A 115,343-nucleotide genomic window follows, 5' to 3' on the forward strand; every position below is an offset into this window, starting at 1 on the left:
CATGGCTTCTGCGCCGGTTTCGGTGGTGTTCACGATCCACTGCACTTCCTTATCGTGGATAAGGTCGAGCAGGTTCGGACGGCCACGGGAGATGCGGAACACGGCGCGAGTCTTGATGCCTTCGTTGTAGAGCATGGTGGAGGTGCCGCGGGTGGCGTACAGTTCGTATCCGAGGTTCACGAGCTGGCGAATAAGCGGTACTGCCTTCTGCTTGTCTTCGTCCTTGAGCGAGACGAAGATGTTGCCCTGGCTCGGGACCTTGTTGCCGGAAGCCAGCTGGCTCTTGAGGTAGGCGAGGCCGCGGTCGCGATCGAGGCTCATGACTTCACCGGTAGACTTCATTTCCGGAGAAAGCGTGATATCGACGCCCGGGAACTTGACGAACGGGAACACGGCTTCCTTGACGCTCACGTAAGGCACGCGGACTTCTTCGGTAAAGCCAATCTGTTCGAGAGATTCACCGGTCATGCAGCGTGTGGCATAGCTTGCAAGCGGCACGCCGATGGACTTGGACACAAACGGCACCGTGCGGGATGCACGCGGGTTCACTTCGATCATGTAGAGTTCGCCATCCTTGACGGCGAGCTGCATGTTCATGAGACCAACGACGTGGAGTTCCTTAGCAAATTCCTTGGCGAATTCACGGACCTTGTCCTGAATTTCTTTGGAGAGGGTCATCGGCGGGATGACGCTGGCGGAGTCACCAGAGTGGATGCCTGCGGGTTCCACGTGTTCCATGATGGCACCGATAACGGTGTGCTTGCCGTCGCTGATGCAATCAACATCGAGTTCGGTGGCGTCTTCGAGGAAGCGGTCGATGAGGATCGGCTTGCCTTCGCCAATGGCGGCAGCTTCTTCCACGAACTTGCGGAGGTACTTTTCCTTGTAGACAATCACCATGCCGCGGCCACCGAGAACGAAGCTCGGGCGCACGAGAACCGGGTAACCGATCTTATCGACAATGGCGAGGGCTTCTTCGACGTTGTGTGCAATGCCGCTTTCGGCCTGCTTGATGCCAATCTTGGTGACGAGTTGCTTGAAGAAGTCGCGGTCTTCGGCGAGGTCGATGTCTTCGGGGCTTGTTCCGATGACATTTGCACCAGCCTTCTTGAGACGCATGGCGAGGTTCAGCGGAGTCTGACCACCGAACTGAACAATCACGCCCGCGCACTTTTCGCGTTCGTAAATGCCCATCACGTCTTCGAGCGTCAGCGGTTCAAAGTAGAGCTTGTCCGAAGTATCGTAGTCGGTAGAAACCGTTTCGGGGTTAGAGTTCACCATGATGACTTCGAAGCCGTGCTTGCGGAGCGTGAATGCAGCGTGGCAGCAGCAGTAGTCAAATTCAATGCCCTGGCCGATTCTGTTCGGACCGCCGCCGAGCACCATAATGCGTTTTTTGCTCTGGTGACCCGGAATTTCGCGGACCGGTTCGGTATTGTCGGCGTAGCAGCTATAGTAGTAAGGAGTGATAGCTTCGAATTCGCCGGCGCATGTATCGACGGAGTAGTAGCTCGGGATGAGGCCGATCTGCTTACGTACTGCCATGACTTCTTCCGGAGTCTTGTGGAAGAGGTAACCGATCTGGATATCGCTGAAGCCGAATTCCTTGGCCTGGCGGAAGAGAGCCTTATCCTTGGCGAGGTTTTCGAGAGAACCGGCTGCTGTGATTTCGTCTTCGAAGCAGGCTAGTTCTTCGAGGTGACGGAGGAAGTAGCGGTCGATTCTGGTCACATCGTAAAGTTTTTCGATGTCCCAGCCGCGACGGAATGCTTCGTAGACCACGAAGATGCGTTCTGCACTCGGGCGGGCGACTTCCTTGGCGAGCGTTTCGTCGTCGTATTCCTTGAACTTTTCGCACTTGGCGCAAGCACCGAATCCGCCGAATCCCGTTTCGAGAGAGCGGAGAGCCTTCTGCATGGCCTGCTTGAAGTTGGTACCGATGGCCATCGCTTCGCCTACAGACTTCATCTGGGTGCCCAGCGTGGAATCGGCCTTCGGGAACTTTTCGAAGGTGAAGCGCGGAACCTTCACGACGACGTAGTCGAGAGCCGGTTCGAAGCAGCTCGGAGTCGTTTGCGTAATGTCATTGCGGAGTTCGTCGAGTGTGTAGCCCACGGCGAGGAGAGCTGCAATCTTTGCGATGGGGAAGCCCGTTGCCTTGGAGGCAAGAGCGGAAGAACGGGACACACGCGGGTTCATTTCGATGATGATGCGGCGGCCGGTCTTCGGTTCGATAGCCCACTGCACGTTAGAACCACCGGTTTCTACGCCGATGGCTTCCATGACCTTCAAGGAGTCATCACGCATAGCCTGGTAAGCGCGGTCATCAAGGCTCTGGATCGGAGCGACCGTGATGGAGTCACCCGTGTGAACGCCCATCGGGTCGAGGTTTTCAATGGAGCACACGATAACGGCATTGCCCTTCTTATCGCGCATGACTTCCATTTCGAATTCTTTCCAGCCAAGCAGCGATTCTTCGATAAGCACTTCGTTGTTGAGCGAGGCGTCCAAGCCGCGGTTCACGATGGTTTCGAATTCTTCTTCGTTGTGGGCGATACCGCCACCAGTACCACCAAGCGTAAAGCCCGGACGGATGATCAAGGGCCAGCTTCCGATGGTGTGGGCGATAGCGGTTGCTTCGCTCATGGAGTGTGCGGAACCGGAACGGGGGAGGTCAAGCCCAATCTTGAGCATGGCTTCCTTGAACAAGTGACGGTCTTCGGCGCGCTGGATGGATTCGGCTTTAGCACCAATGAGTTCCACCTGGTAGCGGTCGAGAATACCGCGTTCGTTGAGTTCCATGGCGAGGTTCAAAGCGGTCTGGCCACCGAGTGTGGGGAGCAATGCATCGGGGCGTTCGCGACGGATAATTTCGTGCAAAATATCGACGCTCAGCGGTTCGATGTAGGTGCGGTCAGCCATTTCCGGGTCGGTCATGATGGTTGCTGGGTTGGAGTTCACGAGCACCACTTCGTAACCTTCACGACGAAGCACCTTACAGGCCTGTACGCCGGAGTAGTCGAATTCGCAGCCCTGGCCAATCACAATCGGGCCAGAACCAATGAGCATAATCTTCTTGATGTCGGTACGCTTAGGCATTCTTGCCTCCCTTGAAATCTTCAATCATCTTCTTAAATTCTTCAAACAAGTACATGGAATCGTTCGGACCCGGGGCAGATTCCGGATGGTACTGCACGCTGAATGCCGGGAACTTTTTGTGGCGGATGCCTTCGACCGTGTTGTCGTTCAGGTTGATGTGCGTGACTTCGACATCGGCGGGGAGAGATGTTTCGTCAATGGCGTAGTTGTGGTTCTGCGACGTGATTTCGACAGCGCCCGTCAAGAGGTTCTTGACCGGATGGTTGCAGCCGTGGTGGCCGAACTTGAGCTTGGAAACTTTAGCACCGAGAGCAAGGCCGAGGAGCTGGTTACCCAGGCAGATGCCCATGAGTGGAATCTTGCCGAGGAGCTGCTTGACCATGTTGTAAACCTGCGGGAGGCTGTTCGGGTCGGCAGGGCCGTTGGAGAGGAATACGCCATCCGGCTTCTGTTCCATGATCTTTTCGTAGCTCGTGCCAATCGGCATGACCGTGATGCGCATGTCCTGAGCGACGAGGTTTCTCAAGATGTTCGTCTTGATACCGAAATCGAGAGCAACGATATGGTACTTGCCTTCGTTGTTGAATTCGTAGCCGTTCGGGTCGGAGACCTTGCTCGCGTAGTCCTGACCGTCGAGGCCTTCCCAAGCTTTCGCCTTTGCGATTGCTTCAGCTTCGGTCATTTCCGTGTCTTCGACGTGGAGGTAAGCCTTCTGGGCACCGTGGGTGCGGAGGTGGAGCGTGAGGGCGCGAGTATCGACGCCTGCAATGCCAGCCTTCTTCTGGGCGAGCATATAATCATGAAGCGATTCTTCGTTCAGTTCCTTGGAAACCCAGTCGAGGGAGTTCACGACAATGCCGTTCAAGAAAACCTGGCGAGATTCGGACTTTTCAAAGTTCGTAGCGTAAGCGCCAACTTCGGCCGTGGTGAAAACCACGAACTGACCGGCGTAAGACGGGTCGGTCAAAATCTGCTTGTAGCCAGCCATACCAGTATTGAACACGGCTTCGCCTACGGTGTCTTTCTTTTCGCCAAAGGCGTAACCGTGGAATACGGCTCCGTCAGCCAAGGCTATAAAAGCCTTGCGCTCGCGCTTTGCTTTCCATTGAAATTTTTCGTTCATGATTTACTCGTTGCTAGAATGTAAAAAGCGGGTGTTTCCACGCCGTCATCCTGAGTGAAGTGCGTAGCACGAAAACGAAGGATCCAGGGCTGAAATAACTGGATTCTTTGCTTCGCTCAGAATGACGATGCAGTGTACAATAAAAAAGGCAAAAGCTAAATGCCTTTGCCTTAAAAATAAAACTCTTGAAAAAATGAATAGTCTTGTCAAAAACTGAAACCCAACCGACCTTTTTGTGGGCCGAAACTGCTTCCTTGAAGGCGAGTTCGAAGTCGACAAGTTCCATTCTTTTCATCGGGGGTAATTATAGTAAATTGACCGGTTCGCGACAATCCATTTTAAAAAATTTTTTGATCAATTTTTGCAGTTTTTGCAGGGCTTTTTTCATTTGACAAAAAATGTAAAATCAAAAGGGGGCAACGCCTAAATCGGAGGCTCCTGATTTTACTTTAGCAAGGATTTCGAGGCCGGTGAGTTTTTGCATCATGCGGATGTTGTCGTCTTCCATTTCAAGATTATTGCTTTCGCCATAGCGGTTCACGATGATCCCGCGAATGTCGAGACCGCGGCTTTTGGCATATTCGACTGTGAGAACGCAGGCGTTGATGGAGCCTAGCGCAGCTGTTGTGACTATAAGCAACGGAAGATCGACCGTTTTCATGATGTCTTCAAGAAAGATCTTTTTGCCGTTCGGGTCGGAGTTGCCCAAGCTGTCTACATCGTCGCGGATGGGACAGATGATGCCGCCGGAACCTTCGACAAAGACGAATTTGTGTCGGGTGCATGCTTCGTTGAAATCAACGGCAACTTTCGAAAGTTCAACCGGGTTTCCTTCTTTGCGGGCGGCAAGGTGTGGCGATACCGCTTCCTTGTATACATAGCTGACCAGCTGTTCTTGCGTGTCGGGGAGTCCTGCAATGCGCTTGACGTAGTCGGCATCGCCTGCAATCCATTGACCGTCGCGGAGTTCTGCACCGCTGAGAGCTGCCTTGTAGTAGCCGGCGTCAATTCCCGAATCTCTCCATTTCTTGACAAGGAGTGCCGTAATGAAAGTCTTGCCGACATCCGTGCCGGTAGCCGTAACGAAGTAACCTTTTGATTTAGATGAGAGACTAGAGACGAGAGACGAAAGATTTTTGTTACACATAGTTTGTTGATTTTATAACTTGGGCAATTGCTTTTGCTGCGCGTTCGAGTTCTTCGTGCGTGTGCGTGGCCATGAGGCTTGCGCGGAGTCTCGCTTGTCCTTTCGCTACTGTGGGGTAGCGGATTGCAGGAATCACGTAGCCGCGCTCGAGAAGTTTTGCGGACGCGTTGAGTGCAGTCGCTTCATCTCCAATGATAACCGGAATGATTGCAGATGGTGACTGCGGTACGTTTAAGCCTTCCCGTTGTAAAGCCTCGCAGAAAAATTTCACGTTTTCTTGCAGTTGCTGAACGCGTTCCGGGTGTGATTCCAGGAATCGCAAGTTCCTGAGTGCGCCTGCGGCCATTGCCGGCGACATCGCTGTCGTGAAAATGAAACTGCGAGACTTGTTTTTCAGAAATTCAATGAGTTGTTTTTTTCCAGCGACGAAACCGCCTTCGCATGCAATGGCTTTGCTCAAGGTGCCTACGGTGACGTCGGCATGTTCGCATCCGTAATGTTCGGCAAGCCCGCGTCCTGTTCGCCCAATGACGCCTGTGGCGTGTGCTTCGTCAATCATCAAGAGGCAGTTGTATGTGTGCGCAATTCGCAAAAGCTCTGGCAAGTTTGCAAGGTCACCGTCCATGCTGAAAACTGCATCTGTGACGATTAGCATTTTTTGATTCGTTGCATTTTCCTGGATGGCGCGCTCCAGGTCTGTCATGTCGTTGTGCTTGTAAACTACACATGTAGCGCGTGAAAGTCGGATGCCGTCGATAATGCTTGCGTGGTTCAGGGCATCGCTAAAGATAATGTCGCTTTTGCCGCACAAAGCAGAAATCGTCCCGACGTTTGCCATGTAGCCAGTGTTGAATGTAATTGCCGCCTCTTCGCCCTTGAACTTTGCGAGTTCGATTTCGAGTTCGTCGTGAGGTGTTTTATTGCCAGTCGTAAGGCGTGCGCCTCCGCTTCCCGTTCCCCAGTCAAGAACGGCTTGTGCCATCGCTTGTTTTAATTCTGGGATGTTGGCCAAGTCGAGATAAGAGTTGGAGGCGAGAAGAAGTTGTTCGCTTGATGCGTGAGCATCGGCAACGTGAATCTTTACATGCGATGATTCAGGGGTTTCCATCGTACGCAAGGTACGGTAGGTGTTGTTGAGCTTTGCCGTCTCTAAAACATCTTTTGTAAAATCGTCAAGAAGTTTGCTATTCATTCTAATCCACTAATACTTTTTTCTTTTGCAAGTATTCAATGCAGTCTTTCGCTTTTGCCTTTCGTGAATCGAACAAGAAAATGCGGCCTCCGTTTTCGTCGCCCATTTTCTTCATCTTCATAATGCGTATATAGCCGAGTTCCTTACTTGCGACATAGCCTGTTACATAATTCGGGTCGTCGCTCACGCAAAATTCTGCGACCATTCCCGGGGCATTTGCAACTTTGGTCGCAAGCACGATGGCTTCGTTAAAGTGATTTTTGCAGCCATCGACTTCGCTTGAATGGAGTGCGTCCATGTATGTCGCGCGTACACCGCGTTCGTGGTCGGGCTCGAGGCGCTCGCCGGTCGCTATGTCATAGAGCATCGCTCCTCGCATAGGGAATGTCTCGCGCAAGAGTGCCTGCAATTTTATACGCAGTTCCTTGAGATTTTTCGCGGAATCGGTCGCGTTTTCGGAACTCATCAGCGGTGCGATTAAATCAAAAGCCTTGTCCAGTCCCTGTTCTGCGCTTTCGACATCTATGCGTGTCACGGGGAGCGCCTTTAAAATCTGGATATCGTTTTCGTTTACTTTTTCAATCTTGACGTTTATAAAGTCCGGGTCGCCTTTGGAATGTGTCATTGCACGGCGAACCATTGCTGAACATACCGCTTCTACGGAGTCTCTCGTTACAATTCGTTCGGCGCCGGATATGTGTTGTTCGTGTGCGCCCTCACCTTCGCCGATATGCTGTGATGCGCGCATCTTTAAACTGTAGTAGTCCATTTTTATTCCCAGCGAATTATCTCTTTACTCGTGAAATTCGTCATCGCCTTCAATAACTGGCGCTGGCTTACATTCTCCAATAAGTTTAATCGCTTCGCAAATGCGGTCCAGTTCTGCATCTGTCGTAATGAGCGGAGGCATGGTGTAGACGTAATTGCAGAACGGCCTGAGCCATACGCCCGTTTCGCGGATGACCTTCTGGATGTCTTCGGCAGTGGGCTTCGCCTTGAGTTCCAGGACGCCGATGGCGCCCAGTACGCGGACATCGGCTGCATTCTCGAGTGAACGGAGGGGTTCAAGGTTAGCACGGAGGCGCTTTTCGATGCGGGCGACGCTTGTTGCGTAATCGCGGCTCTCGAACAGGGAAAGCGATGCGATGCCTGCTGCGCATGCAAGCGGGTTTGCCATGTAGGTTGGCCCGTGCATGAATGCCGAAATTTTGCTATTCGTGATGGTTTCGGCCACTTTTTCGGAAGCGACGCAGGCTGCCATCGTTATTGAACCACCCGTCAAAGCCTTGCCGATGCACATGATGTCAGGCTTGATATAGTCGTTCTCGCCACAGCTTTTTGCGTCATTGGCGGTATGCATCATTGCGAATTTTGGACCCGTACGGAAAAATCCCGAAGCGATTTCGTCTAAAATAAGCAAGATGCCATAGCGGTTGCAGAGTTCGCGAAGCTTTTTAAGGTAATGGGCATTGTAAAGCCACATGCCGTTTCCGCCCTGAAAAACCGGTTCGCAAATTACAGCGGCTATTTCGTTTTTGTGCTGTTCGACGATTTGTTCCATCGATGTAAAATCGCTATCGTCCCACACGCCGTCGGCCCTGCAATTGGGGCGTTCTGCAAAATAATGGTGCGGCATGATACCACGGAAAAGCGTGTGCATTCCATCGGGATCGCTAAGTGCCATAGCGCCAGCGGTATCGCCGTGGTAGCCGCCTTTGAGTGCGACCAACTTGCAGCGCTCCGGCCTCCCGAGCGCATACTGGTATTGCACGGCCATCTTGGCAGCGCATTCTACAGCGATGCTCCCGGAATCGGCAAAAAAGATTTTGTTCAGGCCGTTAGGCAAAAAGTTCACCAGCTTTTCACCCAGCTCAATTGCTGGTTCGTGCGTGAAGCCGCCGAACATCACGTGGCACATTTTTTCGCTTTGTTTCTGAATGGCTTCGACAATTTCGGGTGCGTTATGCCCATGAGCCATGCACCACCAGCTCGAAACGGCATCAATAAGTTTCAGCCCGTCGGCGGTTTCAATTGTTGTTCCGTGGGCAGCCTTCGCCAAAAAACGAGAAGGCCCCTTATGTAGCGCTGCATAAGGGTGCCATAAATATTCGTTATCAAATTTTAAAAGCTTTTCCATTTGGTGCGCAATATAGAAAATCAAATCTCCATAGCGCTATGGTCTGGCAAGTACGTCGCTTGCCTCGCTTTTATTTTTTCTCGTCGGCGGCCTTCAAAAGTCCAAGGAAGAGCGGGGCCGGGTGGATCAGCGAGGACTTCAGTTCTGGGTGGAACTGGCAGGCCATAAAGTAGGGGTGGTCCGTGAGTTCCATAATCTGCATAATGTCTTCGTTGGCAGCTTTTCCGGAGAAAATGAGCTTTTGCTGGTTTGCGCCCGTCGGGTCACCCTGTTCAATCTGAGCGACGTACTGCGGATTCACTTCGTAGCGGTGGCGGAAGCGTTCGCGGATGGCGGTAGAACCGTAAACCTGGGCGGCAAGGCTTCCTTCCTTGATGACAACGTCGTGACCGCCAAGGCGCATCGTCGCACCCAAATCCTTGATGTGTTCCTGGCCAGGGAGGAACGCAATGACCGGAACTTCGACGTGGTTCGTTTCGCTTTCCATTTCGATTGTGCCTGCGCCCTGCATGCCGCAGACGTGGCGCGCAAATTCGACGACGGAGAGCTGCATGCCGTAACAAATGCCGAGGAACGGGATCTTGTTTTCGCGCACATAGCGGATGACCTGGATCTTGCCTTCGATACCGCGGCTACCGAAACCGCCTGGAACGATGACTGCGTCGATTCCCTTGAGTGCGGTTTCGACAGAAACGGTACCATTTTCAATTTTTTCCGTATCGACCCAGCGGATGTTGGCATGCAAATCCAAATGGGCGGAGGCATGTGTAATCGCTTCGACAACAGATGCGTAAGAATCTTCGAGGGCGAGGTACTTGCCGCAAATGGCAACGGTAAGCGTCTTGCGCGGATTCACGGAATTGCGCTTGAGGGCGTCCACGAGCTTGCTCCATTGATCAAGTTTCGGCGGGGCGTAAATGCCTAGCGTCTTGGAAAGAATCTCGGGAATGCCTTCGGCATCGTAAACGAGCGGGCATTCGTAAACGTGCTTCACGTCAATGCCAGAGATGATGTGGTCAGCTGGCAAGTTGCAGAACAAGCCGATTTTTGCCTTGAGGTGCGGCTTGATATATTCTTCGCAACGACCGATAACGATTTCCGGGTAAATGCCGAGCTTGTTCAAATCACGCACGGACATCTGCGTGGGCTTGGATTTCTGTTCGTTCACGCCAGACGGAATCGGGACGTAGGTGAGGTGTACGAAAATCGCATTGTGGTCGCCAACTTCGTGACTTAGCTGGCGAGCTGCTTCGATGTAAAACTGGTTTTCGAGATCGCCTACGGTACCGCCGATTTCAATCAACAGCACATCCGCTTTTTCCTGGTTTGCAATTCTGTAGAACTGTTCCTTGATAAGGTCTGTCACGTGCGGGATGAACTGCACCGTATGACCGAGATAGTCGCCGCGACGTTCCTTTTCGAGAATCATCTTGAAAATGCGACCCATCGTGAGGCTCCAATCTTTCTTGGCGGTCACGTTCAAAAAGCGTTCGTAGTGGCCGAAGTCCATATCGCATTCGCCACCGTCATCCAAAACAAAAACTTCACCATGTTCGGTCGGGTTCATTGTGCCCGGGTCCGTGTTCAGGTAACCATCGCATTTGACTGGAACCACCTTCATTCTAGCAGAAAGCAGCGCCCCGATGGACGCTGCTGCTACCCCTTTGCCGAGTCCGGAGATGACGCCTCCGGTGACGATAATAAACTTTGTCTTGCCGTTGTATCTATGCTGTAATGCCATTTTAATTTTCCTAATTTACACAAATTGTAATTCTTTTGTGGCTATAAGCAAAAGGTGTGCCAAAAATCAAAAACATCGAAATTTGCAAAAATTTAAAGAATTATCTGTTTTGAAATTTTACAAAAATTGTAAATAATATGGTTTTTGATTACAATTAATGTAAAAATCACCCGCCTTTCGGCGAGTGATCTTGTCTTCGGTTTTGATGTGCTTAAATCGTTTTACGAGTGCCGCGCATTTCAACTAGTAAATGAAGTGACATTGAGCCGTGCACCTTCGACGCACGGCTGATGCTTTTCATTAATAAATGAAAAGCATCTCGCGATATTTCGGAAGCGGCCACTTTTCGTCCGGGACAACCTTTTCGAGAGCGTCCACGACCAAGCGGAGGTCGAGCATGCCGTTCAAGATATCTTCGTGCTTCCCTGCGAGAGCCTTTTCCATCACTTCGATTGCTGCGAGCAACTTCTTGATGCCTTCGCCAAGCGGCTTGGCGTAAGAATCGAGAGCCGGGAGACCCTGGTTCAACGCCATTTCGTTTGCCTTGAGAGCGGTGGAGTATGCTTCAATAGCCTGCGGGAGGATGATGTCCTTTGCCATATCGCGTGCGATTTCGCCTTCAATGTGAATCTTCTTGTGGTAGTCTTCCATGTTGACTTCGTAACGGGAGTCGAGTTCGCGCTTGTTGAACACACCGTACTTTTCGAAGAGGGCGACGTTTTCTTTCTTGGTGAGAGCCTGGAGTGCTTCCATCGTGGTGCGAATGTTCGGGAGACCGCGCTTTGCTGCTTCTTCAACCCATTCGTCGGTATAGCCGTTGCCGTTGAAGATAACACGCTTGTGTTCCTTCACGATCTTCTGCAAGAGCTTCTGGAGTTCTTCGTGGAACTTGTCGGAAGGAACGCTTGCAAGCTTGTCGGCGATAATGTCGAATGCTTCGGCAACGATCGTGTTGAGGATAACGTTCGGTTCAGAGCAGCTCTGGCTAGAACCCGGTGCACGGAATTCGAACTTGTTGCCGGTGAATGCGAACGGAGAAGTACGGTTGCGGTCCGTAGCGTCACGCGGGAGCGGCGGAAGGGTGTCGGAACCGAGCTTGAGAGCGCCAGCCTGCTTGCTGGACTTCGGATCGCCCTTTTCGAGCTGGTCAACGACGTCAGCAAGCTGGTCGCCGAGGTACATGGAGATGATTGCCGGAGGAGCTTCGTTTGCGCCAAGACGGTGGTCGTTACCGGCACTTGCAACAGCCATACGGAGCAAGTCAGCGTGAGTATCGACAGCGTAAATCACAGCGCAGAGCGTGGTGAGGAAAATGGCGTTCTGGTGCGGATCCTTGCCCGGGTTCAAGAGGTTGGTCTTGCCGTAGTTCACAGACCAGTTGTTGTGCTTACCAGAACCGTTGATGCCGGCAAACGGCTTTTCATGGAGGAGGCAGACGAGTCCGTGGCGGTCAGCAACCTGACGGAGGACTTCCATAATCTGCATGTTGTGGTCGCAAGCGAGGTTTACTTCTTCGAACATCGGAGCAAGTTCGAACTGAGCCGGAGCGACTTCGTTGTGGCGGGTCTTGGCCGGAATACCGAGCTTCCAGAGTTCCTTTTCCACATCGTTCATGAAGTTCAAAATGCGGGACGGAATGCTACCGAAGTAGTGGTCTTCCATCTGCTGGTGCTTTGCCGGAGCTGCACCGAACAAGGTGCGGCCAGCCTGGTAAAGGTCCGGGCGCTGGAGGTAGAAGCGCTTGTCGACGAGGAAGTATTCCTGTTCGGCACCAAGCGTGACGGTGACTTTCTGCTGGGCGACACCGAAGAGGCCCATGAGGCGGTCAGCGGATTTCTGCAAAGCCTGGATAGAACGGAGAAGCGGAGTCTTCTTGTCGAGTGCTTCACCTGTGTAGCTACAGAAAGCAGTCGGGATGCAGAGCGTTGCACCGTTGCCGTGACGCTTGATGAATGCCGGGGAAGTCGGATCCCAAGCGGTGTAACCACGAGCTTCGAAAGTAGAACGGAGACCACCGCTCGGGAAAGAAGAAGCGTCCGGTTCGCCGACGATCAGGTTCTTGCCGCTGAAAGCGAGGATAGCCTTGTCACCTTCGGGTTCCAAGAAAGAGTCGTGCTTTTCGGCGGTGGAACCGGTAAGGGGCTGGAACCAGTGAGTAAAGTGAGTAGCGCCACGATCAAGGGCCCACTTTTTCATGCCGTGTGCAACTTCGCCAGCGATGCTCGGGTCGAGCGGTGCGCCATCGTCGATAGTTGCGAAAAGCTTTTTGCAGATGTCTTTCGGCAGGTAAGTGCGCATGGCGTCGGCGTTGAATACGTCTTCACCATAAAAGTCGATGTTTGCGGGGGCTGCGGCCATGTTTGCGCCGGCGGCTTCGCTCGCGATTTCCTTGATTGCTTTTAATCTATATGCGTTGCTCATTTGGCAAACTCCTTATTGTTTTTTGTTTTTCGCTGCCCTATTTGCAAAAAGTGTGCCAATATGTAATTTGAGTGGTTTTATGCGTAAAATGTGTAATTTACGCATTTCTATCCCTCTTTACAAAAAACGATGTTTTCCAAATTTTGGAAAAACGGCTGTAAATATACAGAAAATGTAAAATAAGGAGGTGGCTTAACCTCGTTGTCATACTTTTTCTTTTTATGCTTGCTTTTTTGTGCAGTTAATATTATATTTAGTGAACAAAAAGGCAAGTAAACAAGTGTGTCGTTAAAAGCAATGGGCAAAAATGGATATACGCGATAAACTGAACATTCTGGGTGATGCTGCCAAGTACGATGTTTCATGCTCATCGAGCGGTTCCAAGCGCAATTCGCCAAAAGGCGGAATGGGGTGCGGGCACAGCTCGGGCATTTGCCACACGTGGAGCGCCGATGGTCGCTGCATTTCGCTATTGAAGGTTTTGTTCAGTAACGCCTGCAAGTACGATTGCGCCTATTGCGTGAACCGTCGCAGTAACGATATCCCGCGAGCAACTTTTACACCGAAGGAACTCATCAACCTCACGCTTGAGTTTTACCGCCGTAATTACATTGAAGGGCTTTTCCTGAGTTCTGCCGTGATAGGCAATCCTGACTATACGATGGAGCTTTTGATTAAAGTGGCTAAGGAATTGCGTCTGGTGCACCATTTTGGCGGGTACATTCACTTGAAGGCGATTCCGGGGGCTAGTTCGAGACTTTTGTTTGAGGCGGGGCTGTATGCCGACCGCAGCAGCGTGAATATCGAAATTCCTTCGGACAAGCAGCTGCAATACCTCGCACCCGAAAAGAATTTCGCCTCCATTTACCGCCCAATGAATTTCTTGGCGGAACGCAAGCTTGAATACAAAGCGGACAAGTCCAAGTATTCTCCGAAGTTCTTGCCGGCGGGGCAAAGTACACAGATGATTGTCGGAGCGTCGGGGGAGACTGATTTCCAGATTTTGACGCTCTCGGCGGGCTTTTACAAGCAGCAGCAAATGAAGCGTGTTTATTTCTCGGGGTATGTTCCCATAAATGCGGACAAGCGCTTGCCTGTAATTACCACAAAACCGCCGCTTTTACGCGAACACCGGCTTTATCAAGCCGACTGGCTCATGCGTTTTTACAAGTTCGAGTACAACGAGATTCTCGATGAGAAAAATCCATTTCTGGACCCGGATTTAGACCCGAAAGTGATGTGGGCACTCCGCCATCCGGAATGCTTCCCGGTCGATTTGCAGACCGCTGATTACGAGATGATTTTGCGTGTGCCCGGCATTGGCGTGAGGTCTGCGCAACTCATTGTAAGCGGCAGGCGTTATTCTAAAATTAGGCTTGAACATTTGAAGAAAATGGGGGTGGTGCTCAAGCGCGCGAAATACTTCATTTACGATAGTGACGTGCCGCGAGAACTCCACAAGCTCTATCCCGAGATGATTCGCCCGTTGCTTATTGCGGGCAAGCCCAAGAACGATCAACTCGACCTGTTCGACTCCATGCCCGCCGCACTCCACGCACCAGCCAAAGCACAGTCATCAGCAAATGCGTTGCCTATTGCAAATAACTAATGACCATTGACTAACATCTCCAAAGTTCAACCGTCTACCGCCTACTTGTACTCTCGCTTCGCTCAAGTACCAAATGCTAGCCTCGGTCATGTCCAAGCAAGCTTGGCCGCGACACTCGACTTACGCATTAGTCCTACTGTCTACTTCCAACTAAATTATGTCCCTCGCAATTCATTACGATTCTACTTTCGATGGCTTCTTGAGTGCCGTTTTCGAGATATACCGCCAGCATCTTGATGTTTCTTGCTTTGTCGCCGAACGCACGTACGAAGCAGAACACGAAGCGGTGTCAGATCTTTTTGCGCAGCCTTTCCATGTCGAAACATCTGAAGAATCTGCCAGACGCTTGAAGCGGGCCATTATCAATGCAGCAAGCAAAGACGTCTTGAACTTGCTTGAAACCTGTTTCCGTTCCGAAGAAGCAAACATCGAGATGAACATTCTCGCGTACTTGCGCAAGCTTTTTGCTGGGCTAGACCCGAACTACGGCCGCAATCCATCAAGCCTTGAAATGATTCCGCTCATTACGATTGCGCGTTCCGTGCGTCGCGAAATGGACAACATGTACGGAATGGTGCGCTTCAACAAGGCTCCCGATGGCATGTACATCGCCGAGATTGAACCCAAGTATGATATTCTTGAAATGATTGTCGGTCATTTTCGCTGTCGCTATCCGAACGGCACATGGGCGATTATCGATGTCAAGCGTGGCTTTGGCGTCTATTACGAGAATTACCGGACGCATTTTGTAACGGTCCCTGATCCAAGTTACATTTCTGCTCACGCGCCTCCCGATGAATTTACGCGTATGTGGAAGTCCTATTACGACACGATGGCAATCAAGGAGCGGCTCAACCCGCGCCTGCTTCGACGTTGCCTGCCAGTACGTTATTGGAAGCATCTTCCTGAGCGCTCGTTGTCGAGCTACTCGGCAAAAACCGCCGGGAATGTTTTGCCGTCACAGCTTCCGTCAGAAGTAGCCAAGTCAAACGCGTCAGCGTCCATAAGGCTTAAATGACCAGGCCTGGGTCTTGTGGCACATATTTTGCTTGAAAAGTCAATGGTCGAGTGCTGAATTTTTTATATATGCAAAAAAATTTTGGCTCTAAAAAAACATTTAGTTGTATATTTATAATGGATTAATTGACTTTATGGAGAAAATTAAAGACATGAACGGCTCATCTGTGAAACCGGGCTTTTTCGTTCAGGATTCTTTTCTGTACAGTAAGGACAACGAAAAGGTTGTCCTTCGTGGTGTAAACCACATGTTTATTTGGACAGATCGCGAAGGCAAGACCATTCCCGAAATTGCAAAGACTGGCGCAAACTGTGTAAGAATTGTTTGGAATACTCGCGGCCGCATCAGCGACCTCGACAATATCATTTCGCTTTGTATCGCAAATGGCATGATTCCTATCCCGGAAATTCATGACACGACCGGTAACTGGGACCGCCTGAGTGACGCTCTTGAATTCTGGCTTCGCGAAGAAACGCTCCAGATGATTTACAATCATCAGGAATACCTGATTTTGAACATCGGTAACGAACCAGGCGACAAGGCGCAGACTGCCGATGATTTTTTCAACGCCTATAATATCATCGTGACTAAGCTCCGTGCCTCTGGCGTACGTGTACCGATTATGATCGACGCCGACGAATGGGGCCAGAACGAAAAGAACTTGTTGAACGTAGGGCCGAAGCTTTTGCAGGCCGACCCAGAACACAACCTGATTTTCTCGATTCACATGTGGTGGCCGACCGAACGCCACAATCCGGTGGCAACAGGTTACGAGACCGTCAAGGACCGCATCAAGGCCACGCTTGAAGAATCCCTCAAGCGCAAGATTCCACTGATCGTCGGTGAATTTGCACCGGTGGCTGCTGGCGGTGTCCGTGAAATTCCGTACAAGTTTATCATGTCGGAATGCGAACGCCTGAACATCGGCTGGCTTGCGTGGAGCTGGGGTCCGGGTAACTTCGATAGTCCGGAAATGGACATGACGGTTCACGGTTCCTACAACACGCTTATCGGCTGGGGCAAGGAAGTCGCTGTCGATAGCCCTCTCGGAATCCAGAATACAAGCGTAATTCCGAGCTTTATTCAGAATCGAGATTTCACGACTGGTTCTCAGGGTACAGGCGCGAACATCATCGAAAACGGTGAATTTAATGCTGAAAATCCGCTTTCAGGCTGGACAACCGACTTCTGGGGTGGCAAGGGCGATGTTACCGTTAAGGATGGCGTCGTGCATTTCGACATCAAGAAAGGCGGCAAGGATTCCTGGAATCTCCAGTTCAAGCAGCATTTCGCGCTCCACAAGGGCGTCACGTACATCTTTAGCATGCGCGCTAGGGCAGACAAGCCACGTACGCTCAACGTGAACATCAAGAAGGACTGCGAAGCTTACACTCCGTATGCAAACGGCCGTATTCTTGACTTGAGCACGAGCTGGCAGAATTTCAGCTGGAAGTTCACGATGAAGGAAGAAACCGACGTGGATGCCGTGCTGATTTTCGATATGGGCGGTGTGCCCATTTCCTGGAATCTCGCAGACGTTTCGCTTGTTCATGCCCGTAGCGTTGCCGACCGCCTGAACAGGACGTTCCAGCGCAATGTGCAAAAGAACTCCGGCTACTTCAATGCGCCGAACGGTCCGTGGGAACTGCACCTCTATTCGACGAACGGCACCTTGCTTGACATTCTTGACAAGGGCAAGGGCGGGGAAGGCATGCGCCAGTATCCGAAGATCGAGCGTAGCGGCATCATGGTCATCAAGGACATTGGTTAACGCTCGGCAGAATGAAAAATTTAGGTCGCCAGTGAAAAACTGAGCGACCTTTTCTTATTTCAGGAAAGCGAAAAAGACTGCAGCGATGATGAACAGGAACGCCACAATGTGGTTCCACTGGAGTGTTTCTGTATGGAATACAGTCACTGCAATCGTCGTGAACACCGTAATTGAAATTGCTTCCTGAATGATCTTCAGCTGCATCAGGCTAAAAGGCCCGCCGTTGATGCGGCTTCCAATGTTGTTTGCTGGAATCATGAAACTGTACTCCAGGAGCGCAATGCCCCACGAGGCTAGAATCACGAGGAAAAGCGGCCAGTCGGTGCTGATGTGCATTTCCTTGAGTTTAAGATTGCCGTACCAAGCGAACGTCATAAAGATGTTGGAACAGCAGAGAAGAAGAATTGTAAAAATACCAGCTTTCATAATTTAGTAGACAGTAGGAAGTTAGAAGTTTGAAGTTGTTAAAGTCTTGTTGTCCTCGAAACAGTCATCCTCGAACGAAGTGAGGGAATCCATTATTTTTGGGGAATCGCCTTTTGGAAATGTTCTCTCTCGTCTTTCGTCTGTAGGCGTTTTGCGCCGTTCTCTCGTCTAAGTCTATACGCTCTTCCAGTAGTCATTTGATACGCCAAGCGCTTGCGTACCTCTTCGAGGTACTTGATGTAATTTTCGCTCTGGTAGTCACGGTAAGTCCAGTCAAAAGCGTGGAAATGACCATCCTGGAAATATAGCGTCGGCTCCACGAAAATCCCGCGCTGCATGTAAACGCGCTGGCGCTGGTCCTTGGTGGTTGCCAAAAAGAACTGCCCAAGCGTCATGTAGCCCGGATCAAGATTCACGGGGCGCAGTCCTGGTGTCCCGTTTTCCTTTGCAATTTCAAGTTCAATATCGTTTGTCCAAAGCTTGATATCGACAATCGTCTCGCGATCAACGAGATTCTCGTAGCTAAAGAACGCTCGCACCGGCGCATCGCCAATTTCTTCTTTATAGTAGTTGGTAAACGTAAACGGGAACGGTTCCAGGTTCAGGTCTTCTTCGCCGAAACGCGACTTGAGCACTTCGCGGACGGTTTCTACGGACTTGGCGTCTTTCGCTAGGATGCCAACGATAATTTTCACTTTGGCAGGAGTTCTTATTTCACCCATGACCGCAAATTTAGTAAAAGGCGAGTGACGCGGCAAAAGTGTGCAAAACTCGAAAGCGCAAAAATTTATTTTTGCATTTTCGAGTTACAGCCACTGACGTCGTAGACGTCAAAACATTTATGTTTTGACATGGCCGAGCCGTACTAAATGGCGTCCATAAGGACGCAAATTTAGTAATTTTACGATATGTTTAGAAGTGTATCTCTTTGTGCGTCTCTCGTCTTCGCTCTCTCGTCTTTTGCAAAAGCCGAGGCTCCTCGTGTAGAACCAACCATTCTCGATTCGATTCCGCACGAAACGTCTCATTTTACGCAGGGGCTTTCGTTTGATGGCAAAGAGCTGATCGAAACGACAGGGCAGTATGGAAAGTCTGGCCTGTATCGTCGTACACTAGACGGGAAAATCCTGGATTCAGCTCGTATCGAGGAACGCTATTTTGGTGAAGGTTCCGTTGTGCTTGGCGACGAGATTTACTACCTCACGTGGAAATCGCACAAGGCATTTATTTATTCGCGCAAGCCTTTTAAAATGAAGGGCGAATTTCGAATCCCGACAGAAGGCTGGGGACTTACGCTTTGGCAGGACCAGCTTTTAATGAGTAACGGTTCTGACGAACTTCTGCAAATTTCGCCGGGAGGCTTTTCTGTGACGGGGGTCGTCAAGGTTCGTGATGGGCGTTATTCGATAAAGCTGTTGAATGAGCTTGAAGTTGTTGGAAACGTCGTGTATGCGAATATCTGGCAGACGGATTTGATTGCTGAAATTGAAATGCCGAGCGGGAAAGTGCTCCGCTACATTGACTTCTCGAAAAAGGCGGGGGCGGTTCGCGACAGCCATCCTGGTGTCGATGTCTTGAACGGTATTGCCTACGATGGCAAGGATTTCTGGATTACCGGCAAGCTCTGGCCGCAGATTTATAAAGTCAAGTTCTAGAAGATTCTCGTCATCCTCGAAGCGAAGCGGAGGGGATCCATTATTTTTCATCACTTTCCAAGTGTGATGGAATTTTATATATTTGTGTTGAATCGGGGGTGCTCTGGTTTGCCAAAATTTCTGCTACTCGCAGCAATTTTGCCCCTCGGGTCTTTCGAACGCATGCGTTCTCAAGAGCTTAAATGCTCGCAAGCTCGCATTTAGTCGACAGGCCTGTCTCAACCAGATCATAATTTGAACATGCCTTTGCATTTTAACCTGATGTTTGTTATATTTGTGTTCAACCACTAATATACGGGGGTGCTCTGGTTTGCCAAAATTTCTGCTACTCGCAGCAATTTTGCCCCTCGGGTCTTTCGAACGCATGCGTTCTCAAGAGCTTAAATGCTCGCAAGCTCGCATTTAGTCGACAGGCCTGTCTCAACCAGATCATAATTTGAACATGCCTTTGCATTTTAACCTGATGTTTGTTATATTTGTGTTCAACCACTAATATACGGGGGTGCTCTGGTTTGCCAAAATTTCTGCTACTCGCAGCAATTTTGCCCCTCGGGTCTTTCGAACGCATGCGTTCTCAAGAGCTTAAATGCTCGCAAGCTCGCATTTAATCGACAGGCCTGTCTCAACCGAGCACCCTTGTGTAGAACACAAGGGGGTGCTCTGGTTTCGACAGGGTTACCGAAGTGTTAGTTGCAAGTCGAGGTCTCAGACGAGGGCAACTCGTTAAAAAGTCTGAAAAAAAATAAGTGCTGACGAAAACTACGCACTCGCTGCCTAATTAACGGCAACGCCGGGCCTCATTCCGCTCCCATCGGGGTGTACGTCCGGACGCAATATGGGATAGGGAAGTGTCATGCCTGGGGGCATCTCCCGAGATTTTCTAGGCTGGTCAAACTCCGCGCCGACCTTCTTGGGCGTGGATAAGACGAGATCTTAAATTCGAAGGGAACACTTGTAGGAACGTACATGGACGTGATTTTGGACAGGGGTTCGACTCCCCTCACCTCCAGAAAAACAAAGGCTCACTTTAGGTGAGCCTTTGTTGTATATTGATTTGTCCTTTACGAGAGGATAACCTTTTCTAAATTGACTTTTTCGCCTTTTAAGTTGGATTTGTCAATCAGGAAAATATCCTGTTTTTCAAACATGACAATGCCTTTGCATTGATTGTATGTTTCTTCCGAATAAGACTCTACAATGACAAATGTTTTCAAATTGAATTTTCGTATTTTTTCAAGAACCGATTTTGAATCTTCATGTCCATCTTCGTAAAGAAGGACCTTGTCCGTTGGGTTCAAGTTGTCCTTAATCCAGTGGGCGAGATCTTCGTTCCAGAGACTCTCCTTGATTGGCAAAAGGAGGGAAATTAAAGAGCTGGAATTCTGTTTTATACGATATTGCAGCAGCTCTTTTACTTGACCGAGTTGTACTGAGATGTTTTTTCCATCAACGTCCGGCTTTATCCAGATTTCATCGACGTTTGAATCGATGAACTGCTTGTATTCTGGGCAATTAAGCTTGGAACCTTCCAATATAACCGTGCTATGGCTCTTCTTGGAATCGAGTATGTCGATCATTGCCATAACATCTTTGTTCTGCTCAAAATCCTTTCCGTAAATTGCGACCTTTTCGTAGTGCTTTACGTCGTGAATGTCCATAAGGCTGTAGAAGGTCTGTAAATCTATGGAATCCTTGTCTTTCCCGTTGTCCAAAGCGACAAAAATGTTTCTTGGATCTTCGTTTGGAATATTAAAATTGAGCAGATACGGTAATTGAGGGTTATTTTCAAACTCTTCAATTAAGAATGGCAACATCATTTTGTTGAATTCGCAAACTTCGTTTTCCAGTTCGCCATCTTTTCCGGCGTAATGGTCAACAGAATGGCAAACTCCACCGCATAGCCTTTTCCAGACGCAGTCCTTGCAGCGTTTAAAGTTGTCTCTCGAACGGCTGAGCGTTTTGGCCATAATTGGGCTTTGCGCAAGCAGTTTGTCGATGGGCGCTTCGTGGACGTTTCCTATTTTGAAATCCGGGTCGCCAATGAAATCATCGCAGATATAAATGTCACCGTTGTTCGAAAAACCGAGCATGTTTTTCCCTGCGCCACAGGGAATCTGCGAACACATAAACGTGTTTTCGTTTGCAAATAAGCTGGATGCCATGTCTGCCAAAGTGCGTTCGTGTATTTTTTCTTGATTGTGGGTGTTGTTTTCGACAACCCGTTCGTATATTCTTTTATAGGCTTTGAATATCTGCTCTCCTGTTACATATAGAGAGCTGTCGTTCCCTCCACGTCCAACTTTCATTAGGGGAATGAATGAGAATGAGTAGATGTTATTGGCGAGGTAAAAATCAAGAACTTCATCAATGTGTTCGGCGACATTGCTTGTCATGACGCCCAATACGCCAAAGAGGACCCCGTGCTTTTGCAATATGCGGATCCCACGCAATGTCTGATCCAGGGAGCCTTTGCCATTTTGCAAGACTCTCGCTGTATTTTGGAATGGGGCCGGTCCATCGAGACTTACGCCGACTTGGATATTGTTGCTCTTGATAAATTCTGCAATTTCGTCGGTGACCATAGACGCGTTTGTCTGAATGGATATAATCACCTTGTTATCGTATTTTTTTGAATATTCAACAAGATCCTTGATCAGTTTGAAATTGATTAACGGTTCTCCACCATGTAAAACAACAGTTATGCTCTTGCCTGGATTTAAGCGGACGTATTCGTCTACAACTTTGTGCGCTGTTTCTGTTGACATGTGGGAGGACTGGTCAATGCCTGCGTTTGAATAGCAGTATACGCACTTTAAGTTACAGGCTAGAGTGATTTTCAAAACAGCAAGGGTCGGATATTCTTTTAATGCGCAGGTGGAGCTGCACTTGCTCTGTCTTGAATCTGTTTTAGAAGTAAGCAGATTATGCGTATGCAGAAGATATTTTAGCTTGTCGATATCTTCAAGAGAAATTCCGTCGCATTGATTAAATATGGCTTCCGTCTCTATGCCGGATTCTATCTTTTGCACAATGTCTTTGCTGACGTCATCAAGAAGTAACCACCCTCCAGTCTTGGGATTGATTGCTAATTGTCTGTTATTTTTTAACTGAAGCCATTTAATGGGGTTTTGAGTCTCGATCATAATAATATTTCAAAATACTGGAATGACTTTACGCCATTCCAGTAACAATTTATTTTAACCTATGATTTAGATTAGCGAATTTTGAGGACCTTCTCGACGGCAGCTCTATTAGCTGGTTCGAAGGAAATCTTATTTTCCGTAAGCTTGCAGCCAAGTTCAGCAAGCTTTAAGGTTGTTTCTTTTTCCAGCACACCTTCAAATTCGATATAAGAGGTGCTTTGCTTGAGTTCGGCCTTTGCAACCGGGTTGATTTTCTTGTATGGACGAGGAATCGGAATGATGATTTCTTTGTAAGGATAGAACTTGATGTATGGTTTAGACTTGATATATGGACCATCTTGGAGGTATGGCTTTTTACCGACATCTTCAAGTCGTTTGCCTGTTGTTTTTAAAGATTCAACAACATTAATCTTGTTGTTGAGATTGACTTTTTTGTTATCCATTATTTTGTTTCTCCTGTAGAAGGTGTTAGTATTATTTTTAACACAGTAACGTAAGTATAGTTTATTTAAGAAAAAATTAATTTAATTCAGATGTAAAATTTTCTTTGTATATACAGACAATTTCATTTTCATGCTTAAAATAGGGGCTTTTTTCCCTGAAATCTGTTTGCGTGATGCTGATTTGAACCTTTTTCCCCATGCTTTACATAAAATGTAAAACTATTTGTTATAATTTACATATTTTGTAAAAGCTTTCAATTTGTGAAAAATGTTTTGTTATGGATGAATGGCGAATTTAGCTTAATTTTGCCCTTTTTACTGAAAATGTAAAAGTGGCACGATTTTTGCCTATAGAGCGCGAATAGCGTAAAAAGGATTACATTTTATGTCTTTAAAATTTTCAAAATGGACTGGCCTCGGCAACGACTTCGTTCTCGTCGAACCTGGTGAGTCATTCGACATGACTCCAGGCAAGGCTCTGGAACAGCGTGTAATTGAACTTTGCGATAGACGCTTTGGCATTGGCGCTGACGGGGTAGTTGTCGTGACTCCGATAAACGAAAATGTAAAAAGCAACGAGTTTGAAATGCGTATTTTCAACGCAGACGGTTCCGAAGCTGCCATGTGCGGTAATGCCACGCGTTGTGTTGCGAAGTTTATTCAAAGTCGCGGTCTTAGCGACGATAGCAATTTTGTCTTGCACACCAAAAGCGGTCTTGTAAAGCCATCCGTTCTGCCGGATGGCCGTGTTTGTGTAAATATGGGCCTCCCGCGCGATTTCTTGGGAACGATCAAGCTCACGGCAGATACTTTTGATTTTACAGGTGTAACGGTTTCGATGGGCAATCCGCATACCGTTATTTTCGTTGACGATATCGAAAAAATCCAGCTTGAAAATTGGGGACGCATCCTCGAAGTGGACAAGATTTTCCCTGACCGCTGCAACATTGAATTTGCACAAGTGATCGACGAAAATACGATCCGCATGCGCGTCTGGGAACGCGGTTGTGGCGTGACGATGGCTTGTGGCACAGGAAGCTGCGCAACGCTTGTTGCCGCCCAGCGCACCGGTCGCATTGGCCTCGAAGCTGACGTCGTCCTGGATGGCGGTACGCTCCACATCAAGCACGAAGAAGGCGGCCCTGTCTTTATGACCGGCCCCGCGAAGGAAGTCTTTAAAGGAGTAGTTGATTAATTAGGAATGCGGAGTTCGGAATTTAGATAATCGCGGCAAAGCCGCCTAACTAAACAATTCCTAATTCCTACTTCCTAATTCTGAATTATTCAAATCATTAACTGCGGCAAAGCCGCGCAAATCACGTTTATGAATATTCTGAATACAAATTACGATCGTCTTCCTGGCAGTTACCTTTTTTCAACAATTGCCAAGAAAATCAAGGAATACCAGGGCACCCACGAAAATGCAGACATCATCCGCTTGGGCATTGGCGATGTGACCTCTCCGATTATCCCCGCTGTAATCGAAGCCATGCACAAGGCCGTGAACGAAATGGGGGTCAAGTGGACGTTCCGCGGTTACGGTCCAGAACAAGGTTATGATTTCCTTCGCGAAGCCATTATCCGTGGCGAATACACTCCGCGCGGCATTGAAATGGATCCGAACGACGTGTTCGTGAGCGATGGTTCCAAGTGCGATGTTGCAAATATCCAGGAACTCTTCTCGGCTGATGCCAAAATCGCAATCCCGGACCCGGTTTACCCCGTGTATCTCGATAGCAACGTGATGGCAGGCCGTACAGGAACTTTGCAGGCTGATGGTCATTTCTCCGAAGTGACATACCTCGCTTCAACAGCTGAAAACAACTTCCAGCCGGACTTGCCCAAGAATCCTGTCCAGTTGATTTATCTTTGCAGCCCGAACAACCCGACCGGTACGGTGCTCACTCGAGAAACGCTCCAGAAGTTTGTGGATTACGCCAACGAAACAGGAGCAATTATTTTGTTCGATGGAGCATACAACTGCTACATCCGCGACGAAAAGCTCCCGCACTCCATTTACGAAATTCCGGGCGCTCGCACTTGCGCCATTGAATTCCGCAGCTTCAGTAAGACCGCCGGATTCACGGGCGTTCGTTGCGCATACACAATTGTCCCGCACGAACTTGAAAAGCTCCGTGCCATGTGGAACCGCCGTCAGTGCACTAAGTTCAACGGCGTAAGCTATGTGACGCAGCGCGCTGCAGAAGCTATTTACACTCCGGAAGGCTGGGAACAGACAAAGGCCGTCATCAGTGGTTACATGAATACTGCAGCAAAAATCCGCAAGGAATTGACGGAATGCGGTTATACCGTTTTCGGTGGCGAACACGCTCCTTACATTTGGTGGAAGTTGCCAGAAGGCGAAAAATCGTTTGACTTCTTTGACCGCTTGCTTGCCACATGCGAAGTCGTCGGTACGCCGGGTAGTGGTTTTGGCCCGTGCGGTGAAGGCTATTTCCGCCTGACAGCTTTTGGCGACCCAGACCAGACTGCAGTTGCCCTCAAGCGCATTAGGGAAAAGTTGTAGAATGAGTTAAGAGTACTGAGTTCCTAGTTACTAGAAAATTTCATATTAAGATATTCTAGTAACTATCAACTGCTAACTAGTAACTATCAATTAAAAACTAGTAACTATATTTACAAATTATGAAACAACCAATAGGTCCAGAAATCGCGGTCGTTCAAAAGATCAGTACAATTATCATCCATGAGAGAAACGTCGAAAAACTCCTGGATAATGTGCTTACCATTTTGGACACCGACATGGGAATGCTGAACGGCACGTTTACCTTGCTGTTCGGTAATACCTTGAAAATTGAAGCATCGCATGGACTTGATGAAAAGAAAAAGCGCCTAGGCCAATATCAGGTGGGCGAGGGCATCACTGGACATGTGGCAGAAACAGGCCGCAGCCACGTGATTCCCGACTTGCGCAAGGATTCTCGATTCTTGAACCGCACAGGCGCTCGCAATTACGATAGCCAGGTCGCATTTATCTGCGTTCCGCTGATTCATGATGAACAAATTATCGGAACGCTTTCAGTAGACCGTCCTGTCGATGTGACGACGGATCTGGACCGCGATGTTGCACTTTTGGAAATCATCGCGAACATCACGGGTGATGCCGCTAGCGAATGCCAGACAATGCTTGTGGAACGCCAGTCCTTGATAGACGAGAACCAGAAGCTGCGCAACATGCTCAGCGGTAAGCCGAGTGAACTTGTTGGCAACTGCCGCGAAATGCAGATTGTGTACGAACAAGTGCGTCAAGTCGCTCCGTCGGATGCGACCGTGCTTATTCGCGGTGGTAGCGGTACGGGTAAGGAGATGATCGCTCGTGCAATTGTGCAGCTTTCATCTCGTAAAGACAAGCCGTTTGTAACGCTCAACTGCGCTGCCCTCCCAGAGAATCTTGTGGAAAGCGAACTTTTCGGTCATGAAAAGGGTGCATTCACAGGAGCCATTAACATGCGCAAGGGCCGTGCAGAAATTGCCGATGGCGGAACGCTCTTCCTCGATGAAATTGGCGATTTGACGATGCAGACTCAGGTCAAGCTGTTGCGCTTTTTGCAAGAACGCACGTTCAGCCGTGTCGGCAGCAACGAAGAACTCCATTCCGATGTTCGTTTCTTGGCGGCCACAAGCCGCAACCTCGAAGAACTCATGGAAAAGAAGCTCTTCCGCGAAGACTTGTTCTACCGCTTGAATATTTTCCCGATTTCGATGCCGGATTTGGCAAAGCGCCAGAGCGACATTATTTTGCTTGCCGAGCATTTCATTGAAAAGATGAATCTTAGGTACGGCAAAAAGATTGTTCGCTTGTCCACAACAGCAATTAACCTTTTGATGAGTTATCATTGGCCGGGTAACGTCCGTGAACTTGAAAACTGCATTGAACGCGCCGTGCTTACGGCAACAGACGATTGCATCCATAGCTACAATCTTCCGCCTTCATTGCAGACTAGCTTAAGCACGGGTACCGGAAAGATTATTACCGACCACGCTCCGCTTGACGTGATGATGTGCAATTACGAAAAGGAATTGATCACAGAAGCTATCAAGCGCAACGACGGTAATATTTCGGCAGCGGGCCGCGAACTTGGCATTTCTCCGCGAATGATGAATTATCGAATGAATAAACTAGGATTGATTACAAAATAAAATGTTCGGTTTTTACAGAATCGCTTCTGTGTGCCCAACTTTGAAAGTTGCGGATACGGAATTCAATACTGATGAAATCATACGCTGCGGTCTCCTCGCCAAAAACGAAGGGGCCGCAGTTGTTGTTTTCCCTGAACTCTGCATTACGGGTTACACCTGTAGTGATTTGTTCCATCAAGAGCTTTTGCTGAAGAAATCGTTTGCATCGCTTTTGAAAATTGCAAAGGCGTTTGACGATTCCGACATGATTGTCGCTGTGGGGCTTCCGCTCCGGATGTTCGGTAAACTCTATAATTGCGCCGTCCTTTTGCAACGCGGAAAGATTATTGGAATTACGCCCAAAATCCATTTGCCGAACCAGCGTGAATTTTACGAAAAGCGCCATTTCAATAGCGGTCGCGATTTGCTAAGCGCAAACAGTGTTAAAACCGGCAGTTATGGAAAAGCTCCGCTCACGTATTCATTTGATGGCGTGGGCGAGGTTCCGATAACAAATTTCTTTATGGTAAACGGTAGCGAAGAAATACGCATTGGCGTGGAACTTTGCGAAGACTTGTGGACCGCGGCGCCGCCTAGCGGTGAACTCGCTTTGGCTGGCGCAAATGTGATTTTAAATTTGTCTGCAAGCGATGCGCTCGTGGGGAAGGGCGATTACCGCCGTAATCTCGTGATGAATCAGTCTGCACGCTGCATGGCGGCATACGTTTATGCATCTGCCGGCGTTCACGAATCCACGACCGACATGGTCTTTAGCGGTCATTTGATGATTGCCGAAAACGGCTCCATGCTCGCCGAACGCAAAAATTACAGTCGCAAAAGTGAAATTGTTTTTGCCGATATCGATGTACAGCGCTTGAACGCTCAACGTTTAAGCGAAGGTAGTTTCCAGGATTTCGATTCCACAGAATATTTTGCAAAGGCCGCAAATTTTGCATCACTTCCCGTTGTTGCGAAAGATTCTGAAACGCCCACGGAAGGTCTTAAATACCGCTACATTGTGCCGATGCCATTTGTTCCAAGCGACATTGCACATCGCGATTCCAACTGCCGCGAAATTTTCAATATCCAATGTGCAGGACTCGCCAAGCGTCTGGAATCGTCGTATGCCAAACGAGCCGTTCTCGGCCTCAGTGGCGGTCTAGATTCAACGCTTGCATTGCTTGTCGCTGTTGAAACATTCAAGTTGCTGAATCGCCCGCTGAACGAAATCCTCGTGATTACAATGCCTGGATTCGGAACGACCAAACGCACCAAAAACAACGCTGTTGCAATGGCGGAACTTTTGGGCGTTGAACTTCGAACAATTGATATCAAGCCTTCCTGCTTGCAGCATTTCAAGGACATCGGTCACGATGCCGCAAAGCTTGATGTGACGTACGAAAACGTACAGGCTCGTGAACGCACCAAGATCTTGATGGACTTGGCAAATAAGGAAAGCGGCATTGTCGTTGGAACGGGCGACCTTTCCGAAATCGCTCTTGGTTGGAGCACGTATAACGCCGATCATATGTCCATGTATGCGGTGAACTGCGATATTCCAAAGACGCTCGTGCGTCACGTTGTCGCATGGTACGCCGATCATGTGCAAGAATTGATGAGGGAGAGTGCTGCAAATTCCCAAGATTCTGCAAAAGCGCTCGCCGATGTTCTCCGAGACATCTTGGATACGCCTGTTTCACCAGAGCTTTTGCCCGCCGATAGCAACGGACAAATAGCGCAGAAAACAGAGTCCATTCTCGGGGCTTATGAAATCCATGATTTCTATCTGTATCATTTTACAAAATATGGTGCAGAACCACGCAAATTGCTTTACTTGGCCGAGAAAGCTTTTGGGGACAAAGTGGGCGAGGATGGTACCGCAATTCAGACGAAATACCCGCGTGAAGAACTTGTTCGCGTTCTTAAGCTCTTCTTGAAGCGCTTCTTTGCGCAGCAATTCAAGCGCAGCTGCATTCCGGATGGTCCAAAGGTCGGAACAATTTCGCTCTCTCCGCGAGCTGATTGGCGAATGCCCAGCGATGCATCTTCTGCGGACTGGCTCAAGGAAATCGAGAATCTCTAAACCGCGCCGCATTTTTTGCAATGACATCCCTGCCTCCGTGCGGGGATGTTTTTGCATTATAACTGCTGGCGCTTTTTTATCAAAAACAGTTTAACAATTTGGCATTCTTTTTGCAAACGTAAAACCCCGGAACATTTGTTCCGGGGTACTTTAGTCAACAGAGATACTTTTTGTAGTTGTTAGTTATTGGTTGTTGGTCGTTAGTTTAAGGCTTGGAAATTTCAGTAAGTTTTTTAACTAATGACTATTGACTAATAACTAAGTGCTAAATTACATGTTGCTGAAGATTTGGAATCCGCTGTAAGCTTCTTGACCGTGTTCAGCTTGGTCAAGGCCGCGCATTTCTTGCTTTTCAGTCACGCGGAGACCCATAGTCTTCTTGATGACGAAGAAGATGAGGCTTGCGGCTGCGAAGCACGGGACCGCGTAAGCGAGGACGCCAACAGCCTGAGTGCCGAGAGTGTAGTCACCAGTCATATCGAAGATACCGACAGCGAGCGTACCCCAGACACCGTTGACGAGGTGAACTGAGAGAGCACCGACCGGGTCATCCAAGTGCAAGCGGTCGAACATGAAGACTGCACCGACGACGAGCACACCAGCGATAGCGCCGATAATCCAGGAAGAAAGCGGGGTCACGACGTCTGCACCAGCGGTGATAGCGACGAGACCAGCAAGGCATCCGTTGAGGGCCATGGTGGCGTCCGGCTTCTTGGAAACGATCCAGCTTGTAAGCGTTGCGGTGATGATGCCTGCGACAGCAGCGAGGTTCGTGGTCACGAGAATCCAGCTAGTAGCCTTCGGGTCGCCGTTGAGAGCAGAACCGGCGTTGAATCCCCACCAACCGAACCAGAGCATGAACACACCGATTGTTGCAAGCGGAATGTTGTGAGCCGGGATAGCGTGAACCTTGCCACCGACATACTTACCGATACGCGGTCCGAGAATCATCACGCCAGCGAGAGCTGCCCAACCACCCACAGAGTGGACGAGGGTAGAACCGGCGAGGTCATGGAAACCGTGAGCACCGAAGGTGGAAAGCCAGCCGCCGCCCCATGTCCAGCTACCGACAACAGGGTAGACGAGAGCCACGTAGGCGATGGTGAAAACGAGGAAGGAGTTGAGCTTCACACGTTCAGCAACGGCACCGGACACAATCGTTGCGGCTGTTGCTGCAAACATTGCCTGGAACAGCCAGTCTGTGAACAACGTAAAGTGTCCGTTGTAGGCTGCGGTGAAGTTTGCCGGATTTGCCCAGTCGCCAATGCCGAAGCCTGCGAAACCGAGAATCCCGTTGAAAGTGCCCGGGTACATAAGGCCAAAGCCGAGCAAGGCGTACATCGTGATACCGATTGCCGGCACGGCGATGTTTTTGAAAGCGACGTTTGCAGAGCACTTAGCACGCACAAGGCCTGCTTCGACACATGCAAATCCGAGACCCATGATGAACACCAACATGGCGCTGATCATGATCCAAATGTTTTCCGTCATAAAGATGGCGTCGTTGACGGTTGCGACTGTTGCTACTTCGTTCATTTGTTTAAATCCTTTTTTTAGTTGATTGTTTGCTAACTAAACAAGTAGGCAGTAGGAAGCCGGAGGTAGGAAGTGAAAAAATCAATCGTGAAATTCACTGTCTACCGTCTACTGTCTACTTCCTACTGATGCTTATCCAATTGCCTCCGGGCCAGTTTCACCCGTGCGGATGCGGACGCACTGTTCAAGCGACGTGACGAAAATCTTTCCATCGCCGATTTCTCCTGTGCGAGCACCCTTGATGATGGCATCGATGCAGGGCTTTACGAATTCGTCGTTCACTGCAATCTTGAGGCAAATTTTCTTCAACAAATTAACTTCGGTAACAACGCCACGGAAACGTTGGTTGTATCCCTTCTGCTGGCCGCAGCCAAGTACGTTAGTGACAGACATCTTGTAAATCTTATTTTCGTAAAGAGCTTGCTTTACGAAGTTAAGCCGTTCTGGTTGAATGTAAGCTGTGACGAGCTTCATGATTGTATCCTTTTTTGAGGTTTTCTTTTTGTTCGCAGCCGTATTTGCAAAATGTGTGCCAAAAATTTTTCCGACACATAAAAAAGCCCGCAATCCCTTATTCTATGCGGGTTGCGGGGCGGTGTAGGGGAGTTAAATCCCTTAAATGAAAGATTTACAAGAATTGTAAGAAAGGCTTTTTATTTACAGAGCGTGAAAATTCTTTTAAAAGTCTTCCGGGATGATCCCTGTTTCCTGGATCTGGTCGCATTCAGAAATCATTAAAGGAACAACTGATGTCATCATATTTTTACCAGTTACAGCTTCAAAGTATCCCGTGATTTTATTTCCTTCACAAGAGACTTGAAGGGGAATACCTTCCTCTTCGGCAATTTCTTCTTTCGCCGAAGCACATTCTGCGTCTATTACACTTTGAGGAACACTGGGATCGAATTCTTCTACAAGCTTAATTATTTGGACGCCGTTGTTGAATGAAGCTGTTCCGGTTATGGTCACGGAGTCCGGAGCGGATGCGATCATGGAAAAGTTGTTTTCGGAGTCTTCGAGAATTTGACAAGTGGCCTTTCCTGTTTTTGTTGATGGAGGTGGAGTGGGTGGGTCGTTTTCGATTTGTCCGGGATTTGGATCCTCACTAGATACTGATGAATATTTTTTTGAAAATTCTTTGCAAGCTTGCTGTGCTGATGCAAGAGTTTGATCAATATTCATATAGGATTTTTCTATTGATTTGACCGTTATCGAATAATCGGTACAGCTTACGGTTGCATTCTTTTCCGCAGCCTCCATTTTATTTTCTGTACATGTTTTTTGAATTTCAGTTACAGGGACAGATTCATCGTATAAGGTCGTTATTTCAAGCTCAACTTTATTCCCTTTTAAAATTTTTGCAGTTGTCGTGGTGATAAAGCCGTTTGCTATCGCGGTTTTCAATTCGACAGAATTCTGAGAAAGCAACTTAGCCGAACATTCGTTCTGGGTTACTTTAACGGGACCATTTGAGGGTGCTACCGTATTTTCCGTTGAGCAGGCCGTCAAAGCCAATAACATTGATGCCGAATAGGATATAAATTTTTTTATCATATAACGCCTTTATGTGTTGTCAGAACAGACAAATTTATTTTAAATCTACAATTTTTTATATAAAAAAAGAAATTATTGGCGAACCAAAACGACATGAATACAGCACAAGATTTTTTCGAAGATCTTCACAAGAAAACTCTAAAGGAATATATTTCTGAAATTCTTTAGTTTACATAATCCGCATTATCGGCAATATTGATTTAGAAAGGGGAGTCCGGCATTTCTTTTACCTCAAACCCAATCTGTCATGCCCGCCGCCGAGCGTACATCTTCATCTGGAGCGTGTTTGTTTCACATTAAAACGATTTTTGACGCTTTTTATTGGCATGGTATTTGCTATCTTTATGTCGGAATTGTAAAACAGATGTCCTCACGGACAATTTTTAAAGGAATATTGATATATCATGGCTGAAGAAAAGAATCCGGAACAGAATGTTGAACCGAACGATGCTGATCGTGCTCAATTTGAACAGGATGTGCTGAAAGCCGCCCAGGACGCGATGAATCTCGAAGCTGAAGTCAATGCTTCGGCAAGCTCAGCAACCGGCAATGCCAACGCCGAAAAGCCTGCTGACGCCGAAGGTCAAAATGCAGAAGCACCAAAGGCCGAAGAAAAAGCCGCTGAACAGCCCGCAGCACCTTCCGCCGAAGAAATTCTGAAACAGCAGCTCGCCGATGCCAACGACCGCAACTTGCGCCTGATGGCCGAATTCGAAAACTTCCGCCGCCGTAACGCCAAAGAACAGCTCGAACTCATCGAAACAGCCAACGGCAAGCTCCTCGAAAAGCTCTCCGAAGTCCAGGACAATTTCGAACGTGCTTTCGCCAGCGAAAACAAGGCTAAAGATCTCGAAGCTTTCGAAAAAGGCATGCAGATGATTTACAACCAGTTCGCTAAGGTTCTCACGGACGCAGGCCTCGAACAAATCGACCCGACCGGCAAGGAATTCGACCCGAACCTCCACGAAGCTCTGATGCAGCAGCCCTCCGAAACTATCCCGGAAGGTCATGTTGTCACCGTATTCCAGAAGGGTTACAAGCTCAAGAACAAAATCTTGAAGACCGCCAAGGTTATCGTTTCCTCCGGAAAGTAACCTAATCTTCCCCGTTTTTCAGCCCGACACTCCCCTGTGTGCGGGCTTTTTTATATCCCCCGCTTTTGATAAATTGACAATAGAGATTTACGCAAGCGATTAACCGCAAACATTTTCAGATATATCTTTGTTATTGGGTGTAGGAATTAACAAGGAATGGAGATCAAGATGTTTGGTAAAATCTTAACCGTTTCAGCGGTATTGGCTTGCGCTGCATTTGCACAGCATCCTATAATCACGACAAAGTATACGGCAGACCCCGCCCCCTATGTGCACGGCGACACGGTGTACCTTTACACGACCCACGACGACGACAACGCCGACGGGTTCATGATGTACGACTGGCTTTTGTACACCTCCACCGACATGGTCAACTGGACGGATCACGGCTCGGTCGCATCCCTCAGCGATTTCAAGTGGTATAACTCCAACAACGGCGCATGGGCGGAACAGGTCATCGAACGCGACGGCAAATGGTACATGTACTGCCCCATCCACGGTCACGGAATTTCGGTGCTCGTATCGGACAGTCCTTACGGCCCCTTCAAGGATCCGCTCAACGGCCAGCTCGTATGGCAGCGCCAACACTGGAACGATATCGACCCTACCGTTTGGATTGACGATGATGGCCAAGCTTACATGTACTGGGGCAACCCGGAACTCTACATGATCAAGCTGAAAAAGGACATGATCCACACGGAAGGTTCCATCGTGACCTACCCCAAAATCAAGGACTACCAGGAAGGGCCGTGGTTCTACAAACATGGCAAGTATTATTATATGGCGTTCGCCTCCACTTGCTGCTCCGAGGGCATCGGGTATGCTATGAGCGACTCCCCCACTGGTCCGTGGAATTACAAGGGCGATATCATGCCGCATTCCCCGAAAAGCCGCGGCAACCACCCGGGCATCATCGACTACAAGGGAAAATCTTACGTTTTCGGCCTGAATTACCTGCTCTGGGCGGAATACCAGGCTAAAATCGGACAGGCCTACAAGCATGCGGAACGCCGCTCGGTCTCCGTGGCCGAGATGCACTATAATGCCGACGGCACCATCCAGAAAATCGACTTCTGGCCCGAAAATGGCGTGGCGCAAGTGGAAGATTTTGACCCGTACAAGCGCGTCGAAGCTGAAACAATGTCTTGGAGCGAAGGTGTCAAGAGCCGTAACGCCAAGGACGTGGGCAACGTCATCCTCACCAACATCGGCAACGGTGACTACACCAAAATTAGCGGCGTGGAATTCGGCGATGCAGGCGCAGAAAGTTTTTCTGCATCGGTGCTAAATGTCAAGAAGGCATCGAGTATCACGGTTCGCCTGGACAAGGTGGACGGCGAAATTGTTGGCAAGGCGGAATTTTCCGCAGACGGCCTCGTAACAGTTCCGCTTACAGGCGCTGTCGGCAAACACGACGTGTTCTTCGTGTTCGCGGGCGATTTCGAAGCGGACTACTGGGAATTCGAGGACAGCAAAACGGCCATTCCGCAAAGCCCGTTCTGCAAGGCTAAACTCAAAGATGCAGAAGCCAAGTGTGATGTTCCAGTCGTAGGTGCAAGCGTTGAAGGCCCCGCAAACTTTATTGACTTCGAAAATTACGATGTGGGCGGTGCAGGTAAGGCCTACTACGACATGGATTCCGAAAATCAAGGCAAGGAATACCGCGAAGACCGCGTGGACATCGTGAAGAACGGCGACGGCTTTGCAGTGGGCTACACGCAGAAAGGCGAATGGCTGGAATACACCGTGAACGTCGAAACTAGCGGAACCCTCCCCTTCGAACTTTCTTACGCAACAGGCATGGAAAGCGCAAGCGTACGATTCTTTATGGACAATGAACCCATCACCGATACACTCTCGCTTTCTGGAACCGATGACTTCGATACATACGCTACGTACAAAGGCAAAACAACCAAGGAACTCACCAAAGGCGAACACGTGCTCAAAGTCCTAATAACAAGCGACTACGTAAACCTCGACTGGATTGCCTTCGGTAAAATTGATGGCGATATTATGGACAAGCGCAATGGCACCACGGGCATCTTGCCGAAATTTGCTTCGGATGCTGCAAACGCTTTCGCAAAAAACGCAGGTGTTTACAAAGTCTTTGACTTGATGGGCAACATGCTCGGCAAAATCCGCTTAAACGCCGGAGCAACACTGACAGAAATCAAGAACGGACTCAAAATTGCCGGTTATCACAACGGAGCTTATATCGTTCGCAACGCCATCGGACAGACCTTTAGAGTTAACTTCGGAAAGTGACACGGAGTATCATCCTGAGCGAAAAATCCTCCCCAGTGGAGGATTTTTTTCCTATCTATTCAGAAAAACAATATTCTTAATATATTACTTGTAATTTTGCTTAAAATATTGTATTTTTAGAAAGGAGGTTTCTTATGCCTTGTATTTTGCCGGTATCCGATTTGCGTAATTACAACGAAGTTCTTCAGAATGTATCTGAAAAGTCTCCAGTATTCCTAACCAAAAATGGTCGGGGTTGCTATGTTGTCATTGACATTAAGGAGTACGAACGGATGGTTGCAGCTTTGAAACTCCAGAAGGCTCTTGCCGAGGGTGAACGATCCGCTGAACAGGGTGGCTGGCTTTCCGCAGCCGATGTGCGGAAGAAATACGAGGTGTAGATGCCCGTCATCATTTTTTCGCCAAAGGCCTCCGAGGATTTGGATTCAATCAAAGCGTATATAGAATCTGAATTGGGCAGTCCTCAAGCGGCAAATAAAAAGGTTCTTGAAATCCTTGATGCCATCGACAACCTAGCCATTTTTCCTGAAATAGGTCCATCCTTAAAAGGCAAAGTAGATTCATTGAGTCGATATCGATGTTTATCTGTGTCGAATTGTATTGTCTTTTATCGAATTGAACTTGACAAGGTACTTATTATCCGCATATTGAATAGTCGAATGAACTATTTGAAAATTTTGGAATTGTAGTATTCTCCCCCAACCTATTTAATACATCACCGAAACCTTCCCGCCCTACGGTCGTCAGGATGACGTCGTGGGGCGTTATTTTTTGAAACAGCCCTAAATTTGCCCGTTTTTAGCTCAAAAAAATGTTTCAGAACGAAACAAAAAGGGTGTTTTTCGGGGTTGGCACGGCTTTTGCTAATATATCGGCGTAAAAAACTCCCCGCTCAAACAAAAACACTGGGGATCAAGAATTTAAAATAGGAGATTAAAATCATGGGTAAGATTATCGGTATTGACTTGGGAACGACCAACAGCTGCGTGTCCGTGATGGAAGGCGGCAAGCCGGTCGTCATCGCTAACGCGGAAGGTTTCCGCACCACCCCGTCCATTGTCGCTTTCGGCAAGAACGGCGAACGTCTGGTGGGCCACGTGGCAAAGCGTCAGGCCATCACCAACCCCGAAAAGACTATCTACTCCATCAAGCGTTTCATGGGCCGTACGGCCGGCGAATGCTCCGCTGCCGAAAAGAACATGCCCTACAAGCTGGTGGGCACGGGTTCTGACCCGGTGCGCGTGCAGGTGGACGACAAGCAGTTCGCTCCTCCCGAGATTTCGGCCATGGTTCTCCAGACCATGAAGAAGATTGCCGAAGACTACCTGGGCCAGCCGGTGACGCAGGCCGTGATTACGGTCCCCGCCTACTTTAACGACTCCCAGCGTCAGGCTACGAAGGACGCCGGCAAGATCGCTGGCCTCGAAGTGCTCCGTATCGTGAACGAACCGACGGCTGCCGCCCTTGCCTACGGTCTTGACTCCAAGAAGAGCGAAAAGGTCGCCGTGTATGACCTCGGTGGCGGTACGTTCGATATCTCTATCCTGGAAATCGACGACGGCATGTTCAGCGTGAAGGCCACCAACGGCGATACGATGCTCGGCGGTGACAACTTCGACGAAGTCATCATCGACTGGATCAACGACGAATTCAAGAAGGACAATCCGGGCATCGACCTGAAGAAGGACAAGATGGCCCTGCAACGTTTGAAGGACGCCGCTGAAAAGGCGAAGATCGACCTTTCTGCCACGACTTCGACCAACATCAACCTCCCGTTCATCACTGCCGACGCTACTGGCCCGAAACACTTGGACCTCACGCTCAGCCGTGCAAAGTTCGACCAGCTGACCGCCCACCTGGTGGAACGCTCCATGGAACCGTGCCGCAAGGCTATCAAGGACTCCGGTCTTTCTTTGAGCGAAATCGACGAGGTGATCCTGGTCGGTGGTTCTACCCGTATCCCGGCCGTGCAGGAAGCTGTGCGCAAGTTCTTCGGCAAGGAACCGAACAAGACTGTGAACCCGGACGAAGTGGTGGCTATCGGTGCCGCCATCCAGGGTGCCGTGCTTAGCGGCGACTCCTCCGTGAAGGACGTGTTGCTCCTCGACGTGACCCCGCTTTCCCTGGGTATCGAGACTCTCGGTGGCGTGATGACCAAGCTCATCGACCGTAACACCACGATTCCGACCAAGAAGAGCCAGGTGTTCTCTACCGCCGAAGACAACCAGCCGGCCGTGACGATTCACGTGTTGCAGGGCGAACGCGAATTTGCCCGCGACAACCGTACGCTCGGCAAGTTCGACTTGACCGACCTTCCGAAGAAGCCGCGTGGCGTGCCGCAGATCGAAGTGACCTTCGATATCGATGCAAACGGCATTGTGCACGTGTCTGCTAAGGACAAGGAAACCGGCAAGGAACAGTCCATCAAGATTACTTCTTCCAGCGGCTTGTCTGAAGACGAAATCAACAAGATGGTGAAGGATGCCGAAGCTAACGCTGCCAAGGACAAGGAACAGCGCGAACTTGTGGACATCAGGAACCAGGCCGAACAGATGGCTTACCAGGCTGAAGGTCAGCTCAAGGAATTTGGCGACAAGCTCCCGGCCGACACCAAGAGCCAGCTGCAAGCAGCCATCGACGACATCAAGGCCAAGAAGGACAACGGCACCAAGGAAGAGATCAAGGCCGCTATGGACAAGCTCCAGGGCATGATCAGCTCCATGGCCCAGGCCGCCGGTGCAAACCAGGCCCAGCCGGGTCCGCAGCCGGGCGCTTCTGAACAGCCGAAGAACGACAAGAAGGGCGACGGTCCGGAAGTCGTCGACGCTGAAGTGGTTGACTAATTTAGTAGGAAGTAGACGGTAGGAAGTAGGAAGTGTCATCCTGAGCGAAGGGTTTTACCCGAAGCCGAAGGATCTAAAACATTAGTTTATACATCCTCCATCTGCAACTTACAAAATAGGATTCGCTCTCTTTTAGGGAGCAATCCTTTTTGTGTAAATAAGGGTATCTGTTTATTAGTATGAATTAGGACGTTTGCAGTTACTAAAGGACAACAAAGCTTTTCCCTGTCTACTGTCTACTTCCTACTGTCTACTAAATGCCGAAGGCATATTATGGCTGAAAAAAGAGATTATTACGAAGTTCTAGGCGTCGGCAAGGACGCAAGTGCTGATGAAATCAAGCACGCGTACAAGAAGCTTGCCATCAAGTACCACCCGGACAAGAACCCGGGCGACAAAGAAGCCGAAGAGAAGTTCAAGGAGGCTGCCGAGGCCTACGACGTGCTCAGCAACCCCGAAAAGCGTAAACAGTACGACCAGTTCGGCTTTAACGCCCCCGGTGGCGGTTTTGGTGGCGGCGGGTTTGGTGGAGCTGGCTTCGACCTCAACGACATTTTCTCGCAATTCGGCGATATTTTCGGTGGCGGATTCGGCTTTGGCGGCGGTGGCCGTCGTGGCGGTGCTCGCAAGGCCGGTCCTCCGCGCGGAAACGATTTGCAGATCAAGGTGGCGCTCAGCTACAAGGAAATCTTCGAAGGCTGCACCAAGAAGGTTCGCCTGAAACGCTACACGCCGTGTACGGAATGTAACGGCAAGGGCGGCCAGGACATCAAGGAATGCAGCACCTGCCATGGAACGGGTCGTGTGCGCCGCTCTACGGGCGGATTTTTCCAGATGATTACCGAGAGCGCCTGCCCCACCTGTAATGGTACGGGTGAAGTTATCGCGAAACCGTGTAGCAACTGCCATGGCGAAGGCCGTGTGCAGGAAACGGAAGAGATTTCCATCAAGATTCCGGCGGGCGTTGCCGAGGGCCAGTACCTGAACCTGCGTGGCGAAGGCAACTGCGGGCCTCGCGGCGGTGCCTGCGGCGACTTGCTGGTGGTGATTGCCGAAAAGCCCGATGACTTCTTCAGCCGCGAAGGCGACGACTTGCACTGCGAAGTCAAGGTGCCTATCCACAAACTGGTCCTTGGCGGGACTCAGCGCATTCCGACGCTTGACGGTAAAGAGGTGCAGATCAAGATTGCGGCCGGTACGCAGGCGGGCTCCATTTTGCGTTTGCGTGACCAGGGCCTGTACCCGCTGAACAAGCGCGGCGACCGCGGAAGCCTCTACGTGCAAATTGGCGTGGACATTCCGAAGGACATCTCTCGCGAAGAGAAGGAGCTTTACCAGAAGCTCGCCGAACTCCGCAAGGACAAGGAATCCGCTCAAGAAGAAAGTTTCCTCGAGAAGATGAAGAATCTTTTTAAGTGACGCGCAGCGTCATCCTGAGCGAAGGGCAAAGCCCGTAGTCGAAGGATCCAGTAATATCCCGAACGTGAATAGCGTCCGGGATTTTTATTTTATAGTAACACATTTCCGCTCCTTAGGTGTTTAATAAATAAAAGCACAGAATGCTCATTATTAAGGAGTCCGAAATTGAAGTACGTCATCTTGAACGCAAGCCCGCGCCCGAACAGCAATATCAGCCAAATGCTTGGGATTGTCCGCAACGAACTGTTGGCCTGTGGCGATAGAGTCCTTTATATCGATGTTTGCAAATTGCAATTTCGCCCGTGCATTGGTTGCATGAAATGCCGTAGCACACACGACTGCGTTATGCCTGATGACGATGCTAAGCAAGTTTTGCAACTCGTACAAGATTGTGATGCTCTAATCGTAGGCTCGCCGTGCTACTGGGGCAATATGACGGGGCAACTCAAAATGCTTTTTGACCGCTGGGTTTACGGCATGATGGACCACAGCGAAAGCGGCTACCCGATTCCGCTTCTCAAAGGCAAAAAGGCTGTCCTCATTACCACCTGCTCGACCCCATGGCCGTTCAACATCCTGTTCAAGCAATCCGCAGGGACTGTCCGTGCGCTCAAGGAAGTTCTTTGCTGGAGCGGCTTCAAGATTGCAGGCATTCTGCAAAAGGGCGACACCGTCAAGAACAAAGATCTCACCTCGCGCGAAATCGCCAAATGCCGTAGCTTCGCAAACAAGCTCCACCACGCGTATTTGTAATCCTCATCGCTAAAAATTACTTGAATTTTTTCTGATAAACAGTCTTCCCTGCACCCTTGATGCGCACGATAAACGGCGTTTTCGCTAAGTGCGCAACAGTCACAACGGCTGAACCGTCAATGGAGCGACGCATCAGGAGAACGCCCTGCAAGTCATGAATCGTGAGCTGTAGTAGCGCATTCCCGGACTGCGAGGATTTTACGGATTGCGCAACTTTTCCCGGTGCATTCCCGGCGATGTTCACAAGCAGGTCTCCCCCGCTTTTTGTGACCGAGATTTTCCCGGCACCTTGCGCAACTCTTGAAGCTATTCGCAGATCAAGATTCACCTTGCCTGAATCTGGCTCCTCATACGGATGTTCCGGGTCATCGACAATGACCTTGATATCGACTGTACTTTCGCAACCATAAGAATTCACGTACGTTCCTGTGTAAACGCCGCTGCTTTGCCATTGCATATTCTTGAAACGAACTTCACGGCCCAGGTAATAGAAGTCGTTCGGGCCTTTCCAAGTCCAGCGGCCACCTTCCCAAGGGTGTGGACCAATCACAAGCGAATCACCGGGATTGACCTTGACTTCGGTCGTCTCGTTCCAGCCGCCATTGTGAATCTTGGCATACGGAATGATCGTGCTTGCTTCGCACGTGCCGCCAGTTGCATTTTCAATGACCATCGTAACGATGGATTGTTTGCCTACAGTAACCGTAATCGCTTTGTTTGCGACATCAATATCAGCATCATCTTTGAGTGCAGCCGGGAGCGTAAAGCGGTGGACTTTAGCCTTCTTGCCTATTGTCGTGAACTTGCTCAAGTCAAACGTGTATTTTGCATCGCTAGAGCCCGTATTCAGCACCACGAGCACAAGCGAACTGTCTTCACGGATGGCGGCAAGCGTGTTGCTGTTGTCGCTATCGATAAAGCGCGAACCCGGTCGGATGGCGCGGCTAAACGCAGCATGCATGTAGAATCGCGGCGCATAAGAAAACGTCTGCTTTTTGTGGTCTGCGGTAATCGTACGCCAGTTCTCGGCTGGGTCAGAAAGCTGCCAATCGACCCAGGCGCTTGCATGCATATCGCGGAGATCGTGCAAAATCACATCGGCCATCCAAAGCGTAATGTCGAGGTCGCCACTGCGGTGGAGCGGTCCTGATTCGGATTGCCACACGCGCTTGTCGGCAGCAAATGCAGCATTGTAAAGCTTAGCACGGGAATCGTAACCGGAATAGCTATGCGTATTCACCTGGAACATGTAAGAACGCGCTTCGGCACTATAGCTGTTGAAACGAGCCAAGGCATCGCCAATGTTTGATTCATCGGCCGCACTTACGGAAGTTGCAGGGAACAGGCCTTTCGCTTTGAGCGCCTTGCCAAGCTCCACAATCATTTCGGACTGTTTGTTCTTGAAGCCGCAGCCTTCCTGGTCGCCATTTGCTTTCCACCAGCCTGCACTCGGCTCATTGAACGGCTCAATCGTGCGGAACGTGATGCCCCATTCTTCCTTGAAATGTTTTGCGACTTCGGAGAGGTAATCCGCAAAATCGTCAAAGTAGTCGGACTTGAGATTGTCGGCGCCATTGACACCGCCCGAAACGCAACCGCTGTTCGTCATCCACCACGGCGGGGAATTCGAAAATGCTTCGAAAATCGGGTCCTTTGCCATTTTAGCAAGAGCAAATGCGATGTTGCGCTGGTTCGGGTCTGCCGTCCAGTCGTAATCGCCCTTTTCCGTCGACTTGTAGCCGGGAACGGCGGCTCCCCCATCGCCCTTGGTCAAATGGTTATGGCCGGGCTGGTCGCCACCGCCGATGTTATAGCGGAAAATATTGTAGCCAAGCCCTGTGTCTGGGTCGGCAACTGCGCCCAAAAGCTTCGTGTAGTTAGCCTTGTCCCAGCCACCGACGAGTTCAGCCCACCAGCAAAGGCTTGTCCCCCAGCCTTCAAAAAGCTGGTATTTTTTGCCTGGGTCCACGACGACCTTCGTCTGGGCCTGGGCGGCACTGTAAGCAAAGGTAGCGGCTGTCGCAATAAAAATCAGTTTACTCTTCAATTTCTCAACCCCATGTATCGGCGCATCTTGAAGTGCGCGGTTCTTTACTCTCTAAAAATCCATTATTTTACGAAAAAGCGGACACCCCAACACAAGAAATTATTGACTAATTGTCATTTTACAGCACATTCGTACAAAAAAAAGGAACCCGCTCCTCAAGGAAGCGGGTGCTCAATAACTTTTCAGCGTTCTTTCACGATTGCTATTTAGTCGTTCTTGGACTTGTGAGCATATCCATAACCATAGTAACCGTAATAGCCGTAGTAACCGTAATAGCCGTAGTAACCGTGTCTGTGTTCGCTATGGTTCAGCACAAACGCCTTGGGCTTATCGCAGTAGCGCTCCAAAGTCTGTATGGATTCCTTGATAGAATCCATAGAATGACGGCCATAGTGCAACACAACAAGGGCAAAGTCAATCAACGGGCAAATCATGTATGCATCCGTCACCATATTCATCGGTGGAGTATCGATAATAATGGTGTCGTACTGCGGGCGAATTTTGTCAAGTAAATTCTTAAGCATGTCGCCACGCAATAGCTCAAACGCAGAAAGAGTAAACTTTCCTGATTCCAAGATATCAAGGTTCGGAAGGCTTGTGCTCGTGATTTTCGCGTTTTCAAAAGCAACTTTCCCCATAAGAACATCGGCAAGGCCAACTTTGGTAAAGCGGCACGAAGCCTTTCTCATATCGGCATCAATATACAAGGTCTTCTTCCCGACCATGGCAAATGTAGCTGCAAGGTTCGTTGAAATAAAGCTCTTACCGGCACGAGGCGTAATACCTGTCACCATGATCACCTGATGTTCCTTATTTATATTGAACGAAAAATCTATCGCTGTAAGAATGGAGCGAATCGATTCGCTAAGAGGATCGTCAGGATTTGTCTGAACATGAGTTTGTCTTGTCTTTTTAAACTTATAGTTCAAGTTAGTGTCAGAATTTTCAGGAACCCTGGCAAGTACACTTGTATTCGTTTCGCGTTCGATGTCCGTAACGCTGCGGACACCATTATGCATCATACGCAAGAGGAATACCAAGAGAACGCCAAGCATAAATGAAGCCGCCACAGAACATATAATGATGTTCATTTTCTTCGGCTTGCTCGGAGCTCCGTTAATCTGCGCGAAGTCAACAATGCGAACGTTACCCACTTCACCTGCACGCACAACGCGCAACTGCTGGATGTTGTTCAACATGGTTGTATAAATTTCGTTATTGACCGCCACGTCTTCCTTCAAGCGAGCCACTTCCTGTTGCGTCAAAGGCATCTTTTCAGCATTTTTCTTTAACTTGCCAAGTTCAGCTCTTAAACGATTCTGCTGACGAATAAGTGTCTGAACACTTGGGTGTTCTTCCTTGAACAAACGCATGGCGGCTTGTTTTTGCTGCTCCAATTCCAAGATTTGGCTTTGGATTGTGCTTTCTTTGTTCAAATGAGCACTCGTTTCGCCAGTCATATCCACAGAACCAATGCTATGACGATAATCGGCTAAAATCTTTTCGACACTGTCTAGTTTTGCCTTCACACCAGGGAGCTGCTTTTCCAAGAATTCGAGAGTCTTTGCAGCTTCGGCACTGCGCATTTCAACATTTTGGCGCAAGTAAGTCTTAGCAACCGTATTTAAGATCGATGCAGCCCTATCAGGATAACGATGATTGAAACTAGCTTCGATGATACCGCTCTTCTTGCCTTTTTCAGCAACTTTAAGTCCACCCTTCAATGCAGCAATGGCCCCTAGTAATCCCGATTGAGAAAGGATAAATTCCTGGCCTGGCATTGCAAGCATCTTTGAAACATGAATATCGAGAGTATCACCTGCGTAAGCCGCCCTGAACATGGTACCGACTTTGCCTTTCAGAATGACTTGTTCTTCAGGAGAAATGACTTCGTATGTATTTTCATCGACGGTTCTAGCCATCCACTTTCCCGCACGGGCTAGCGCAGGAATGTAGAGGGAATCCAGGTCCATTCGCCCTTCCTTATGCGTAAAGCGATCGACTGCACCAACTGGCGTTGCATTGAAACAAAGATGTTCGGCTTCGACGACATAGCTCAAAACCATGCGGCTCTTGATAAGCTCAATTTCGGCATCGGCCGGGCTAGCAACATCAAGGATGGAACCCATCTCGCCCATCGCCTTCGTCGCGTTACCGCCCTTTGCATCAATTTGCAACAAAATATCGCTAGTGTACTGTGGACGCTGCCAGTTTGCAATAGAATAACCGATAACGCCGCCTACCAGAATAAACAGCAATAACGTGAATTTCTTTTCCCAGAGGATTTGCATTGCTTCAAGCAACGTGATTGTGTTGCTGTCTGAAGGCAACGGAATTGTAGCTTGACTTACAATTTTTTTCTCTTCTTTTTCTTCCATAAGCTATCCTAATTATGTAAAGCAATCACAAATAGTTTGAATTATAAAAGCTTTTGAACAAGTGGAAAATTAGTTTATTTTTCACTGATAATCAACTTATTTTTTATAAACAAGCTTTATTATATAAAACGCTATCCAACCATTTAGGTTGGATAGTCTTTACTTTGTCAAAGCAATCGCTTTATCCATCACTTTGCAAAAGGAACGAGTTCCACACGACGATTTTGGGCACGGCCGGCAGCATCACCATTATCGGCAATCGGCTTGGACGGGCCATAACCAACTGCACGCAGACGGCTGCTATTCACGCCACGCTTTTCAAGATAAGCGACCACGGCTTGGGCACGAGATTCAGAGAGCTTCTGGTTCTTGACGTCAGAGCCCTTGTTATCGGTATGGCCCTGAACTTCGAGATTCGCTTCTGGAATCCTGTTCATAAGATCGGCAATATCGTTAAGAGTCCCGTAGCTTTTCTTGGTGAGCTTTGCGGAACCGGTCTTGAACTGAATTCCCTTCTTAAGCTGGTCGAGGTCTTCCTTCTTGTTAATCGGGCAGCCTTCGCCGTCAACACGGATTCCCGGGAGTGTATTAGGGCACTTGTCGATAACGTCGGCAACACCGTCCTTATCGAAGTCTGGCAAGCAGCCTGTAGAGTCTACGGCGTGACCTGCCGGAGTACCCGGGCACTTGTCCTTAAAGTCTGCAATACCATCATTATCGCTGTCAAGCATACAGCCGTTCGGGCCAACTTCTGCACCGCGCTGGGTATTTGGACACTTGTCGAGGTAATCAGCAACACCGTCCTTGTCATGGTCCATTGGGCAACCCGTAAAGTCTACAGGAATACCGGCCGGGGTGTTCGGGCACTTGTCGAGATTGTCTGCAACACCATCCTTGTCAAAGTCAAGCATGCAACCTGTAGAATCCACAGAAAGGCCTGCAGCCGTATTCGGGCACCTGTCGCTTACGTTAGGAATACCGTCGTTGTCAGAGTCAACGCGGGCAAGGGAATCTGCAATTGCTCTTTCACGAGCGAGTTTTGCTGCATCTTCAACAGGGCATCCTTCGGCATCGACCTTAACGCCCTTTTCTGTACGGGCGCACTTGTCTTCATTGTCCGGGATGCCATCGCCATCGGAATCCTCCGACTTGGGCGCTGCATCAAATTTGACGCTCAAGAGGGCTGAACCGGAAAGAAGCGGAACGCTGGTATAACCATAGTTTGCCTTGACGCCTCTCTGGCCTTGGTAATAGATGATATGATCCCTACCATATTTAACATCAGCATAGTGGTCGAAACCACTCTGGAATAGACGGGCTGCAAAGTCCATACCAAAAGCAAAATCAATATCATGCGGGAAGTGGAAACGGACACCCGGAGTGATAAGCATCGGGTCTACAAGCGGATCGAACGAATAGCGTCCGTTATCCATCAAACGCATTTCGCCAGAGAATTCCAGGAACGGAGTCATCCAGGAAGTCGCATTCCAGTTCAAGCCCGTGCTATAGACAAATGTTTGAGTCAAGCTATAGCTAGCCGGTGAAACATAGCTTGCAGCCAGGTTCCACACAATCGGAGCACCGATCTTGTTGAAGTCGAATGTGAATGCGAGGCCTGCACCAAAAGTCCACCTATCTGCAGTAAACGGGTGCGTATAGCCATTGCCGTTCAGGTACCAGGCATGGCGAGGACGCACACCAGCACATTCCTCACCTGTCGGGACATAGAGGTCGAGCATCAAGGCCATACTATAGACACCGGCCGATGCAAACGGAAGACCTATTTTTGCAAAGACATCCAAGTCACCACGGCTGGTTGTCCACATATTCGCCGTTCCACCCCACTTGGAATTGGCGTGTTCATAGTAAAGCGGGAGAGACATGCCGACATCGATGAAATCCAGGACGCCCACTTCAACAAATATGTTTCCTGAAAGGGATGCGTCAGCATCATTGAAGGCGTATCTTTTCCCATTTACTTCATAGATACCGCCACGAGAAAGTCCCCAGGAGCCAATTGTAAGATTACCGCTCGCCCCGAGATTGACTTGCCATTGACCAAGGGTCTTTGCATTGATTTCATGCAAACCCTCCGATCCACCCAGCATTCCAGCCTGAGCAAAAGCCAGAGTACTAGATAACAAACCTAGAGTGATGATTTTTTTCATATTTTATCCTTCTTTTGAGTTTGTCTTTGTTGTTAAGACTTTTGTTCCTCTGATACTGACTTTCTTAGAATCGTTTTATTAAACTTTTCTGGAGTCGTGAACGTAGGGACAATTTCGTGCAAAGCGCGGATGGCGATTTCATCATTATTTTCAGAAGCCGCACTCTTAAGCTTCCACAGTTCGTTGATGAACTTGGATGTGTCAATATCGATTTGCTTGCCTATGAAGATAAGCTTGTTCTTGGTCTTCTTCAGGCCTTCTTCGTTCATCAAGAGCTCTTCCTTAATTTTCTCCCCTGGACGGAGTCCCGTGAACACAATCGGCACATCTTTATACGGCACCTTGCCATACATGCGGATCAAGTTTTCGGCTAGTGTTACAATCTTGACCGGCATACCCATATCAAGCACGAAGATTTCGCCACCATGAGCGATACTTGCGGCTTCGAGCACAAGGCTCACGGCTTCAGGAATTGTCATGAAGTAGCGGATGATTTCAGGATGTGTTACCGTAACAGGTTTACCCTGTTCTATCTGACGCTTGAATAGCGGTATTACGCTTCCGTTACTGCCAAGAACATTGCCAAAGCGCGTTACAACAAACTCTGTATTGCTATCCTTTTGCATGGACATAAAGCGAACGATCATTTCGCAGCAGCGCTTGGAAGCGCCCATGACATTTGTCGGATTTACAGCTTTATCCGTACTGATCATCACGAATTTTTTGGCGCTGTTGAACATGGCTAGTGTAGCAACATTAAACGTGCCGATAACATTGTTCTTGATCGCTTCCATCGGATTGTTTTCCATCAGGGGCACATGCTTGTGTGCTGCCGCATGGAATATGATTTCTGGATGGTAAGTTTTGAAAATCTGGTTCATACGGAAATAGTCTCGGACACTTGCGATGAGGGTCACAAGGTTCAGCGAACTACCATATTCCATGACCAGTTCCTGCTGGATATCGTAGGCGTTGTTTTCGTAGATATCGACAATGATAATTTGTTTAGGATTGTACTTTGCTATTTGTCGAACAAGTTCACTTCCGATGCTACCGCCACCACCGGTCACCATGCAAACTTTCTTTTCGATATATGCACGAATGTCCTTGTTGTCGAACTTGATGGGGTCACGACCAAGCAGGTCTTCAACTTTAATGTCGCGAATTTGCGTTGCATATGTTGTTGATCCGTCTTCGACATTGGCATCGAGAAGGGTACCTACAAAAGGAAGGATTTTTACCGGAAGCCTCGTCTTGCCGCACAAGTCCATAATGATCTGACGGTCTTTCGGAGGACAGCTCGGGATTGCAAAAAGAATGAGGTCAATCTTTTCTTGCTCGGCTATTTTGGGAATATCTCTAGTAGACCCGGCTACAAGGACGCCTTCATATTTTTTTCCGATTTTATAGCGATCATCATCGATGAGGCAGACCGGATTGAGATTCAAAACTTTCGAAGTGAGCTGTCCATTTTTCGCGTCTATTGCACTACGCTTGATTTCATCGAGCAAAAGCTTTGTCGCATTTCCGGCACCGATAATCATGGTGCGTTTTTTCAGTGCTTCGCGATGACCTGTTTCTATGATTGAGAGAAACGCGTTTCTAAACATGTAGCGAAAAAGACATACGCCAATACACGCTATGAATGCTTGTGTCAGGGCGAACTGCCAATACAGGACGCCGCGCATAAGATAAAAGAAAAAGTGTGTGGCAATAAGACCTGTAAAGACGCCCTTGGCGCAGCTGTAAAAATCATATCGGTTGAGGTAACGCCAAAGCTTGTTGTATGCACCAAAGAAAAGCAGGCTGCTAAAGCATAAAATGACGCTTAAAAAGAATATGGCAAACTGGTCTGCTCGGTCAATTGATTTTGCGTATAGGGGTAAAGGAAAGTTTGCAAACAAGCCTGCAACAACAACAATAAAAGCATCGGCAAAAGCCAAAACGCGTTTGCGGATTCTGAAGCTTGAAAGAAAGCCCGCCAATTTGGTCATCATTTTCTCCCGACTTGAACACCAATTATGTTTTAAAAATCGTTTTCTTATGTTACAAAATAGCTACAAATTATTACCAATAAAAGGTCGTGCGGAGAAAATAGGCCCTAATTTTGCCAAAAGTCAGCTCCATTTCAAAAGAAGCGTTTCTTCCGCTGTAGCTTATCGATGGTGTAATCGTATATTGGAGAGGTGCTTTGTCGATAAATTTCTTTTCGACCGTTTTATACGGGTCTTCAATCTTGCTTCCGTAATCGATTCCTTTCCAGAGCCATTTGTTGTGGAGTCCGAAAAAGAATTTCATCGAGGAATTCCAGAAAAGTCGGCTGTAAACGGTCCAGTCGATAGCAAGCGAGTTTGGACCATTGGGATTTCCGAGAGGAAGTCCAAGATGGGCAATCTGCGCTTGGGCTGTATCATAATGGCAATATGTATAGGGTTCGACTCGTGCAATTTCGGCGATTGTACCGAGCTGTAACTCCTTCCCTTTTATTTCCAGATCATGAGCCACCTGGAAACCAAGCATGGCCGCCCAGCGGTTATTGCTATAGCGATTCTGATAAATTGCATACGGCGACTCCATATCGTCGAGGAAGAATTCACCGTAAATACGGGCAAGCTTGAAAAGCTGAACGTTCATGTCTACGGCAAGGGCGCCATTGTTCACGCGTTCGGAATAGTTGCCTTTTTCGATAAAGAGCGGTGCGACAGGGACAAAGAGCCAGGGCTTGTTCTCGTTATAGAGAATCTGCAATTCTGAAATACCAAAGGTAAAATTCTTGAGGGCCAGCTCATAACGGTGTGCGTAGAGGTTCCGGTCGTTCAGATTGTCCTTGCTGTAGCTCCAGGAAGTTACGCGGAGATCGGCGTAGACGCTGTAAATACGCAATGGTCCAAACGTAAGGTCGAGCGAAAGCATGTTGTACGGAAGCGCATACTGGTTTAGCGAAAGGTTGTTGTAGTACCCAGGCCCCCAGTGCAGTACGTCTCGAGCAAGCTGTAAACGTGCCCAGGCATAGTTGAGCGCGAAGTGCGCACGGTAACGAGCGAAGCTCACATAGTCTATGCCGCCATCTCCACGATCCTTAGACTGGACATCGAAAACTTCGTGGTCATAGCTTTTGGGTTTCTTGGCGGCATGCCCTTCGGAATATATTCTGGCATCAAGATCGAAGTCTAGTGAGTCGGCGAAACCGCGAATGAAAAGCCCAGCATCGATTGCCGGCCAGATCGTATCACCAAGAGCAGAAGATGACTTGTAATCGATCCCGATAAGCGGGCTTACCGCAATTGCAAACTTGTGCGAGTAATTGCTATCGCTTTCAAAGAAAGCCATCGATTTTTTATGGTTCTTGTAAAAATCCTTCTGGAACGTCGTATCACGACGCGGATAAGTGAAAAAATGTCTCCCGTCATCCACCGTCTGGCGGTGGTATTCGAAAAGCATCGGCGCATAATCCAGCCCACGCAAGTTACGAGTCCGTTCTGAACTTATAACTGGTGAAGAACCTGGTTCAGCAAATGCGATTGCCGCTAAAACAAGGCATGCGATAATTGATTTCATTCTCCCCTCTTGGAAAAGCCCTACTCTTCGGCGTCTTTGTCAATAACCTCTGCCGCAGAATCACCGAGAAGCGCGACAAGGCGTATGCCATCAAGCGTCAGGTATGGATCGTAAGTATCTATGATTTTGGTATGGCTTGCTATAGTGCGACCCCAGCCTCCAGTTGCAAAAACAGGAACGTCCTTCTTACCCATTTCCTGCTTGATCTTAGCAACTAGCGTTTCGAGTTCTGCCATGAAGCCAAATAAGAGACCCGCGCGAATAGCATCGTCCGTATTGTTTGCAATGAGACGCTTTGGCCATTCGATGCTGACGGGTAAAAGTCGTGCCGCTTTTTGCGTGAGCACATCGAGGCTCGCGCTAATGCCCGGTATGATGATGCCGCCCGCAAAACCGCCGTCCTTCATCACGTCGAATGTCGTGGCCGTTCCCATATCAATAACAATTGCATCGGAGTAGCCGCGTTCCTTGAGCGCAATCACATTGCAAAGACGGTCTGCACCAAGCGTACTCGGGTTCGGATAGGCAATGGGGCAATTAAGGCAGTTTGTTGAGTTTACCACTTGAACAGGGCGCTTTAAAAGCGTTTGCAAAGCCTTGACCCACGGGCGTTCAAGCGATGGTACTACTGTAGAAAGCCCTACATGCGTTACGGATTCCAATTTGGTCTTCGAAAGGTGAATGAGGCCACCTACACGATTCATGACTTCATCAGAAGTCGTTTCCTTGCGAGTGGTCAGTCTCCAATGATCTACAACTTTATCGCCTTTGTATATACCAAGGACTGTGTGCGTATTGCCCACATCGACCACAAACGACAATGAGTTCTTTAAATTCTTTTTCATTGCAAAAAAAGATAGTAATAATCAATTAGTTATTGGTTAATGGTTATGGGTCATTGGTTTTTATAATCACAGCATAGCTGCCAAATAAAAAAACTAATAACTAAAGACTAATGACTATTGACTAGTTTAAAAAACGCTTCTTTCAGTTCACGCGTTGCTTTTTCAGGATCGTCCGCCTTCATAATGGCAGAAACAGCACAGATGCCTGAAATCCCAGAATCCTTGAGGACATCGATATTATCCTTGTTCAGTCCGCCGATAGCGTTCACTTTTATAGGCACCGCTTTCACAATGGCCTTGAGAGTATCAACGCTTGTAAGAATCGTGACCACCTTCGTTGTCGTCGGATAGATGGCCCCAACGCCAAGATAGTCTGCCCCCTGTTCGTAAGCATCTAAAGCTTGCGGAACAGTCTTTGTCGTTGCACCAATTATTTTATCTGCACCCATCAGCTGTCGTGCTATTTTAACAGGCATATCTGTTTGCCCGACATGTACACCTTCAGCGCCAATCGCAAGTGCCACATCAACGCGGTCATCGATAATCAGCGGAATATTGTAGCGCTTGGTGATTTCGTGAGTCGCAGCTGCAAGTTCCATGTATTCGCGTGTAGAGCGGTTCTTTTCGCGAAGCTGGATGAGCGTTGCCCCACCTTTGCAAGCGGCTTCGACTGTTGGCAAAAAACGATCTACAGGTACGCTAGTACTATCTGTAATGAAATAAAGCGTAGTATCAATTTTTTTCATGTTTTTAAAAGTAGAAATAATTAGTCCACTGTGGATTAGACTAGGTTGAAGTTTTTAAATTGTGCGGTTTCTCACATTTGTTACGTTCTTGTTACGGAAATATGCCAGCAACTACTTGTAAAATATAGATTACCCTAAAAGGGGTAATCCCTTAATAAAACGTATATGGAGCGATATTATGAAACCGATAAATTCAAAGAAGGGGATTACCCTCATGGAGCTTATGGTGGTTATCGCTATTATGGGCGTTCTTTCTACCGTAGCTATGCCTAAGTTTTTCGGGTTCGGTGAAAAGACACGTGAAAAAATCGACCTGTTAAAACTTTATGACTTGAGAAACGCTATCAATATAGCGCTAATCGAGGACAGTGATGCGTTAACGCATTATACACCTGTAAAAAATCTCAATGATGACCAAAAGAAAAATCTATTGACAAAGTTGTCCAACGGTCTTTCTTCTGATGGTGGTGCAACATTGTTTGTGATAGAACTTCACAACGGTTTGTCAATCAACGTGCAGGGAAGTCACGGCAGTGCCAATAATACAAACAACATTTGTGAAATGATCGGGTCTAGCGGAACCTGGTACATGGCTCTGAAAGATGCAAACTTTGACGGTGTCGCAGACATTGTTGCCGCTAGATTGAATTACAAATACAATAAAGACGGTGATTCCTATACATCTAAATCTTATATAAATTCAAGGAAACAGACGGACTACCGAACAGCTCCGAAAAAGCCGCTATTCCAGAGCAAAGCTTTGAATATAGGAAAGATAAACGATAACGAACGTTATACAGTCAGTGTCCGTTGGACGGACCCTCTATCGCCAGGCTATTCTGTTGAAGTCTACCTGCTTCCGCATGGAAAGACATGGGAAAGTGCATACATGACTGACAATGGAACGTGCTTCTCTACTTACGGTAATAAAGGCTGTTCAAAAAAATAATTTGCTAGAAATAACGAAACGCCCCGGGATTTTCCGAGGCGTTTTCTTGTAAATGCGGCAAGAGTCTGAATTCAACTAATAACTAACGACTAACAACTAAACGTACAAATAGTCGTTCAGCACGGGCTGCATGCCTTCGCTGCTCATGTCGGCGTACATCTTGTCGATGCTGCGGCCATCATTGATTTCGAACTGTTCGTCGCCGCCTTCCCCATCGTCGTGACCACTGTATTTGCTTTCGTGGTCGCCTATGCCGGTCGAGACGCCTGCGGAAATCTTCGTGGCGGCGATTTTCACGATGCCATTGCGGAATTCCTTGCTTTCGCGGCTCGAAACCGTGATGCCCACGAACGGGAGGAAGATGCGGTAAGCGCAAAGCACCTGGCAGAGTTCCTTTTCGTGAACGTCAAGCGGGCTAATTTTTTCGTTGTTCACAATCGGGCGGAGACGCGGGCAGCTGAGGCTCATTTCGGCATGCGGATACTTCTTTTGCAAGTAGTAAACATGCAGAGCGCTTGCGAGTGCATCACGGCGGAAGTCCGAAAGCCCAAGCAATGCCGAGAATCCGCAGCCGCGCATACCGCCCATGAGGGCGCGTTCCTGAGAATCAAAGCGGTACGGGAATACGCGCTTGTGGCCGAGCAAGTGGAGCTGTTCATAGCGCTTGCGATCGTACGTTTCCTGGAAAACCGTCACGTAATCGACGCCGCATTCGTGCAGATACTTGTACTCATCGACATTCACCGGGTAAACTTCGACACCCACGAGCTTGAAGTACTTGCGGGCAAGCTTGCAAGCTTCACCGATGTATTCGACACTGCTTTTGGCGCGGCTTTCGCCGGTGAGCAACAAGACTTCTTCCATGCCGCTGTCAGCGATGACCTTCATCTCGTGCTCAATCTGTTCCATGTTCAGCTGCATACGCTTGATGTGATTGTAGCAGTTGAAACCGCAATAGACGCAGTAGTTTTCGCAGTAGTTTGCAATGTAGAGCGGCGTAAAGAGGTAGACGTTATTGCCGAAATGGCGGCCAGTCTCAATCTTTGCCTTGGCGGCCATCTGTTCGAGGAACGGAGCCGCTGCAGGAGATAGCAAAGCCTTGAAATCTTCGATCGAGCAAGTGTCGTGCTGCAAGGCAAACTGCACATCGCGAGCGGTGTACTTGGAAGCATCGTAGCTTTCGAATGCATCAAGAACCTTGTCGCGGATGTCGGAATGAATGACTTCCATTCCCGGCAAGTATTCCATGATGTCCGTGCGGACAGACGGATCTGTTTCGATCCTATGCTTGCGTTCTAGAGCCGCCGGCGAGAGATTTCCAGAATCAAAAAAGTAATTGTTGTCTTTGCGTTCGTTTTCCATGAGTCAATAGCCGTTAGTCAATGGTTGATAGAAAGCGTCATCCTGACGACCAAAAGGAGGAAGGATCCCGTGAAATCTTGTAATGTTGATAAATTGACTGGATCCTGCTCCTACGAACCTAATTCAACTAAGTCAACAAGTTGCCAAGTTTCATATATCACTTCGTTCAGGATGACATCTTCAATAATTTCTCATTCCGAAATCCTAATTCCGAATTATCCTAGTCCCTCAAGAATCCTGTAAGCGGATCGGATGCAGATGCGCCACGGGAAAGCACACGGCCAAGCCCGGCGAGGTAAGCCTTACGGCCCGCTTCAATCGCAAGCTTGAATGCCGATGCCATCTGCTGGAGATCGCCTGCTGTTGCAAGAGCGGTGTTTGCCATAATAGCGGCAGCGCCCATTTCCATAGCGGCACAAGCTTCGGACGGTTTTCCAATACCAGCATCCACGATAATCGGGAGCTCAATTTCGTCAATCAAAATCTGGATAAAGTCTTTTGTGCAAAGTCCCTTGTTTGAACCAATCGGCGATGCAAGCGGCATCACGGCGGCAGCACCTGCATTCACGAGGTCGCGAGCCACGTTCAAATCCGGATACATGTAAGGCATTACGACAAAACCTTCTTTGGCAAGCGTTTCGGTCGCCTTGATGGTTTCGGCATTGTCCGGGAGCAAGTACTTGGTATCGCGCATGATTTCGATTTTCACGAAGTCGCCGCAACCGAGTTCGCGGGAAAGTCTTGCGATACGGACTGCTTCTTCGGCATTGCGAGCGCCCGACGTGTTCGGCAAAAGCGTGACGTTTTTCGGGATGTAGTCGAGGATGTTTTCGTGTTCCTTCGTGTTTGCACGGCGAACAGCGAGTGTTACAATCTGTGCACCTGCATCCTTGACCGCAGCTTCAATGAGCTTGAGGGAATACTTTCCAGAACCGAGAATAAAACGAGAATCAAATTCATGACCGCCAATAACAAGTTTGTCAGAATTCATTTGCATGTCCTTTATGTTAAACTTCTAGACCGGCAATAATCCGGATAATCGTGAGCGCCTCATGCGCTGCGCAAATCTGCACACGTGGTGCGAGGAGTGCAAGACCTTGAGTCACGTCGCTCTTGCCATCGCCACAGAGGTAAAAATGTTTTGAAATCTTGCGCGTCTTGATGGAATTTGCATCGTCCGTGCCCGCCATTCCAGAGGCGGCAACGAGATACTTTTGCGGATACTTTTCAAGCACAGCGTTTACAAGCATCGATTTTGCTTCGGGATTGTCGAACGCTTCGCATACAACGTCTGCATTAGCCACGAACTTGTCTATGTTTTCTTCCGTGATTCTTTCGTCGTATGCTTCAAGCTCGACGTACGGCGCAATTTCTTTCAAGTTCTCGACGAGAGCTAACGCCTTAGGCTCTCCGACTTGAGAGGCCTTGTACTGCTGGCGCTGCAAGTTCGTCACGTCAATACGGTCAAAATCCACGAGAATGAGTTTCTTGATGCCCGCGCGAGCGAGATTGATGGCGACGTTAGAGCCTAGTCCACCAACGCCACAAATTGCAACTGTGGTCTGTTCAAGTTTCTGAACGATTTGTTCGCCCTGCTTTTGTACGAGTGCGCGTCGGAACTCTTCCCTGCTCGGGATTCGAACGCTTTCCATCACCCGCCTCCAACAAAGTTCACAACTTCGACGACGTCCCCCGCTTCGAGAACAACCTCAGCATACTTCGCCTTTGGGACGATTTCCAAATTGCGTTCAACGGCGATGCGCTTTGTATCGTAATTTGCGGACGCCAAATATTCGGCAATGGTCATGCCTGCCGCTGCGACGTCTTCACCGTTGATTTTGACTGGATTTGAGTTCAATGGAACCTCCCTACGTTGGCATTATCCAAATCAGGTTCGGTCGAAGTTTTCAACTTCCTCTCAGCCCGTTTTACGAGCTCCCGTAGACAGGATAAAGTTAACTATTGAAGGGGTATTTGGCAAGTAAGAATAAGGCATTCTGCCTTGACTGGATGCTTCTATTTTAATCAGAAAAAGTACTTCATGCGGGCGGGGCCCCAGCTCAGAGTTGCGAAGGCCGCACGGGCCCCTCCCTGCACCCTCCCCATCCTTGGCCGACGCTTTTACAATCAATACGATTTCTTGACAATTTGATTTTGAAATAAATTCTCGCTTTTAATATTTTAAAATCCTAAAAGCAAAAATGCCCCGCGGAGCGGAGCATTTTTAGAGACTTTAGAGAAGTAGAATTACTTTTCTTCTGCAAATTTCTTAGAGGCGGCCTTGACCTTCGGATCGTTCTGAGCGTCCTTGATCTTCTGCTTGATACCATCTTCGATGGACTTTTTGAGCTTTGCGGCAAGATTGGGGAAACGATCTTCCAGGGAATCACTAAAGACAGCCGGCTTCTTTGCAGCAGCAGGAGCACCACCCTTGCGCTTGCCGTTGAACGGACGCTTTTTCTTGGACGGAGCCTTCTTTACTTGAGATTTTTCTTGGGATTTTGTTTCCTGAGGCTTAACTTCTTCTGTGGATTTGACTTCTGCTTCTTCTGCCATATATATACCTCTTGGAAAATTGTTTATGTTGACGGGCGCAAAGATAGTAAAAAACTATGAAATTGCAAGTGAACACGATATGGTCCTTAGTTATTAGTCAGTAGTCGTTAGCCAAATAGCCGTACCTTTTGAGGCATCATCAACTATTGATCAATGACTATTGACTAGGTTCTAGATTCAATCCAATGCGCGAGGACGGTGATGTCGGCGGGGCGCACTCCAGGCACTCGGCTTGCCTGCCCAAGCGTAAGCGGCTTGTGGGCGTTGAGGCGCTGGCGGCTTTCAATGCTGATGGCCGTAATGGACATGTAATCGAAGTCCGGCGAAAGCTTGACCTTTTCCATCTTCTTCTGGTCGTCGATTTCGCGTTCCTGGCGGTCGAAGAATCCGGCATAGAGTTCTTCGGCGTACATGTACCACTGGTCACGGCGCGTGATTTTAGCGTCCGGTGCGGCCACTTTAAAGAACGTTTCGGGATCGATTCCAGGACGGCGGAGCACATTAATCCAGCGAGTGCGTTCCGAGGCGAGTGCCTGACCGCCCGCTTCAAGAATCGTGTTTGCTTCTTCCGGCGTTGCAGAAGTTTCCGTAAATTGAGTTTTGAGGCTTGCCATGAGGTCGCGACGGCGAGTCCAGTCTTCCCAATCGCGGTCGCTGATCATGCCAATCTTGCGGGCCTTTTCCTTAAGGCGCATTTCGGCATTGTCGCTGCGGAGGAACAGACGGTATTCGGCACGGCTAGTGAACATGCGGTACGGTTCATCAAGCAAAATATTCACGAGGTCATCGACCATCACACCAAGATAGCTTTCGGAACGCCCGAGAATGAAGGGTTCCTCGCCCTTGACCTTGAGTGCAGCGTTGATGCCTGCCATAAGGCCCTGACCGGCGGCTTCTTCGTAACCGCTTGTTCCGCAGACCTGGCCTGCAAAGTAGAGTCCCGGGACGTTCTTGCATTCGAACGTCGGGTAAAGCTGAGTCGCATCGACGGAATCGTATTCTACAGCGTAACCGATCTGGAGTACTTTCGCTCGGGTAAGGCCCGGAATTGTGTGGATGGCGGCAAGCTGGATGTCTGCTGGCAAGCTCGAGCTGAAACCGTTGATGTACACACGCCCGATGTCAGCCTGTTCCGGTTCGAGGAACAGCTGGTGCCCGTCGCGGTCGCCAAAACGGTTGATCTTGTCTTCAATACTCGGACAGTAGCGCGGGCCCTTGCCGTGGATACGGCCGCTGAACATCGGGCTATCCTTGAAGCCGCTGCGCAAAATATCATGTGTCTTGATGTTCGTGCGCGTAATCCAGCAGACGCAATCGTTGCGGATAAACTTGTTAATTTGGTCACCCCAGAACTTGTCGGGAGTTGCCCCGTCAAAATGGCGGTCGCTCATCGGCCACGGCTTATCGTCGCCATGCTGCACATCGCATTCGTTAAAGTCGATAGAATCCGGATCCAAGCGGCTCGGCGTGCCTGTTTTTAAGCGGCGCAAGCGGATGCCGTTTTTCGCAAGGCATTCCGAAAGTTTGTCTGCACTCGGCTCGCCCACTCGCCCACCGATGCTCGTTTCAAGGCCAGTGAACATCTTGGAGGCAAGGAACGTTCCGCTCGTCACCACAATCGCACGAGTGATATAGCGGTCGCCGTTTAAAAGCGTGAGTTCCAAGCGGCCATCGTTCATGCGTTCAAACGAAGCGAGTTCGCCTTGGATCAGCGTAAGTCCCGTCAAGCTTTCCATCGTCTCGCGGGCGACTTCGCTGTAATACTTCATGTCGCACTGCGCACGCGGACCCCAGACGGCGGGACCCTTGCTCATGTTGAGCATGCGGAACTGGATGCCCGCCTTGTCGGTCAAAAGACCCATGAGGCCGCCAAGAGCATCGATATCGCGAACAATTTGACCTTTTGCAACGCCACCAACAGCCGGATTGCAAGACATTCTGCCGATGGCTTTCAAATCCATCGTAAGCATGGCTGTTTTTACACCAATCTTCCATGCGGCATGCGTGGCTTCAATACCGGCGTGACCGCCACCGACGACGACAACATCAAATTCTGCGATAATCATGCGCCAAATTTAAAAAATATGAATCAATACGGCTATAGAAAAAACGCATCCCGAGAGGGATGCGTTTTCATAAAAGAAAGGGCGATTACTTCTTGGCCTTAGCCTTGGCGGGCTTGGCTTCAACCTTAGCCTCTGGAGCCTTGGCGGCATCGTCGGCCTGCTTGACTTCGATCTTCCATTCGACATTCTTGCCGTTGAGAAGTTCTGCGATTTCCTTCTTCAGGTCTTCCTTTTCCTTTTCGAAAGCGGCATACTGCTTGTATGTGCCATCAGGATTCACGAGATAGACCTTCGGAACGTAGCCATCGCTATAGAGTTCACCGAACTGGCGGGATTCATCCCAGACGACATTGACGTTTTCATCGAACTTGGCATCATCGATAAAGCGACGAATGCCCGACTTGTTGTTTCCACCACTAGCGATAGAAACTGTCGTAAGGCCCTTCGGGGCAAATTCCTTTGCAATTTCGAGAATCTGCGGAGCGGCGTGTGCGCAGTGACCGCAGGTTGCTGAGAAATAGAACACCAAAAGCGGCTTGCCAGCAAAGCCCGTCAAATCTTCAGCCTTGACTGTAATGCCAGAAGCCTTCACCTTGAAGTTCATCTTGGCAGGCATGCCGTTTGCAAGCGTATCGCCACGAAGAGAAGCGACTTCGGCCTTGAGCTTTTCTTCTTCGGCCTGCTGCTTCTTGACCATTTCGTCACGGATCGTTTTCATCTTTTCGGTGTAGCGGTTACCAACTGCCTTAAGAGAATCTTCCGAGAGAGTCAACGTGAAAGTCGTATCGCGAACTTTCTTGCCGGCATCGCGAACGCCAAGGACGAAGTAGTCCGGATCAAAGTCCGTCTGGAACTGACGGCCAATGCTATAGAACTGGTTTCCGAACTGGACGCCGATGACATAGGAGAACTTCTGCTGTTCCGAAGGATCCTGCGGAAGCTTGACGTCTGTGTATTTGACTTCGGGAGCAGCTGTAACCGGCTGTGCTTTTTCAAGAGAATCGACATAAGCGCGAATTTGAGCTTCGTCCATCCCCTTTGTTACGCTTGTATCGGGGCGAGTGCTTATATAGCGCTCTTGCATCGTCATCTGGATACGCTTGTTGATGATGCCCAGAGAATCCTGCGGAATCTGAAGCTTTGCCGTAGAGTCGTTTATATTTGCAATTGCGTCACGGAATGCCTGAACCACGACATCTTCATCAATTCCCTGTCCCGTGCGCATCGGAAGATTCAAAAAGTTCTGAAGACCAAACTGGGCACCAAGCATATAGGCAAACTTCTGGTCATCTGTAGAATTAGGCGTAATATTGGCAACCTTAGTAACCGGTTTCTGTGTTTCGCCACAAGCTACCAAAGCAAGGGCTGCAGCACCAAGAGCAATCTTTTTAAGTTTCATTTTTAAAGACTCCTTAAAGTCAAAAACATTAGGGATATATACATCCCAAATTTTACCCGATAATATACATTTTTTTAACGAAGTGAATCGCGGACAAAACCATTTTTAGGCATTCCTTCGATCACCTTAAACGTACTTGAACCAATTACAGCACCATCTTTATATGCCGTTTCTACACGATAGGTTCCCTCAGGAATATTTTTCTTTCGGGAAAAGCTTCGGTATCCAGCATCCCGCCCCCCTCGGATAATCATCCGGCTTGATGAAATCTTGTCGGTCAGTTTGAAAGTCTGAGTGGCAGGAATCAGATAATACCACCGAAATTCAATCGGGGCTTTAAGTTCCGCTGGGGCATAGACAGATGACATAAAGTAAATTTCTTCGCCTTCTTCTTTATGTATTGTCATTTGTGCAAAACCATTACGTTGCCAGAAATTAAGTTTATCCGCATCACAGGAATATGTTTCGTTGTCAAAATTTTTGCAGACAATTTGCTGTTTCAAAACGAGCGGTACAGGAGCAATCCAGTTTGCCACATATGCGATTGAAAGAACTAGCGTAATGGCAATGGGAGCAACAAGGGTGCGTTTATCACGTGAAAATTTAAGCCAAAGCAAATAACAAATTCCAATGGACAAGAATGTACTTAAAAAGAACCATAAAGCACCCATCGCATGAACCAAGTGCGGAATCAGAAAATTAAAGAACATCGTCCCTAGCAAACAAAAGAACGCTAGACATACACCAAATTTTTCATACTTCTCTTTCAAGAACTCATTGCCGACAAGGAGGGATACAAGGAACAACACAATAATGAACGAAGCTATGGAACCCGAACTTTTGAAATAGCAAATGACAAGGGCGCTATAGAGATTGCCAAAACAGAATTGCACAATCCAGGTCAATCGGTCAATCCAAGATGAAGGCCATTCACGATTCAAAATTTTGCTGAAAAAAGATGGGGTGTCGTCTTCGCAATTTTCATCATCGATAACGAGCCTTGTCGCAATGAAATATATCGAGAGTAAAGCAAGCAAATAATAGAACGACAAAAATATCAAGTCGCTCCCATAGACCTTGCTCCCGATGGTCATCGAATCCCAGCTGAAACCGCCCAAAAAAGCAATCGCCGGAATGAACTTTTCAAGTTTTTGAACTGCGGCTTTTTCGCGCAAATGGTTTATAAAATCCATGACCGAAAAATACAAAATTATAGGAAAATCCGCCATAGAGGGCTATACATTACATGCAGGTTCCTATATGCAACGCATGTAACAAAAAAAGAAAATCAAAAAAAACACACATTGCAATCAAAAACAAGTTAAATTATAAATGTTATTACCAAAGGAGAAATTTATGAAGAAATTGGTTTTATTGCTTTTATGGTTATCTTCTTTGACATTTGCAGAAACATTTACCATTCACATTCTTATTCCCAATGACAGTTGTTGGATAAAATCAGGAGCTGGATTAGTAATTAATAACGATGGATTCTTACAAGCCATGCAAAAAGACGATTATTATCCGGGTTGGTATTCGTACAGTTGGGACAATGCTAATTTGCCAGATTCTGTTCTATTTTACTGCAATGATGATAAGACTTTGGAACACCCCATTGGTTTAAGTGAAATTGGAGATGGTACATTAGAATCTTTTGAAATAAAGCTTTTTATTAAATTTTTTAAACTCGAAAGTTCAAAAAACAATTCGTTGTATTACGTTCCCGATATAGAATTCTATAGAAATGATTTGGAATCATATGTCGATTGTAATATAACAGATATAGACATTCGTTCAGTCTGCTACTACAAAAAAAGGTATACAGATCTCCATCCGCCTTATGAGCCACCGATCAAGGAACCACAATTAGATATTTATTTTAGCATAGTAAACTCATTGGGGGATACGATCCAAACCGAAACACAAGTCACTTGTGATACAAATAAAATTGTCAGCTACTGCGGTGGAGAAAATATAGCCATACGAAGCAACAAATTGCCAATGGGAGAATACCAAGTCATTTTAAAAATTATTTCAGAAGGAAAAGAAATGCATTATGTAGCAAACATCATTTCTGAAAATCCAATGGGACTAAAAAAAACAAATCCAGAAGCATCTAAAGCTTATGTAACGACAACCGAAAACAACATTCGAATTTTCAGTCCACAGCCCAAAGCGTACGCCATTATCAATCCCATGGGGCGAATAGTCCAAAAAGGAAGTGTCAAGGGGTCAACGAATATCATCATGTCGCCAGGCTCCTATTGGGTAAAGCTTGGTTCAGAGACTCTCCGAGTACAAGTATTCAATTAGTTTTGATTTGGAGAGCGCTTGTCCGGTGATGGCTTTTTAGCTACATTTACGCCGTAAAAAATTTAAAAAGGCAAAAACAATGAAACTCTCCAAGTATTTTTACGTCACGCTCCGCGAAACGCCGAGCGATGCCACCATGCCCTCCCACATCTTCCTCATGCGCGGCGGTTACATCAAGCCTGTTTCTACCGGTATCTATTCCATGATGCCGATGGGTTTCCGCGTTATCCAGAAGATCGTGAACATCATCCGCGAAGAAATGAACAAGATTGGCGGTATCGAAGTGGACCTGCCGGTGGTGCAGACCGCTGAACTCTGGAGCGAATCTGGCCGTTACCAGGCCATTGGCGAAGAACTCCTCCGCTTCAAGGACCGCAACAACCACAACATGGTGCTCGCCATGACGCACGAAGAAGCCATGACCGACCTCGTGCGCTACGTGCTCAACAGCTACAAGCAGCTCCCGGTGATGCTCTACCAGTTCAAGACCAAGTACCGTGACGAAGCCCGTGCCCGCGGCGGTCTTATCCGCGTTCGCGAATTCTTGATGAAGGATGCTTACAGTTTCCACACCAGCCAGGAAGACCTCGACCGTCACTACCAGGAAGAATACGATGCCTACCTCCGCATCTATCGTCGCGTGGGCATTGAACCGGTGGTGGTACAGAGCGATACGGGTATCATGGGTGGTAAGGTTGCTCACGAATTCATGCTCGACACTCCGAACGGCGAAGACTACCTGATTCTCTGCAAGAAGTGCGGCTACCAGGCCAACCGCGAAATCGCTAAGTTCCAGCGCGTTCCGTTCAAGGGCGACGAAAATGCAGCTCTCGAAAAGGTCGAAACTCCGCACTGCGCAAGCATCGAAGATCTCACCAAGTTCCTGAACGTTCCGGCTGAATCGACCGCCAAGTGCGTGTTCTTCGACTTCGAAGGCAAGCTCATCACGGTCGTTGTTCCGGGGAACCTCGACGTTTCCGAAATCAAGCTCCACAACCTGCTGAAGGCCAAGGAACTCTATCCGGCCGAAGACAGCCTGATTAAGGCTTGCGGCATGGTTCCGGGCTTTGCCTCTCCGATCAATTCTCACGACACGCGCATCATCGTCGATGAAGCGATTGCCGATTCCTTCGACCTCGTCACCGGCGCAAACGAAGAGGGCTTCCACTTCAAGCATTGCAACCCGAAGCGCGACTTCCCGAAGTTCGAAGTGGCCGACATTGCAGAAGCTTCCGAAGTCTGCAAGTGCCCCTGCTGCGGCGAACTCCTCACAGAAACTCGCGGCATCGAAATGGGCAATATCTTCAAGCTTGGCACCAAGTTCTCTGAATCCATGGGCGCCAAGTTCCTCACTGCTGAAAAGACGACCGCACCGGCCATCATGGGCTGCTACGGCATCGGCGTGGGCCGCTTGATGGCTTCCGTCGTCGAAAACAGCCACGATGACTTCGGCCCGATCTGGCCCAAGTCCATCGCTCCGTTCCAGGTGGAAATCGTCCCGATCGGCAAGGAAGCCGAACTCATGGAACTCGCCGAGAAGTTCGAAAAGGAACTCGAAGCCGCCGGCATCGACGTGCTCGTGGACGACCGCGACGAACGTCCGGGCGTGAAGTTCAAGGACGCCGACCTGTGGGGTTCTCCGGTGCGTATCGCCATCGGCAAGAAGGGCCTTGCGAATGGTGAAGTTGAATGGAAGTTCCGCAACGAAAAGCAGTTCACCATGGTCAAGGTCGAAGACGTCATCGCCAAAGCCAAGGCTTATTTCGCTGAGTAAGACGAAAGAACGCCCGCATTAGCGGGCTACAGACGAGAGACGAAAGCGTGTACAGATGTCATGCCGCACTCTGTTGCGGCATCGCCATTTCAACACAGACTTTTAAATTGCAAGCCTGCTTTACGAGCAGGCTTTTTTCTTTGCCCGATTTCCCCTTCCATGTAAAATTGATTATCTTATTAAGGTATGACGAACTCTATAGACTGGTCTGTGGGCTGGTGCTATGTATGCACCGTGCTCTTGCTTTTATTGATTGTCACCATTTTGCTGTTGCTCGACTACTGGAAGAGGCAAAGGCTTTATACGCTTTTTGCGGGCAACCTCGGTGAGTTCATCGTCGTACTTTCCGACAAGTTTGAATTTATCAGTTCGCTTCCGCAGTTCATGTCGGACCCGCTCTTTGACAACTTGAGCAAGGACCGCCTGTTTCGAGATATTCTGCCGCCCAAAGACTGGGCTCGTCTCAAACTTTACATTGACGATATCGACAAGCACCCCGAAATGCCGTTTATGTTCTCGTACAAGCGCGACGACGGCACCATGCTCTGGTTCGAAATGCGATGCCAGCACCAGCGTCTTTCGATGGACGAATCTCGTTACATCTGCTTGATCAAGAATATCTCGAACACCGTCGAAAACCAGCACCGTCTAGACGAAGCCGAAACAAAGCTGAAATCGCTCTTGCGTAACACAGGCGACTTCCTGTGGAAATTCGATTTCGAAAGCCGCCAGCTCTTTTTGCTTACACCGATGATGGACGACGACTACCGCGACGTGCCTCGCTCTGGCGGTGTTGTCGATATTGAATCGCTCATGCCTGAAGACGACTTCAAGTTGCTCGAACGCGTGATGAATGAATGCATGATGAAAGCCGGTGGCGAAGCCGCCTATGACGACAAAGGCCACTTGCTCGATGAACAGAGCCAGCTCAATCGCCTCGCCAATGAAAACGCACGTTTCGGAACGCTCAAGATTCGTTGCTGGAACAGCGAAAAGAACCTCGTGTGGTACGACTTCCGTGGGCACCTCGCCCCCGATGACGAAGACCGCATTGTGATGATGGGTTCTGCCCGCCGTGTTGAAACATCCCCAGAAATTCCGTTCCTCATGAAGAGCGGTGTTGAAGAATCTCTGATAAATTCACTTTTCAATTTCCCGAACATCGGTATTTTCTGGGTGGATCGCAACTTCACCATTCTCGGATGCAACAACGCCTTCGCCACAGATTCAGGCTTTGCCAAAACGGACGAAGTCGTCAATCAATCTTTGAAAGATGTCATCTCCGTCAAGTACCTCCCCTATTACGATTCCATGATCAAGGACGTGTTTGATAACGGCTCGCCCAAAAGCTGGAAGGGCAAATTTGACGATAGCGATCTGATTTGCGCCATCAACGTAGTGCCGATGCTCAAGTCGCTCCTCAAGTCCGGCTATACCGTGAGCCGCGTACTATGCGTCTACATGCGAATCTCGGGATAAGCACGGCGACTATCGCCAGAGCCGCCTCTATCGACCTAAATAATATAATCGACCATTAAAGAAAATTGATACGCTTTATACGTATAATTTCGGCTAAAGCTTGCTTCTATGCCAATTGTTTTTGCTTCTACAGGTATAGACAAGTATCCGCCACCACCAAATTCATAGAAATAGAAACTGGATGGCCAATTTGCAGGAAAGCCGCCACCATGTTCCGTATATGCAGCAACTGTACGAGAGAAATGCTGCGTCAACCCCACTTTCATTCCATTATTCAATTCAATTTGTTCAATCAAGCTCACTCCAAAACCTTTATTTTCCGCATAGTAATCATAATCTTCATCGTCTTTTCCCTCAAAAAGAGCCAATAAAGGAAATATATTCGACCAAACCATAGTTCCAAAATGATCGGATGCAAAACCAATATAGCCATAGGGATAAGTCATCTGTAATCCGAATCCATACGCAAAATAACCATATCTTGAGCCTCCTTGAACATTCAAATTAAAATTCCATTCCTTGCGGATTTCATAAGGAGTTTCTTTAATAACGTCTCCAGTTTTTTCAGCATTTACTGTAGTTAATCCAGTAATACTAACACCTCCTAAAACCGAAGATTTTGGAGCAGCGGAATTTTGTAAATCCGATTGCTTTGGGGATGTCATGAAAATAACTGCGGAAGGGGGACGCGTCGCGCACCCCACAAGATAAATAAAGCAAAAAAGCAACAATACATTTTTCACGTTCAACTTATTGAACATAATAATATTCTCCACGAAAATATAAGACGAGCGCTTCATGAAAAGTTCGAATCAAAAAAAATGGGATTCTAAGAACATGTTTCATAATGATATAATTTACAAAATCGTCCGCATAAAATATGGCTACATGCGAATCTCAGGATAAGCAAATAAAATCACAATCCCAAAAGATTTAAGGTAAACGCAAAGTGGTTTGCCTTGTTGTCAATGTCGTAACTGTACCTAAATTCAGCACCCCAATGCAACTTAAAACCGGTCTTATACATAAGATAAGTGCCGCCACCAAACTCGAAATAATCAATTGTAACGCCAAAAAATTCGCCACAGTCACCATTATCTTCTTTGCAACCAACATGACTCTTGGAACGGGATGCAAATTGAAATAAGCCTACATGCAATTTTCCCGTTGGCGAAATCTGCTCCATTACATTTATACCACCGGCGGCAAACGATCCCCACCCCATCACACCAAAATGGTCAAAAGCAACACCTAACGAGACAAAAGGCGTGAAAAACTGGAAGCCGCCTCCAATTTCAAAATGATCTATAAAATGATAAACCGGGACAGAGACATCTATTACGCCCTCATCCTTGAGTCCATAAACGTGATTACCGACTGTATCTTTTTTCGATTCGTTCGAATTTGAAGCGAAAGCCCGCATCCCCGTTACCGATAACCCAAGCACAGTTTTAGACGAATCATTTACACTCTGGTAGGCTTCCATAAACGCGCCCGCAGAAAGCGGTCGCATCGAACAGCCTACCAACAGTAACAAGGCGAAAGTCCACAAAAGAAGTTTTAACAAGTTTATCATCTCACTTCTTAATATAAACAAATCCTCCAAGATGACAACAAAAAACACCAGCCTCGTGAGAGACTGGCGCTTTTGAAAGTTAAAGGAGATTCCCGCTTTCGCGGGAATGACATCCGAGTGAGATTATCCTAAAACAACCTCAACCTTGTGCACACCCTTCGTAAAGATCGGAGCGACGTTGGAATCGATTTCCTGACCGTCAACAACCATCTTTGCGACGCCCTTGCAGACGTGATCCGGGTTCTTCACAGTGATCTGGTAAGTTGCACCACGGAACTTACGGGTAGCTTCGAAGCCATTCCATGCGCTCGGGATGCAAGGATCGACAACGAGACCGTTGAAGCTTGCGCGGATACCGAGGATGAACTGCGTTGCAGCCTGGTAAGTCCAAGTAGAAGTACCGGAGAGCCATGCGTTACGGCCCATACCGAACTGCTTGTGTTCGTCACCGAGGATGTTCTGCGGATAGCAGTACGGTTCAGATTCGAACACGTCGAGGATGCCGTTCTTGGAAGCCGGGTTGATCTGGTTGTAGTACTGGAATGCGTTGTCGCCACGGCCGAGGATCGTTTCGGCAATCATCACCCACGGGTTCGTGTGGAGGAAGATACCGCCGTTTTCCTTTGCTCCAGGAGGATAGGTGGAGATGCCACCGACAGCCGGTTCAAAGCCACGGTAACCCGGAGTAGAGCTCTTCACACCGTACTTGGTGTTGAGGAGCTTGTTCAAGCTGTCCATGCCCTGCACTGCGCGGTCGCCGAAAGCGATGCCAGCGATGACCGGCCAAGACTGGCCGTTGCAGTAAATCTTGCCGTACTTGGCAGAGGAAACGCCGTAGCCGTTGCCGTCCTTGTCGAACCAACGAGTCCACCACTTGCCGTCCCAAGCGCTGTCGTTGAATGCCTTCTTGACATCTTCATACCAGCCCTTGTACATTTCAACGGCTTCCTTGTCGCCGAGAGCTTCTTCAATGCCCATCATTTCGAGCAAAGCCTTTGCGTACAAAGCAGTGTTGAACGTAGATTCTGCACCGAGCGGGAGGTTCATGCAGTCGTTCCAGTCGGCAAAGCCAAGGAGCGGGAGGTTGTGCTGACCGAGGTGTTCGCGAGTGAACTTGAGAGCGCGCTTCAAGTGTTCGAGGACCGTGCCAGTCGGACGTTCAGCATGCTTCTTGCCTGCAACGTAGAATGGAATTTCTTCGTTGAGGAGGTCCATCTTGCCGGTTTCCTTGAGGTAGGTAGCGACTGTGAGGACGATCCAGAGGTGGTCATCGCCGTACCAGTCGGCATACATCGGATTGCCGTTAGCGTCGAGAACGCCAGCCTTTTCGCGGGAGTCACCGGCGTTAGCTTCGTTACCCGTGTCTTCAGCAAGGGCGAGCGGAGCGTACTGGTGCATAGCGTTACCTTCCGGACGCTGCACGGAGATGAGGTTCTTGGTGAGAACGAGAGCTTCTTCAGGCATGTGGCTCATGACGCCCATAAGGTCCTGAGTAGAGTCACGGTAACCGATACCGCGGCTGGTGCCGTAGCCCAACTGATAGAGGGACAGGTAGCGGCTCCAGTTCTTAGTGGTGTGGCACTGACGCGGGTTGTGTACGTTCACCATCGTGTTGAAGGAAGCATCCGGGGTCTTGACCTGGATCGTGGAGAGGTAGTTTTCCCAGAACTTTGCGAGTTCTTCGAAAGCCTTGTCCACGTTCTTGAGATCGCGGTACTTCTTGATAGCCTTGGCTGCAACCTTGAGGCTCTGTTCCTGACCGAGCTGGGTGCAGGTACGGAAAGTCTTCTTGGCTGCGATCTTGCCAGCGTGGATCATGAGAGCAGCAATGTTGTCGCCACGGTCGCATTCGCTGTTAGCAAGTTCCTTGTTCTGGAGGCTGAGCGGATTTGCCCAGGAACCCATTTCGTTCTGGCCGAGGAATACGCGGCGGTCACCATCGAAGGAACCAACCTTGCAGTCAGCAGTAACGTAGTTCACGGCGTAGTCACGCTTCATGTAAGCGTACTGTTCCAAAACGACGTGGCCGTCCTTTTCCCAGTGGCCCTTGAGGGTCATGGTCTGCGGAACCCAGTCGGCGTTCGTGAGCTGCTTTTCAGCTTCGAAGTGGCTGAATTCATAAACCGGGATGATGTCCACTTCCTTGGAACCACCGGCGATGTTCGTCACCTGGATGTCCTGGAGGAGAGTGTTGGAGCCCGTCGGGACGAAAATCGTGACCTGAACGCGGAGACCGAAAGCTTCGGCAATCCAACGCATGTAGGAAAGACCCACGTGGCATTCCCACTTGTCCATCTTGGTCAAAGTCGGAACGTAGAACGGGGAGAAAATCTTGTAGCTCTTGCCATCCTTGATACGGATGTAGATAGTGCTGGCCTTGAAGTCAGAGCACGGCATCTGTGCAATGTACTTGGTGATACGGTTGAGAGCCGGGTCGCCTTTGCAAACGAGAGTGCCGCCGGTCGTATCGACGATACCGCCGAAGTTAAGAGTACCGACGTAGTTGCACCACTTGATCGGGGTTGCCGGGGTGGTGAGCACGTATTCTTTTGCAGCGTCATCAAAGTAGCCATACTTCGGGGCAGCGGCCTTAGCGGTCTTTGCCGGGGCCTTCTTTGCAGCGCTCTTCTTCACTGTTTTTGTAGCCATTGTATCTCCGTTAGAGAGGGGGTTAGTTAAATTCGGAAGTAGGAATTCGGAATTAGGAATTTGTAACTCAAAATTCAGAATTATCCTTTAAACTTTTGCGGGGTAAATTTAGAAATAGTAGGAAGTAGGAAGTAAGAAGTAGGAAGCGAAAAGACGAAAAAACTGTCTACTTCCTACCGTCTACTGTCTACTAAAAAACTACTCATCAAACTTTTCGAAATCGCGGTTACCGAAATTGATGTAGAAGTATCCGCCGAGTTTCTTGCTGCGGACCGGGTCGCGCAAAATGCCGATGGCGGCACGCACGTACTTGAGTTCCACAAGGATGTGGTCACGGCTCATGCAGTTGAGGAACGGGCCTTCGGGATAAAGGGTCGGGCGCGGTTCTTCGGCAATCATCTTTTCGAGATTTTCGATTTCCTGAACCAGTCTACGTTCATGCACCTCGAGCGTTCGGATAACTTCCTTGTTGTCGGCACCGTAGAGGAATGCAAAACCAAGCGTACGCGGATCGTCGTTAAAGCCCGTCAAATGCTTGAGGACTTCCTTGCGAAGAACTTCCTTGCCCTTATCGGTGATGTTGAACACCATGCGTTCCGGGCGGTTTCCATCGCGTTCGGAATGACCTACGATGCATTCGTTCTTTTCGAGCGTAATCAGCCTGTTATAGACTGTAGACGTGCTAATCTTAGCCCAGCGGTCGAGTTCCCTATCACGAATTTCCGTGATGATGTCGTAACCACTGCGCTCATGTTCCAGAATGAGGCCGAGCAATACTAGATCGTAACGGTTCATTTAAATTCCTTGATTTTGCTACTATTCCAAGTTGGAATAATTGACTTAATAGAAAACTACATTTTTTTCAAAAAAAAGATTGTTTATTGCAAAAAAATCAAAAAAAAATTGCATTTCATCGTAAAAAATCCCATTCTAAAGGCTTTTGGGGCAGCGATCGACATATTTAGTCTATATTTCTAATGAATCATAAATGTTTGATTTAGGAAATTTTCCTTAAATTGGGGAGCAAAGTGCAGAGCTATCAAAAAATAAAAAAGAGGAGAAATCGAATTAAATATTCGGTTATGAGGTTTGCACCCCTTATCCTCGTTATTTATTTGATTATCGAAGCTTTCGCCACATTCCAGAAAGAAGACAAAAGCGCAGTCACAGTACGCAACAGGGACTATATCAAGGATATCACCCTTGCTATGGCGTATAAGCTGGATAACATTTTTACAAACTCGCTCAAGTCGATAGAATCACTTGCCAGGCTCAGCTCTAATAATCTTGAGAACGGACAGATGAGTTCGGTATTTCTTGCAGAGCTTGAAAAGATAGTGCAGTTCGACCACCTACGGTTTACCGATTCAAGCGGTATGGCACAGCTGACTTCGGGAAAACAAGTCTTTGCCGGCAATAAAAAATACTTTACAGACGGCATGACGGGCAACAGCGGCATCTATATCGTAATGCCCTCGCAAAAAGAAATCGCAAATATCGTCTTTTATGCGCCAGTCCTGGTCAACGATAAAATTGCAGGCGTCCTCGCCTCGTCGTTTGACGAAAACACGATCAGGCGATTACTGGATTACAAGGTTTACGGGGCGCATGCGTCTGCGGGAATTGTAAATACCGAGGGCAAAAGCTTCTTGCCTCTGGAGTCCATGGTCGTCCCGCAAAACGTAACCCAGGGAATCCCGAAAGACAATTTCAAAAATTTTCTAAGCACATCAAAGTTTGACGAAGAAAATAGGAACAACATAATTAACGCGTACAAGACGCTTACTCCGTCTAGCTACAAGTACGATGGCAATACAGATGAAATCCACGGGTATATCGCCCCACTCCACACCGTCCCTCTAAGCGTTTATTCAAACTTCCCTATCGAAGCTGCCAAAAGCCTTTATTCCATGGGCATAAAAGCAGGCCGCACATTGCAATTCCTGCTCATCTTCATTTTCGTCGGCTACATCGTTTATCTTTTGATCATCCAGTTCTTTATACGGCGTTCTGATTCACGCGAGAACCGCCTAGCAAGCTACATCGCCAAAGCAGAAAATGCAATTGCCAAAGCCATGATCTACGTTGATGCCGAAAATGGAACATTTGAAGATCTGTCCGTTATGCCGATGCCATTCCCAAAGACCGGCAAGCTAGAAAATCTCGAACAAGGTTTCATCAGGTGCAACGACGATTTACAAAATGGAGAAGAATTTAAATCCTTTTTTGAAAACGTGATCAAAGAACGCAAGGTCCTTGCCCATATACCAAGCGTTGTATTCTGTAGCCCCCAACCCAATGGAACAAAAGAGTTCATCACGATGGTCTATATTCCGGTCGAGGTAAAATCGGACCTCGTTTACAAAGGCATTATTTTATTCAGAAACATCACTGCAGAAAAATCAAAGGAAATAGAAGCCAACAAGAAACTCACTCAAGCCCTGGCCGCCGCCCGCGACGCAAGTAAGGCCAAAACGACGTTCCTGTTTAATATGTCTCATGACATCCGCACACCGATGAACGCCGTAACAGGCTTTACCGCAATGGCCAAGAAACATATAGACGAACCAGAAATGATCAAGAGGTATCTTGAAAAAATCGATGTCGCCAGCCATCAGTTGCTATCGCTTGTAAACCAGGTTCTCGAAATGTCGCGTATCGAATCAGGAAAGATCCTCCTCAACAACCAGAAATGCGACCTTGAAAGCATTATAATGGCTTTGTCTACAACTTACGGTTCACACGCAGAAACAAAGGGGATTACGTTTGTCGCTACCGTTGCAAATATAGAACACCGGTATGTATTCATTGATAGCGACCGCATCAACCAGATTGCCGCAAACATCATTGGAAATGCAATCAAATACACTAAAGAAGACGGTTCCATCACATGCACACTTAACGAGCATCCTTGTGAACGAGAAGGATATGGCAACTATACATTGACCGTAGAAGACTCGGGCATCGGCATAAGTTCAGACTTTTTAAACCATATCTTCGATGAATTCGCCCGTGAAAATTCTACGACAGTAAGCCATATTCAGGGAACGGGCCTGGGCATGACTATCGTGAAGAAGCTCACCGATATTATGGGCGGAACGATTTCTATCGAATCGGAAAAAGGCCATGGTACAAAAATTTCTGTCACCATCCCCATGAAATGGTGTAATGAAGACAAGCCTGTCGTGATTGACCAGAAAAAAGTGGAAACGATCCCGCTTAAGGGCATGAAAGTTTTGCTTGTCGAAGACAACGAAATGAACCGAGAAATCGCAGAAGAGCTTCTGATGGAAAAAGGGATTATTGTCGATTGCGCAGAGGACGGAGACATTGCCGTCGAAAAAATCCGCAAGTCAGCCCCTGGCGAGTACGAACTCGTCCTGATGGATGTTCAAATGCCGCGCATGAACGGCTATGAAGCCACAAAACAGATTCGTTTGCTAAAAGATCCGAAAAAATCACGCATTCCAATCATCGCCATGACGGCAAACGCGTTTGAAGAAGACCGGAAAAATGCGTTTGATGCGGGCATGAACGGGCACCTGGCAAAGCCTATCGAAGTACAAAAACTTATCCAAACGCTTACGGAATTCAAACAAAATTGACCAATTTGCAAATATTTTATTATAATAAATAACAAACAAGGAGATAAATATGAAAACCAAATTCTCACGACTCACACTGTCCCTCGTTATTGCAGGTGTTTTTGCGCTTGCAGCAACGACTTTCACAGGATGTTCCATGTTAAAGAAGGTTCAGGCCGCAAAGATTCTCATCCAGACAAAGATGGAATACAAGGACCTCACCTTTGATTCTGTCGATGTCTACGAAGACATTCTTGATCTTGTGAACAACGGGATGAACGGCTTTTTGCCGAATCCGAAAGCTGTCATGCTGGTCAAGGACTTGTCCCAGAACATCATCAACAAGAATCTGGGTAACGCAAACTTCGATGTGTACCTGAACGCCAACAACGCCGGCAAGGACACCTTGTGGATCAACAAGCTTCAGATCGAAATTAAGTTCGATACGCTCGTAACACTTCCGCTCACGCTGAAGGACACCATCAAGCTTGCTCCAGGCGATAACGACCTTCACTTCAACGCGGCCTTCCCGTTGGATGCAAAAATCTTTAAATTTAAAGAAGTCCAATACTATGGCATTTCCGGCTTTATCGACGTTTCCCTCACCGAAGGTGGACAACCCGTTACTCAGGACTTCGAAATCAGGAGAGACGTAAAGCCTGAAGATGTCGAAAAAATCCAGAACCTCGTCCGCGACAGATTGTTCGATCTTCTCGTGAACAAGTGGCTGGGCTCTATTATTAAATAGGAAATCTATGTCAAAACGCAACTTTGTTCCGGAAAATTTTAATCCGGATGATGTAAAAGAAACTTCAAAATTATATCGCGCTCTTTTACAGCGTGATATTCCAGTAAATGTAGACAAGCTCCGTCAATGGATTTTAGACTGGAGCGAACTGGAATCGGTTTTTGGTGAAGTTAGTTCTCGCCGCTACGTCGCTATGACATGTGATACACGTGACGAAAAAGCGGCGAAAGCCTATGCTGACTTTGTTGAAAACATTCAGCCATTGATGATCGAATACGACGACAAGCTGAACCGCAAGTTAATGGCTCATCCGTCCAAGGATGCCCTCAAGGGAGAATTTGGCGAATGGCTTAAAGGCGTTCAAGTTTCGTTAGACTTGTTTTCTCCGGACAATATCCCTCTAGAAACCGAAGAAAACAAGGCCATTCAAGCTTATCAGAAAATAACTGGTGGCATGAGCGTCGAATTCGATGGCGAAGTCAAGACAATGCAGCAATTGGGCGCATACATGGAAAAGACAGACCGTTCTTTACGTGAACGCGCCTGGCGAGCTATGTGGGAACGCCGCCTCCAGGACAAAGATGCGTTAGACCAATCCTACGACAAGCTCTTCAGCATTCGCAAACAGATTGCCAAGAACTCACACTGCAAAGATTTCATCGATTACATATTCCTTGCAAAGCACCGCTTTGACTATACTCCCGCCGACTGCGAAGCTTTCCACGAAAGCATCGAGAAATTTGTTCTGCCGTTGCAGAAGGAAATGTACAAGCGCCGCGCCAAGAAGATGGGGCTCGACCGTTTACGCCCATGGGACTTGGATGTTGACCCGCTGAGCAGGCCGCCTCTCAAGCCGTACCAGAGCGGAGACGAGCTGATTGAAAAAGTCGATTCCATTTTCGAAAGCATTCACGCGCAAGCCGGCAAGTGGGCCCGTGAAATGCAGGCAAAAAAGCTTATCGATCCAGATTCCAGACTGGGCAAGGCCCCGGGCGGATACCAGATCGGTTTTGACGAAAGCCGCCTCCCCTTCATTTTCATGAACTCCGCCAATACGGACCGTGACATCTACACGCTGTTGCACGAATCTGGACACTCGTTCCATCAGTTTGCACTCGCGAACCAGCCGATATTCGCCTACCGCGATGTTCCCGCTGAATTTGCCGAAGTTGCAAGCATGAGTATGGAACTCATCGGCATGTCGAATCTGAAACCGTTCTACGGTGACAATCACGAAGCGATTGTCCGCAGCACCGAAGGCGAACTTGCCGACGTGATTTGGCTGTTCCCGTGGGTAGCAAGCATCGACAGCTTCCAGCACCGTCTGTACAACTTCCCGACGCATACCGCCGAAGACCGCAGCGATATCTGGAGCGAAATCATGGACCGCTACGATGCCGGTGTGGATTACAGCGGGCTTGAAGCTGTCCGCCGCAACCTGTGGCAAAAGCAACTTCATTTGTTCGAATGCCCGTTCTATTACATAGAATATGGCATCGCGCAGATTGGCGCTTTGCAGGTCTGGGCAAACTTCAAGAAGGATCCGCAGAAGGCCATCGACGACTTGTTCAAGGCCGAAAGCCTGGGCAGCAGCCGTCCGATTCCAGAACTCTTCGCTACTGCAAACATCAAGTTCGATTTCACGCCTAAAACGCTGGAACCCTTGATGCAAGTGGTCTGGGATGAGCTAAGTAAGTTGTAGGGCGTAAACTCAGCTTCTTCGCCTACGATCATGCCCGCCATAGTGCGGGCATCTCCTTTTTTAGCTCTTAATTACATTTTTTTTGATAAATTTAAAAAAAATTGAAAAAAATGCGCCGTAGGACTTGACAAACGAAAAAATAAAAGTTATTATTGGCGCACCTCCTCAATGGAGGTCATCCTAACGGAGGGATGGCCGAGTGGTTGAAGGCGCACGCTTGGAAAGCGTGTTTACCTTACGGTAACGAGGGTTCGAATCCCTCTCCCTCTTCTAAAATTTTTCGAGGTACCTTATGGCTGAGTCTCAAAGAGTTTATCTTGATGATATCTACGCTAGTGAAGAATGTCAAGGTTCGGTTTTCCGTGCTGTTGTCATGATGGCTCACGAAGCCCGCTTCATTAACAATCAGTCCAAGCAAGGTTATATCCAGCTCACGCAGAAGCCGACAACGATCGCTATGAACCGTTTCAAGGAACATAAGCTGACGATGGTTGAAAAAGGCGTTAACGACGTGACCGCTGATGCAGTAAAGGCTTCCGTTGCAGAAGTTGCTCCGACAGCAGAAGCTGTTGCAGAAGCAAGCGATGCAGCTGCCGATGCATTCTAATCTCGAAAAATGAGTGCTTAAAAAAGACCGCTTCCGAGCGGTCTTTTTGTTATTCTGCATTCAACATACTGATAGGCAATAGCCACGAAGTATTCAACAACTATAAACTTAACTGGATGGGGCTAAGCCCCAACCTCTTTGGCTCGGTTATAGCCATGCGAGCATGGCTGCAACGCTCGCCTTTTAAGGTTGCCTTCGGGACTAAGTCCCTCAGAATGACGAAACACCAGAATAATAAGCATCATCGTCATCCTGACGCCAAATTTAATTGCTTTTCAAGATTTTCGATGTTACACCGCGACGGATCTTGCCTGCGGCTCGTCCGAGAGCGTCAAACAATCGCTCTGGCATAGATTCTTCCAAGTTCTTGTTAGGAGTTCTACGCTTGGAAATCGATACGGGCTTTTCCGTAGTATCGGTTCGCTGTTCTTCGATTTTCCAGATGAAATCATCAGAGCGCGAAGGCATTGGGTTCTGCACGACATTTTTACCGACCGCCTGCAAATAAAGCCCGCTTTTGTAATTCTTAAGAAGCACCGCATTCGGCGTGTTCACTCCAGCATCTTCAAACAGGTACTTTTGATGAGCACCACCATTATAACCGTATGTCGAAGCTGTTACGCCTGCCGCGGTCGATTCGTTCGGAATATCGACCACGCGGTTTCCAAGCTGGATACGGTAAGTGACAGGCTTATCGCCCATTGAGTAAATCTTGACGAATGTAGCCGTATCAGCACAATCCATGAGTTCCAGCGCATTGCTTGAGGTAATTCCCATGCATTTCTTTGTGTCGCCGAGAGACTTGATTCTCCCCTGCTTGAAGAATGCTTCCTTGAAAATGTCCTGGTACATCGCGTTCACGATTTTCACATGATTGATAAGGTCCTGTTCGGAATGAACTTCGCTACGGTAATTGAGGCCGTACGGCCAAAAATGCTGGCTATCCCCTTTAAGTACGGCATCTTTCCCGTCGATTTCTTTGAGGGTTGCTTGGGCTTTTTCGCCCTTGAATACGCCGTCTTTGAACATCGCCTTGTATTCGGAAGTCGTGCCCATGCCAAGCGTATGCGCCATCTCGTGCATGGCGGTGCCGACAAACATATAATTGCGGTCCTTGCCAAAACGGAGGTCCCCATTACTGCTCGCTTCTGCAGTCGGAACGCCCGTGCTGTAATAAACTTCAATATGCTTGGAGAGGTCTGAATACTTGTTGTACAGGAAAACCGCCGAATCCATAGCGGCCTCGATAAGCGCATAGGCTTCGCGTTCATCATCGGTCGGATTTGCGGATTTATTCAAATGATATTCAATATTGCCGGCAAAAGCGCCAGACACAAGGAAGGAGAAAATTCCGAAAAAAAGCGAGTTTCTTACAAAAATATTCATGGAACCTCTTCCTATACACTAAATTAATCTATACAATTCCATATATAAGAGCAAGTAAAAAAAGTTTTTGAGTGATTTATTATCCTATTTCATAACCGATTATGTAATTTTGGCGTGGAATATCAAAAACAGGAGAAGCCCCAATGAAGGCTAAAATATTCGCATGTTCTTTAACGCTCGCACTCGCGGCCCTTACCGGCTGCTCGGGAAGCCAGAGCGGAATCAACCGTTCCCTTGGACAAGCCGATGCAACACGCTCGCTCGTCAACGACAACAAGCTCGATGCAAGCATGACATCGAACTCTTTCTCCAAGCTTGTTGCAGCCAAGGCCCTGAAGGAAGACGGTAAAATCGAAGAAGCCCAGGCGCTTGCAGAACAGAGCGAACTCGAAATGCGACTCGCCATAGCCAAATCCGAATACGAAAAGGCTAAAAACGAAGACAAGAAACTCGAAGAATCTCTCCGTGCCGACGAAGAACGCAAGGCACTTTACCAGAGCATTCTCGATAAGGAAACCAAGAAGTAAGGAGCCGCAAAGATGAAGACGATTAAGATTTTGACTCTCGGCGCCCTCGCCGCCTCCATGAGCTTTGCCGCAGACGCACCTTCTGTCACCCCTGTAGACCAGTGCAGACTCGCCCTCGACAATGCAAAGACCAATTTGCCGTCCAACGCTTACGCCGCAAAGCTTACGCTTGCCGAAGGCTATGGCACACTCAACGCACTCGAAACGATCTATGCTGACGACAAAAATTCCAAGCTGATTCCGACATTCCTGGAAAACTGCCAGAAATATGCCGAAATAGCAAAGCTCCAGGGCGAAACTCAGGCAATTCAGAACCATATTGCCGAGAACTGGGAAAAGCGCGCCGCCACAAACCGCACCATCGAAGCCATCCAGGAACAGATTGGTGAAGCCCGTAGCGGCAAGGTCTCCGACCTCGAAGCCGAAAAGCAGGCGATCAAGGCCCAGAAGGACAAGCTCGAAGCCAGCAAGAACGAAGCTATGGACAAGCTAAACGCCCTCCAGTCCCAGATGATCCAGGTGACGAAGGACGCCCGCGGTATCATCCTCTCGATGTCCGACATCTTGTTCGACGTGGGCCGTGCGACCTTGAAGACCGACCTTATGACAAGCCTTGCAAAGATTGCCGGTATCCTCTCCGTCTACCAGCAGTTTGACGTGTCCATCGAAGGCAACACCGACAACACCGGTTCCGAAGAATTCAACATGACGCTTTCTCAGCAGCGTGCCGAGAACGTGATGAACTTCCTCGTGGAACAGGGCATTGCCGAAACCCGCCTCACCGCCAAGGGTCTTGGCATGACCATGCCGATTGCGGACAACTCCACCAAGGAAGGTCGCCAGAAGAACCGCCGCGTGGACCTCGTTATCACGGACCGTACGCAGAAAGTGAAGTAGTTCGGTAAACCGAATAAGACAGGAGTCACCCCGGCCCTAGAGCCGGGGTCGCTTTTTTATACAGGAAAATCATCAACTTTTTGATAGAAAAGCCTTTTAATCAAGTCTATTTTTTCTAAATTAACCCACGTAACTTTTAAACCGGCGGCGCAAGTCGCCAATCAAAAACAAGAGGTAAAACAAATGGCAGTTTCTTACAAGGAACTCGGCTTGGTTAACACCAAGGAAATGTTTGCTAAGGCAGTTAAGGGTGGCTATGCTATCCCGGCTTTCAACTTCAACACCATGGAACAGATGCAGGCCATCGTGCAGGCCGCCGTTGAAACCAAGTCTCCGGTGATCATGCAGGTCTCTAAGGGTGCTCGTAACTACGCTAACGGCACCATCCTCCGCTACATGGCTCAGGGTGCTGTTGAATACGCCAAGGAACTCGGCTGCGCAAATCCGCAGATCGTGCTCCACCTCGACCACGGTGACTCTTTCGAACTCTGCAAGGACTGCATCGACAACGGTTTCTCTTCCGTGATGATCGACGGTTCTGCTCTTCCGTACGAAGACAACATCGCCCTCACCAAGAAGGTTGTTGAATACGCTCACGCTCACGACGTTACCGTCGAAGCTGAACTCGGTGTTCTCGCTGGTGTTGAAGACGAAGTCCAGGCTGAAGAATCTCACTACACCAAGCCGGAAGAAGTGATCGACTTCGCAACCCGTACTGGTTGCGACTCCCTCGCTATCTCCATCGGTACTTCTCACGGTGCATACAAGTTCAAGCCGGAACAGTGCACTCGCGACCCGAAGACTGGCAAGCTCGTTCCGCCTCCTCTGGCATTCGACGTGCTCCACGCTATCGAACAGAAGCTCCCGGGCTTCCCGATCGTGCTCCACGGTTCTTCTTCTGTCCCGCAGGACGAAGTTGACACGATCAACGCCCATGGCGGTAAGCTCCCGGATGCAGTTGGTATTCCGGAAGAACAGCTCCGCGAAGCTTCTCGCTCTGCTGTCTGCAAGATCAACATCGACTCTGACAGCCGTCTCGCTATGACTGCCGCTATCCGTAAGTATTTCGACGAACATCCGGAACACTTCGACCCGCGCCAGTACCTCAAGCCGGCTCGTGAAAACATGAAGAAGATGTACATGCACAAGATCGTGGATGTGCTCGGCTCCAACGACAAGCTCTAATGAGACCGTTCGCGCCTAGAATCACATAGAAATATGTGAGTGGCGCTCACTCTCGCAAAAGCCCTCGGTTAATACCGAGGGCTTTGTTGCTCACGGAAGACCGCTCGGCTCTATCGCAGATTTAAAATGTGATATCGCCTTGCTCTCGCAAAAGCGTGCAAAACGAGCGTCGCGAAATTATGCTTGCATAATTTCATGACCGAGTGAAGCCGCGGACGCAGAAAGCGTCAATCGCGACCGGTTAATATCGGTCGCTTTTTGCTCACGAGTAAGCGCAAAAGCGCCACTCTAACAAAAGCTTTAAATTGTTCCAAGGCGAGTGCCGCGCTCAAGCTTGCTTGAGCATTGCCGAGCCACAGAACAAAGCAACGAAGTTGCAAAACCGCTAGGCAATCGCCTGGCGGTTTTAATTTTTTGAAGAAACCAAAATTACAATTAATCCAATAACAGATACGGATGCCGCAGCAATCCCAACCTTCGTTATTGTTGAAGCGGCTTCTGATTTCGCATTTTCTTCAGCAACACAATCTTCATATTGCGTCTTTTCCACAGAAATAGCAGAACAATTTGTCGAAGCACATCCTAACAAGTTGCAGCAAAGAATTGCAGACAAAAAAGTAAATACAAAAGACTTGAGCATGGAATGTAATATAAAAACTTTTGTTATATTAAAAGCAAATAAAAAAGGATTTTATGTTTATGCTCGGAAAGTGCAATCTTTTATTTTTTATTTCAGCTGTTCTTTTAACTTTGGGTTCCGTCGCCTCGGCAAACAAATGCACTGATGCTATGTTTGGAGCGAATTCATTAGTCCTTCAGGATAAGGCTCGTATTGATTCTTCTTACTTTAACGAGCGTGGAAACGAATGGACTCACAAATATATTTACAATGAAAATGGGCGATTAGAACAAATGCTTTTTGATTCAAAAGAAGGTTCAAAAACCGAAGTTCTTTACTTTTATTATGACACAACAGAAACAGCGCTCAAAAATAGAGGCTCAGAATACATCATATTGAACAGCAATACTCAGGACACTATGTGCATTCGTCTAAAAAATTATTACGATGGGGCGTTCCAAGGGGAACAAATCAGCAAAAGAACCTCAAATTACGCAAGTTCAGAAACAATAGAATCATCGACACATTGGTTCTCGGAACGAATTCTAAAAAATGATACACTATTTGAAATCGAATACTTTGATTACAACACAGATTCCGTACGGAAAAATCAAGATCTAATCATTGCCGATTCTACAGACGATTTCAAATGTTTCGAATACAGAGGTGACGACAATACAGTGAATCCCATAACTTATAAGCCCAATGGAAAAGGCTATTCTATAAGCATTGACGAGGGAACCTACCACAGAGAATTTTTCTTCGTGAATACAGACAAAACAACTTCCATCCGCAAAACGGTAAAGCCTGTTAAAATGGCTCCCCAAGCTCGCTACTTCGATCTGCTTGGCCGTTATAAGTTCAGCAAGTAAATCCTGGATCCTTCGACTCGTTACACTCGCTCAGGATGACACATCACCACAAATTCATTACACACTCCACATTACACATCTCACACCCCATACCCCAAAGGGCCGCAGGCCCGACCCCATAGCCCACACCCCACATTTCACACCCCACATCAACATGCTCTGTCCTCACTGCCACTCCGAATTGAAAGACAACGCAACATTCTGCCCCCACTGCGGGAGCGACAAGAACACCGGCTGGAAAGAAGGCGCTGAATATAGCGACCTCGACCTCCCCGACTACGATGAAATTGTCGAAAATGAATTCGGCGAAAAGAAGAAAAAGTCAAGCCCACTTACGATTGTCGCTGTGGTGATTATCGTGCTTGCGTTTATGGCTGCGATGGTTCTTTAAGCGTCTCTTCCAAGCTCTTGAGGGTTTCTTCGGCCGCAGTGAAGTCATAATCGTCAATCTGGTTTCGCAGTTTCTGCAAAAGCGAATCCTGTTCCTGCGAGAACATGATCTTGTCGAGCGAATCGAGAATTCGCTTGCAAGCTGTAAGCGAACAAGATTCTACAGCCGACTTGAGTTCTTCAACCGCTTGAGTGAGCTTGCCTATGGCTTCAGGGTCCACATGCTTGATAACAATGGATGCATTCGACTGCTCGGTGGCGATATTCTGCATGACAATTTTCAAGTCATCAATTAAATCTTCAAGAGCCTCAACAAAGGCGTTGTATTCGCTGTAATTCTGCTCTTTCTTGAGTAGCGAATTTTCAAGCATCACGCCAAGCGTCTGCACATGATAAGAGCCAATAGTCCCGCAAAGTCCCTTTATCGTATGGACGATGCGCGTCGCTTCTTCAAAATCTCCACCTTCAAAGAATTTTTTGAGCTTGACAGCCACACCACCGTAATCGCGTACGAAGCCCTGAATAATCTTGAAGTACAGGTTCTTGTTATCATTGGCGTGGTAAAGCCCCGCTGCGGCATCGAAATTGCGGACTTTCAGGAACATCGCTACAATGCTGTCGTCAGTACCGGCAGGTTTTGCCTCAGGCTCACTTGTTGTCTGCGCGATTGGCATAGAATCAGCTACAGGCAAGTACTGGGCAAGAACATCATAGAGGAGCATGGGGTCAATAGGCTTTGCTATGTAAGAATTCATACCTGCATTGATACAGTCGTCGCGGTCCTTCTGGAACGCCCTTGCACTCATAGCGACAATCGGCACTTTCTTGAAGTACTCATCAGAACGGCTGCGGATGGCCTTTGTCGCATCAAGACCGTTCATGACCGGCATCTGGATATCCATCAGGACCAAGTCGAACGCATTTTTCTTGAGCAGGTCAAGTGCAATTTGGCCATTGGCAGCAACCATGGTTGCAAGGCCCACGCTATTCAAAAGCGATACGGTCAGCTCCTGGTTCATTTCATTGTCTTCAACGAGGAGAATTTTGGCTTCTTTAAAGAAAATCTTATTCTTCTCCGTCTTAACAGCCTTCTGGTATGTCAGCTTTTCTTCGACAGCCTCCTGCATGGCACTTAACAAAGAACTTATCTGCAACGGCTTTGCGACGCAGCTGTTGAATCCGATTTCTGTCGCCAGATGGTAATTTTTCTCGTCAAAGTGAATCGGATGCATCAAGATCTTCGGAATCTTTTTCATGTTAGCCGGAAGGCCCTGCACAAAATCGAATCCATTCATGATCGGCATCTGGTAATCAACTATAAAAAGATCATATGGCGTCTCGCCCGCTTCTTCGTGAGCTTGAATCAAGTCCAAGGCTTCATCAACAGAAGCCGCCTCTTCGACGACGCAGCGCAATTTCGTCAGGTAATGCCTCAGCACATCGCGAAGTCTTTCACAATCATCCACCAACAAGACATTCTTGTTTTTGAATGTCGAAACGGACTTCCACTTGGGTACGGAAGCTTGCTGTGCAATGGGGAGCGTTATCGAGAAATAGAACTTTGAACCCTTTCCGTATTCGCTTTCAACTTGAAGCTCACCACCCATGAGTTCAACAAGAGACTTTGAAATGACAAGTCCAAGGCCAGTTCCACCATACTTGCGCGTAATCGAGCCGTCCGCTTGCGTAAAGGCGTTAAACAGATGCTGCAACTGTTCGCCAGTCATACCGATACCTGTATCGATAACACTGAACGAGAGCTTGACATTGTTCCCTATTACCTGATCCTGCGTTATTCTTAGCGTTATGCTTCCGCTTTCCGTGAATTTGGTCGCATTGTTGATCAAGTTCGTAAAGATCTGAGAAAGGCGCAAGGGATCGCCCATCAGGATTTCCGGAATTTCCGGATCAACATCGACAATCAATTCAATCGGTCGTCCCGCAATTCGAACTTCAGCAAGGGCCGCCACTTCGCCTATCACATCCTGCAACACAAGCTGAGTAATTTCAAGGTCCTGCTTGTTTGCTTCAATCTTCGAGAAATCCAGAATGTTGTTTATGATCCCAAGTAGCGATGTTGCCGCATGGCTAATTCGTTCAATAAATCCAAGCTGGCGTTCATCAAGCTTCGTTTCCTGAATCAAATGCGCCATGCCAATAATGGCATTCATCGGAGTTCGAATTTCATGGCTCATGTTTGCGAGGAACTCGCTTTTGGCTTGCGTCGCATGTTCAGCAATTTCTCGAGCGGCCACAACTTCAGAAATATCAATCATCGAAAGCATGTAACCGACAATTGCATCTTGAACCTTGAGCGTACACGCCTCTCCGCGGAACCATATATCGGTATGCGAATCAAGCGTCTGGAGCTTAAACGTATCTTTCCAAACACCCTGTTCATCAAAAGTCTTTTGCAAAGATTCAACTATTTTTTCAGGCATGCCGCACTTCGACATGTTCTGAAGCGATTGTCCAATCACATCCTTCCAGTCAACAACAAGGTAATCCGTCAATTGCTTGGACATGTACTTGACCTTGCAGTTCTTATCAAAGATGACAAGAATCGAATTACCCGCCGAAAGCATGATCGTATCGAGAATCGTGTCTTTCTGGATACCGCTTGTTTCATCCGAGATCAAGAACAGATAGCGGATGGATCCATCATCTTCGACAAGGAACTGGAATATGACTTTCCACCAGGCGTCTTCGCCAGTACAGCTCTTGACCGGAATAATAATTTGCCGTTCGCTGGCATGCATTTCACCGCCTTTCGAGACTTTATATACAAACTTCTTGAACTGTTCCGAACGGAAAAATTTCCAGAGGATTTCGCCACGGACATCGTTGCCGTTATTGAAAAATTCTGCAATGTAGGCACTCGCATGCAAAATATCAAATGTATCATTGGTCAGGACTATTCTAAAATTGTCGCTCCCTAAGAGCGTTTCAAACATGGTGCTCGAGCTGACACTTTCATTCAGGTCTTTCTGGATGAAGAACTTGAATAGAAACCGCACAATGAGCCATGTGAGAAATATCAGAGCCAATACAACAAGCGCAACGACGAAAATAATGGCGTTCAAGTTTTCCTGGACTTTTGCAACGACCTTGTTTTTCTGGATGACATGAACAACATAGAACGGCGCGTTCTTTAACGGCCTTACCATAAAAATAAACTTGCGATTTTCTATGCTAGTCTTTTCAAAGAGCGTTACATTCACGGAGTCCAGCTTATCAATCTGGATATCGTCCTGAACTAGATGCAGAAGCCCGGCAACCGTATCTGTAACGATATTGTGCAAATTGGTTTCATACGGGAAATACGTAAACAGGCTATCGTTCTCGGAACTCACAAGCATCGTGATTCCGCCTTCGGAGCGGGCAAACTCGCCCATCAGCTGGCGTACTTTCTGCAAGTCTATGTCAATGGCAACGGCTCCCATGAACGAGCGATTTTTTTCCCAAAGCGGATACGAATACGTAAGTACTCGCTTTTTTGCGGTCTCATTGATTTCAGGACCCGTGATGGCAAGCCCCTTATGCCTGGACGCTTCAAGGTACCAAGTCCTTATGCGGAATTCCTTTTTGCTCTCGTTCAGCTTAAAGTCCCTAGCCGAAACATACTTGCCATTTTGCGTTCCATAGTAAATGTCTACAATAAACGAAGACGACTGCAGATGCTTTTTCAGCACCTTCTTGACGTCAGCCTCTTTTGTATGTTGCAAAATCTTCGGAAGCGGCTTGAACTGCTTTTCCAGTTTAGCGAAGAACAGTTCAAGGTCGATAACAACCTTGTCCTGGAATTTTGATTCGGCAGAACTGTACGAAGATGTAATTAATGTAGACTTGATGAAATTCGAAAAAACAATCACCATCACGATGGTAAACACGAGCATCGGTATGGTGTAAACAAGCGAAATACGCCAACTGAGGTGGCGTTTCTTTTCATTTATAGGACTTGGTGTCAATCCTTACATTCCTCGGAAGAAGAAGTGTCTTTGAACTGCTCGTAAATTTCAGGCAGCTGGTCCGCGATTGCCAAGAACGCATCGACGACATCCGGGTCGAACTGCGTACCACGGCCCTTGATAATTTCTTCAACGGCGACTTCGTGAGGATACGGTTCCTTGTAGGGCCTTTTTGAAACAAGGGCGTCATACACGTCGGCAACCGCCATTATCCTTGCGCCTATAGGAATTTCATCTTTTTTCCTGTGGTTCGGGTAACCTTCTCCATTCCAGTATTCATGATGGCCAAGAGCCATTTCGGCTGCAATGCGCACCATCGGGCTATCACGCAATTCCTTTGTCGCTTCCTGAAGAACATCATAGCCCATTTGCGGGTGCTGCATCATGATTTCGCGTTCGTCCTGCGTCAAGGTTCCCGGCTTGCGCAAGATGCGGTCGTGAATACCGACTTTGCCAATATCGTGAAGCGGAGCCGCCGTGGCCAAATTTTCAATATATTCCGGAGTGATTGTATCCGTAAACTTCGGATTCTTGCGAAGTTCTTCAGCAAGCCGCTGGACGATAATCTGCGTACGCTTGATGTGCTCGCCCGTCTCTGGGTCGCGGTATTCAGCAAGGGACCCCAGACTCGTGAGCATGACCTTGAGCGTCTTGCGAAGGTCGGCGGTACGTTCATCAACGAGTTCATGCAGATGGTCTCGCTGAAGCTTTAGCTGGAGCTGATTCTTGATTCGCAGAGTCACAAGAGCCGGATTGAAGGGCTTTGTAATGTAATCGACCGCACCGAGATCAAGACCAATCTGTTCGCTCTTGCTATCGGCCTTGGCAGTTAAGAAAATGACCGGAATCCCTTGCAGAATATTCTTTTCGCGCATGATTCTCAATGTTTCATAGCCATCCATTTCAGGCATCATCACATCAAGAAGAATCAGATCTGGCTTAATCCTTTCCGTGAGTTCAATCGCCTTTTTACCATTAAGAGCAACACAAACTTCATAATCATTCGATAAAATGCCTTCCAAAACATCAATATTCGTCTTGGTGTCATCAACAACTAATATTTTCAAACGAGAACGGTCCATATTCATAATATACGCTCAGTAATCTATATACAGGAACTCATTTTATTCCATCTAAGTACATAAAATAGACTTATTTTTTTGTGGACAATTTTTCAAAACTTTAAACATCCATGCTTTTTTATTTTTTTCACGGCTGAAATTATATTTATTTTGGAAATTGGTCAATAGATTTTGGTCACTAGTCCTTGGTAAGGAGTCTTTATGAAGAAGTTTGTTCCGCTGGTAGCCTTGTTCGCGCTTGGCGTTCAGGCGCAAGAAGTCGTCGAAATAGCCCCGTTCTGGGCGGCACTTGATGACCTTGAACCAGCAGGCATAAACGACCTTTATAACGATCTGAATCTTCCCGACACCATGAAAAAATATGGCCCGTTCCCAGTCAAATGGGAAAGTTCCGATACACTTTTCTTGGGCCACGACGGCCGCATCAACGGACGATTTGTAGGCGAAAACCATGAAGTAACGCTCACGGCAACGCTGTACGACAACGAAAGTACTACAAAACGCGCTGAAAAGCGGTCCTTCAAGGTTTCCATTCACGGCTTTGAACCTTACTCCAACTACCTCTTTGCGTATTTCCCGGCAAACGACAACGAAAATATCTATTACGCCCTGAGTAATGACGGCTACAACTTTACCCCCATGAACAACGGGAAACGAGTCGTTGCTGCAGATACGGTCAGTATCAAGAAAGGGCTCCGCGACCCGCACGTCCTGCGCGCACCTGACGGCTGGTTCTACATGGTGAATACCGACATGAAGAGCGCTGAAGGCTGGGCTAGTAATCGCGGCATGGTGCTGATGAAGTCCCGCGACCTCATCAACTGGAAGCACAGCACGGTGCATTTCCCGGACAAGTACAAGGGCAAGAACTTTGCCAACGTGACCCGCGTGTGGGCCCCGGAAACCATCTGGGACGCCAATTACGTGAACAAGGACGGGAGCAAAGGTAGGCCGCTCGTTTATTATTCGCTGTTGACCGACGACGGCACCATCCCCTACGACAAGGTGTATTTTAATTACGCCAATGAAGACTTTACCGACCTCGAAGGCGACCCGACCCATTTCTTTGACCGTGGCAAATCGACCATTGACATGGACATCGTCTACAATCCTGTAGATAAGCTTTATCATGCATTTTACAAAAACGAGGGCGATGGCGGCATCTGCAAGGTGCAAGCGCAGACTTTAACCTCGGAAAACGGCACTAAAGCCCCGACCTGGTACAAGCGTAGCGGCGCGTTGCAACAGACGACCGAAGCCGTCGAAGGTGCCGGCGTGTTCAAGCTCATCAACCAGAATTCCTGGGTGCTCATGTACGACTGCTACATGAACGGACATTACCAGTTCACAAGCAGCTCCGACCTCGAGAATTTCAAGTTCGTGCAAGACACCAAGACGAGCGGCGCTTTCACGCCCCGCCACGGCACGATTCTCCCGATTACCGCTCAAGAAACGGCGGCGCTCATGAAGGTCTTCCCCACGCCAGATTTCGAACCGAAGGTGATTGAAATTCCGGATTCCATCGGCGTCTGCGACGGCAAGAAAGTCGTAGGTCCGTGCAGCCCGACAAAGATTATCCCGTACGTGAAAGTTGGCGATGACGGCTGGAAAGAAACAACCGACTTGAAAGTCGCCAAGGGCGCTACAGTGCAGCTTGGCCCGCACCCGTGGGATGGCAAAATTTGGAGCTGGGAAGGTCCAGACGGCTTCAAGTCCTCAGCTCGTGAAAACACTCTCAAGAATCTGGACGGCTCCAAGAGCGGCTATTACACTGTGACATACACAAACGAAACTGGCTGCAAGAGCGTCAAGAAAATCAGGATTGTCGTAGATGACCCGGACAAGCCGTATGTAGAACAACCTCCGGTAAGCATTGGTAACCGCGGAATGCGCGAAAACCGCAAGGATTCACGCTTAAACCACAACCCCGTCTATTTCGACTTGCTCGGCAACAGGCTCAAAAGCAAACCGAAGAACGGAATGTTTGTAGTAAGGTAGTTGTTAGTCATTAGTTACTAGTCATTAGTTAAAGTATCGCGGCAGAGCCGCCTAACTGAAACCAATGACCATTGACTAAATGCTGATGACCTTTCTATTAAGCTTTACAAAAGCGTTGACCGGATCGGCGTAATTCCAGACGCCACCGAGCGAAGCGACTCCGGCAGGCGATAGCTTCTTGAAATCGTCAATCGTATCCGTATCGACGCCTCCCCATAAAATGAGGGAGGCTTTTGCGTTTATGCTTAAAGAAGATCCAAGCGTTTCAACAGGTTCAATCGCCGAAAGCGGCCGCATAATCGGGCCGACGAGAGCGCCCGCCACCCATTCCGGGAGCTTTTCGGCTTCTTCCGCATTTTTGCAAAGAGCAACGCAGTTGATGCGTTTCCAGCTTTCAGGGACCTCGCCCATGAAACTTTGCGCATCGCAGACGCAACCGCGAACATCAAGCTCTTCGGCCATGTCTGGCGTTCCACGCACCCAGATGCGGTCGCGCAATTCAATCGGGAGGCCAAGTAGCCAGCGGTCGTAATCGTTGAACGTTGCGCGAGCATTGCCTCCTCGCCCGCGCTTGTCCAAAATCAAACGGGTTAAACCACGGCGAAACATTTCTTCGATATCGTCATGTTCTGCAGCAAAATCATCAGGACAAGTAAAAAGCCAAAGTCGCATAATACAGTTACTAGTTAATTGTTAGTAGTTACTAGAGATGCATTGCAGTATTTTACAAGTTAGTAATTATTAGTAAATAAGACTTAGTTATCAGAGATTTTCTAGTAACTAGTAACTTCAAACTCTTAACTGGCATATTAACGAGATTTCACACATCTGACGGAGAGGGCAAATTCTTCGTAAGCTTCATCGTACGATACGCTGGAACGGCCTTTTTCGAGCATCACGGTGCGGGCGTAATTTGCACGGACCTCATCGGTTGTCCAAAAGTAGGCAAATTCGTCAAAATAACTAGAATACCCCATAAAATAATAGCCACCTTGAATATCCGTAATAAAACCACGCGAAATCAAGGAGTCCGCAGCATGCTCAAAACCGCCCACAGCATAAATCAAGCTATCAAAATCATCTCGTTCCCATACAACCCGATAATTCAGATTTTCCGCCATCCAAACTCGGCCACCAATTTCAACGGTCTTGTAGGTCTGCAAGTCGCGAGCGTCAACGAGAATATTCGAGCGAGAAGTATCGCCTGCCTCAGCACCCGCCAAAGAATCCGAACACGCGCATAGCGCGATTGCTAAAAAGACTGAAACGAATGCCCCTAAAAAATCTCTCATACTAATAAAAAAGATAACTAATTACATTAAACTAATACACTAATCCAAAAATCTCGTAACAAGAAATAGCGTCGGCCACAATCTTAAAAGGCGAATGCCGCGACCATACTTGTATGGTCTTGGTTGAGCCATAAGGTTGGCGCTTGCGCCAGGATGGGTTTAAGTACACCTGCCCTACAAAATTTTTCTATATTTACGCGCGGATTGACGATTTGATGAACAAACCGCCACGGTTAATAACGAGGCACTCGATGGATTTGAAAATACTCCCTCAGCCAGACGATGTTACGTGCGGACCGACTAGCCTACACGCTGTTTACTCCTATCTTGGCTATAACATTCCCCTTAAAAAGCTCATTTCCGAAATTGAATTTCTGGAAGAAGGCGGTACGCTAGGCGTTTTCCTTGGCATCGACGCCCTCAAGCGCGGATTCAAGGCGACCATTTATTCTTACAATTTAAAGATTTTTGATCCGACATGGAGCAAGCTCAAGATGCCCGAACTGCGCGAAAAGCTGGTTCAGCTCCACAAGGCAAAACACGCCCCCAAGCTCAAAAAAGCTATTGACGCCTACATCCGATTCATCGACCTTGGTGGAACAGTCGCAACCGCAGACCTCCGCGCAAGCATGTTCGAAAGCTATTTCAAACGAGGCATTCCGGTGCTTTGCGGCCTCAGCGCCACCTATCTTTATCGTTCCCCTCGCGAATACACAAACGAAAAAGACCTGTCCGTCTTTGACGACATCCACGGCGAGCCGATGGGGCATTTCGTAGTGCTTTACGGACTCGATGAAAAGAAGCAGTTCTTGGTAGCAGACCCGGATTGTACGAACCCGATGGCAAGCGGACCTTATTATAAAGTCGACAAGTTCCGCCTGATCCACAGCATTTTGCTGGGGGTCATGACGTACGATGGAAACATTCTTGTTGTGGAGAAAAAGTAATGAAAGCTCCGGCACTGATGATTACCTGCGAACATGCGAGCAACGCTGTGCCGGATTTTGTCCTGCGCGCTCTCCGCGATTCAAAGATTCCCGATGACGTTCTCGCCTCCCACCGCGCTTATGACATTGGCGCGTACAAAGTATTTTCAAATCTTGTAAAACGTTTAAAGCCGGACTTCCATTGCTCTAGCCGATTCTCGAGACTGGCTGTCGATATGAACCGCAGTGCGACCAACAAGACATTCTTTTCTGAATTTACTGTTGGACTACCAAACACAGTGAAATCGCGCATGCTAAGCCTTTGGCAAAAATATCGCGATAAAATTGAAAGCTTTGTTGCAGGCGTAATACCACCGAACGTGCGCAAAAACGAGAAAAAAGCACCTAAGGACGCGCCTGAAGTTCCGCTCAAGGTCATCCACCTCGGGATTCACAGCTTTACGCCTATATTAAATGGTGTCGAGCGCGATGCCGATGTCGGGATTCTCTATGACCCGAGCCGCCCTGCCGAAGTGAAAATTGCACAAACGCTCATCCAGAACATCCACGAACGCGCCCCGTGGCTTAAAATCCGCAAGAATTACCCCTACCTCGGCAAGTCCGACGGCCTCACCACCACGCTTCGTCAAAAATTCGGCCCAAGTTACGCCGGACTCGAAATAGAGATTAACCAAAAGCTGCTTAATTTTTAAACTTTTTTCAAAAATTGGTTGTCCGTTTTGGGTAATCTTATTTAATTTTAAGCTTGGATTTTTGCCCTTCTTGCGTGTGCCACACGCCGAAGGTGTATATGATCAGATTTTTTTGAAAAAACCTAAAAAATGGAGATAGTCCATGGCAAAAAAGATGATTGCGGTTGATGGTAACGAAGCAACCGCTAACGTCGCCCACAAGTTGAGCGAAGTTATTGCAATTTACCCCATTACCCCGTCCAGCCCGATGGCCGAACATTCCGACAACTGGAGTGCTAAGGGCCAGAAGAACATCTGGGGCCAGGTTCCTCGCGTATTTGAAATGCAGTCCGAAGGTGGTGCCGCTGGTACCGTCCACGGTGCTTTGCAGACTGGTGCCTTGACCACGACGTTCACGGCTTCCCAGGGTCTCCTCTTGATGATCCCGAACATGTACAAGATTGCTGGCGAACTGACCCCCGCAGTCTTCCACGTTACTGCACGTGCTCTTGCCATGCAGGGCCTTTCCATTTTCGGTGACCACTCCGACGTTATGGCTTGCCGCCAGACCGGTTTTGCAATGCTCGCCTCCTCTTGCGTTCAGGAATGCCAGGACCTCGCTCTCGTGGCCCACGCTTCCACGCTCGAAAGCCGCGTTCCGTTTATGCACTTCTTTGACGGCTTCCGCACTTCTCACGAAGTCATGAAGATCGAAGCTCTCGAAGAAAACGTCATCCGTGACGTCATCGACGACAAGTACGTCAAGGCTTGCCGTGCACGCGCTATGACTCCGGACCGTCCGACCATGCGCGGTACTGCCCAGAACCCGGACGTTTACTTCCAGGGTCGTGAAACCGTGAACCCGTTCTATGCAAAGGTTCCGGAAATTGTCCAGAAGTACATGGACAAGGTTGCAAGCTACACTGGCCGTCAGTACCACATTGTGGACTACGTCGGTGCTGCCGATGCAGAACGCGTCATCATTTCCATGGGTTCTTCTACTTGCACCATCGGTGATACCGTCAAGTACTTGAACGGGAAGGGCGAAAAGGTCGGTCTCGTCAACATCCGCCTCTACCGTCCGTTCCCGATGGAAGCTGTCGTTGCCGCTCTCCCGAAGACTGTCAAGAAGATTGCAGTCCTCGACCGCGTGAAGGAACCGGGTTCCGCAGGCGAACCGCTCTTCCAGGACGCCCTCACTGCTATTTCCGAAGCTGTGATGGCCGGCAAGATGGCTATGCCGAAGATGATCGGCGGCCGCTACGGTCTTTCTTCCAAGGAATTCACGCCGGCTATGGTCAAGGCCATCTTCGACGAACTTTCCAAGGCTGAACCGAAGTCCCGCTTCACCGTCGGTATCAACGACGACGTTTGCAACACCTCCCTCACGATCGACCCGAACTTCAAGCTCGAAAGCGATTTCTTCCAGGCTATGTTCTTCGGTCTCGGCTCTGACGGTACCGTCGGTGCAAACAAGAACTCCATCAAGATTATCGGTAACGAAACCGACAACTACGCTCAGGGTTACTTCGTCTACGACTCCAAGAAGTCCGGCTCCATGACGACCTCTCACCTCCGCTTTGGTAAGAGCATCATTGACGCCCCGTACCTCATTGGCGAAAACGAAGCTGACTTTGTCGCTTGCCACCATACTCCGCACCTCGAATCTGTCGACATGCTCAAGTATGCCAAGGACGGCGCAACGTTCCTCGTGAACACTCCGCACTCCGCTGACACCGTTTGGGATACCTTCCCGCGTCCGGTTCAGGAAGCCATCATCAAGAAGCACCTCAAGGTGTTCGTCATCGACGCTTACGCCGTCGCTGCAAAGACCGGCATGGGCCGTCGCATCAACACTGTGATGCAGACCTGCTTCTTCTCCAAGCTCGGTAACGTTCTCGATGCAGAAACCGCTATCAAGTACATCAAGAAGTACGCCGAAAAGACCTACGCCAAGAAGGGTATGGAAGTCGTCCAGAAGAACTGGGACGCTATCGATGCTTCTCTTGCCAACCTCTTCGAAGTCAAGGTTCCGTCTGCTGTCACCAGCACGAAGGAATTCCGCGCTCCGATCCACGGCGACGCTCCGAAGTTCGTGAACGAAGTCACTGCCGAAATCATCAAGGGCAACGGCGAACAGCTCCCAGTCTCCAAGATGCCTGTCGACGGTGTGTTCCCGACCGGTACCACCAAGTACGAAAAGCGCGACCTCGCCCTCAACATCCCGTCCTGGAATCCGGACGCTTGCGTACAGTGCGGCAAGTGCGCTATGGTCTGCCCGCACGCAGCTATCCGTATGAAGGTTGTCGACGAATCCGCTGTTGCTAACGCTCCGGCTGGCTTCAAGTTCACGGCAGCCAAGGGCTTCAAGCTCGAAGGTTCTGCAAAGCCGGTGTTCGCAATCTCTGTTTCCAGCTACGACTGTACGGGTTGCGGCGTTTGTACTCAGGCTTGCATTGGCAAGGACAAGACCGACGCTACCAAGAAGGCTATCAACATGGTTCCGCAGGAACCGATCAAGGAACAGGAAGGCAAGTGCTTCGACTTCTTCGTTGACCTCCCGGAATTTGACCGCACCAAGGTTAACAAGAACCTCGTCAAGCAGGCCATGCTCCTCGAACCGTTGTTCGAATTCTCCGGCTCTTGCGCAGGCTGCGGCGAAACGGCTTACGTACGTCTCGTTTCTCAACTCTTCGGTGACCGCATGGTCGTCGCAAACGCAACGGGTTGCTCTTCCATTTACGGTGGTAACCTCCCGACTACACCGTGGGCCAAGAACAAAGAAGGCCGCGGTCCGGCTTGGGCAAACAGCTTGTTCGAAGACAACGCTGAATTCGGTCTCGGCATGCGCCTCGCTATCACGAAGCATGCCAAGCAGGCTTTGAGCCTCCTCGACGAAGTTGCAGACAAGCTCCCGGCTGATCTCGTTGAAGCCCTCAAGACCCAGACGCAGAACGACGAAGCTGGCATTCAGGCCCAGCGCGCTAACGTCGCCAAGCTCAAGGAAGCTCTTAAGGATGCAAGCGACGACAAGGCTGTAAGCCTCCGCGATGAATTCGCTGACTACCTCGTCAAGAAGTCCGTGTGGATCATGGGCGGTGACGGTTGGGCATACGATATCGGTTACGGTGGTCTTGACCACGTGATGGCCACGGGTGAAAACGTGAACATCCTCGTTCTCGATACCGAAGTGTACTCCAACACGGGTGGACAGGCTTCCAAGTCCACGAACCGTGGCGCCGTCGCCCTCTTCGCTGCCGCTGGTAAGCGCGCTGGCAAGAAGGACCTCGGCCTTATCGCCATGAGCTACAAGAACGTTTACGTCGGCCGTATCGCCATCGGCGCAAACGATGCTCAGGCCCTCAAGGTGCTCCAGGAAGCAGAAGCTCACAATGGTCCGTCCTTGATCATTGCTTACTGCCCGTGCATCAACCACGGTTTCGACCTCAACAACCAGCTTCAACACCAGAAGATGGCTGTCGATTCCGGTTACTGGACGCTCCTCCGCTACAACCCGGCCCTCGCTGCCGAAGGAAAGGCTCCGCTTATCCTCGACTCCAAGAAGCCGACTATTCCGGTTGCAGAATACATCTACACTGAAAACCGCTTCAAGGCCCTCACCCGCACCAATCCGGAAGTCGCTAAGGCACTCGCCGACGACCTCCAGAAGGAAGTGGATGCACGCTTCGCTTACTACGAAGCCATGAGCCAGAACACGGCCGTGTAATTGTAGACAAGTAATGTCATGCCCGACATGATCGGGCATCTCCCTTTACGAAAAGGCTCTCGTTCGAAAGAACGGGGCCTTTTTTTTAGAAGCGGGCATCCACTGCCAAGCGAAGGAGGCTACTCTTGCCGCTCGTTTTTTATACCGAAAAAATAGAGTTTCCATAACGCAAAACAATTATATATTATCGCTAATGACTTTCAAGAAAAAGAAACCTATGACTATAACCTTAGCGATTCTCTGCGTTTTAGGCATTATCGTCTTATTGTTCATCAATCAAGCTAGTTTTGGCAAGCTCCCGCAGGGCACTCGCCTAGAGCGAATCAAGCAGTCGCCGAATTACAATGGCAAGCAGTTCTTGAACGAGATCAAGACCACGATGATGACGAGCGAAAACGGTACGCTCTCCGTCTACAAAGAATACCTTTTTGGCGACAAGTCCTTGACCACACCCGACACGGCAATCTCTGCAATTAAAACTGATTTGAAATCACTCCCCCGCGACAAAGACTGGATTGTATGGTTTGGGCACTCCTCGTACCTTTTGAATCTATCCGGAAAAACGATTCTAGTGGATCCCGTATTTCGTAAAGCCTCCCCCGTGAGTTTCGTGAACAAGATGTTCAAGGGCACGGACATTTACAAGCCAAATGATATGCCCGATATCGATTACCTTGTCATCAGCCACGATCACTGGGATCATCTAGATTACGAAACCGTCAAGGAACTGGAGCCACGTGTTAAAAAGGTTGTCATTGGACTTGGCGTTGGCGAGCATTTTGAATATTGGGGCTATCCTGTAGAGAAACTCGTGGAACTCGACTGGTGGGATGTATCGGAACAAAGCAACGGATTTCGCATCACAGCAACTCCGGCAAGGCATTTCTCTGGACGTAGCCTGTTTATGAACAAGACATTGTGGGCGTCTTACATTTTTGAATCGCCAAAACGCACTATCTGGATTGGCGGAGACACAGGCTATGGACCGCATTTTGCAAAAATCGGGCAAAAATTTCCAGGCATCGATCTCGCGATTCTCGAAAATGGACAGTACGACAAGAACTGGGCCGATATCCACACATTGCCGGAACAGTTGAGCAAGGAAATGGTAGAACTCGGAGCATCGCGCTACATGACTGTCCATCATTCCAAGCTTTGCCTGAGCAATCATCCGTACTTTGAACCGCTCGAAAATGCAAAAAAGGCCGCCCAGGAATCAGGCAAGCCTGTACTGATGCCGAAAATCGGCGAAGTCGTTTACCTAGATTAAAAGCTAAGAAGCCGCCTTTTAATCATATCCTTCAGTCCTTCTATTTACCAGGTACAATAAAATTGCACATATCATCGGCATTGAAAAACCAATAAAGGATGATATCCCAGATTGAGAGACCAGTAAATTGTAAAGGCCGTGAACAGTCACGGACATTGACAGGACGCCCGCAATTCCGGCTAAAGAACATACTTTGTACGTTTTCAGAAGCTGTATTCCCTTAGCGAGAGCCACCAATGTCACAATATGCATGACTCCAACCGCAAATCCGCGAATCAACACGAACGTAAGCTGCGGAGTGCCCGCCGAGATGATAAAGCAGCAGTTTTCAAAAGTCGCAAAGCCAGCACCGATACCAACAGCGAACAACTGTATTTCTTCATTCGACGCTTCAAACACATAAATACAGAACAGAATCGACAAAAGCTTCATGACTTCCTCCACAATTGGAGACAAGAAAATGGAAGTATCTTCGGAACTGAAGCCAGATGCAACTTCTAAAAAACCCGAGATATACGCCGAAAAAATGCAGACAATCATACCAGTAAGAATGCACACCAGCAAACGCCGAGCGTTCCCCTTTGTGAATAGCAGGGAAATTGCTAACGGTACAGCAATGCATATCAATATGTTTTCAGCATATATCATCAGATAAAAGCTCCTTTTTCATCGATATATACATCATTGGCAAAGCAATCGTACTTGCAAAGAAGGCTATGTAATAGTAGAAACTTACGCTAGAGAACATTACCAAATTCGTCCACAGGAAAAATGCCGATGACACAAAAAAATCCTTCAGCCGAACGCTCCTGACACCAAGCCACACAATCATTCCAAACATAAAGACATGACACAAAAAAACAACGAGAGACTGTGAAAATCCGTCGATAAACCTTATGGCGACATGCATTATCAGAACAAAAACACTCATCATCATTGCAAGCCACATTTCTCTTTGAGATAAAGCTTGTCGAGTTTTGAGGCCTCGAATTATGAGCCAAAGAAAATAAATATACGGTATTCCAAAGAAAATATCCTGAAACCATTCCCCGGACCATACAATCCATAATGCAATATTTGCACCGATAAATAAAAAAGCAAACGCAATCTCCCCCGCATATTTTCTCTTGTCAGTCAAAATTGATTCCAGCGCAGCAGACAGAAGGAGAACCATGGCGCACTCGGCAATTTCATTCGACGCAATTGGCATGCGGATATCAGGCTTCAAAAAATCGTAAGCCAGCCAATACACATCGCTTAGAAAAAAACTGGACATTGACAAGATAAAGAAAAAGGGAAGAAAAAAATTCTTTTCCCTTTTTATCAATTTGTTTGTTTTTGCAATTACAACAACCAAGACAACAGCTTGAATTATGGTCGCTAAAATACCAAGCCTCGTCAATTCGCTCATTTTGCAGTCCTTTCGTATGCAATACGCAGAGATTCTTTACCTCTAGCCAAGATATTGTATGTTTGCTTTATATTCTTCTTAATTATCCTGCTAATTTGTTCAGGTTTCATATTTTCAAAAAACAGAAGAAATAAAGCCTGCCTATAGCAGGGATCAATAGACTTCATTGCACGATAAAGATGCGTATTTCGCTCATTTTTCAACAGCTCCGCAACCGGCTGATGACATTCATCCGCTTCTAGATTGTTCAGGAACTCTTTGTCTGGTGAAATGAATATAAATTTTCGCTTTCTTAAACAGAGCAAGGCCTGGTTTTTGGCAATCGTATAAAGCCAAGTTTTAAAAGAAGCATTAGCTTTTTCTTTGTAGCAAGCCGTTCCTGACACCAAGACAGCAAAAGTATCCATCATCAGCTCTTCAGCTTCGTCTATATTTTGAACAAATCCATAAATAAACAAGATTAGCCCGTCTCTATATTTATTAAAAAGAGCTTCAAGCGCCTTCGAATCATTATTCGTCAAAAAACTAGTGTACAGCAGTCCGTCAATATCGGGCATGAGCCCATCTCCCATCAAGATAACTCAACCACAATCTAATTAAACCAAATTTTTTCAGTTTATACAAAAGACGTCATTTCATTAGCTTATCCATGTTTGCTTAAAAACATACTATAAATTTAACACAAAGTCAAGAGTGGCAAGTCCTTTTTTCGAACAATTTGTCCTTTATTTCTTCTTTGCCCAAAACAAAGCAAACTAACTTTTACAATATTTTATAGAGTAAAAACACGCATACGAGCATTTAATAGAAGAAAAGATCAAAATGGCCCCAAAAAAGCCATGAAAGTCTTTTTTTTATTAATTACACCTCAAAATTAATCGCTCAGGAACTTTTTCCTGAGCGTCTTTTTTTGTACATATTTCAAAGCATATTTTTTACAAAAAAGCAATGAGTAAAAATCTACATTTAGGTAATTAATTATAAAAAGAGTGTAAAGGCAAGGAGGACAAAATGAAATATACAAGAGACGAGGCCCTGAAAGAAATCAGACGACGAGCAAAGGTCATTAGGCAAAAACGCGATAGAAAAATGGCGAGCCTCTTTGCAACGACAGCCTGCATTTCCCTTATAGCCCTTTTGGCGGTAATTGGGAAATTTGCCGGTTCAGAAGTTTCGGGCATCCCAGGCGCTTATGGATCATTCATCCTCTCGGCCAGTACAGGCGGGTATGTGCTGGCGGGCATTTTAGGATTCGTTCTTGGCGTTTCTGTAACTCTTTTTATCAAATACCTGAAGAAAAAAAACAAAGACAACCTAGAACAACGTTCCGGAAACTAGGCCTTTTTCCGCTACACCCCGCGCATGTCGGGGTCCCACACGATCTTGTGCAGCTGCACTTGGAATCGGGCGTTGTTTTGCGTCATCACCTTGCTTGCAACCATCCAGTTGACAATTTCTTCGTTGGTGAGTTCACCCCATACCGGCGAAATAAAGATGTGGGGCATATTATCTTGAGATGTTAACGAGAGTCGCGCAACAACTCCTTCCGCTTCCAGCAAGTCCTCTGCTTTACCCACCACGAACTTGAGCACATCGTTTTCGCTAAGCGAGACGATGTTTTCCATTTTCATCCGGGCAGACATGCCGCTGCTTTTGCACTTCCAGTCCATCGTGTAAAACAGCCCAGGCAGTCGCCATTTGCAAGGAACAGTTCCGTTAGTCTCGATGTTGACTCCATAGCCCGCATCACTGAATGCGGTAAGCAGCTCGCCCACGCTTTCGTGATTCAGCGGTTCGCCGCCCGTGAGCGTGACGCACTTGACGCCGGATTCCGTGCGATACGCTTCAACCGCCGCGAGAACCTCCCCCACGCTCATCAGCTTAAAGTCAGGACCTTCGACTGCATACATCGAATCACAATAGCTACAGCGCAAGTTGCAACCGTGCAGACGCACGAACACCGCAGCCTGCCCCATGCGAATCCCTTCGCCCTCGATACTCTTAAATATTTCACAAACTTTCATATAAACTCAAAAAGTCTCTCGTCAATTGCGTCATTCTGACGCCGTAGGCGGAAGAATCCAGTTATTTTTTAACTTCACTGGATCCTTCGCTATGCTCAGGATGACTAATTGCGGGATTATTGTTTAACAAGGCTTTAGATTCACCCGCTAAACTTCGTACTCGACGGTATTGCCTTCACTCTCCTGGACCTGCACCTTGTAGCAATGCGGAATCTGTTCACAAATCCAGCGGGCCATGTTTTCCGCCGTCGGATTAAAGTCCACCACATCGTTCAGGAACTTGTGATCAAGCTGACCTTTCACGATATCCTTGATGCGCGAAAAATCGACCACCATTCCGTTCTCGTCGAGCGTTTCGGACTGGCAGAACACCGTGATAATCCAGTTGTGGCCATGTAGGCCGCGGCACTTGCTTTCGTACGGGAGCGAGAGCTTGTGAGCCCCAGAAATTTCAATACGCTTGATAACTCTGTACATATTACGCCTCGTATTCCGTCGTGTCGTTGATGCCTGCTTCGGCGAGAGCTGCCTTGCGTTCCAGGCAGGTTGCGCACTTACCGCAATGGATTTTGCCGCCCTTGTAGCAGGACCAAGTTTCGCTGTAATCCAAGCCAAGCGATTTTCCTTTGCGGGCGATATCCGCTTTGGAAATGTTCGTGTACGGGGCATCAATCGTGATGTTCGCGTATGTACCCGCCGAAATCGCCGCCGACATGTTCTTCACGAATTCTTCACGGCAGTCCGGGTAAATCGCATGGTCGCCAAAGTGGTTTGCCATCATCACGCGCTTGAGATCACGGCTTTCGGCAAGCCCAGCCGCCACAGAAAGCATAATGCCATTGCGGAACGGCACCACCGTCGATTTCATATTCTCGTCGGCGTAAGTCCCTTCCGGAATAGCATCCGCTCCCGAAAGCAGCGACGACGTAAAATAGTCGTGCATGAACTTAAGCGGGATCGTAATGTGCGGAATCCCTAGCTTTTCGCAATGCATACGCGCAAAAGGAATTTCCTTGTCGTTATGGTTGCTGCCGTAATCAAACGAGACCGCAAGCGCAATATCTGCGGCGCGGTCGTAAAGCAAGGTCACACTGTCCATTCCACCGGACAAGACCAGCAATGCGTCTTTCATAAAATCTCCTAGTTTTGTTTAAAGTCAGGATGGGTCTCGAACTGACTATCGCAAAAATAGAAATTTTATGAAAAAAATCAATCTTTCACACAGCGAACATAGAAGAATGAAGAGAGTGCCCAACCTGTATCCCAGGCAGAAGCGTTTTGAGAATTAAGTCCCAATATTGACGGGATATTTCTACTTGAAGAAGTCCAATACTTATCACAGCCTTCACCCGAAAAACCACCCGTAAGATAATAACATCCTCCACTATGATTGTTAAATCCAGAATCATCTATATTGAAACCGCTCGCTTTTACGGGGTATACCTCATCAGTTTCCGACTCTTCAACAACTCCGCCTAAAGAGACAAGCAGTTGCATCCATTCGCTTTCCGACGGCAAATGCCACCCTTCAGGGCAAACACCACGCAATGATTCTCGAACTTTGCACGCCTCAGCATTTCCCCTACCGCAACCAATTCCGCCATCGCCAAAAAGGCCCGCAGAATCCACCGCAGCAGCTAGGGAATACAACCGTCCATATTCATCGCATTTTTGAGGATCTTTGTTATAGCACATGGAGAAAGTCTGGAGTGTATGGTAATCGTAATTCAGATTTTCAGCCATCCAGACTTGATCGCCAATTTGAACAGTCTTATATGTTTGACCATCCCTTGCATCAGTCATGGTTCCAAAAATGCCTTTATAATTGCCGGAGTTTTTTTCTATAGATTCCCAATGTCCATTTTCACAAACAAACTTTTCACCGTTTCTGATACTCAGCGGGTTCACATTTGCAGTTGTATCGCCATCATTTGTAGCAGAGCATGTTCCAAGGCCATAATTATCCGTCCAGAAATAGTCCACAAACTTTTCGAAGTCTGGTAAAGAATCAGAAATTTTCCATGAAAGGATATTGGCCCTGATATCGTCAAACAATCTGCGTTGAGAAACTTCGCAAGCCCAGTCCGCAATAACGGTTCTTGTCGCCGAATCATTCCAGGAACCACCTTCGGCAAGCTCCATACTGAACTTGCCAACGCGTTCCGTGAGGCCAGCAACATCGACATCGCCTTGCATTAGGGCGCTTATCGCAAGGAGCTTCGCATTTTCATCTCCCGACTTGAAAATATCCAGGTCTTCAAATGATTTGCTGGCATCATTCATGGCCATAGCCGCAAGGACTTCATTCGCGGCCTGGGTTTTAGCTTCTTTAAAAGATTTTCCTTGGGAGACAAGCAACTTGACCCTTTCAAACTCAAGGTGTGTCAACAAATTAACATTGACTTTTTCACGATGGCTCAAATCCGTAAAAGCGTTCAAGGTCAAAGGCCCGGAAGATCTTTTTCCTGTAATTTCGTTACGGTAGTAGCCTTTAACCTGAATCATCGCATATGGAGATGAAAAGCCTTGACCCGAGATGATAAAATCGCCTTCATCGCTTCGAATTGTCGACTTGAATATTTTACCAGTTTGCTCCAAGGTCAGGCTGTCCAGTTCCATAATATTCACTGTAGAACCTGTTACAAAAGGCCCCTTTTGAGACACCCCGGAAATATTCCAACTTCCGGCTGGTGTTTTTTCATGAGATGTAGAACCTTTTTCACCAGAAGCGCCTGTAATGTCATCTGAACAAGCAGCCAACAGCAAAAATGGTAAAAGCATAAGGGATTTCATATTCATTTAAAAACTCTCCACTTTTTATCAATTCGATTTCTGGTCTTTTATACAACGAACATTTCTGCCAATAAACCAAGCATTTGACTCACCAGGCCAAAAAGAAAGAACTTGTTCATTGTTCACATCCAAATAAACTACGTGATCAAACTGTGATCCTGCATATTTCCTTTTAGACGATGTCCAAAAACCAACAGATTGACTTGTCATATTGAACCCATAGTCATCGGTACCCAAATCATTAGCCGATCTTAATGTTCTTGAGGCTGTAACATTTCCACCCGCAGTCGCTATCAGAATCGTCCATTCATCTTCCGACGGCAAATGCCACCCTTCAGGGCAAACCCCTCGAGAAGATTCTTTTAAATCACAGAGCGAACTCGAGAGACCACAACCAATACCGCCATCACCAAACAACCCAGCGGAATCCATAGCCGCCGCAAAAGAATAAATGCGCCCATAATTTTCGCAATATTGCGGCAGATCGCCAAGGCAAGCCGTCAAGGGTTCATTTGTCGGATAACTGTATTTCAGATTCTCGGCCATCCAGACCTGATCGCCAATTTGAACCGTTTTATAGATTCGACCATCTCTTGCGTCAACCAGAGTTCCAAAATCGCCTTTATAAAGGCTCTTCTTTCTATGGGAATATTCCCAGCGTTCATTGTTACAGATAAAGATATCACCAAACCGAGAACTCTTATCATTCATATTAACAGCGGTATCGCCGGCGTTTGAATTCGTGCATTCTCCCAAGCCATAGTTATCATACCAGAACATGTCAACGTACTTTTCAAAATTCGGCAATGTATCAGAAATGCCCCACGCAAGAACATTCTTCCTAATATTCTTGAAAGTACTATCCTCGGATGCTCTTGAGGCCCAGTCCGCAATAGCGGTCCTCGTTATAGAATCATTCCATGAGCCATTTGTTTCCAAATCTAAGCTAAACTTGCCCATGCGTTCCGTAAGGCCAGCGACATCGACATCGCTTTGCATCAAGACGCTTACGGCTAGAAGCATTCCATTTTCATCGCCCAATTCAAAGATGTTCATGTCTTCGAATTTTTTGCTAGACTCGTTCATCGCCATCGTGACAATGATTTCTCGTTCTGCCTGGTCCTTTGCCTTTTTCACAGAGTACCCTTGCGAAACAAGATTCTTTACGCGATCAAATTCCAGATGCGTCAACAAGTTGACATTGACATTTTCCCGATGACTAAGATCCGTAATGGCATTCAAGACCAGGGAACCTGAGGACACCTGACCGGTAATTTCATTGCGGTAGTAGCCATCCACCTCAAGCATGGCATACTGCGAAACAAGTCCTGATCCCGAAATAGCGAAATCACCCTTATCGCTTCGGATACTGGACTTGAAGATTTTTCCAGTCTGAGTCAATGTCGAGCCATCCAGCTCCAGCACATTCACTGTAGAACCTGTTACAAAAGGTCCCTTCTGGGAGACGCCCGCAACTTGCCATCTTTCAAGAGGCGTGATTCCGACATCTTCACTCGCACCGCTTGCAACCTTGTCCGAACATGCGGCAAGGCACAAAGCGGCAAATACAACAATAGGTTTCAAACTCATTTTAGCGTTCTCCTCGAACATTCTCAGTGAGAGGGAAAAATTGAAGATTTAAACGGTAAACTTGTTCTGTATCGCCATCTTCAGATACGATATTCAAAATCTGCTTTCTAAATTCAGCCAGAGCTTTCACAATCCGTTCATAACCATTGCGGGTTATGCCCATTGTAATCCCTGACATGCTTCTTTCCGAAGGCGACAAGCTAACCGCATCCAGCGCAAGCTCGCCCATTTGCCGCTGTAAATTCCTTGCAGCAACAGGAATCACGTCAACACAGCCAATGGAAATCGTCTTGTCCGTTTGATGGTAGACGTCTTTATCGTCTTTCTTTAGAAAGCCTTCATTTTCCAAAAAAGCAAGCGTATCCCCAACGTCATTAGCTGAGATCAAAGGCTTACAGACTTTGGCCATTTCAAAAGGCTTTGCTCCAGGCATGGCCGGAGCCAATTCACGGATCAGCGAATTTTTCCAAGATTTAAAAAAGACATATTCATTGGCGCCAAGTGTCCTGACTCTTCGTTTTTTAGCCAATGCACACATTTCTTCATAAGCTTTCATCTTGTCGTCATCCGTTTTTGCTGACGCATAGACAACCATGGCGTTAAAATATGCCGCATCAAAACCAGCCAAGCTCATCGCAGAAGCAACTGACGCTGCAGCCGAAACGCTGAGATTCTTTTTCCCTTCACAAACGTACTTGAGAAAAATCGCAGAGGAAAACCCAGAAGATTTCGCGAATTCACGCCACGAAAAAACAGACGCCTGCTTTTTTTCATTGTAAAAATCTAAAATGACTTTGCGATAATCAACGTATTCTGTTATTGGCTTCATACTTATAAAATACCAAATTGAGGTTTTATCGCCAATATTTCAGAATACAAAAAATTCGGTTTTTTATTTAAAAATAAGCATTTTTTATCATTTTATCCGTTTTATAAAAAATTCTCAGAACACATGCGTATCCTGAGAATACAGAAACTGCGGGTAAAAAACATCCGCAGAGTTTTAATTTATTAACGAATAAAATTGGTGTAGACTTTCTGCTTGGCATCGGGTTGCGTGACGCCCGCCTGCTTGCCCGCATCAATGCTCTTGAGGAGCCAAGCCATGTTGCGGCCCAGTTCCTTCATAATCTGTACCCCTTCTTCGTCCTTCAATACGTCTTCTGGATTCGAGCCATGGACCATGTTCCAGTAGCGCGAAGTCACGAGCGGCTGCTGCGCGTAAGTCGGGTACTTATTGAGCACATCGAGAGTTGCGGTCGTCCCCGCACGACGTGCAGAAACCACGTTTGCCGCCGGCTTGAACAGCAGATTTGCCTCAGCAACACCGTAGAGGCGGTCGAGGAACATCAGCATTTCGCCACTCGGAGAGGCGTAATAAACCGGAGAACCGTAAACAACGCCGTCCGCCGTTTCCAAGAGTTCCTTGGCTTCGTGGACAACTTCGTTCACCTCGCCCTTGAGCACTCGCCCACCGACAAACACGATTTTCGTTTCGATTCCAGCGGCCTTGAGCTGGTTTGCGACGATGTTCAGAGCCGTATAGGTACAGCCATTTTCGCGACGGCTGCCGTTAAACAAGATGACCTTCATTTTTTACACCTCCGTTGATGTGTACCTAAAATATAGTCACGCTAGAGAGTCGCTTCAAATTCCGCAAGGAATTTACGCCCCTGTTCCCATTCGCCGAGATCGGAATCCGAATTGATATGACCAAGCGCGCCAGCATTAAATAGCTTTACGCCCCAGGCGTTGGCAAAAAATTCAGAACGCTCCATCGAGACAAACGGGTCGTTTTCGCTCGCCACGACACACGCCGGGATCGGCAATTTATCAAGCGGCATCGGCGCAAAGCTTCCAATAAGTTCTACGTTATCCACATCACTCGGCGAAACGAGGAAAGCCCCCTTGATGTACGGCGGAACGCCACCTTGCGATTTCGCCTTCAAAAGCCAGTTGACCGTTGTACAGACCCCCAGGCTGTGCGCCACAAGAACCGTATCCGATTTCAACTGCCGGATGCACTTGTCCAAAGTATCGACCCAGTCCGCTTTCACAGGACGGTCCCAACAGCGCTGGATGACTCGTGTCGCATTCGGCAAGCTCTTTTCCCAGAAGCTCTGCCAGTGTTTTGGTCCGGAATTATTCAATCCGGGAACAATCAAGTAATTCATTATCGCCTCTTTTTCCTACCAAAATAGTATAAAAATTAAGCTACTATTCCGTTTGAAAATGAATTTATGGCAATTTAAGACCAAATTCGAATTTATCCTGCAAAAAGCCGTAGCACAATCGATACAGTTATTTTTCTAAGTACACTCTATTTTATTGGTTATTCAAGTCCGCTAACTTATCTTTATATTTGGTTAAATGGGATTCTGTTTTGTACAGAAACTTCATGGAGATAAAATATGAATATCAAGAAAACAGCAGTCAAGAGCGCTCTCGTTGTAGCAGCGCTTACCGCAGCAGTCAGCGCAAAAGACTACAGCGGTGCTGAACTCTATACGAACGAAACATGGATGTACGGCAAGTTCGAAGCCCGTATGCAGATGGCTGCAGGCTCGGGGACGGTTAGTTCCATGTTCCTTTACCACAACGATTCCTACCTCGGCGGAAACGAGCCCTGGGTCGAAGTGGATATCGAAATTTTAGGTAAGAATCCCAGCAGCTTCCAATCCAACATCATCACCGGCTTCGGTCCTGGCGATGGCCAGCCCGACCGCAAGGTAACTAGCGAAAAGCATCACGCCATCAACCCGGCCTCCAACCAGTCATTCCACACTTACGGCATGGAATGGACTCCTGATTACGTAGCATGGATCTTGGACGGAAAAGTTGTCCGCAAGACCGTCAAGGGCCAGGGCGACAACAACCAGGTTCAGGACCTCGGCAAAAAGCCGCAGGGTCTCCGTTTCAACCTGTGGTCCCATGAAGATGCAGGCTGGGTCGGTGCATGGAACGACAACATCCTTCCGGTTTACCAGTTCATCAACTGGGTGAAAGTTTATGAATACAAGCCGGGCCAAGGCGACAACGGAAGCGATTTCAAGCTCCTCTGGACCGACAATTTCGACACATTCGACAACAACCGTTGGAGCAAGGGTGACTGGACATTTGATGGCAACCGCGTTGATATCAGTCCAAGCAACATCTTCACAAAGGACGGCATGGCAATCATAGCGCTCACCAAGAAGGGCCAGGAAGGCTTTAACGGTCAGGTTCCAAAAGACACCGAATCCGCACCGGCCTCTTCCAGCAGCACTCCGGTATCGTCTTCAAGCAGTGTGCCGGCAAGTTCCTCTAGCGCAGTAGCATCATCTAGCAGCCAGTTTGTCCCGCCCAGTTCTTCCAGCGAAACAAATGCAATTCATGGAATCCGCACCACGCCAACAATTACAAAGGAACGCCGTGGACTAGTGAACGCCAAGGGCGCAAAGGTCAACCCCAATGGTCACAAGCGCTACCGCGTGAACTTTGAATACTAATCGTGGCGGATTCGCTTTATAATTCTCTTTACTGTAAATGCCATGTGGTTTACGCCACATGGTTTTTTGCTGAATCCATAAAATTTAGGGGATATTCGCCATTTTTTTTTTTTGACATAAAATTGTCAAAATTCTTTTTGTATTTTTGATTTCGAAATTTCAAAAAATTAAAATAGGATAATTATATGGCTTATTTGAATAAGGTTATGCTCATCGGTAATATCGGCAAGGACCCGGAAGTTCGCGTTAATCCCAATGGTGGTCGCAAGCGTGTTTCGTTCTCCCTCGCCACTTCTCGTCGCTATCGTGACAACAACGGCGAACAGAAGGAACAGACCGACTGGCACAACATCATTGGCTGGGGCAAAATCGCAGATATCGTTGAACAGCTTGGCATTCGCAAAGGCATGAGCCTCTATGTAGAAGGATCCCTCACCAACCGCAGCTGGACAGACCAGACCAGCGGTCAGAAGCGCTATGTTACCGAAATCAACATGGACACGTTCCAGCTCCTCACTCCGCGCGGCCAGGGTGGTGCTCCGGCAGCAGGCGGCTTCAGCCAGGCCAACAGCTACCAGTCCAACAGCTTCAACGGCATGCAGCAGAATAGCGCTCCGGCCTATGACGCAGGCATGGCAGAAGAAGACGTCGATCTTCCGTTCTAACTCAAAACTTTGTGAATGAATCAGGGAATTGCAGAAATAACGCTCATCTATGCGCTGCCACTTGGAATATCGTTTGTAACGCTATTCGCAACGGCAACGACTCCTGGGCGTAACACGAAAGTCATCGGAGCGATCCTTTCGACTCTCACGATTGTAATAGACTGTCTATTCTATTTCGTAAAGAATACTATCATCGTCCAGAATGTCGAGGGTGGTATTTTACTGTCGTTCTTTTTGCTTTTTCTTTTCAGCATTCATTGTCTTGTGCAAAGTGAAGAATGGTCCACAAAGGCATCGTTCCTTTTCCTCTCTTTATGTATGCTGACCGGCAGTATCGGAACGGCTTGCTTTGAACGCCCGACTCTGGTCCTCACGTCTTCTTATTCCCCTACAGAACTAGTCACGTACAACAAAAAATACGAAGACTACATTTCGTCTTTTGACAACGCAAACAGCGAAGCAAAAAATCAGGGACCGCAAAAAACTGTTTCTCAGAACAGTACAGAATCTGTAGACGCTGGTATCGAAGATGTTGAACTAGCTCCTGAAGTGATGGATCGTCTTGACACGTATTCAAACAAAGCAGAATCCGTGATCGACAAGATGTTCGAAATCATGCATTCCATTGATTCATTTGAAGCAATGGAACCAAGCGCAGGCGAAATGGAACGCGAAAAAAGAAGCCAGCAGGCACTCGCCATCAACAACAAGGCCACATCGCTGAACCGCAAGACCATCGGCATTTTCCATCCAATGGAAGCGCGAGAAGCCCATTCGGAACTGGTCCAAGCATCGGAAACAATCCGTAGCGCGTCACACACGCTGTATTCTTATTGCCTTCTGGAAGATCCAGCCGAAGCAATGAAGAAATACACACAAGCTCGCGATCTGATAGTCATTGCAAAAAGACATATCGACAAGTTTAACAAAATCATTCAAAATTTAAAAACGAACAATCAACCTCAACAATAAGAAAAACAAAGGTTAAATCTATGATTCGTAACGTAGCGATCATGGGCGCCACGGGCGCAGTAGGTCAGGAACTCCTCAAGATTCTTGAACAACGTAACTTTCCGCTTCAGAACTTGAAGCTTCTCGCTTCCGAACGCAGCGTCGGTCGCGAATATGAATTCAAGGGCGAAAAGCTCAAAGTCGAACTGACTTGCAAGGACGCATTCAAGAACGTAGACCTCGTGCTCTCCTCTGCAGGCGCAAGCGTTTCCAAGGAATTCGCTCCTATCGCTGTTGACGCAGGTGCCGTCGTCGTCGACAACACGAGCTTCTTCCGCATGGATCCGAACGTCCCGCTCGTTGTCCCGGAAGTGAACCCGGAAGACATCAAGCTCCACAAGGGCATCATCGCTAACCCGAACTGCACGACCATCATGATGGTTGTCGCTCTCAAGCCGATCAACGACTTGAGCAAGATCAAGACCATTCACGTTTCCTCTTACCAGAGCGCAAGCGGTGCCGGTGCAACGGGCATGGCCGAACTCAAGCAGCAGTACCAGGAAATCGTTGAAGGCAAGCCGGTCACCGTGAAGAAGTTCGCACACCAGCTCGCATACAACCTCATTCCGCACATCGACGTGTTCACCGACAACGGCTACACGAAGGAAGAAATGAAGATGTTCAACGAAACGCAGAAGATCATGCACAGCGACGTCCGCTGCGCTGCTACCTGCGTCCGCGTTTCTGCACTCCGCTGCCATTCCGAAGCCATCAGCTTCGAAACTGAACGCGCACTTTCTGTTGAAGAAGTCCGCAACGCCATCAAGAACGGCGAAGGCCTCCAGCTCTGTGACGATCCGGCAAACAACGTCTACCCGATGCCGCTCAACCTCATGGGCACTGACGACATCTACGTTGGCCGTATCCGCAAGGACCTCGCATGCGACAACGGCATGAACATCTGGATTGTTGGTGACCAGATCCGCAAGGGTGCTGCTCTCAACGCCGTCCAGATTGCAGAACGCCTCTAATCGAGAATCGCGGGCAATCCCCGCGATGACAAATTTTCATTGTCAAGCCCGGTTCCGACCGGGCTTCTCCTTTAAAAAAAAGCAAAAAAGCCTCCCTTCCGGGAGGCATTATTTGTTGCAAACAAACGTTGCTATTAGAAGCGGATCATCGCGCTGAAATCGACGAACGTGCCATCTTCTGTAAAGAAGTTGCCGATACCCGTAAAGAGCTTTTCGCCAATGCCAAATTCAGCAGCAAGGAAATCCTTGTACTGATAGCGGAAACCGATAGAGGCATTCACAGTATTCATGTTATAGCCCAACACAGACAAATCATTTGGTTCCTTTTCATTATAATAGCGGAAAGCAACCCAGTCATAACCAACTTCGCCATAGAACATGAAATTCTTCGATTCACCTACAAAAACTTCACCAAGCATGCTCGGCTGAATGATCGAAACAAGGGAGAACGCATCCTTAGGCTCATCATAATGCCTGTAGGAGAATATAGCCGCAGCTCCGAAAAGGACTCTTGCATTTTCATTTTCAAGCACAGCAAGACCACCGCGAATATACGGATCAATTCCCCAGAAAGAATCTAAGCCATCATTATCTTTATCAACTTCATCATCCACTTTCGTTTCGCTGTTGAAGCTTATAAACCTAGCACCAAGAACCCAGGTGAAGTTCTTTGCAGTCGGAGCGTTTGTCAAGCTGAGATTCAAGGTGAGGCTGTCAAAACGATCTTTTGTCTCTGAAGAACCCTTTGCAGACGGTTCTTCATGAATTTTCTGCTTATGGGTAACCCAATCAGCGCTAGCAGCCACATTCATGCCCAAGAAACTTTTTGCAATCGCAGCACCCCAGTCGTCACCGCCATAGGTTGTATCGCGTTCAACAGCATCGTTTTCAAACCAGGAAGATCCAAGACCTGCTCTGAAATAGAAGCCAAATCCAGGAGCAGCATAACCGAGAGTGAGGCGACCGACTTCTTTTTGGGAGTCATCATCTAGAGCATGAGTAGCCCTAGAAATATCGAAAGCCGTAAAGAACGAGCCAAGGGAGAGAATTCCGAGTTTGTTCGTCGGCTCAATGTAGAAGAACTTGCGGTTCGCGAACAAGTTCGGGTAAGAAAGCAAAAGGTCCGTATTGTTAGCGGCCGCCATATTGCTGTTTCTATTATAGGACTTGCCGTGTAATATTCTATTGAAAGAAGACTTTTTGGAATCCTTTGGAATTTCCGGAGCGACAAACGGAACCGGGGCCGTCAAATCTTCAGAAGCGGCAGCCTGTTCTTCCTGCTTCTGTAATTCTTGTTCACTCATGGATTGAGAAGTGCCCTGTGCAAAAGCAACACCGAAGCAAGCAAGAGCGATACCAAACATCTTTTTAAAGTTCATACAGCTTCCTTGTAGCAAAAAGGTTTGAATTGTGTGAGAAAAATATAATTAAACAAGATTCTCAGGATTCAAGCACTTAAGCTCATCGACCACAAAAAGTCCGTCCTTGCGGATGAGCTTGTCATCGAACCAGATTTCACCGCCGCCGTATTCCGGACGCATGATCAGAACCAGGTCCCAGTGGATTGCAGACTTGTTCCCGTTCGGGGCATCTTCGTAGCACATGCCCGGCGTAAAGTGGATGGAACCCGCAATTTTTTCATCGAACAGAATGTCGCACATCGGAGAAAGCACAAACGGATTGAAGCCAATCGCAAACTCGCCCACGTAGCGAGCGCCTTCGTCCGTATCGAAAATTGCATTCAGGCTCTTGTTGTCGCCAGTTTCGCAAGTCGCTTCGACAATCTTCCCCTGCTTAAAGACGAGGCGGATATTGCTGAACTGCTTGCCTTCGTAAAGCGTCGGCGTGTTGTAATGGATAACGCCTTCGATACTCCCCTGCACCGGCGCCGTATAAACTTCGCCATCGGGAATGTTCATGTTGCCGCAGCACGGCACCGCCGGAATGTCCTTGATGCTGAACGTGATGTCCGTGTCCTGTGCCACGAGACGCACCTTATTCGTCTTGTTCATGAGATCGACCAACGCCTGGGCGGCGCGCTGCATCTTCGGGTAATCGGCAAGGCAAGCCTTGAAGTAGAAGTCTTCGAATGCTTCCGTGCTCATCTTTGCGCCCTGGGCCATGGACGGATTCGGCCAGCGGAGCACGCACCAGCGCGTGTTGTTCACGCGGTAATTGAGCACGTCCTGCGTGATGGTCCTGTAGGCAAGCATCTTCTTGTCGTCGATGTCGCAGTTTTCCATCGCATTGTTCATCGCGCGGATAGAGAGGTATGCCTGCATCTGCTTCATCTCGTTCATCGCAAGGTCCGCAGAAAGCTTCATCTGTTCTTCGGAAGCGCTACGGATAACCTCGCGACGCACGCGGCTATTGTAATTGTGTACAAATGCGTTACCACCAACTTTGGCAACAGCCTTGATGAGTTCTGTCGAGAGTTCGTCCGGCGTGTCGGTCGTTTCGATTAAAATGTTTTCGCCCGCCTTGAGAGCAATGGCGTTGTTGATCAAATTTTCTGCAAGTTGCGTAATGCGAGGATCTTTCATTCTTTTACCCCATAAATTAAAATCACCGAAAGTCGGCGACAAAATCGCCGACTTAAATTTAAAAATCTATCAGTCTTTATTCTACTCCAATTCTCATTCCATTACTCCGTAAAGGTAAACGGAATCGTCACTGTCGTATTTCCCGACTTGATTTTATTGAAAGTCCACTTGCTGACAGCAGACTTGACGGCATTATCGAATTCAGTGAATCCAGTCGTCGAATTAGCCACAGCAATGCTTATGATCTCGCCTCCCGGCGCAATCGTGAACTTCAATGTGACCTTGCCCTGGAACCCCGGCTTTTTCTTCAAATGCGTATTGTAAATGTGACGGAGTCCAGGTGTACGCTGCTTGACGACCTTCATGATTTCAGAAGCCGAACGGGATGCACCTGTAGACCCCATATCGATTTCATTCATCTTGGGAATCGGCATATTTTTCATTTTTGCCTGAGTCTTGATAGTGCCAGCAGGACCGCCAAGCAAGCCGCTAAGCATGTCGCCAATTCCACCCCCGGAGCCTGTAATGCTACCTGGGTTGAAACCAACATCTGCTTTACCACGACGTCTTTCGGCAAGGCTTGTCTTACCGGTCACCTGTAAGCCATTCAGAACTTTAAGCGTTTTCTCGATATCTTTCGCAAACGTCTTGTTCGCAAGGTCGTATGCTTGCGCCGACGCCGTATTTGTCATGGCTGTAAGCCTTTCGAGAACACCACGGTTAATAGGCGCTCTAGGATCACCATTTCCTTTAGGCTTACCTCCACCACCCGGCCTTCTACGCGTGATTTCTTCCTGTACTTTAGGTTTCTTAGGAGGATCAGGCTTTTTCTCTATTGGATCCATTTTGACAGAAACCCCTATTTGATCTTTTTCCGGTGGATCAAACATGACCTCAT

At 48.1% G+C, this 115,343-nt stretch carries 92 protein-coding genes, 1 tRNA gene, 1 other RNA gene, 1 pseudogene and 1 riboswitch (2 of these 96 only partly in view); of the genes and pseudogenes, 41 read left to right on the top strand and 54 right to left on the bottom strand.

Annotated features, from left to right (window positions below):
- From carB to B7990_RS03970, 8 genes are all read right to left on the bottom strand, one after another.
- Window positions 1-3,099 carry the 5' portion of a carbamoyl-phosphate synthase large subunit gene (carB, locus tag B7990_RS03930; RefSeq protein ID WP_088639707.1) on the bottom strand. It extends 165 nt beyond the left edge of the window, so 3,099 of the gene's 3,264 nt are visible here — the first part of the coding sequence; it begins with the start codon at window positions 3,097-3,099; its stop codon lies off the left edge, out of view.
- Complete coding sequence (gene carA, locus B7990_RS03935) at window positions 3,092-4,222, bottom strand: glutamine-hydrolyzing carbamoyl-phosphate synthase small subunit (protein ID WP_088639708.1); 1,131 nt, start codon at window positions 4,220-4,222, stop codon at window positions 3,092-3,094. The genes carB and carA overlap by 8 nt, the downstream gene beginning before the upstream one ends.
- A 406-nt stretch (window positions 4,223-4,628) precedes the next feature.
- The gene (bioD, locus tag B7990_RS03945; protein ID WP_088639710.1) at window positions 4,629-5,369 is read right to left on the bottom strand and encodes a dethiobiotin synthase; all 741 of its coding nucleotides are present in this window, start codon (window positions 5,367-5,369) and stop codon (window positions 4,629-4,631) included.
- Window positions 5,362-6,561: an 8-amino-7-oxononanoate synthase gene (bioF, locus tag B7990_RS03950; RefSeq protein WP_088639711.1), complete on the bottom strand. Its 1,200-nt coding sequence runs from the start codon at window positions 6,559-6,561 to the stop codon at window positions 5,362-5,364. The genes bioD and bioF overlap by 8 nt, the downstream gene beginning before the upstream one ends.
- A 1-nt stretch (window position 6,562) precedes the next feature.
- Complete coding sequence (locus B7990_RS03955) at window positions 6,563-7,330, bottom strand: 6-carboxyhexanoate--CoA ligase (RefSeq protein WP_088639712.1); 768 nt, start codon at window positions 7,328-7,330, stop codon at window positions 6,563-6,565.
- 24 nt (window positions 7,331-7,354) lie between these two features.
- Entirely contained in the window at window positions 7,355-8,698 is a 1,344-nt protein-coding gene (bioA, locus tag B7990_RS03960; RefSeq protein ID WP_088639713.1) for an adenosylmethionine--8-amino-7-oxononanoate transaminase, read from the bottom strand.
- A gap of 70 nt (window positions 8,699-8,768) precedes the next feature.
- Window positions 8,769-10,439: a glutamine hydrolyzing CTP synthase gene (gene pyrG, locus B7990_RS03965; protein ID WP_088639714.1), complete on the bottom strand. Its 1,671-nt coding sequence runs from the start codon at window positions 10,437-10,439 to the stop codon at window positions 8,769-8,771.
- A gap of 300 nt (window positions 10,440-10,739) precedes the next feature.
- Window positions 10,740-12,860, bottom strand: a complete 2,121-nt coding sequence (locus tag B7990_RS03970; RefSeq protein WP_088639715.1) for a glutamine synthetase III — start codon at window positions 12,858-12,860, stop codon at window positions 10,740-10,742.
- Between the two features lie 307 nt (window positions 12,861-13,167).
- Between B7990_RS03970 and B7990_RS03975 the strand changes: the two genes are divergently transcribed.
- From B7990_RS03975 to B7990_RS03985, 3 genes are all read left to right on the top strand, one after another.
- The gene (locus B7990_RS03975; protein ID WP_088639716.1) at window positions 13,168-14,469 is read left to right on the top strand and encodes a putative DNA modification/repair radical SAM protein; all 1,302 of its coding nucleotides are present in this window, start codon (window positions 13,168-13,170) and stop codon (window positions 14,467-14,469) included.
- Window positions 14,470-14,626: 157 nt separating this feature from the next.
- A complete protein-coding gene (locus B7990_RS03980) occupies window positions 14,627-15,487 on the top strand; it encodes a TIGR03915 family putative DNA repair protein (protein ID WP_088639717.1) in 861 nt (286 codons plus the stop codon).
- 133 nt (window positions 15,488-15,620) lie between these two features.
- On the top strand, window positions 15,621-17,258 hold the full coding sequence (locus B7990_RS03985) for a cellulase family glycosylhydrolase (RefSeq protein ID WP_088639718.1): 1,638 nt from the start codon (window positions 15,621-15,623) through the stop codon (window positions 17,256-17,258).
- A gap of 54 nt (window positions 17,259-17,312) precedes the next feature.
- Here the strand turns inward: B7990_RS03985 and B7990_RS03990 are convergent, their stop codons facing one another.
- Complete coding sequence (locus B7990_RS03990) at window positions 17,313-17,684, bottom strand: DMT family protein (RefSeq protein ID WP_088639719.1); 372 nt, start codon at window positions 17,682-17,684, stop codon at window positions 17,313-17,315.
- A 92-nt stretch (window positions 17,685-17,776) separates the two neighbouring features.
- On the bottom strand, window positions 17,777-18,406 hold the full coding sequence (locus B7990_RS03995; protein WP_254917311.1) for a DUF4416 family protein: 630 nt from the start codon (window positions 18,404-18,406) through the stop codon (window positions 17,777-17,779).
- 186 nt (window positions 18,407-18,592) lie between these two features.
- On the opposite strand from B7990_RS03995, the gene B7990_RS04000 reads away from it, so the two are divergent.
- Together B7990_RS04000 and ssrA are read left to right on the top strand one after the other, a co-directional pair.
- Window positions 18,593-19,339, top strand: a complete 747-nt coding sequence (locus tag B7990_RS04000) for a glutaminyl-peptide cyclotransferase (RefSeq protein WP_088639720.1) — start codon at window positions 18,593-18,595, stop codon at window positions 19,337-19,339.
- 651 nt (window positions 19,340-19,990) lie between these two features.
- Window positions 19,991-20,351: a transfer-messenger RNA gene (gene ssrA / locus B7990_RS04005) on the top strand.
- A 49-nt stretch (window positions 20,352-20,400) separates the two neighbouring features.
- Here the strand turns inward: ssrA and B7990_RS04010 are convergent.
- A complete protein-coding gene (locus tag B7990_RS04010; protein ID WP_176407183.1) occupies window positions 20,401-22,368 on the bottom strand; it encodes a radical SAM protein in 1,968 nt (655 codons plus the stop codon).
- A 185-nt stretch (window positions 22,369-22,553) separates the two neighbouring features.
- Window positions 22,554-22,925: a hypothetical protein gene (locus B7990_RS04015; protein ID WP_088639722.1), complete on the bottom strand. Its 372-nt coding sequence runs from the start codon at window positions 22,923-22,925 to the stop codon at window positions 22,554-22,556.
- Between the two features lie 385 nt (window positions 22,926-23,310).
- Here B7990_RS04015 and dapF point away from each other — a divergent pair, with 385 nt between their 5' ends.
- The 4 genes from dapF to B7990_RS04035 all read left to right on the top strand — a co-directional run bounded on the left by dapF (window position 23,311) and on the right by B7990_RS04035 (window position 29,148).
- Window positions 23,311-24,120 (top strand): diaminopimelate epimerase, encoded by an 810-nt coding sequence (dapF, locus tag B7990_RS04020; RefSeq protein ID WP_088639723.1) that lies wholly within the window; start codon window positions 23,311-23,313, stop codon window positions 24,118-24,120.
- Window positions 24,121-24,249: 129 nt separating this feature from the next.
- Window positions 24,250-25,452 carry an LL-diaminopimelate aminotransferase gene (locus B7990_RS04025; RefSeq protein ID WP_088639724.1) on the top strand — a complete coding sequence of 401 codons (1,203 nt, stop codon included), beginning with the start codon at window positions 24,250-24,252 and terminating at the stop codon, window positions 25,450-25,452.
- Between the two features lie 119 nt (window positions 25,453-25,571).
- Window positions 25,572-27,086, top strand: a complete 1,515-nt coding sequence (locus B7990_RS04030) for a sigma 54-interacting transcriptional regulator (RefSeq protein WP_088639725.1) — start codon at window positions 25,572-25,574, stop codon at window positions 27,084-27,086.
- A 1-nt stretch (window position 27,087) separates the two neighbouring features.
- Window positions 27,088-29,148 (top strand): NAD(+) synthase, encoded by a 2,061-nt coding sequence (locus tag B7990_RS04035; protein ID WP_088639726.1) that lies wholly within the window; start codon window positions 27,088-27,090, stop codon window positions 29,146-29,148.
- 270 nt (window positions 29,149-29,418) lie between these two features.
- Here B7990_RS04035 and B7990_RS04040 read toward each other — a convergent pair whose 3' ends face one another.
- From B7990_RS04040 to B7990_RS04050, 3 genes are all read right to left on the bottom strand, one after another.
- Window positions 29,419-30,684: an ammonium transporter gene (locus tag B7990_RS04040; RefSeq protein WP_088639727.1), complete on the bottom strand. Its 1,266-nt coding sequence runs from the start codon at window positions 30,682-30,684 to the stop codon at window positions 29,419-29,421.
- Window positions 30,685-30,816: 132 nt separating this feature from the next.
- The gene (locus tag B7990_RS04045; RefSeq protein WP_088639941.1) at window positions 30,817-31,158 is read right to left on the bottom strand and encodes a P-II family nitrogen regulator; all 342 of its coding nucleotides are present in this window, start codon (window positions 31,156-31,158) and stop codon (window positions 30,817-30,819) included.
- A gap of 204 nt (window positions 31,159-31,362) precedes the next feature.
- Window positions 31,363-32,238 (bottom strand): hypothetical protein, encoded by an 876-nt coding sequence (locus tag B7990_RS04050; RefSeq protein ID WP_088639728.1) that lies wholly within the window; start codon window positions 32,236-32,238, stop codon window positions 31,363-31,365.
- A gap of 404 nt (window positions 32,239-32,642) precedes the next feature.
- Here B7990_RS04050 and grpE point away from each other — a divergent pair, with 404 nt between their 5' ends.
- The 8 genes and pseudogenes from grpE to B7990_RS04085 all read left to right on the top strand — a co-directional run bounded on the left by grpE (window position 32,643) and on the right by B7990_RS04085 (window position 40,612).
- Window positions 32,643-33,332: a nucleotide exchange factor GrpE gene (grpE, locus tag B7990_RS04055; RefSeq protein ID WP_088639729.1), complete on the top strand. Its 690-nt coding sequence runs from the start codon at window positions 32,643-32,645 to the stop codon at window positions 33,330-33,332.
- Window positions 33,333-33,500: 168 nt separating this feature from the next.
- Window positions 33,501-34,799: pseudogene (locus B7990_RS15195) on the top strand (glycoside hydrolase family 43 protein); the annotation flags it as partial.
- 165 nt (window positions 34,800-34,964) lie between these two features.
- Window positions 34,965-35,597 carry a carbohydrate-binding protein gene (locus tag B7990_RS15200; protein ID WP_368668106.1) on the top strand — a complete coding sequence of 211 codons (633 nt, stop codon included), beginning with the start codon at window positions 34,965-34,967 and terminating at the stop codon, window positions 35,595-35,597.
- A 134-nt stretch (window positions 35,598-35,731) separates the two neighbouring features.
- Window positions 35,732-35,977, top strand: a complete 246-nt coding sequence (locus B7990_RS04065) for a type II toxin-antitoxin system prevent-host-death family antitoxin (RefSeq protein ID WP_088639731.1) — start codon at window positions 35,732-35,734, stop codon at window positions 35,975-35,977.
- The gene (locus B7990_RS04070; RefSeq protein ID WP_088639732.1) at window positions 35,978-36,286 is read left to right on the top strand and encodes a type II toxin-antitoxin system RelE/ParE family toxin; all 309 of its coding nucleotides are present in this window, start codon (window positions 35,978-35,980) and stop codon (window positions 36,284-36,286) included.
- A gap of 252 nt (window positions 36,287-36,538) precedes the next feature.
- Window positions 36,539-38,440 carry a molecular chaperone DnaK gene (dnaK, locus tag B7990_RS04075; RefSeq protein ID WP_088639733.1) on the top strand — a complete coding sequence of 634 codons (1,902 nt, stop codon included), beginning with the start codon at window positions 36,539-36,541 and terminating at the stop codon, window positions 38,438-38,440.
- Window positions 38,441-38,713: 273 nt separating this feature from the next.
- The gene (gene dnaJ, locus B7990_RS04080) at window positions 38,714-39,859 is read left to right on the top strand and encodes a molecular chaperone DnaJ (RefSeq protein ID WP_088639734.1); all 1,146 of its coding nucleotides are present in this window, start codon (window positions 38,714-38,716) and stop codon (window positions 39,857-39,859) included.
- A 165-nt stretch (window positions 39,860-40,024) separates the two neighbouring features.
- A complete protein-coding gene (locus B7990_RS04085; protein ID WP_088639735.1) occupies window positions 40,025-40,612 on the top strand; it encodes a flavodoxin family protein in 588 nt (195 codons plus the stop codon).
- Window positions 40,613-40,628: 16 nt separating this feature from the next.
- On the opposite strand, the gene B7990_RS04090 is transcribed toward B7990_RS04085, so the two are convergent.
- The 7 genes from B7990_RS04090 to thiE form a co-directional block, all read right to left on the bottom strand.
- On the bottom strand, window positions 40,629-42,659 hold the full coding sequence (locus tag B7990_RS04090; protein ID WP_088639736.1) for a glycoside hydrolase: 2,031 nt from the start codon (window positions 42,657-42,659) through the stop codon (window positions 40,629-40,631).
- 206 nt (window positions 42,660-42,865) lie between these two features.
- Entirely contained in the window at window positions 42,866-45,037 is a 2,172-nt protein-coding gene (locus B7990_RS04095) for a polysaccharide biosynthesis tyrosine autokinase (RefSeq protein ID WP_088639737.1), read from the bottom strand.
- Between the two features lie 188 nt (window positions 45,038-45,225).
- The gene (locus B7990_RS04100) at window positions 45,226-47,205 is read right to left on the bottom strand and encodes an OmpA family protein (protein ID WP_088639738.1); all 1,980 of its coding nucleotides are present in this window, start codon (window positions 47,203-47,205) and stop codon (window positions 45,226-45,228) included.
- A 32-nt stretch (window positions 47,206-47,237) separates the two neighbouring features.
- A complete protein-coding gene (locus B7990_RS04105; protein ID WP_254917312.1) occupies window positions 47,238-49,202 on the bottom strand; it encodes a nucleoside-diphosphate sugar epimerase/dehydratase in 1,965 nt (654 codons plus the stop codon).
- Window positions 49,203-49,272: 70 nt separating this feature from the next.
- Window positions 49,273-50,763, bottom strand: a complete 1,491-nt coding sequence (locus B7990_RS04110) for a hypothetical protein (protein ID WP_088639739.1) — start codon at window positions 50,761-50,763, stop codon at window positions 49,273-49,275.
- Between the two features lie 20 nt (window positions 50,764-50,783).
- The gene (locus B7990_RS04115) at window positions 50,784-51,608 is read right to left on the bottom strand and encodes a type III pantothenate kinase (protein WP_088639740.1); all 825 of its coding nucleotides are present in this window, start codon (window positions 51,606-51,608) and stop codon (window positions 50,784-50,786) included.
- A 107-nt stretch (window positions 51,609-51,715) separates the two neighbouring features.
- Window positions 51,716-52,354, bottom strand: a complete 639-nt coding sequence (gene thiE / locus B7990_RS04120; RefSeq protein ID WP_088639741.1) for a thiamine phosphate synthase — start codon at window positions 52,352-52,354, stop codon at window positions 51,716-51,718.
- A gap of 178 nt (window positions 52,355-52,532) precedes the next feature.
- Here thiE and B7990_RS04125 point away from each other — a divergent pair, with 178 nt between their 5' ends.
- Window positions 52,533-53,303, top strand: a complete 771-nt coding sequence (locus B7990_RS04125; RefSeq protein ID WP_088639742.1) for a type II secretion system protein — start codon at window positions 52,533-52,535, stop codon at window positions 53,301-53,303.
- Between the two features lie 96 nt (window positions 53,304-53,399).
- Here the strand turns inward: B7990_RS04125 and thiH are convergent, their stop codons facing one another.
- The 8 genes from thiH to B7990_RS04165 all read right to left on the bottom strand — a co-directional run bounded on the left by thiH (window position 53,400) and on the right by B7990_RS04165 (window position 61,915).
- Window positions 53,400-54,665, bottom strand: coding sequence for a 2-iminoacetate synthase ThiH (gene thiH / locus B7990_RS04130; RefSeq protein WP_088639743.1), 1,266 nt, complete (start codon window positions 54,663-54,665; stop codon window positions 53,400-53,402).
- Between the two features lie 220 nt (window positions 54,666-54,885).
- Window positions 54,886-55,656: a thiazole synthase gene (locus B7990_RS04135; protein WP_088639744.1), complete on the bottom strand. Its 771-nt coding sequence runs from the start codon at window positions 55,654-55,656 to the stop codon at window positions 54,886-54,888.
- Between the two features lie 16 nt (window positions 55,657-55,672).
- Window positions 55,673-56,317: a thiamine biosynthesis protein ThiF gene (gene thiF / locus B7990_RS04140; RefSeq protein ID WP_088639745.1), complete on the bottom strand. Its 645-nt coding sequence runs from the start codon at window positions 56,315-56,317 to the stop codon at window positions 55,673-55,675.
- Window positions 56,317-56,523, bottom strand: coding sequence for a sulfur carrier protein ThiS (gene thiS, locus B7990_RS04145; RefSeq protein ID WP_088639943.1), 207 nt, complete (start codon window positions 56,521-56,523; stop codon window positions 56,317-56,319). The genes thiF and thiS overlap by 1 nt, the downstream gene beginning before the upstream one ends.
- Window positions 56,514-56,617: riboswitch (TPP riboswitch) on the bottom strand. It overlaps the preceding gene by 10 nt.
- A gap of 295 nt (window positions 56,618-56,912) precedes the next feature.
- Window positions 56,913-57,221 (bottom strand): hypothetical protein, encoded by a 309-nt coding sequence (locus tag B7990_RS04150; protein WP_088639746.1) that lies wholly within the window; start codon window positions 57,219-57,221, stop codon window positions 56,913-56,915.
- Window positions 57,222-57,385: 164 nt separating this feature from the next.
- Window positions 57,386-59,287, bottom strand: coding sequence for a tRNA uridine-5-carboxymethylaminomethyl(34) synthesis enzyme MnmG (gene mnmG / locus B7990_RS04155; RefSeq protein ID WP_088639747.1), 1,902 nt, complete (start codon window positions 59,285-59,287; stop codon window positions 57,386-57,388).
- Between the two features lie 85 nt (window positions 59,288-59,372).
- Complete coding sequence (locus tag B7990_RS04160; protein ID WP_088639748.1) at window positions 59,373-60,686, bottom strand: FKBP-type peptidyl-prolyl cis-trans isomerase N-terminal domain-containing protein; 1,314 nt, start codon at window positions 60,684-60,686, stop codon at window positions 59,373-59,375.
- 74 nt (window positions 60,687-60,760) lie between these two features.
- Window positions 60,761-61,915 carry a DUF2914 domain-containing protein gene (locus tag B7990_RS04165; protein ID WP_254917313.1) on the bottom strand — a complete coding sequence of 385 codons (1,155 nt, stop codon included), beginning with the start codon at window positions 61,913-61,915 and terminating at the stop codon, window positions 60,761-60,763.
- A gap of 127 nt (window positions 61,916-62,042) precedes the next feature.
- On the opposite strand from B7990_RS04165, the gene B7990_RS04170 reads away from it, so the two are divergent.
- The 3 genes from B7990_RS04170 to B7990_RS04180 all read left to right on the top strand — a co-directional run bounded on the left by B7990_RS04170 (window position 62,043) and on the right by B7990_RS04180 (window position 66,252).
- The gene (locus B7990_RS04170; protein WP_088639749.1) at window positions 62,043-62,999 is read left to right on the top strand and encodes a hypothetical protein; all 957 of its coding nucleotides are present in this window, start codon (window positions 62,043-62,045) and stop codon (window positions 62,997-62,999) included.
- 79 nt (window positions 63,000-63,078) lie between these two features.
- Window positions 63,079-64,773 carry a proline--tRNA ligase gene (locus B7990_RS04175; protein WP_088639750.1) on the top strand — a complete coding sequence of 565 codons (1,695 nt, stop codon included), beginning with the start codon at window positions 63,079-63,081 and terminating at the stop codon, window positions 64,771-64,773.
- Window positions 64,774-64,959: 186 nt separating this feature from the next.
- On the top strand, window positions 64,960-66,252 hold the full coding sequence (locus B7990_RS04180) for a PAS domain-containing protein (RefSeq protein ID WP_088639751.1): 1,293 nt from the start codon (window positions 64,960-64,962) through the stop codon (window positions 66,250-66,252).
- 35 nt (window positions 66,253-66,287) lie between these two features.
- Here the strand turns inward: B7990_RS04180 and B7990_RS04185 are convergent, their stop codons facing one another.
- The 4 genes from B7990_RS04185 to B7990_RS04200 all read right to left on the bottom strand — a co-directional run bounded on the left by B7990_RS04185 (window position 66,288) and on the right by B7990_RS04200 (window position 71,272).
- Complete coding sequence (locus B7990_RS04185) at window positions 66,288-67,013, bottom strand: hypothetical protein (RefSeq protein WP_141099209.1); 726 nt, start codon at window positions 67,011-67,013, stop codon at window positions 66,288-66,290.
- A gap of 155 nt (window positions 67,014-67,168) precedes the next feature.
- Window positions 67,169-67,738 carry a hypothetical protein gene (locus B7990_RS04190; RefSeq protein WP_254917314.1) on the bottom strand — a complete coding sequence of 190 codons (570 nt, stop codon included), beginning with the start codon at window positions 67,736-67,738 and terminating at the stop codon, window positions 67,169-67,171.
- A 213-nt stretch (window positions 67,739-67,951) separates the two neighbouring features.
- Entirely contained in the window at window positions 67,952-70,477 is a 2,526-nt protein-coding gene (locus B7990_RS04195) for a glycosyl transferase (protein ID WP_088639753.1), read from the bottom strand.
- Window positions 70,478-70,675: 198 nt separating this feature from the next.
- Entirely contained in the window at window positions 70,676-71,272 is a 597-nt protein-coding gene (locus B7990_RS04200; RefSeq protein WP_088639754.1) for a PadR family transcriptional regulator, read from the bottom strand.
- Window positions 71,273-71,559: 287 nt separating this feature from the next.
- Here B7990_RS04200 and B7990_RS04205 point away from each other — a divergent pair, with 287 nt between their 5' ends.
- The 5 genes from B7990_RS04205 to B7990_RS04225 all read left to right on the top strand — a co-directional run bounded on the left by B7990_RS04205 (window position 71,560) and on the right by B7990_RS04225 (window position 77,118).
- The gene (locus B7990_RS04205) at window positions 71,560-74,082 is read left to right on the top strand and encodes an ATP-binding protein (protein WP_088639755.1); all 2,523 of its coding nucleotides are present in this window, start codon (window positions 71,560-71,562) and stop codon (window positions 74,080-74,082) included.
- Between the two features lie 49 nt (window positions 74,083-74,131).
- The gene (locus tag B7990_RS04210; protein ID WP_088639756.1) at window positions 74,132-74,809 is read left to right on the top strand and encodes a hypothetical protein; all 678 of its coding nucleotides are present in this window, start codon (window positions 74,132-74,134) and stop codon (window positions 74,807-74,809) included.
- Between the two features lie 7 nt (window positions 74,810-74,816).
- A complete protein-coding gene (locus tag B7990_RS04215) occupies window positions 74,817-76,511 on the top strand; it encodes a M3 family oligoendopeptidase (RefSeq protein WP_088639757.1) in 1,695 nt (564 codons plus the stop codon).
- Window positions 76,512-76,696: 185 nt separating this feature from the next.
- Window positions 76,697-76,781, top strand: a tRNA-Ser gene (locus tag B7990_RS04220).
- Window positions 76,782-76,803: 22 nt separating this feature from the next.
- On the top strand, window positions 76,804-77,118 hold the full coding sequence (locus tag B7990_RS04225; RefSeq protein WP_088639758.1) for a hypothetical protein: 315 nt from the start codon (window positions 76,804-76,806) through the stop codon (window positions 77,116-77,118).
- Window positions 77,119-77,382: 264 nt separating this feature from the next.
- Here the strand turns inward: B7990_RS04225 and B7990_RS04230 are convergent, their stop codons facing one another.
- Window positions 77,383-78,504 carry an RICIN domain-containing protein gene (locus tag B7990_RS04230; protein WP_254917315.1) on the bottom strand — a complete coding sequence of 374 codons (1,122 nt, stop codon included), beginning with the start codon at window positions 78,502-78,504 and terminating at the stop codon, window positions 77,383-77,385.
- A 143-nt stretch (window positions 78,505-78,647) separates the two neighbouring features.
- Between B7990_RS04230 and B7990_RS04235 the strand changes: the two genes are divergently transcribed.
- The 3 genes from B7990_RS04235 to B7990_RS04245 all read left to right on the top strand — a co-directional run bounded on the left by B7990_RS04235 (window position 78,648) and on the right by B7990_RS04245 (window position 81,113).
- The gene (locus B7990_RS04235; protein WP_088639759.1) at window positions 78,648-79,031 is read left to right on the top strand and encodes a hypothetical protein; all 384 of its coding nucleotides are present in this window, start codon (window positions 78,648-78,650) and stop codon (window positions 79,029-79,031) included.
- A gap of 12 nt (window positions 79,032-79,043) precedes the next feature.
- Window positions 79,044-79,928: an OmpA family protein gene (locus B7990_RS04240; RefSeq protein ID WP_254917316.1), complete on the top strand. Its 885-nt coding sequence runs from the start codon at window positions 79,044-79,046 to the stop codon at window positions 79,926-79,928.
- Window positions 79,929-80,111: 183 nt separating this feature from the next.
- Window positions 80,112-81,113, top strand: coding sequence for a class II fructose-bisphosphate aldolase (locus B7990_RS04245; RefSeq protein WP_088639760.1), 1,002 nt, complete (start codon window positions 80,112-80,114; stop codon window positions 81,111-81,113).
- A 406-nt stretch (window positions 81,114-81,519) separates the two neighbouring features.
- Here the strand turns inward: B7990_RS04245 and B7990_RS04250 are convergent, their stop codons facing one another.
- On the bottom strand, window positions 81,520-81,726 hold the full coding sequence (locus B7990_RS04250; protein WP_176407185.1) for a hypothetical protein: 207 nt from the start codon (window positions 81,724-81,726) through the stop codon (window positions 81,520-81,522).
- Between the two features lie 80 nt (window positions 81,727-81,806).
- On the opposite strand from B7990_RS04250, the gene B7990_RS04255 reads away from it, so the two are divergent.
- Together B7990_RS04255 and B7990_RS04260 are read left to right on the top strand one after the other, a co-directional pair.
- Window positions 81,807-82,604 (top strand): hypothetical protein, encoded by a 798-nt coding sequence (locus tag B7990_RS04255; RefSeq protein ID WP_088639762.1) that lies wholly within the window; start codon window positions 81,807-81,809, stop codon window positions 82,602-82,604.
- Window positions 82,605-82,758: 154 nt separating this feature from the next.
- The gene (locus B7990_RS04260; protein WP_088639763.1) at window positions 82,759-82,995 is read left to right on the top strand and encodes a zinc-ribbon domain-containing protein; all 237 of its coding nucleotides are present in this window, start codon (window positions 82,759-82,761) and stop codon (window positions 82,993-82,995) included.
- Here the strand turns inward: B7990_RS04260 and B7990_RS04265 are convergent.
- Window positions 82,973-86,962, bottom strand: coding sequence for a hybrid sensor histidine kinase/response regulator (locus B7990_RS04265; RefSeq protein ID WP_088639764.1), 3,990 nt, complete (start codon window positions 86,960-86,962; stop codon window positions 82,973-82,975). The two genes, B7990_RS04260 and B7990_RS04265, sit on opposite strands and share 23 nt — an antisense overlap.
- The gene (locus B7990_RS04270; RefSeq protein WP_173353735.1) at window positions 86,959-88,044 is read right to left on the bottom strand and encodes an HD-GYP domain-containing protein; all 1,086 of its coding nucleotides are present in this window, start codon (window positions 88,042-88,044) and stop codon (window positions 86,959-86,961) included. The genes B7990_RS04265 and B7990_RS04270 overlap by 4 nt, the downstream gene beginning before the upstream one ends.
- 201 nt (window positions 88,045-88,245) lie before the next feature.
- Here B7990_RS04270 and B7990_RS04275 point away from each other — a divergent pair, with 201 nt between their 5' ends.
- Complete coding sequence (locus B7990_RS04275) at window positions 88,246-90,042, top strand: glycoside hydrolase family 43 protein (protein WP_088639766.1); 1,797 nt, start codon at window positions 88,246-88,248, stop codon at window positions 90,040-90,042.
- A gap of 75 nt (window positions 90,043-90,117) precedes the next feature.
- Here B7990_RS04275 and B7990_RS04280 read toward each other — a convergent pair whose 3' ends face one another.
- On the bottom strand, window positions 90,118-90,714 hold the full coding sequence (locus B7990_RS04280) for a hypothetical protein (RefSeq protein ID WP_088639767.1): 597 nt from the start codon (window positions 90,712-90,714) through the stop codon (window positions 90,118-90,120).
- A gap of 137 nt (window positions 90,715-90,851) precedes the next feature.
- Entirely contained in the window at window positions 90,852-91,334 is a 483-nt protein-coding gene (locus tag B7990_RS04285) for an FISUMP domain-containing protein (protein ID WP_088639768.1), read from the bottom strand.
- 251 nt (window positions 91,335-91,585) lie between these two features.
- On the opposite strand from B7990_RS04285, the gene B7990_RS04290 reads away from it, so the two are divergent.
- The 4 genes from B7990_RS04290 to B7990_RS04305 all read left to right on the top strand — a co-directional run bounded on the left by B7990_RS04290 (window position 91,586) and on the right by B7990_RS04305 (window position 97,949).
- Window positions 91,586-92,281: a peptidase-C39 like family protein gene (locus B7990_RS04290; RefSeq protein WP_088639769.1), complete on the top strand. Its 696-nt coding sequence runs from the start codon at window positions 91,586-91,588 to the stop codon at window positions 92,279-92,281.
- The gene (locus tag B7990_RS04295) at window positions 92,281-92,973 is read left to right on the top strand and encodes an N-formylglutamate amidohydrolase (protein WP_088639770.1); all 693 of its coding nucleotides are present in this window, start codon (window positions 92,281-92,283) and stop codon (window positions 92,971-92,973) included. The genes B7990_RS04290 and B7990_RS04295 overlap by 1 nt, the downstream gene beginning before the upstream one ends.
- Window positions 92,974-93,115: 142 nt before the next feature.
- The gene (gene nifJ, locus B7990_RS04300) at window positions 93,116-96,679 is read left to right on the top strand and encodes a pyruvate:ferredoxin (flavodoxin) oxidoreductase (RefSeq protein WP_088639771.1); all 3,564 of its coding nucleotides are present in this window, start codon (window positions 93,116-93,118) and stop codon (window positions 96,677-96,679) included.
- Window positions 96,680-96,896: 217 nt separating this feature from the next.
- Window positions 96,897-97,949 carry an MBL fold metallo-hydrolase gene (locus tag B7990_RS04305; protein ID WP_088639947.1) on the top strand — a complete coding sequence of 351 codons (1,053 nt, stop codon included), beginning with the start codon at window positions 96,897-96,899 and terminating at the stop codon, window positions 97,947-97,949.
- A gap of 18 nt (window positions 97,950-97,967) precedes the next feature.
- On the opposite strand, the gene B7990_RS04310 is transcribed toward B7990_RS04305, so the two are convergent.
- Genes B7990_RS04310 through B7990_RS04320 form a run of 3 tightly spaced genes read right to left on the bottom strand, consistent with a single transcriptional unit; the run spans window position 97,968 to window position 99,917 of the window.
- Window positions 97,968-98,597: a PrsW family glutamic-type intramembrane protease gene (locus B7990_RS04310; RefSeq protein WP_088639772.1), complete on the bottom strand. Its 630-nt coding sequence runs from the start codon at window positions 98,595-98,597 to the stop codon at window positions 97,968-97,970.
- Window positions 98,584-99,360 carry a hypothetical protein gene (locus B7990_RS04315; protein ID WP_088639773.1) on the bottom strand — a complete coding sequence of 259 codons (777 nt, stop codon included), beginning with the start codon at window positions 99,358-99,360 and terminating at the stop codon, window positions 98,584-98,586. The genes B7990_RS04310 and B7990_RS04315 overlap by 14 nt, the downstream gene beginning before the upstream one ends.
- Window positions 99,357-99,917: an RNA polymerase sigma factor gene (locus B7990_RS04320; RefSeq protein WP_176407187.1), complete on the bottom strand. Its 561-nt coding sequence runs from the start codon at window positions 99,915-99,917 to the stop codon at window positions 99,357-99,359. The genes B7990_RS04315 and B7990_RS04320 overlap by 4 nt, the downstream gene beginning before the upstream one ends.
- A gap of 454 nt (window positions 99,918-100,371) precedes the next feature.
- On the opposite strand from B7990_RS04320, the gene B7990_RS04325 reads away from it, so the two are divergent.
- On the top strand, window positions 100,372-100,698 hold the full coding sequence (locus B7990_RS04325; RefSeq protein ID WP_088639775.1) for a hypothetical protein: 327 nt from the start codon (window positions 100,372-100,374) through the stop codon (window positions 100,696-100,698).
- Between the two features lie 11 nt (window positions 100,699-100,709).
- Here B7990_RS04325 and B7990_RS04330 read toward each other — a convergent pair whose 3' ends face one another.
- From B7990_RS04330 to B7990_RS04365, 8 genes are all read right to left on the bottom strand, one after another.
- Window positions 100,710-101,384 (bottom strand): radical SAM protein, encoded by a 675-nt coding sequence (locus tag B7990_RS04330; protein ID WP_088639776.1) that lies wholly within the window; start codon window positions 101,382-101,384, stop codon window positions 100,710-100,712.
- Between the two features lie 147 nt (window positions 101,385-101,531).
- Window positions 101,532-101,861 (bottom strand): 6-carboxytetrahydropterin synthase QueD, encoded by a 330-nt coding sequence (queD, locus tag B7990_RS04335; RefSeq protein ID WP_088639777.1) that lies wholly within the window; start codon window positions 101,859-101,861, stop codon window positions 101,532-101,534.
- A gap of 1 nt (window position 101,862) precedes the next feature.
- On the bottom strand, window positions 101,863-102,516 hold the full coding sequence (gene queC, locus B7990_RS04340; protein ID WP_088639778.1) for a 7-cyano-7-deazaguanine synthase QueC: 654 nt from the start codon (window positions 102,514-102,516) through the stop codon (window positions 101,863-101,865).
- Between the two features lie 77 nt (window positions 102,517-102,593).
- Entirely contained in the window at window positions 102,594-104,183 is a 1,590-nt protein-coding gene (locus B7990_RS04345; protein WP_088639779.1) for an FISUMP domain-containing protein, read from the bottom strand.
- A gap of 21 nt (window positions 104,184-104,204) precedes the next feature.
- Window positions 104,205-105,767: an FISUMP domain-containing protein gene (locus B7990_RS04350; protein ID WP_176407190.1), complete on the bottom strand. Its 1,563-nt coding sequence runs from the start codon at window positions 105,765-105,767 to the stop codon at window positions 104,205-104,207.
- A 1-nt stretch (window position 105,768) separates the two neighbouring features.
- A complete protein-coding gene (locus B7990_RS04355) occupies window positions 105,769-106,596 on the bottom strand; it encodes a TIGR02147 family protein (protein WP_088639781.1) in 828 nt (275 codons plus the stop codon).
- Window positions 106,597-106,778: 182 nt separating this feature from the next.
- On the bottom strand, window positions 106,779-107,360 hold the full coding sequence (locus B7990_RS04360; protein WP_085490398.1) for a flavodoxin family protein: 582 nt from the start codon (window positions 107,358-107,360) through the stop codon (window positions 106,779-106,781).
- A 41-nt stretch (window positions 107,361-107,401) separates the two neighbouring features.
- Window positions 107,402-107,941, bottom strand: a complete 540-nt coding sequence (locus tag B7990_RS04365) for an alpha/beta hydrolase (RefSeq protein ID WP_088639782.1) — start codon at window positions 107,939-107,941, stop codon at window positions 107,402-107,404.
- Between the two features lie 237 nt (window positions 107,942-108,178).
- Here B7990_RS04365 and B7990_RS04370 point away from each other — a divergent pair, with 237 nt between their 5' ends.
- From B7990_RS04370 to B7990_RS04385, 4 genes are all read left to right on the top strand, one after another.
- Window positions 108,179-109,255, top strand: coding sequence for a family 16 glycosylhydrolase (locus B7990_RS04370; protein WP_088639783.1), 1,077 nt, complete (start codon window positions 108,179-108,181; stop codon window positions 109,253-109,255).
- Between the two features lie 185 nt (window positions 109,256-109,440).
- Window positions 109,441-109,920 carry a single-stranded DNA-binding protein gene (locus tag B7990_RS04375; protein ID WP_072828643.1) on the top strand — a complete coding sequence of 160 codons (480 nt, stop codon included), beginning with the start codon at window positions 109,441-109,443 and terminating at the stop codon, window positions 109,918-109,920.
- 15 nt (window positions 109,921-109,935) lie between these two features.
- Entirely contained in the window at window positions 109,936-110,892 is a 957-nt protein-coding gene (locus tag B7990_RS04380; RefSeq protein ID WP_088639784.1) for a hypothetical protein, read from the top strand.
- 20 nt (window positions 110,893-110,912) lie between these two features.
- Window positions 110,913-111,902 carry an aspartate-semialdehyde dehydrogenase gene (locus B7990_RS04385; protein WP_088639785.1) on the top strand — a complete coding sequence of 330 codons (990 nt, stop codon included), beginning with the start codon at window positions 110,913-110,915 and terminating at the stop codon, window positions 111,900-111,902.
- 134 nt (window positions 111,903-112,036) lie between these two features.
- Here B7990_RS04385 and B7990_RS04390 read toward each other — a convergent pair whose 3' ends face one another.
- The 3 genes from B7990_RS04390 to B7990_RS04400 form a co-directional block, all read right to left on the bottom strand.
- Window positions 112,037-113,281, bottom strand: a complete 1,245-nt coding sequence (locus B7990_RS04390; protein WP_088639786.1) for a hypothetical protein — start codon at window positions 113,279-113,281, stop codon at window positions 112,037-112,039.
- 48 nt (window positions 113,282-113,329) lie between these two features.
- Entirely contained in the window at window positions 113,330-114,445 is a 1,116-nt protein-coding gene (locus B7990_RS04395; protein ID WP_088639787.1) for an aminopeptidase, read from the bottom strand.
- A 101-nt stretch (window positions 114,446-114,546) separates the two neighbouring features.
- On the bottom strand, window positions 114,547-115,343 hold the 3' portion of the coding sequence (locus tag B7990_RS04400) for an AgmX/PglI C-terminal domain-containing protein (protein WP_088639788.1). It continues 145 nt past the right edge of the window; the window shows 797 of its 942 coding nt (coding positions 146-942); its start codon lies off the right edge, out of view — the gene reads right to left on this strand; the stop codon is at window positions 114,547-114,549.

This window comes from Fibrobacter sp. UWB4 (genome assembly GCF_002210345.1).
In the GTDB taxonomy this organism is placed as follows: domain Bacteria; phylum Fibrobacterota; class Fibrobacteria; order Fibrobacterales; family Fibrobacteraceae; genus Fibrobacter.

What these genes read in the sequence shown, in the direction of transcription:
- carA (WP_088639708.1), bottom strand. Translation starts at nt 4,222, where the DNA reads ATGAACGAAAAATTTCAATGGAAAGCAAAGCGCGAGCGCAAGGCTTTT.
- bioD (WP_088639710.1), bottom strand. Translation starts at nt 5,369, where the DNA reads ATGTGTAACAAAAATCTTTCGTCTCTCGTCTCTAGTCTCTCATCTAAA.
- bioF (WP_088639711.1), bottom strand. Translation starts at nt 6,561, where the DNA reads ATGAATAGCAAACTTCTTGACGATTTTACAAAAGATGTTTTAGAGACG.
- B7990_RS03955 (WP_088639712.1), bottom strand. Translation starts at nt 7,330, where the DNA reads ATGGACTACTACAGTTTAAAGATGCGCGCATCACAGCATATCGGCGAA.
- bioA (WP_088639713.1), bottom strand. Translation starts at nt 8,698, where the DNA reads ATGGAAAAGCTTTTAAAATTTGATAACGAATATTTATGGCACCCTTAT.
- pyrG (WP_088639714.1), bottom strand. Translation starts at nt 10,439, where the DNA reads ATGGCATTACAGCATAGATACAACGGCAAGACAAAGTTTATTATCGTC.
- B7990_RS03970 (WP_088639715.1), bottom strand. Translation starts at nt 12,860, where the DNA reads ATGAGCAACGCATATAGATTAAAAGCAATCAAGGAAATCGCGAGCGAA.
- B7990_RS03975 (WP_088639716.1), top strand. Translation starts at nt 13,168, where the DNA reads ATGGATATACGCGATAAACTGAACATTCTGGGTGATGCTGCCAAGTAC.
- B7990_RS03980 (WP_088639717.1), top strand. Translation starts at nt 14,627, where the DNA reads ATGTCCCTCGCAATTCATTACGATTCTACTTTCGATGGCTTCTTGAGT.
- B7990_RS03985 (WP_088639718.1), top strand. Translation starts at nt 15,621, where the DNA reads ATGGAGAAAATTAAAGACATGAACGGCTCATCTGTGAAACCGGGCTTT.
- B7990_RS03990 (WP_088639719.1), bottom strand. Translation starts at nt 17,684, where the DNA reads ATGAAAGCTGGTATTTTTACAATTCTTCTTCTCTGCTGTTCCAACATC.
- B7990_RS03995 (WP_254917311.1), bottom strand. Translation starts at nt 18,406, where the DNA reads ATGGGTGAAATAAGAACTCCTGCCAAAGTGAAAATTATCGTTGGCATC.
- B7990_RS04000 (WP_088639720.1), top strand. Translation starts at nt 18,593, where the DNA reads ATGTTTAGAAGTGTATCTCTTTGTGCGTCTCTCGTCTTCGCTCTCTCG.
- B7990_RS04015 (WP_088639722.1), bottom strand. Translation starts at nt 22,925, where the DNA reads ATGGATAACAAAAAAGTCAATCTCAACAACAAGATTAATGTTGTTGAA.
- dapF (WP_088639723.1), top strand. Translation starts at nt 23,311, where the DNA reads ATGTCTTTAAAATTTTCAAAATGGACTGGCCTCGGCAACGACTTCGTT.
- B7990_RS04025 (WP_088639724.1), top strand. Translation starts at nt 24,250, where the DNA reads ATGAATATTCTGAATACAAATTACGATCGTCTTCCTGGCAGTTACCTT.
- B7990_RS04030 (WP_088639725.1), top strand. Translation starts at nt 25,572, where the DNA reads ATGAAACAACCAATAGGTCCAGAAATCGCGGTCGTTCAAAAGATCAGT.
- B7990_RS04035 (WP_088639726.1), top strand. Translation starts at nt 27,088, where the DNA reads ATGTTCGGTTTTTACAGAATCGCTTCTGTGTGCCCAACTTTGAAAGTT.
- B7990_RS04040 (WP_088639727.1), bottom strand. Translation starts at nt 30,684, where the DNA reads ATGAACGAAGTAGCAACAGTCGCAACCGTCAACGACGCCATCTTTATG.
- B7990_RS04045 (WP_088639941.1), bottom strand. Translation starts at nt 31,158, where the DNA reads ATGAAGCTCGTCACAGCTTACATTCAACCAGAACGGCTTAACTTCGTA.
- B7990_RS04050 (WP_088639728.1), bottom strand. Translation starts at nt 32,238, where the DNA reads ATGATAAAAAAATTTATATCCTATTCGGCATCAATGTTATTGGCTTTG.
- grpE (WP_088639729.1), top strand. Translation starts at nt 32,643, where the DNA reads ATGGCTGAAGAAAAGAATCCGGAACAGAATGTTGAACCGAACGATGCT.
- B7990_RS15200 (WP_368668106.1), top strand. Translation starts at nt 34,965, where the DNA reads ATGGATTCCGAAAATCAAGGCAAGGAATACCGCGAAGACCGCGTGGAC.
- B7990_RS04065 (WP_088639731.1), top strand. Translation starts at nt 35,732, where the DNA reads ATGCCTTGTATTTTGCCGGTATCCGATTTGCGTAATTACAACGAAGTT.
- B7990_RS04070 (WP_088639732.1), top strand. Translation starts at nt 35,978, where the DNA reads ATGCCCGTCATCATTTTTTCGCCAAAGGCCTCCGAGGATTTGGATTCA.
- dnaK (WP_088639733.1), top strand. Translation starts at nt 36,539, where the DNA reads ATGGGTAAGATTATCGGTATTGACTTGGGAACGACCAACAGCTGCGTG.
- dnaJ (WP_088639734.1), top strand. Translation starts at nt 38,714, where the DNA reads ATGGCTGAAAAAAGAGATTATTACGAAGTTCTAGGCGTCGGCAAGGAC.
- B7990_RS04095 (WP_088639737.1), bottom strand. Translation starts at nt 45,037, where the DNA reads ATGGAAGAAAAAGAAGAGAAAAAAATTGTAAGTCAAGCTACAATTCCG.
- B7990_RS04100 (WP_088639738.1), bottom strand. Translation starts at nt 47,205, where the DNA reads ATGAAAAAAATCATCACTCTAGGTTTGTTATCTAGTACTCTGGCTTTT.
- B7990_RS04105 (WP_254917312.1), bottom strand. Translation starts at nt 49,202, where the DNA reads ATGATGACCAAATTGGCGGGCTTTCTTTCAAGCTTCAGAATCCGCAAA.
- B7990_RS04110 (WP_088639739.1), bottom strand. Translation starts at nt 50,763, where the DNA reads ATGAAATCAATTATCGCATGCCTTGTTTTAGCGGCAATCGCATTTGCT.
- B7990_RS04115 (WP_088639740.1), bottom strand. Translation starts at nt 51,608, where the DNA reads ATGAAAAAGAATTTAAAGAACTCATTGTCGTTTGTGGTCGATGTGGGC.
- thiE (WP_088639741.1), bottom strand. Translation starts at nt 52,354, where the DNA reads ATGAAAAAAATTGATACTACGCTTTATTTCATTACAGATAGTACTAGC.
- B7990_RS04125 (WP_088639742.1), top strand. Translation starts at nt 52,533, where the DNA reads ATGAAACCGATAAATTCAAAGAAGGGGATTACCCTCATGGAGCTTATG.
- thiH (WP_088639743.1), bottom strand. Translation starts at nt 54,665, where the DNA reads ATGGAAAACGAACGCAAAGACAACAATTACTTTTTTGATTCTGGAAAT.
- B7990_RS04135 (WP_088639744.1), bottom strand. Translation starts at nt 55,656, where the DNA reads ATGAATTCTGACAAACTTGTTATTGGCGGTCATGAATTTGATTCTCGT.
- thiF (WP_088639745.1), bottom strand. Translation starts at nt 56,317, where the DNA reads ATGGAAAGCGTTCGAATCCCGAGCAGGGAAGAGTTCCGACGCGCACTC.
- B7990_RS04150 (WP_088639746.1), bottom strand. Translation starts at nt 57,221, where the DNA reads ATGGCAGAAGAAGCAGAAGTCAAATCCACAGAAGAAGTTAAGCCTCAG.
- mnmG (WP_088639747.1), bottom strand. Translation starts at nt 59,287, where the DNA reads ATGATTATCGCAGAATTTGATGTTGTCGTCGTCGGTGGCGGTCACGCC.
- B7990_RS04160 (WP_088639748.1), bottom strand. Translation starts at nt 60,686, where the DNA reads ATGAAACTTAAAAAGATTGCTCTTGGTGCTGCAGCCCTTGCTTTGGTA.
- B7990_RS04165 (WP_254917313.1), bottom strand. Translation starts at nt 61,915, where the DNA reads ATGGCGGATTTTCCTATAATTTTGTATTTTTCGGTCATGGATTTTATA.
- B7990_RS04170 (WP_088639749.1), top strand. Translation starts at nt 62,043, where the DNA reads ATGAAGAAATTGGTTTTATTGCTTTTATGGTTATCTTCTTTGACATTT.
- B7990_RS04175 (WP_088639750.1), top strand. Translation starts at nt 63,079, where the DNA reads ATGAAACTCTCCAAGTATTTTTACGTCACGCTCCGCGAAACGCCGAGC.
- B7990_RS04180 (WP_088639751.1), top strand. Translation starts at nt 64,960, where the DNA reads ATGACGAACTCTATAGACTGGTCTGTGGGCTGGTGCTATGTATGCACC.
- B7990_RS04185 (WP_141099209.1), bottom strand. Translation starts at nt 67,013, where the DNA reads ATGTTCAATAAGTTGAACGTGAAAAATGTATTGTTGCTTTTTTGCTTT.
- B7990_RS04190 (WP_254917314.1), bottom strand. Translation starts at nt 67,738, where the DNA reads ATGGAAGCCTACCAGAGTGTAAATGATTCGTCTAAAACTGTGCTTGGG.
- B7990_RS04195 (WP_088639753.1), bottom strand. Translation starts at nt 70,477, where the DNA reads ATGGCTACAAAAACAGTGAAGAAGAGCGCTGCAAAGAAGGCCCCGGCA.
- B7990_RS04200 (WP_088639754.1), bottom strand. Translation starts at nt 71,272, where the DNA reads ATGAACCGTTACGATCTAGTATTGCTCGGCCTCATTCTGGAACATGAG.
- B7990_RS04205 (WP_088639755.1), top strand. Translation starts at nt 71,560, where the DNA reads ATGAGGTTTGCACCCCTTATCCTCGTTATTTATTTGATTATCGAAGCT.
- B7990_RS04210 (WP_088639756.1), top strand. Translation starts at nt 74,132, where the DNA reads ATGAAAACCAAATTCTCACGACTCACACTGTCCCTCGTTATTGCAGGT.
- B7990_RS04215 (WP_088639757.1), top strand. Translation starts at nt 74,817, where the DNA reads ATGTCAAAACGCAACTTTGTTCCGGAAAATTTTAATCCGGATGATGTA.
- B7990_RS04225 (WP_088639758.1), top strand. Translation starts at nt 76,804, where the DNA reads ATGGCTGAGTCTCAAAGAGTTTATCTTGATGATATCTACGCTAGTGAA.
- B7990_RS04230 (WP_254917315.1), bottom strand. Translation starts at nt 78,504, where the DNA reads ATGAATATTTTTGTAAGAAACTCGCTTTTTTTCGGAATTTTCTCCTTC.
- B7990_RS04235 (WP_088639759.1), top strand. Translation starts at nt 78,648, where the DNA reads ATGAAGGCTAAAATATTCGCATGTTCTTTAACGCTCGCACTCGCGGCC.
- B7990_RS04240 (WP_254917316.1), top strand. Translation starts at nt 79,044, where the DNA reads ATGAAGACGATTAAGATTTTGACTCTCGGCGCCCTCGCCGCCTCCATG.
- B7990_RS04245 (WP_088639760.1), top strand. Translation starts at nt 80,112, where the DNA reads ATGGCAGTTTCTTACAAGGAACTCGGCTTGGTTAACACCAAGGAAATG.
- B7990_RS04255 (WP_088639762.1), top strand. Translation starts at nt 81,807, where the DNA reads ATGTTTATGCTCGGAAAGTGCAATCTTTTATTTTTTATTTCAGCTGTT.
- B7990_RS04260 (WP_088639763.1), top strand. Translation starts at nt 82,759, where the DNA reads ATGCTCTGTCCTCACTGCCACTCCGAATTGAAAGACAACGCAACATTC.
- B7990_RS04270 (WP_173353735.1), bottom strand. Translation starts at nt 88,044, where the DNA reads ATGGACCGTTCTCGTTTGAAAATATTAGTTGTTGATGACACCAAGACG.
- B7990_RS04275 (WP_088639766.1), top strand. Translation starts at nt 88,246, where the DNA reads ATGAAGAAGTTTGTTCCGCTGGTAGCCTTGTTCGCGCTTGGCGTTCAG.
- B7990_RS04280 (WP_088639767.1), bottom strand. Translation starts at nt 90,714, where the DNA reads ATGCGACTTTGGCTTTTTACTTGTCCTGATGATTTTGCTGCAGAACAT.
- B7990_RS04285 (WP_088639768.1), bottom strand. Translation starts at nt 91,334, where the DNA reads ATGAGAGATTTTTTAGGGGCATTCGTTTCAGTCTTTTTAGCAATCGCG.
- B7990_RS04290 (WP_088639769.1), top strand. Translation starts at nt 91,586, where the DNA reads ATGGATTTGAAAATACTCCCTCAGCCAGACGATGTTACGTGCGGACCG.
- B7990_RS04295 (WP_088639770.1), top strand. Translation starts at nt 92,281, where the DNA reads ATGAAAGCTCCGGCACTGATGATTACCTGCGAACATGCGAGCAACGCT.
- nifJ (WP_088639771.1), top strand. Translation starts at nt 93,116, where the DNA reads ATGGCAAAAAAGATGATTGCGGTTGATGGTAACGAAGCAACCGCTAAC.
- B7990_RS04305 (WP_088639947.1), top strand. Translation starts at nt 96,897, where the DNA reads ATGACTATAACCTTAGCGATTCTCTGCGTTTTAGGCATTATCGTCTTA.
- B7990_RS04310 (WP_088639772.1), bottom strand. Translation starts at nt 98,597, where the DNA reads ATGATATATGCTGAAAACATATTGATATGCATTGCTGTACCGTTAGCA.
- B7990_RS04315 (WP_088639773.1), bottom strand. Translation starts at nt 99,360, where the DNA reads ATGAGCGAATTGACGAGGCTTGGTATTTTAGCGACCATAATTCAAGCT.
- B7990_RS04320 (WP_176407187.1), bottom strand. Translation starts at nt 99,917, where the DNA reads ATGCCCGATATTGACGGACTGCTGTACACTAGTTTTTTGACGAATAAT.
- B7990_RS04325 (WP_088639775.1), top strand. Translation starts at nt 100,372, where the DNA reads ATGAAATATACAAGAGACGAGGCCCTGAAAGAAATCAGACGACGAGCA.
- B7990_RS04330 (WP_088639776.1), bottom strand. Translation starts at nt 101,384, where the DNA reads ATGAAAGTTTGTGAAATATTTAAGAGTATCGAGGGCGAAGGGATTCGC.
- queD (WP_088639777.1), bottom strand. Translation starts at nt 101,861, where the DNA reads ATGTACAGAGTTATCAAGCGTATTGAAATTTCTGGGGCTCACAAGCTC.
- queC (WP_088639778.1), bottom strand. Translation starts at nt 102,516, where the DNA reads ATGAAAGACGCATTGCTGGTCTTGTCCGGTGGAATGGACAGTGTGACC.
- B7990_RS04345 (WP_088639779.1), bottom strand. Translation starts at nt 104,183, where the DNA reads ATGAATATGAAATCCCTTATGCTTTTACCATTTTTGCTGTTGGCTGCT.
- B7990_RS04350 (WP_176407190.1), bottom strand. Translation starts at nt 105,767, where the DNA reads ATGAGTTTGAAACCTATTGTTGTATTTGCCGCTTTGTGCCTTGCCGCA.
- B7990_RS04355 (WP_088639781.1), bottom strand. Translation starts at nt 106,596, where the DNA reads ATGAAGCCAATAACAGAATACGTTGATTATCGCAAAGTCATTTTAGAT.
- B7990_RS04360 (WP_085490398.1), bottom strand. Translation starts at nt 107,360, where the DNA reads ATGAAGGTCATCTTGTTTAACGGCAGCCGTCGCGAAAATGGCTGTACC.
- B7990_RS04365 (WP_088639782.1), bottom strand. Translation starts at nt 107,941, where the DNA reads ATGAATTACTTGATTGTTCCCGGATTGAATAATTCCGGACCAAAACAC.
- B7990_RS04370 (WP_088639783.1), top strand. Translation starts at nt 108,179, where the DNA reads ATGAATATCAAGAAAACAGCAGTCAAGAGCGCTCTCGTTGTAGCAGCG.
- B7990_RS04375 (WP_072828643.1), top strand. Translation starts at nt 109,441, where the DNA reads ATGGCTTATTTGAATAAGGTTATGCTCATCGGTAATATCGGCAAGGAC.
- B7990_RS04380 (WP_088639784.1), top strand. Translation starts at nt 109,936, where the DNA reads ATGAATCAGGGAATTGCAGAAATAACGCTCATCTATGCGCTGCCACTT.
- B7990_RS04385 (WP_088639785.1), top strand. Translation starts at nt 110,913, where the DNA reads ATGATTCGTAACGTAGCGATCATGGGCGCCACGGGCGCAGTAGGTCAG.
- B7990_RS04390 (WP_088639786.1), bottom strand. Translation starts at nt 113,281, where the DNA reads ATGAACTTTAAAAAGATGTTTGGTATCGCTCTTGCTTGCTTCGGTGTT.
- B7990_RS04395 (WP_088639787.1), bottom strand. Translation starts at nt 114,445, where the DNA reads ATGAAAGATCCTCGCATTACGCAACTTGCAGAAAATTTGATCAACAAC.